Raw genomic sequence first — 90819 nt, 5'->3', positions numbered from 1 at the left:
CAAGGCCGATCTCGCCTCGGCGCAGGCGGCGCTGGCCCGTCGCTCGGTTTCGGCACCCGCCGCCGGCAGCATCGAGACGCTCTATTACAGGAACGGCGAAGTCGTTCCCGCCGGCCGGCCGATCGTCGCGCTCCTGCCTCCCGAAAATGTCCGCATCCGCTTTTTCGTGCCGGAAACCGAGATCGCCCGCCTGTCGCTCGGTCAGCCGGTCCATGTCACCTGCGACGCCTGCCGGCCGTCCGACGCAAAAGTCAGCTTCATCGCCAGAAACGCGGAATACACGCCGCCGGAAATCTACAGCCTCGAAGAGCGCGCAAAACTCGTCTACCGCGTCGAGGCCATCCCGACCGATCCCAAGGCGCTCCGCCCCGGCCAGCCGGTCGACGTCCTGCCCGGGCCACGCCCATGACCGCCGCCGAAACCTACAAAGTCGACGCTCCGGAAACCGTGATCGACGTCCACCACCTGACAAAGAGTTTTGGCGGCCGCAAGGTAGTCGACGACCTCTCCATGTCGGTGAAGAAAGGCCGCATCCACGGCTTTCTCGGCCCCAACGGTTCCGGCAAGACGACCACCATCCGCATGCTCTGCGGCCTCCTGACGCCCGATAGCGGCAACGGCACCTGCCTCGGCTTCGACATCCTGACCGAAAGCGACCGCATCCGCCGTCGGGTCGGTTACATGACCCAGAAATTCTCGCTCTACCAGGACCTCTCCATCCGAGAGAACCTGGAATTCGTCGCTCGCGTCTACGGCCTCTCCGACGCTCGCGGCAAGGCGACCGCCGCCATCGAACGCCTCGGACTCAAGGGCCGCGAGAAGCAGCTGGCCGGCGAACTGTCCGGCGGCTGGAAACAGCGCCTCGCGCTCGGCGCCTGCATCCTGCCCGAACCGGCACTTCTTCTCCTCGACGAACCGACCGCCGGCGTCGACCCGAAGGCCCGCCGCGATTTCTGGAACGAGATCCACGCGCTTGCCGCCAACGGCCTCTCGGTGCTGGTCTCCACCCACTATATGGACGAGGCCGAGCGCTGCCACGAGATCGCCTATATCGCCTACGGAAAACTGCTCGCCGAAGGCACTGTGGACGAGGTGATCGCCGGCACCGGCCTCGTCACCTTCACCGTCTCCGGCCCGGGCGCCGACCGTCTGCAAGCGGAACTCGAACATGCACCCGGTGTCGACATGATCGCTCCCTTCGGTACCAGCCTGCATGTCGCCGGCCGCGATGCCGCGGCTCTCGAACAGGCGATCGCTCCCTATCGCGACAGGCCCGGCCTCAAATGGGAAAAGGGCGAGCCGACGCTCGAAGACGCCTTCATCGACCTGATGCGCCGCTCGGAGGACAATTTCAAATGACCCCGGCGCCCAGCAATACCAACGGTAATGGCTCTCCGGGCGGCAGCTCCTTCGGCCGCTTCTGGGCGATGACGGTCAAGGAGTTCATCCAGATGACCCGCGACCGCATCACGCTCGCGACCATGGTCATGCTGCCGATCATGCAGCTCTTCCTGTTCGGCTTTGCGATCAACACCACCCCGCACAACCTGCCGACCGCCGTGCTGATGCGCGAAAACAGCGATGTCGGCCGCTCAATCCTGGCCGCGCTGAAAAACACCGATTTCTTCGAGGTGAAGACCGTCGTCACCCGCGCCGAGGACATGGATGCCCTGCTGCAGTCCGGAAAGGCCCTGTTCGTCGTCGAAATCCCCGAAGGGTTCGAGCGGTCGCTGCGCCGCGGCGATTCGCCCTCGCTGCTGGTCGCGGCAGACGCCACCGATCCGGTCGCTGCCAGCTCGGCGCTCGGTGCGCTCTCCGGCATCATCTCGACCGCGCTCGAAAACGACCGCCAAGTCACCTTCACTGAGCCGGTAAAGCCCGCCTTCCAGATCGTCCAGCACCGCCGCTACAACCCCGCCGGTTCCTCGACCTTGAACATCGTCCCCGGCCTGCTCGGCACGATCCTCACCATGACGCTGCTGATCTTCACCGCCCTTTCCGTCACCCGCGAGGTCGAGCGCGGCACGATGGAGAACCTGCTCTCCATGCCGATCAAGCCGCTGGAGATCATGCTCGGCAAGATCGCGCCTTACGTGCTGATCGGCCTCATCCAGGCTCTGGTGATCATCGGCGTCGGCGTCCTTGTCTTCCGGGTTCCGATCCTCGGCGATCCCCTGTCGCTGACCGCCGCGACCGCCCTCTTCGTCATCACCAACCTGTCGATCGGCTACACCTTCTCGACGGTTGCCGCCAACCAGCTTCAGGCCATGCAGATGGCGATGATGTTCTTCCTGCCGAACATCCTTCTCTCCGGCTTCATGTTCCCCTTTGCCGGCATGCCGAACTGGGCGCAGTGGATCGGCGAGGCGCTGCCGCTCACCCACTATATCCGCATCGTCCGGGCGGTGATGCTGAAGGGCGCCAGCATCGAGACCTTGGCCTATGACACGCTGGCGCTCGCCGGCCTGATGGCCGTCGCCATGCTGATCGCGGTCCGCCGTTTCCGCCGCACGCTGGATTGAAGACTGCAAACCCTACGTATTTCACCGGTATTGCCGCATCGCGATAAGCTTGGAATACGCCTTGCTTTATTCTCGTGCATTGCACAAAATCCCGGCAACGATCATCGATCGGTCAGCGTAAAGGCCGGCAAGGGGAAGTATGTCGATCAAGGCGAGTATCTACCACCTTACCCATTACATGTACGACAAGCCCGTCCGTCTCGGACCGCAGATCATCCGCCTCAAACCGGCCGCCCATTCGCGCACCAAGGTGCTCAGCCATTCGCTGAAGGTGACCCCCTCCAATCACTTCGTGAACCTGCAGCAGGACCCTTACGGCAATTACCTCGCCCGCTTTGTCTTTCCGGACCCCGTCACCGAGTTCAAGATCGAGGTCGATCTCGTCGCCGACATGACGGTCTACAATCCCTTCGACTTCTTCGTCGAAGAGGACGCGATGAAATGGCCGTTCAGCTATCCGCCGGAACTGGTCGAGGACCTGTCGATCTACATGGTGCCGGAGCCGCCGGAACCGGCGCTCGTCGACTACCTCAAGACCTTCGACATGTCCCCGGGTCAGCCGACGGTCGACATGATCGTCGGCATCAACGCCCGCCTGCAGCAGGCGATCGGTTATGTCATCCGTATGGAGCCGGGCGTGCAGACGCCGGAACAGACGCTGACCTCCGCCATGGGGTCCTGCCGCGACACCAGCTGGCTGCTTGTCCAGATCCTGCGGCATCTCGGCCTCGCCACCCGCTTCGTCTCAGGCTACCTCATCCAGCTCACCCCGGACCTGAAGGCGCTCGACGGTCCCTCCGGCACCGAAGTCGATTTCACCGACCTGCATGCCTGGTGCGAAGTCTATCTTCCCGGCGCCGGCTGGGTCGGTCTAGACCCGACTTCCGGGCTTCTGACCGGCGAAAGCCATATCCCGCTGGCCGCCACCCCGCATTTCCGCAACGCCGCGCCGATATCAGGCGGCTATTTCGGAGAGGCTGACACCTCCTTCGCCTTCGACATGAAGGTCAACCGCGTCGCAGAACATCCGCGCATCACCAAACCCTTCTCCGATGAGTCGTGGGATGCGCTGAACGACCTCGGCGAACAGGTAGACCGGGTGCTGAAGGCGCAGGATGTACGCCTGACGATGGGCGGCGAGCCGACTTTCGTGTCGATCGACGATTTCGAATCCGGCGAATGGAACACCGATGCCGTCGGCCCCACCAAACGCGAAAAGGCCGACATCCTGATCCGCAAGCTGCGCGAGCGTTTCGCGCCCGGCGGCTTCATGCATTACGGCCAGGGCAAGTGGTATCCGGGCGAAACCCTGCCGCGCTGGACCTTTTCGCTCTACTGGCGCAAGGACGGCCGGCCGATCTGGACCAATCCCGACCTCGTCGCCGAGGAGGGCCGCGATTACGGCATCGGCGAACAGGATTCCGCCAAACTCCTGACCGGCATCGCAAGCGAACTCGGCATTGCCCCGGACATGGTCGTACCGGCCTATGAGGATCCGGCGGAATGGATCATCAAGGAAGGCAACCTGCCGGACAATGTCGATCCGTCCAATTCCAAGCTCAAGGATCCGGAGGAACGCAACCGCATCGCCCGTGTCTTCGAACGCGGCCTGACCAGTGCCAGCGGTTATGTCCTACCCGTCCAGGCATGGAACGCGCAGGCCACCGGAAGCTCGGCCGCTAAGCGCTGGATCAGCGAGAGGTGGCGCACCCGCCGCGGCAAGATCTTCCTCGTGCCCGGCGACAGCCCGGTCGGTTACCGCCTGCCGCTCGGCACCCTGCCCTATGTTCCACCGTCGCAGTTTCCCTATATCCACGAGGCCGACCCCTCGATCCCCCGCCAGCCGCTGCCCGAGGCGATCATCCCGGCCGGCCGCGCCATGCCTGAATCCTCGTTCAAGGCAGGCGACGCCGCTAATCCCGGCCGCGTCGAGCAAACACTCGGCGAAATCGGCGGCGCGGTGCGTACCGCGATTTCGGTCGAAGCCCGCGACGGCCGGCTCTGCGTCTTCATGCCGCCGGTCGAAAAGATCGAGGACTATCTCGAACTGATCGCCGCTGCCGAAAACGCCGCCACCGCACTCGGCCTTCCCGTCCATATCGAAGGTTATGCGCCGCCGCATGACGAGCGCATCAACGTCATCCGCGTCGCACCGGATCCCGGTGTCATCGAGGTCAACATCCATCCGGCCGCGAGCTGGAAGGAGACGGTGTCGATCACCACCGCGATCTACGAAGAAGCCCGCCAGAGCCGGCTCGGCGCTGACAAGTTCATGATCGACGGCCGCCACACCGGCACCGGCGGCGGCAACCATGTCGTGGTCGGCGGCGCCAACCCGAACGACAGCCCGTTCCTGCGCCGCCCCGACCTGTTGAAGAGCCTGGTGCTCCACTGGCAGCGCCATCCGTCGCTCTCCTACCTGTTCTCCGGCCTGTTCATCGGCCCGACCTCCCAGGCGCCGCGCATCGACGAGGCCCGCCACGATTCGATGTACGAGCTGGAAATCGCGCTTGCCCAGGTGCCGGCGCCCGGACAGGGTGCTCCGCCACTGCCGTGGCTGGTCGACCGCCTGTTCCGCAACCTTCTGACCGATGTCACCGGCAATACCCACCGCTCGGAAATCTGCATCGACAAGCTGTTCTCGCCGGACGGCCCGACCGGACGGCTCGGCCTCGTCGAGTTCCGCGGTTTCGAAATGCCGCCGAATGCCCGCATGTCGCTTGCCCAGCAATTGCTGGTCCGGGCGCTGATCGCGCGCTTCTGGAAGAACCCGCTGCAGGGCCGGGTCGTGCGCTGGGGAACGGCGCTCGCCGACCGCTTCATGCTGCCGCAATATGTCTGGGCCGACTTCATGGACGTCCTCCAGGACCTGCGCGAAAACGGCTTCGACCTGCGTCCTGAATGGTTCGAGGCGCAGCTTGAATTCCGCTTTCCCTTCTTCGGCGAGGTCGAATACGAAGGTTCCAAGCTCGAACTGCGCCAGGCGCTCGAACCCTGGCACGTGATGGGCGAGCAAGGGGCGATCGGTGGCACCGTGCGTTATGTCGATTCGTCGGTGGAACGCCTCCAGGTCCGGCTCGAAACCACTAACCCGGCCCGCTATACCGTCGCCTGCAACGGCCGTGCCGTGCCGCTCAAGGGCACCGGCACGTCCGGCGTCTCGGTTGCCGGCGTCCGCTTCAAGGCCTGGCAGCCGTCCGCCGGCCTGCACCCGGTCCTGCCGGTTAATACGCCGCTCACGTTCGACATATATGATACATGGTCCGGCCGTTCGATCGGCGGCTGTATCTATCACGTTGCCCATCCGGGCGGGCGTAGTTATGACACCTTCCCGGTCAACGGCAACGAGGCGGAAGCGCGCCGGCTCGCCCGGTTCGAACCATGGGGGCATACCGCTGGAAGTTATACGCTTCTGGCCGAAACGCCCTCACCCGAATTCCCGCTGACGCTCGATCTGCGCCGGCCGCAAGGAGTCTGAAACGCCCGATGTCCAAGACGCCGGCAACCGAACGCAAGGCAAAAGAGGGGATCGCGCGCGATCCCCTGCTTGGTTATGCGGCGCTGCCGGGCGTTGCCGACGAGATGCTCGACGCGAACGGCCAGATCCGGCCGGTCTGGCGCAACCTGATCTCGCATCTCGGCCGCATGACCGAGGGCGAGCTGCGTGAGCGTTTCGCCCGCGCCGACCGTTACCTACGCGATGCCGGCGTTTTTTACCGCACCTACGGCGCCCAGGGCAGCGGCGAGCGCAACTGGCCGATCAGCCATGTGCCCGTCCTCATCGACGGCAAGGAATGGGAGACGGTCTGCAAGGGCCTGACCCAGCGCGCCAACCTTCTGGAAGCGTTGATCGCCGATATTTACGGTGAGAACAAGCTGGTGCAGGAGGGTTTCCTGCCGCCGGCGCTGATTGCCGGAAACTCCGAATTCCTGCGCCCGCTGGTCGGCGTCAAGCCGGTTGGGGGCCATTACCTGCATTTCTGCTCCTTCGAGATCGGACGCGGCCCGGACGGCAACTGGTGGGTGCTTGCCGACCGTACCCAGGCGCCGTCAGGCGCTGGCTTCGCGCTGGAAAACCGCGTCGCCACCACCCGCGCCTTCTCCGATATCTATGCCGAGAGCCATGTCCATCGGCTGGCCTCCTTTTTCGGCGCCTTCCGCGATGCGCTGCAGTCTCACAAGCAGCACCCCGACGACCGCATTGCCGTGCTTTCGCCCGGTCCCGCCAACGAGACCTATTTCGAACACGCCTATATTGCCCGCTATCTCGGCTTCATGCTGCTTGAAGGCGAGGACCTGACGGTCGTCAACGACCGCGTCATGGTTCGCACCGTCGCCGGCCTCAAGCCGGTCGGCGTGCTCTGGCGCCGTCTCGATGCGGCTTACGCTGATCCGCTCGAGCTCAACCAGCATTCCCATATCGGCACCCCCGGCATGGTCCAGGCGCTACGGGCCGGCGCGCTGACCTTCGTCAACGCGCTCGGCTCCGGCATTCTCGAAACTCGTGCGCTGCTCGCCTTTGCCCCGACCGTCTGTCGGCGGCTGATCGGCGAGGACCTGATCATGCCCTCGATCGCCACCTGGTGGTGCGGGCAGAAAAAGGAACGCGAGCACGTCGCCAAGAATATCGAGCGGATGGTCATCGGTCCCGCCTATTCGCGGTTGCCCTTCTTCGACGACAATGGCCAGTCGGTGCTCGGCTCGTCGTTGCGCAAGACGGCCAAGGAAACGGTCGGCGAATGGCTTGCGACCGAAGGCGCCAAATTGGTCGGCCAGGAGGTGGTGACGCTTTCCACGACGCCCGTCTATGTCAACGGCAAGCTCACCCCGCGGCCGATGTCGTTGCGCGTCTTCGCCGCCCGCACCGAACACGGCTGGCAGATCATGCCGGGCGGTTTTGCCCGCATCGGCGCCGGCGACGACGTGGCGGCGATCGCCATGCAGTCCGGCGGGGCTGCGGCAGACGTCTGGATCGTCAGCGACAAGCCGGTCGCGAGGGCGACGCTTCTGCCGCCCGAGGAGAGTTTCACCCGCAACATGCCCGGCAGCCTGCCGAGCCGCGCCGCCGACAATCTCTATTGGTTGGGGCGGTATATCGAGCGGGCCGAAGGCGCACTGCGCATCCTGCGCGCCTGGCACCAGCGTTATGCCGAATCCGCCGATCCGAACGCGCCGCTGCTCGCCGACGTCACCCGTTACCTCAAGGGCACCGACATCGAGATGGTGAAGGCGGTGCCTGCAACGCTTTTGCGCAACATCGACAGCGCCATCTATTCGGCGAGCAATATCCGCGACCGCTTCTCGCCGGATGGCTGGCTGGCGCTGACCGATCTTGCCAAGACCGCCCGCCGCTTCCACGACACCGTGCATGCAGGCGACGACGCCTCGCATGCCATGACCATCCTCCTGCGCAAGCTCGCGGGCTTTGCCGGTCTGGTGCATGAAAACATGTACCGTTTCACCGGCTGGCGCTTCCTGTCGATCGGCCGTCATCTCGAACGCGGCATGCACATGACCCGCCTGCTCGGCCACATGTCCGGCCCGGATGCGCCGGACGGCTCACTCGACATGCTGCTCGAAATCGGCGACAGCGTGATGACCCATCGCCGCCGCTACAACGTCGCCACCGCGAGGCTGACGGTCGCCGACCTCCTGGGGCTCGACCCGCTCAATCCGCGCTCGATCCTCTTCCAGCTGAACGAGATCCGCACCGAGGTGGAACAGCTGCCGAACGCCTTCGTCAACGGTCAGATGTCGCCCTTCTACCGCGAGGCGATGCGGCTGCATTCCGGCCTTGCGGTGATGACCCCGGAAGGGATGAGCGAGGATACCTACCGCAAGCTCGAACAGGAGATGGAGAAGCTGTCCGATATTCTCGGCCAGACTTATTTCAGCTGATGCTCTACGATCTCTCGCTTCACATGGGTTATACCTACGACGTGCCGGCCTCGGGCGCCCGCCACGTCATCCGCCTGCTGCCACTGTCGCTGCCCGACCGGCAGCGGCTGATCGCCGGCTCGATCACCGTCGGCCCGAATGCCGAGGAGCGGACCACCTTCATCGATTTCTTCGGCCAGTCGGCGACCTCCGTGCTGCTGCGCGCGCCGCACGAAACGCTCGACATCCGCATGCAGGCCCGGGTCATGGTGGAAGCCACCTCGATGACCGCGGACCTGTCGCCGGAACTGACGACGCTCGCCGACGAGCTGGCGGATTTCTGGTCGGTCGATGCCGCCTCGCCCCATCACCTGACGGGTGCAAGCCCGCGGCTTGCCGAAGAGCCGCTGATCGCCGCCTATGCCCGCGAGATCGCCAGGCCCGGCCAGACGGTGCGCGAGATCGCCCTCGCCGTCTGCGCCCGCATCTACAAGGACTTCACCTACGACGCCAAGGCGACCAATGTCGACACCACGCCGAAAGAGGCCTTCCGGCTGAAGCGCGGCGTCTGCCAGGATTTCACCCATATCATGATCGTCGCGCTCCGCAGCCTCGGCATTCCGGCCGGGTATGTCAGCGGCTTTCTGCGCACCATTCCGCCGCCGGGCAAGGAACGACTCGAAGGCGCCGACGCCATGCACGCCTGGGTGCGGATCTGGTGCGGCGAGACCATGGGTTATATCGAACTCGATCCGACAAACAACATTCCGGCCGGCAGCGACCACATCGTCGTCGGTTACGGCCGCGATTATTCCGACGTCGCCCCGGTCATCGGCATGCTCAAAGGTTACGGAAACCAAAAAGCCGAGCAAGCCGTCGACGTCATTCCACTGAAATCATGAAATCCCGCCCCGTTTTGGCGCTGATTCCTGTGGTCCGCTAAAATTGCAACGAATGGTTTAAACCTTCCTATACCCGCCAGGAATACACCGGAGATGTTCAAATGAATTGAACGGATCTGGGGGCTATGATGAGGCACACGCTTTTTAGGCGGTTGGTGAAGGACCGCGCAGGTAATTTCGGCATCATAACGGCAGCCATGCTTCCTGTGCTGCTGGCTGTAGGCGGTGTCGCGGTCGATCTGACCCACGTGATGGAAGAAAAGAACAAGCTGCAGGCGCTCGCCGACAGCGCCACGCTCGCCGCCGCGGCCGCCATGGCCGACAAGGGCACCATGACGGTTGAGGAGGCTCAGACCCTCGCCAAGAATTTCCTGCTTGGGCCCAAGAAGGCCGACATCCGGAACTCCGGCCTGCCTACCGCTGAGCAGGACGCCGCGATCGCCAAGATCGAGAAAGACACCACAGCCCTTGCGACCATCGCGACGACCTCGAACACTGCGGCCAGTTACGAAGTCAGCATGAAGTCCGCCTATGAGGTGCCGCTGACGGGGCTGACGTCGTTCGTCGGCTTCACCACCATGCGTGTCAGCGTCGACAGCAAGTCTGCGAGCGGCCGCGAAGGCAATGCGCTCTCCATGTATCTGGCGCTCGACGAATCGGGCTCGATGGCCTGGGATACGACGACGGTCGACCCGACCAACCCCACCAAGCAGGAAAGCTACGACTGCTCCACCGGCTGGCAGTACAAGACCTGCACCAGGACCGTGCCGAACTACCTGTCCAAGATGCTGTCGCTGAAGACCGCGGCCGCAGTGATGTTCGCGGAACTCAAGAAGGCCGACCCCGGCAACGAGCTGATCCGCGTCGGCGCCGACAGCTACGACGACAAGACCAAGACTGAGCAGAAAATCGACTGGGGCACAACCGCCGTGTCCACCTATGTCAACAAGCTGCCGGCCGTCCCGGACGGCGGTACCGACGCCAGTGGCGCGATGACCAACGCCGTCAACGCGCTGAAGGCCGCCAATGCCACCGAAAAGACCGCGCACGACAGCAAGAAGAACACCTCTTTCGAGCGTTTCATCGTTTTGATGACGGATGGAGAAATGACCGGCAACAGCTCGAGCTGGAACAAGACGCTGGATACCAAGGTGCGTGGCATCTGCGATCAGGCCAAGACCGACGGCATCAAGATCTACACGATCGCCTTCATGGCCCCGGCCAATGGCAAGAGCCTGCTCGAATACTGCTCAAGCGGCAAGGCCGAATATTATTACGAACCGGACGACATGACGACGCTGGTCGAGAGCTTCGGCGAGATCGCCCGCAAGGCCGCCAAGACGGGTACCCGCCTGACCAACTGAACCTGCCTTCCAGAAAGGCCGCAAAAACGCCCCGCCCTCACCGGCGGGGCGTTTTTCGTTGGTCTTGTCCAGCCGATACACGCAAAGATAAATCGGTCATTGCGCAGTGTCATAACGGTGCATAAACTGTCTCTATACATCATGCCAGATGGACTGAATCGGACGCCCTTCCTCCCGCTCCCCAGAAAGTTGGCGACATATGAACAACACGTCTTCTCCGGTCGAAATTCCTCAGCCGGCCCCCCGCAGCTCTCGCCCCGAAATCATGGCGGAAGAGATCATCGAGCGCCTGACCTACCGTATCGGCAAGGACGCGAAGGTGGCCAAGCCCCACGACTGGCTGACCGCCACCATCTTGGTTGTGCGCGACCGCATCATCGACACCTGGATGGAATCGACCCGCAAGGTCTATCGGACCGGCGGCAAGCGCGTCTATTACCTGTCGCTTGAATTCCTGATCGGCCGCCTGATGCGTGACGCGGTCAGCAACATGGGCCTGATGCAGGAAATCCGCGACGCGCTGTCTTCGCTCGGCGTCGACATCGACGTGATTGCGGTTCTGGAACCGGATGCCGCACTTGGCAACGGCGGCCTCGGCCGGCTTGCTGCCTGTTTCATGGAGAGCATGGCGACCGTCGACATTCCGGCCTATGGCTACGGCATCCGCTACGTCCACGGCCTGTTCCGCCAGCAGATGGCTGATGGCTGGCAGGTCGAGCTTCCGGAAAGCTGGCTCGCCCACGGCAACCCCTGGGAATTCGAACGCCGCGAAAGCTCCTACGAGATCGGCTACGGCGGCACGGTCGAGACGGTCGGCGGTTACGACGAGACGCCGCGTTACGTCTGGAAGCCGGCCGAACGCGTCATCGCCATGGCCTATGACACGCCGGCCGTCGGCTGGCGCGGAAAACGCGTCAACACGCTGCGCCTCTGGTCGGCCCAGCCGATCGACCCGATTCTGCTAGATGCCTTCAACGCCGGCGACCACATCGGCGCCCTGCGCGAAAGCAACAAGGCCGAAAGCCTGACCCGAGTCCTCTACCCGGCAGATGCCAACCCGGCCGGCCAGGAACTGCGCCTGCGCCAGGAGTTCTTCTTCTCGTCGGCCTCGCTTCAGGACATCCTGCGCCGCCACCTGCAGCAATATCCGGATTTCACCAATCTGCACGAGAAGGTCGCGATCCAGCTCAACGACACCCACCCGGCCGTGTCGATCGCCGAGCTGATGCGCCTCCTGACCGACATCCACGGCATGGATTTCGAGCAGGCCTGGTCTGTCACCCGCCAGACCTTCTCCTACACCAACCACACGCTCTTGCCGGAAGCGCTGGAAACCTGGCCGGTGCCGCTGTTCGAACGCCTTCTGCCGCGCCACATGCAGATCGTCTATGCGATCAACGCCCTGATCCTGATCGAGGCGCGCAAGCAGAAGAGCTTCTCCGATACCCAGATCCGCTCGATCTCGCTGATCGACGAAAGCGGCGACCGTCGCGTCCGCATGGGCAACCTTGCCTTTGTCGGCTCCCATTCGGTCAATGGCGTCTCGGCCTTGCACACCGACCTGATGAAGGTCACGGTGTTCGCCGACCTGCACACGATGTATCCGGCCCGCATCAACAACAAGACCAACGGCATCACCCCGCGCCGCTGGCTGATGCAATGCAACCAGGGTCTCACCTCGCTCATTCAGGAAGCCATCGGCGACGAGTTCCTAGACAATACCGATGCCTTGAAGGGGCTCAATGCCCATGCCGACGACAAGGCGTTCCAGGAGAAGTTCGCCGCCGTGAAGCGGGCCAACAAGGTGCAGCTCGCCAATCTCGTCGGCAGCCGCATGGGCATCCGCATCGATCCGTCGGCAATGTTCGATATCCAGATCAAGCGCATCCACGAATACAAGCGCCAGCTTTTGAACATCATCGAAGCCGTCGCCCTTTACGATCAGATCCGCTCGCATCCCGAACTGGACTGGGTCCCGCGCGTAAAACTGTTCGCCGGCAAGGCGGCGCCGAGCTATCACAACGCCAAGCTGATCATCAAGCTCGCCAACGACGTGGCTCGCACCATCAATAACGACCCGGCCGTTCGCGGCCTGCTGAAGGTCGTTTTCGTGCCGAACTACAACGTCTCGCTCGCCGAGATCATCGTTCCGGCCGCCGATCTTTCCGAACAGATCTCCACCGCCGGCATGGAAGCATCCGGCACCGGCAACATGAAGTTCGCTCTGAACGGCGCACTGACCATCGGCACGCTCGACGGCGCCAATGTCGAGATGCGCGACCATGTCGGCGAGGAAAACATTGTCATCTTCGGCATGACTGCCGACGAAGTCGCCAAGGTCCGCGAAGAAGGCCACCAGCCCCGCGCCATCATCGAGAAGTCGCGTGAACTGGCCCAGGCGCTCAACGCGATCGCGACCGGTGTCTTTTCGCCGGACGACCGCTCCCGCTTCACCGGCCTGATCGACGGCATCTACAATCATGACTGGTTCATGGTCGCCGCAGATTTCGACGCCTACGCGGAAGCCCAGCGTAACGTTGACCAAATCTGGTCCAACCCTAAATCCTGGTATTCGAAGACAATTCGCAATACCGCCCGGATGGGATGGTTCTCCTCGGACAGAACTATTCGTCAGTATGCGTCGGAAATCTGGAGAGCCTGATGAAAAAATCGCCGCGCGTCGATGACGGGAGAGCCCCAGGCGAGATTCCGTTATCCGAGATCGAGGCGATTTTGGAAGGCAGGCATACCAATCCCTTTGCCGTCCTCGGGCTCCACAAGCTCGGGGATGGTTTCAGGGTCCGCTGTTTCGTGCCCGGAGCGGAAGCGGTCACCGCCCTTTCGCTGAACGGCGCCGAACTCGGGGAACTGAAGCGCCGCCACGACGCCGGATATTTCGAAGGCGTCGTCAACGCCACCCATCTCCAGCCGATCCGTTACCGCGCCCGCCGCGGTGATGACGAATGGGCGGTGACGGACCCCTACACGTTCGGCCCGGTGCTCGGCCCAATGGACGACTATTTCGTCCGCGAAGGCTCGCATCTGCGCCTGTTCGACAAGATGGGCGCCCATGCCCTGAAACACGAGGGCGTCGAAGGTTTCCACTTCGCCGTCTGGGCGCCGAACGCCAAGCGCGTTTCCGTCGTCGGCGACTTCAACGGCTGGGACGGCCGCCGACACGTGATGCGGCTGCGCGTCGATACCGGCATCTGGGAAATCTTCGCCCCCGACGTACGGGCCGGCTCTGCCTACAAGTTCGAGATCGTCGGCAAGAACGGCAAGCTCCTGCCGCTGAAGGCCGATCCCTATGCCCGGCGTGCCGAACTGCGGCCCAACACCGCCTCGGTCACTGCACCCGAACTCTCCCAGAAATGGGATGATGCCGCCCACCGGGAATTCTGGGAAAAAGCGAACCACCGCCGCCAGCCGATCTCGATCTACGAAGTGCATGCCGGCTCCTGGCGCAAAAAGCCGGACGGCTCCTTCCTCTCCTGGGACGATCTCGCTTCGGAACTGATCCCCTATTGCACCGACATGGGCTTCACCCATATCGAATTCCTGCCGATCACCGAACATCCTTTCGACCCGTCCTGGGGTTACCAGACGACCGGGCTTTTCGCCCCGACCGCCCGCTTCGGCGAGCCGGAAGGGTTTGCCCGCTTCGTCAACGGCTGCCACAAGGTCGGTCTCGGCGTCATCCTCGACTGGGTGCCGGCGCATTTCCCGACCGATGCCCACGGCCTGCGTTTCTTCGACGGCACGGCGCTCTACGAACATGCCGATCCGCGCCAGGGCTTCCACCCGGACTGGAATACGGCGATCTACAATTTCGGCCGCAACGAAGTCCTCTCCTACCTCGTCAACAACGCGCTCTACTGGTCGGAAAAATTCCATCTCGACGGCCTGCGCGTCGATGCCGTCGCCTCCATGCTCTATCTCGACTATTCGCGCAAAGAGGGCGAGTGGGTACCGAACGAATATGGCGGACGCGAAAACCTCGAAGCGGTGCGCTTCCTGCAGAAGATGAACTCGCTTTCCTATGGCGCCCATCCGGGCGTGATGACGATCGCCGAGGAGAGCACGTCCTGGCCGAAGGTCTCGCAGCCCGTTCACGAGGGTGGCCTCGGTTTCGGCTTCAAGTGGAACATGGGTTTCATGCACGACACGCTGAGCTACCTGCAGCGTGAACCGATCCACCGCAAACACCATCACCACGAACTCACCTTCGGCCTCCTCTACGCCTACTCGGAGAATTTCGTCCTGCCGCTGTCCCACGACGAAGTGGTGCACGGCAAAGGTTCGCTGATCGCCAAGATGGCCGGCGACGACTGGCAGAAATTCGCAAACCTGCGGGCCTATTACGGCTTCATGTGGGGTTATCCCGGCAAGAAGCTGCTGTTCATGGGCCAGGAATTCGCCCAATGGAGCGAATGGAGCGAAGCCCGCTCGCTCGACTGGAACCTGCTCCAGTACCATCCGCACGAGGGCATGCGCCGCTTGGTGCGCGATCTCAATTTCTGCTACCGCTCGAAACCCGCACTGCATGCCCGCGACTGCGAGGGCGAAGGTTTTCAGTGGCTGATCGCCGACGACGCGGAAAATTCCGTCTATGCCTGGCTGCGTATGTCGCCGGGAGAAAAGCCCGTGGCGGTGATCAGCAGTTTCACCCCCGTCTATCGTGAGAATTTCCGTATCCCCTTGCCAATCGAAGGCAGATGGCGGGAAATATTGAATACCGACGCCGAGATCTACGGCGGCAGCGGCAAAGGCAATGGCGGTCGCGTTCACGCTGTGAACGCGGGAGGAACCATCCAGGCCGAAGTCACGCTACCGCCGCTGGCGACGATCATGCTCGAACTGGAACAAGCATAAGGGACCTTGGGAGGGAACGATGAACGAGAAAAGAATTCAGCCTCTATCGCGCGATGCCATGGCCTATGTGCTTGCCGGCGGTCGCGGCAGCCGATTGAAGGAACTCACCGACCGCCGCGCCAAGCCGGCGGTCTATTTCGGCGGCAAGGCGCGCATCATCGATTTCGCACTGTCGAACGCACTGAATTCCGGCATCCGCCGCATCGGTGTGGCGACGCAATACAAGGCGCATTCGCTGATCCGCCACATGCAGCGCGGCTGGAACTTCTTCCGGCCCGAACGCAACGAGAGCTTCGACATCCTCCCCGCCTCCCAGCGCGTCTCCGAGACGCAATGGTACGAAGGCACCGCCGACGCTGTCTTCCAGAACATCGACATCATCGAGGCCTACGCGCCTGAATACATGGTCATCCTCGCCGGCGACCACGTCTACAAGATGGACTACGAATACATGCTCCAGCAGCATGTGGACAGCGGCGCCCAGGTCACCGTCGGCTGCCTGGAAGTGCCGCGCATGGAAGCCACCGGCTTCGGCGTCATGCATGTCAACGAGAAGGACGAGATCATCGCCTTCGTCGAGAAGCCCGCCGATCCGCCCGGCATTCCCGGCAATCCCGGTTTCGCGCTCGCCTCGATGGGCATCTACGTCTTCCACACCAAGTTCCTGATGGACGTGCTGAAGCGCGACGCCGAAACGCCCGGCTCCAGCCGCGACTTCGGCAAGGACATCATTCCCTATATTGTCGAGCACGGCAAAGCGGTCGCCCATCGGTTCGCCGATAGCTGCGTTCGGTCCGATTTCGAGCGCGAACCCTACTGGCGCGACGCAGGCACGGTCGACGCCTACTGGCAGGCCAATATCGACCTGACGGAAATCGTTCCCGGGCTTGATATCTATGACAAGTCCTGGCCGATCTGGACCTATGCGGAAATCACCCCGCCGGCGAAATTCGTCCATGACGACGAAAACCGCCGCGGCTCGGCGACCTCGTCGGTCGTTTCAGGCGACTGCATCATTTCCGGTTCGTCGCTCAATCGCAGCCTGCTGTTCACCGGGGTACGCGCCAATTCCTATTCACGCCTCGAGGGCGCGGTCGTGCTGCCGAACGTCCGGATCGGAAGACGCGCGCAGCTTCGCAATGTCGTCATCGATCACGGTGTAACCATTCCGGAGGGCCTGGTGGTCGGCGAGGATCCCGAAATCGATGCGAAGCGTTTCCGGCGCACCGAAAACGGCATCTGCCTGATCACCCAGACGATGATCGACAAACTGGACCTGTAACGCGTTATGGAAGTGCTTTCGGTTGCGTCCGAAGTCTATCCGCTGGTCAAGACCGGCGGACTTGCCGATGTGGCCGGGGCGTTGCCGCTGGCGCTGAAGGGCCATGGCGTTTCGGTCAAGACGCTGATGCCCGGTTATCCGGCGGTGATGCGGGCCGTCAAGGGCGCCAAGCTCCGCCTGAGTTTCGAAAACCTGCTCGGCGCCAGGGCCGACCTGCTCGAAGTCGAGCATCAGGGGCTCGATCTCCTGATCCTCGATTCGCCAGTCTTCTTCGACCGCCCGGGCGGCCCTTATGCCGATGCGACCGGCAAGGATCATTTCGACAACTGGCGTCGTTTCGCAGCCCTTTCCAAGGCCGGTGCGATGATCGCCCAGGGCGCCATGGCGGACGGCGATGGCGGCTGGCGGCCTGATATCGTCCACGTCCACGACTGGCAGGCGGCGATGGTGCCGGCCTATATGCGTTATTCCGACGAGCCCGAAGTGCCGACGCTCACCACCATCCACAACATCGCCTTCCAGGGCCAGTACGGCGCCGACATCTTCCCCTATCTCGATCTGCCGGCGCACGCCTTTAGCATCGAAGGCGTCGAATATTTCGGCGGCGTCGGTTTCCTGAAAGCCGGGCTGCAGACGAGCTGGGCAATCTCGACCGTCAGCCCTTCTTATGCCGAGGAAATCCTCACCCCCGAATTCGGCATGGGTCTCGAAGGCCTGCTGACGATCCGCCAGGGCGATCTGCACGGCATCGTCAACGGCATCGACGCCGAGATCTGGGACCCGGCGACCGATCCCGCCGTGAAAACCCACTACAACGCCACCACGCTGAAGACCCGCGCCGAGAACAAGCGGGCGGTCACTGAGCGCTTCGGTCTCGACCGGGAGGCCGGACCGCTCTTCTGCGTCATCTCGCGGCTCACCTGGCAGAAGGGCATGGACCTGCTGGCCGAAACGCTCGACGACCTCGTCGCGATGGGCGGCCGGCTGGCGGTGCTCGGCTCCGGCGACCGGGCGCTCGAAAACGCCTTCCATGCCGCAGCCAAACGCCACCCCGGCAAGGTCGCCGTCCTCTCCATCTATGACGAGCCGCTCTCCCACCTGATGCAGGCGGGCTGCGATGCGATCGTCATCCCCTCGCGCTTCGAGCCCTGCGGCCTCACCCAACTCTACGGCCTCAGATACGGCTGCATTCCGGTCGTAGCCCGCACCGGCGGTTTGAACGACACCGTCATCGACGCAAGCCATGCCGCGATCGCCGCCAAGGCCGCCACCGGCATCTCCTTCAGCCCGGTCACCACCGACAACCTGCGCCGGGCGCTTCGCCGCACCGTTGGCCTCTACCATCAGCCCAAGGTCTGGACGGGGATGCAGAAGCAGGGCATGAAATCCGATGTATCCTGGGAAAGGAGCGCCGGACTTTATGCCGGCCTCTATTCCAGCCTCATTGCCAAAAAAGGTTCCTGACCATGATCAAGACCGTCACCACCACTCCCTATCAGGATCAGAAGCCGGGCACGTCCGGCCTGCGCAAGAAGGTCCCGGTCTTCGCGCAAGTGAACTATGCGGAGAACTTCATCCAGTCGATCTTCGACAGCCTCGAAGGCTTCGAGGGCCAGACGCTGGTGATCGGCGGCGACGGCCGCTACTACAACCGCGAGGTCATCCAGAAGGCGATCAAGATGGCCGCGGCCGCCGGCTTCGGCAAGGTCATGGTCGGCCAGGGCGGCATCCTCTCGACGCCCGCCGCCTCCAACATCATCCGCAAGTACAAGGCTTTCGGCGGCATCATCCTCTCGGCCAGCCATAATCCAGGCGGTCCGACCGAGGATTTCGGCATCAAGTACAACATCGGCAATGGCGGCCCGGCCCCGGAAAAGATCACCGACGCGATCTTCGCCCGCTCCAAGGTCATCGACACCTATAAGATCGCCGATGTCGTCGATCTCGATCTTGACGCGATCGGCTCCTTCGACGTCGCCGGCATGGCGGTCGAGGTGATCGACCCGGTAGCCGACTATGCCGAGCTGATGGAGCAGCTATTCGACTTCCCGTCGATCCGGGCGCTGATCGCCAGCGGCGTCAATGTCGTTATCGACTCGATGGGCGCCGTCACTGGCCCCTATGCGCGGCAGATCCTCGAAAACCGCCTCGGCGCCCCGGAAGGCTCGGTCCGCAACGCCGTGCCCCTGCCGGATTTCGGCGGCCACCACCCGGACCCGAACCTCGTCCACGCCAAGGAACTCTATGACGACGTCATGAGCCCCGACGGGCCGCATTTCGGCGCCGCGTCGGACGGCGACGGCGACCGCAACATGATCGTCGGCAAGGGCATGTTCGTCACCCCTTCCGACAGTCTCGCGATCATCGCCGCCAACGCCACCGTGGCGCCGGGCTATGCCCGCGGCATCGCCGGCATAGCCCGCTCGATGCCGACAAGTGCTGCCGCCGACCGCGTCGCCGAAAAGCTCGGCATCGGCATGTACGAGACCCCGACCGGCTGGAAGTTCTTCGGCAACCTGCTCGACGCCGGCAAGGCGACCGTCTGCGGCGAGGAAAGTTTTGGCACCGGCTCGGACCATGTGCGCGAAAAGGACGGCCTCTGGGCGGTGCTCTTCTGGCTGAACATCATGGCCGCCCGCAACGAAAGCGTCGAAGAGATCGTCAGGAAGCACTGGGCCGAATACGGCCGCAACTACTATTCCCGCCACGATTACGAAGAGGTCGATTCGGAAGCCGCCAACCTGCTGATCACCGCTCTGCGCGACAAGCTGGCGACCCTCCCCGGCCAGTCGTTCGGTGCGCTGAAGGTCGCAACGGCCGACGACTTCGCCTATCACGATCCAATCGACGGTTCTGTCTCCAAGAACCAGGGCATCCGCATCCTCTTCGAAGGCGGCTCCCGCGTCGTCTTCCGCCTCTCCGGCACCGGCACCTCGGGCGCCACGATCCGCGTCTATGTCGAGCGCTACGAGCCGGACGCGTCGCGCCATGCGATCGACACCCAGGAAGCGCTCGCCGACCTCATCGCCGTCGCTGACCAGATCTCCGATCTGCGCAAGAGGACAGGCCGCGACAAGCCGACCGTGATTACCTGACCCTATGGCAAAAACGGCGATCCAGGGCGGCGTGACTTTAACGGCAGACGGCGCTGACTTCGCCGTCTGGTCACACCATGCCGAGCGGATCGAGCTCTGCCTTTTCGACGCCGAGGGAAAGAAGGAAATCGCCCGCCACCGGCTGGTGCGTGGCCGCGACGATATCCATCGCATCTCGGTGCCGGCGCTCGGTGCCGGCGCCCGCTATGGCTACCGTGCCTGGGGTGCCTACGATCCCGATAACGGCTCCTGGTTCGACTCCTCGAAACTGCTGGTCGACCCTTATGCCCGCGAACTGGACCGCCCCTTCCGGCACGACGCCCGGCTCACGATGTTCGGCGTCGACACCGCCGATCTGGTTCCGAGGGCGATCGTCACCCGCGACCCGCTCGCCAAGATCGGCCGGCCGATCCTGCCGTCCGGCGGCTTCGTCTACGAGGTCGCGGTCAAACCCTTCACCATGCTCCACCCGGCAATCCCGGAAAAACAGCGCGGCACGGTCGCAGCGCTTGCCCATCCCTCGATCGTCGCGCATCTGAAGAAGATCGGCGTCGATGCAATCGAGCTGATGCCGATCACCGCCTGGATCGACGAACGCCACCTGCCCCCGCTCGGCCTCACCAACGGCTGGGGCTACAACCCGATCGCCTTCATGGCACTCGACCCGCGCCTCTGCCCCGGCGGCATCAAGGAACTGCGCGAGACGGTCGCGACGCTGCACCAGGCCGGCATCGGCACCATCCTCGACCTCGTCTTCAACCATACCGGCGAAAGCGACCGTTTTGGCGCAACGCTCTCCATGCGCGGCCTCGACAACCGCTCCTATTACCGCCATGTCCATGGCGAGCCCGGCCATCTGGTCAACGATACCGGCACCGGCAACACGGTCGCCTGCGACCACCCTTACGTCCGCCGCCTGATCATCGATACGCTCCGCCATTTCGTCGTGCATGCCGGCATAGACGGTTTCCGCTTCGACCTTGCCCCCGTCCTCGGCCGCACGGAAAGCGGTTTCGATGCCAAGGGCGAGACCCTGAAGGCGATGATCTCCGACGAGGCGCTAAAGGACCGCATCCTCATCGCCGAGCCCTGGGATATCGGGGCCGGCGGCTACCAGCTCGGCAATTTTCCGGAACCCTTCCTGGAGTGGAACGACCGCGCCCGCGACGACATGCGCCGCTACTGGCGCGGCGACCAGTGGACGACCGGCGCGCTCGCGACGCGACTTTCGGGGTCATCGGATGTTTTCGAAAGCTCCGGCCGCAGCCGCACCGTCAACTTCCTCGCCGCCCATGACGGCTTCACCCTGATGGATCTTGTCTCCAACGAGCACAAACACAACGAGGCGAACGGCGAACAGAACCGCGACGGCCACGGCGAGAATTTCTCCTGGAACAACGGCGTTGAAGGCGAGACCGACGATGTGACCATCCTCGAAAACCGCCGCCGCGATGTCGCGGCCTTGCTCTCCACCCTGTTTGCCAGCCGCGGCACCGTCATGCTGACCATGGGCGACGAAGCCGGACGCAGCCAGCGCGGCAACAACAATGCCTATTGCCAGGACAATGCCATCACCTGGTTCGACTGGAGCAAGATCGACAAGGCGCTGATCGAACACACCGCCATGCTCGCCGCGCTTCGAAAACGCTTCGCGGTCTTTTCGGAAACCTCCTTCTTTGCCGGCAACGGCGATGTCGAATGGCTGTCCGCCTCGGGCAAGCCCATGGAGGTTGGCGACTGGGAAAATCCCGGCAACCCGGTGCTCGGCATGGTGCTGAAGACGCTCGACCGGCAGACCGACAAAGACACCCGCATCGCCATCCTCTTCAACCGCGGCCACGAGCCGGCAAGCTTCGCGCTTCCCGGCTGGGGTTGGAAACATTTCGCCTCCGGCGAGCTGTGGAACCAAGTGCTTTCCGCCCGTTCCGTGCGTTTCTGCATCGAGGAATGACGCGCTGCAAAAATCACTCGCCAACCAGGGCAAACCCTGTAAAGTCCGACAGCTATTGAGCATTTTTGGGGAAGTGCAAGGCGGCGTTTCGTCCGGGATTGTCAACGTCCAGAAGAAATCAGAGAGGTCGCATGCGTGAAATTTCGCTAACCGAAGTCGAAGGTTTGGTTGGCACGGAAGTCGGGGTATCCGAATGGATCACGGTGGATCAGCCGATGATCGACCTTTTTGCAAACGCCACCCACGATCACCAGTTCATCCATGTCGATCCGGAGCGCGCGGCGGTCGAAAGCCCCTTCGGCGGCACCATCGCCCACGGCTTCCTGACGCTATCGCTGCTGTCCGCCATGAACTTCGACTGCGTGCCGAGGATCCGCGAACAGACGATGGGCATTAATTACGGTTTCGACCGCATCCGCTTCATGTCGCCGGTCAAAAGCGGCAGCCGCATTCGCGGCCATTTCACACTGGCCGAAACCCGCTTCCGCGGTGCCGGCATGCTGATGACCACCTACGACGTCTCGGTCGAGATCGAGAACGAAAGGAAACTGGCGCTCACGGCCATCTGGATCACCATCATCCAGTTCGACCCGAAGGACCGGCCGGAAGGAGTGTGAGCGCGATGGCATCCGAAGACGAAATCAGGCAAGCGTTCCGGGAACAGATCGTCGGAGGCCAGCTCCTCGGGTCACCCTTTACCGCCCGCCTCGGCAGGCTGATGCTGGACCATCTCGACCGTTCGACGGAAGTGGGTCGGCGAATCTTAAGCTGGGAAGGCGACCCCGGCACCCGGGGCGATCTTGTGCCCACCCGCCTCGCCGGCGCCCTGCATGCGCTGATCATCGACGGCAAGGACGATCGCCTGAAAGCAGCCTACCCGCCGAACGACGTGAGCGACGGCACGCTTTGGACGGCGATTGCCGGTGCCTTCGAAACCCACGAAGCCTTCATTCTCGAACGGATGAGTTTTGCTCCGCAAACCAACGAGGTGCGCCGGTCGAGCGGCTTACTGGCCGGCTTCCTCACCGTCGCCGACCTGTTCCGCAGGCCGTTGATCCTGTCGGAATTCGGTGCCAGCATGGGCCTCAATCTCAGTTGGGACCGATATCACCACGATCTCGGCGGCTTGCTCTGGGGCGATCCGTCATCGCCGGTCCGGCTGAAGCCCGACTGGCAAGGCCCGTCCCCACCTGACGTCGAGATCACCATTATCGATCGCGCCGGCTGCGACCTCAACCCTCTCGATCCCAACTCGCCTGAAGACTGCCTGCGGCTGCTGTCCTACATCTGGGCCGACCAGACGGACCGGGTGGAACGTACCCGCGCGGCGCTGCAGATCGCCAGAGAACATCCGGCGCTCGTCGAAAAGGGCGATGCGCTCGCCTGGCTGCGCGACAAGCGCCTGAAGGTGCTCGTGCCCGGCACGGTCCATGTCGTCTACCATTCGATCGCCTGGCAATATTTGCCGCCGGAAGCCCGCTCGGCAGGCGAGGCGATCATCGCCGAAGCCGGCAGCCGAGCGACGGAAGCAGCCCCACTCGCCCGCCTGCAGATGGAAATGGACGACGATCCGAACAGCGCAGCACTCAGCCTGCAGATCTGGCCGACCGGCGAGACCCGGGAGCTCGCCCGCATCGATCCCCACGGCCGCTGGGTGAAGTGGAAGGGCTGGCAAGCCTAGAACCCGCGCGCGAACTGTTGATCGCCAATCCCGAAACTTGATGTTAGCCTGTCCTTCGGGTGCTAATGGTTCCGGGGGGATACTGATGTTTCCGCTGTCGCATATGATGAAATCCTTCATTCGCCGCGGCCGATTGACGGTCATCGATGCAGAGGGTAACCGCCATGTATTCGCGGGTACGCCCGGCCCGTCGGTCACCATGCGCCTCACCGACAAACGGCTCTACCGGACCCTGGTGTTCAATCCGGAATTGGCGGCCGGCGAAGCCTATATGGACGGTACGATGCGGTTCGAGGAGGGCTCGACGCTGCGCGATTTCCTGACGCTGTTTTCGGTCAACCGGCTGTCGCTCGGCTCCTATCCGCTCCAGAAGGTTCTGCGCAGCATCAAGATGCGCTTCCGCAAGCGGCAGCAATCCAACCGCAAGGGCCAGGCGCAGCAGAACGTCGCGCACCATTACGATCTCGGCAACGACTTCTACAAACTCTTCCTCGACGCCAACATGCTCTATTCCTGCGCCTATTTCCGCGAGCCGTCCGAGACGCTGGAACAGGCACAGCGTAACAAGCTGCGGCTGCTGGCAGCCAAGCTCGGCCTCAAGCCGGGCATGAAGGTACTCGATATCGGCTGCGGCTGGGGCGACCTCGCGCTCTACCTCGCGAGGCTCGAAGACGTCGAAGTCCTCGGTGTCACCTTGTCGAAGGAACAGCAGGCGCTCGCCTCCTCACGGGCGCAGGCGGCCGGGCTCGACAACCGTGTCCGCTTCGAGCTCAAGGATTATCGCGACGTGACGGAAACATTCGACCGCATCGTTTCGGTCGGCATGTTCGAACATGTCGGCGTGCATCACTACGACGAGTTCTTCGCCAAGCTGAACAGCCTGATGCCGGACGACGGCCTCGTGGTGCTGCATTCGATCGGCCATATGAGCCCGCCCGGCATGGCGAGCCCCTGGCTGCGCAAATACATTTTCCCGGGCGCCTACTCGCCGGCCCTGTCGGAGGTCTTCGAGGTGGTCGAGCGCAACAGCCTGTGGGTGACCGATCTTGAATTTCTGCGCATGCATTATGCCACCACGCTTGCCCATTGGTCGGAACGGTTCGAAAAGAACCGTGATGCGGTCATTGCTCTTTACGACGAGCGTTTCGCCCGCATGTGGGAATTCTACCTGATCAGCGCCGAGATGATGTTCCGCACCGGCAGCCAGTTGGTCTTCCATATGCAGCTGTCCCGCTCGCGCGATGCGGCACCAATCGTGCGCGACTATATCACCGATCAGCAGCGCGCCTATATTGAGCGGGAAGCAGGCTTAAACCTTTCGCTGTGAGAGGCTCGGTCGACAGTCGGCCCAGCCCGGTGAGTGATGCCCGCTACCTAAGCGGCCATTTCCATCAGCACGAAACCGATGAGCGGCGGCAATGCCGCACCGATCGCGATCTGGGCGGTGCGCGTCGGCGTCAGGCCGACGGCCGAGCCGGAAATGCCGGCGGCGATCAGGCCGGCCATCGGGATCGACAGGTTCCGGTCGACACCCGGTGCGGAGGAGGCGATCACGCCAGCGACGGACGCGCAGGCGCCGATCAGCGCGCCTTTCCAGATCTCGATACCCGCAAGCTTCGCGGCAATCGCCCCGCCGATCACCGCCGCGACGACCGCAATCGCCATCAGTCCGAATTGTTCCATGATGTCCTCCCCCTTGTGGGGAGAGAGTGCGGTTCTGCGAGAGCAAGTCAAGCCAGGCGATTGTCCTAGAGCCTTTCAGGGTTAAATTGAAGCGTTCTGCCGGAGCAGGTTTTCGTCAGGGCAGAGGCGATTGGCGAAGGGCATACCCCGATGTACGTCCGAGCCGATCGCCTCTGATCCTGGCGGAAAGATGCCCGGCCCTTCGGGTTGGCTGAAATGGGCCGCCTGATCGACCGGCCGGCTTGGCCGTAGAGCATGGCTACGACGCGCGCCGGCCGGTCGATCATCCGACTCCGTTTGAGCCAACAGAACGATTCAATTTAACCCTGAAAGGCTCTAGACGGCCGCGTCCTGTGCGCCTTCCGCCAGCAGGCCGAAGGCGTAGTCTGAGAACGACCGCCATACCTCCATCCGGAACGCTTCGTCACCGGTTCGCAGAAGTACGATTTCCACCTTGCCGAAAACGGTCCGCGAGCAGGCGCCAACCGGGAAGACCTTCAGCGACAGGTCCTGCGGGCAGCCGGCATTGATCGCCGCTGCGGCCCCCGGCCCCGACACCAGGATCGCCGTATTCCGGTGGGATACATCCGTTGCCGAATGCAGAGCGCCGGAATTCTTCGCAGCCTGCATCAGTCCGCCGTTCTCTTCCGCGATCACCAGCCATTCGTCCGGCCCGAGCCACAGCGCCGAACGAGCGTTGGCGGAAGCCGATGTTTTCGGCCTGACCGGCAAATCGACGCCGAGCGCCGAGGAGAGTGCTGCGACATCCTCGGCCCTGGCGCGCAGCGAAATGCGCTCGGCGGGTGGCGCCGCTTCGAGGCGGACGGTCGACGAACCGCCGTGGAAACCGGAAAGAGGCGAAGTGCGGTTTACCAGATCAGCCCCATAATCAGCCATGGATGCGGCCTCCATCCTTGTCGAAGAATACCATGTCGGTCACTTCCACCTCGATCGTCCTGTCTTTGAGCGGCACATAGAGCGTCTCGCCGATCCGCGCCCTTCCGCCGGCAACCAGCGCCAGCGCGATCGAGCGGCCGCAATTCTCCGACCAGTAGGCGGAGGTCACATGGCCGAGCATGGTCATCGGCTTGGCCTGGTTCGGGTCGGCGACGATCTGGCCGCCCTCCTCCAGCACCAGTGCCGGGTCCTTCGTCAGTAGTCCGACGAGCTGCTTGCGGCCCTCGCGCACCAGGTCCGGGCGCTTCAGCCCGCGAATGCCGACGAAATCGGGCTTCTTGGAGGAGACAGCCCAGCCGAGACCCGCATCGTACGGTGTCACCGTGCCGTCCGTATCCTGGCCGACGATGATATAGCCCTTTTCGGCGCGCAGCACGTGCATGGTCTCGGTGCCGTAGAGGCAGGCACCCATCGGCTCAGCCCGCTCCCAGATTGCCTTCCAGACGGCCGGACCGTAGTCGGCGGGCACGTTGATTTCGTAACCGAGTTCGCCGGTGAACGAGACGCGGAAGAGCCGCGCCGGCACGCCCATCACGCTGCATTCCGCCACGCTCATATGCGGAAAGGCCTCGTTGGAAATATCGACGCCCTCGACGAACGGCTGGATGATCTCGCGTGCCTTCGGCCCCTGCACGGCGATGACCGCCCATTGCTCGGTGGTCGAGGTGAGCCAGACCCTGAGATGCGGGAACTCCGTCTGCAGATAGTCTTCCATGTGGTGCAGAACACGCGGCGCCCCGCCGGTCGTGGTCGTCACATGGAAGCGGTCCTCGGCAAGCCGGCCGACGACGCCGTCGTCATAAACGAAACCGTCCTCGCGGGTCATGATCCCGTAGCGGCTCTTGCCAGGCTTCAGGCTGCCCCAGGCATTCGTATAGATGAGGTTGAGGAACTGCGCCGCATCGGGACCCACCACCTCGATCTTGCCGAGCGTCGAACCGTTGAACACACCCGCCACTTCGCGCACCGTCCGGCATTCGCGGTTGACGGCGGCCAGCATGTCCTCGCCGCGCTTCGGGTAATACCAGGCGCGCTTCCAGTTGCCGACATCCTCGAACTCTGCACCTTCGCCCGCTTCGAGCGCGTGCATTGGCGTCTTGCGCGCCGGATCGAACAGTTCCCCGCGCGAATGCCCCACCAGCGTGCCGTAGGTCACCGGCGTGTAGGGCGCACGGAACGTGGTCAGCCCCACCTGCGGGATCGGCCGGTCGAGCATTTCGGCGGCGATGGCGAGGCCGTGCATGTTGGAAAGCTTGCCCTGGTCGGAGGCCATGCCGTTGGTGGTGAACCGCTTGATATGCTCGATCGAATGCATGCCCTCGCGCACCGCAAGGCGGATGTCCTTGGCGGTCACGTCGTGCTGGAAATCGACGAAGGCCTTCACCGTTGTATCCGGCCCGGCTCCCTCCGCAGCCCCGATCATGCCGCCGGTCCATTCGAACCGGTTCTCGCCAGAAAGCGCGAACGAACCGCCGCCCGCCGCAATCGCCTCGTCGATCAGTTCGGCCAAATCATCCGTGCCATTACAGCCGCCGACGGAAACGCAATCCTGCGCATAGATATTCGGCAGGAAACGCTGGTTGACGTCGTCGAACCGGAGTTTTCCGCGCGACTGCGAAAACAGATGCACCGAAGGCGTCCAACCGGCCGAGACGATCAGGGCGTCGACAGCAATCTTGCGGGCATCGCCGCCGCCGTTGCGCGCCACGGTCATCGAGGAAATCCGCAGCCGGCCGCCGGTATCGGTCACCGAGTGGCCGCTCAGCACGGAGATGCCGAGCCCGCGGGCTTCCGCCAGCAGCGCCTCACCGGGATCGGCGCGGCAATCGACGATCGCCGCGATCGAGACGCCCGCCCGCTTCAGGTCGAAGGCCGTCTCGTAGGCCGAATCATGCGCCGTATAGATGCCGACCTGCCTTCCGACAGCGACGCCGTGATGGTTGAGGAAGGTACGGGCCGCAGACGCCAGCATGATGCCTGGCCGGTCGTTGTTGGCAAACACCATGTGCCGCTCGATCGAACCGGTGGCCAGCACCACCTTCTTGGCTCGCACCTGCCACAGCCGCTCGCGCGGCAGGTCCTTGCCGGGCTTCGCGACATGGTCGGTCACCCGCTCCACGAGGCCGAGAAAACCATGATTGTAATAACCGAACACCGTCGTGCGGGTCAGCACCGTCACGTTCGGCATCGCCTTCAGCCTTGCCGCCGTCGCCTGCGCCCAGTCGTAACCGTTCTGCCCGTCGATCGTGGTCGCCGTGTCGTAATGCAGGGCGCCGCCGACTTCCGGCTGTTCGTCGACGAGGAAAACGCTTTGCCCCGTGGCAGCCGCCGAAAGCGCCGCCGTCAGGCCGGCAACGCCGGCGCCGGCAACCAGCACGTCGCAATGGGCATAGCGGTTGGCATAGTGATCCGGATCTTCTTCGGTCGGCGCAACGCCAAGGCCGGCCGCACGGCGGATGAAGGGTTCGTAGATCTTCACCCAGGCCTCGCGCGGCCACATGAAGGTCTTGTAGTAGAAGCCGGCCGCAAAGAACGGCGAGAACAGATTGTTGATCGCTCCGACATCGAACTTCAGCGACGGCCAGCGGTTCTGCGAGGCGATCTTGGCCCCGTCGAAGACTTCCTGCACGGTCGCCCGCACGTTCGGCTGGCGCCGCGCCGCATCGCGCGAGACGTCGATCAGCGCGTTCGGCTCTTCCGGACCGGCAGACAAGATGCCGCGCGGCCGATGATATTTGAACGAGCGGCCAAGCAGATGGACGCCATGCGCCAAAAGCGCCGAGGCGACGGTATCGCCTTCCAGCGCGGTATAACTCTTGCCGTCGAAGGTGAAGCGCGCCGTGCGGGCGGGCGTCAGCCGCCCCGCACCCTTGATGCGGAAGGTGCCGGAATTGGAGGAGGTGCTCATCGGGCGTCTCCCTCTGTTGCTTCATAGGTCTCGACGGTCTCTTCGGAAGCCCCGGTTTCAGGCAACATCTGCTTCGGCATTCCCGCCTTGTAGGTCATCAGGAACCGGTCGCTCACCGTGTCGCGCGCCGCGTTGAAGAACCGTCCGCAGCCGTGGATATGCCTCCAGCGTTCATAAGTGAGGCCTTTTTCGTTGTTGCGCAGGAAGAAATATTCCGCGAATTCCTCGTCGGAAATCGCCGAGATATTCTCCGGCCGCGCAATATGCGCCTCGCCGGCCCAGCGGAATTCCAGTTCCGAGCGGTCTTCTTCGCAATAGGGGCAATGGATCAGCAGCATGCGGGGCTCCGCAGGGGTTGGGAGGATGAATGTGAGCGAGGCAGGCTCCCACTGATCTCCCCCCTTGAGGGGGAGATGTCACCGAAGGTGACAGAGGGGGGTAGCGACGGTGCGGCAAATACGGCGTCGGAAGAATATACCGAGAGGGTTACCCCCCTCTGCCCTGCCGGGCATCTCCCCCTCAAGGGGGGAGATCGGTATGCCGCACCGTCTTCTCCCATGCGTGACCGCCGTGGAGTTGGAGCGAAAGGCACAATTTGGTCCGGAAGGCAAAGCATCCCGCCCCTCATCAATGCGCCACGGCGGCGGCCGCCGCCTCGTCGATCAGCCGGCCGGTGCGGAACCGGTCGAGGTTCAGCCCCGCTGCCAGCCGGTGCGGCTCGCCCTTGGCAATCAGATGCGCGAAGAGATTGGCCGAACCCGGCGTCGCCTTGAAGCCGCCGGTTCCCCAGCCGCAATTGACGAACAGGCCCGGCACCGGCGTGACGCCCTGGATCGGCGAACGATCCGGCGTGTTATCGGTAATGCCGCCCCACTGGCGCATCATCTTCACCCGCCGGAACATCGGGAAGAGTTCGCAGATTGCGTCGAGCGTATGGGTGATGATCTGCAGCCCGCCGGTCTGGGAATAGGAATTATACTGATCGGTGCCGGCGCCGATGACGAGTTCGCCCTTGTCCGACTGCGAGATGTAGGCATGCACCGTGTTCGACATGACGACGCAGGGGAAGATCGGCTTCAGCGGCTCCGAGACCAGCGCCTGCAGCGGAGTTGAATGGAGCGGCACACGCACGCCGGCCATCTCCATCACGACGGATGAATGCCCGGCGGCCGAGACGCCGATCTTCTTCGCCCCGATGAAGCCCTTGCTCGTCTCGACGCCCAGGACATCGCCGTTCGGGCCGCGGCGGATGCCGGTCACTTCGCAATTCTGGATGATGTGCACGCCGCGGTCGGACGCCGCACGCGCATAACCCCAGGCGACCGCATCGTGGCGGGCCGTACCGCCGCGCCGCTGCAGGGCGGCGCCGTTGATCGGGTAACGCGCCGTCTTGGCAATATCGAGTGGTGGCACGAAGGCCTTGGCCTGTTCCGGCGTCAGCCATTCGTTGTCGATACCGTAGAGCCGGTTGGCGTTGATATGCCGCTTGAAGCTCTGCATGTCGTGGGTGTTGTGCGACAGCATCATCACGCCGCGCGGCGAATACATGACATTGTAATTGAGATCCTGGCTCAGCCCCTCCCAGAGCTTGAGCGAATGCTCGTAGATATCCATGCTCTCTTCATAGAGATAGTTGGAGCGGATGATCGTCGTGTTGCGGCCGGTATTACCGCCGCCGAGCCAGCCCTTCTCGATCACCGCGACATTGGTTATGCCGTGTTCCTTGGCCAGATAATAGGCAGCACCCAGGCCATGCCCGCCGGCGCCGACGATGATCACGTCGTAAGCACTGCGCGGCTCCGGGGAGGCCCACTGCGCTTCCCAGCCCTTGTGGGCACGCATCGCCTCGCGGGCCACGGCGAAAACCGAATATCTGCGCATCTCGCCTCGAACTCCTAGGGATCGTCAGCCCTCATCGCAGGGCCAGCATTTGGGTAGTGCCATACCCATCGCAAATCAATATGCGTCGCAATGGCTCTATTGCGACGCATTCGCCCTCCCCATCGACACCGGCAAGATCGTCCGCGAATTCGGGAGGATCGACCGGCACTCCGACCGTAAATTGCGACCGGCTATTCAGATTTTACGGCAGTTTCTGAAAAGGCGGCGGAATTGCCGCAGATCGGCCTTAATGCGTCTGGACTTCACACATCTCTTCTGCTATCTGCCGTCATCAATCGCACGGCTCCAAGCCGAGCGGACGTTATTCTTTCGCCTCGAATCGTACCGATCCAGGCGAGCAACAAACCAAAGGAACGGGATTCACGTGCAGGTACTTGTCCGCGACAACAACGTCGATCAGGCGCTCCGCGCTCTTAAGAAGAAGATGCAGCGCGAAGGCATTTTCCGTGAAATGAAGATGCGCGATTATTACGAGAAGCCGTCTGAAAAGCGCGCCCGTGAAAAGGCAGAGGCTGTTCGTCGCGTTCGCAAGCTTGCTCGCAAGCGCATGCAGCGCGAAGGTCTGATTGCCGCTCCCGCTCGTGCGGTTCCTGCGCGCCCGGCTCGTTGATCGGCCGTTTTTTGGACGTTTTCATGTGCTTTCAGGGCGGTGGCGACATGGGCGCCGCCGCTCTTTTGATTTGGTCCGAGACTTCCAATGCCTTTGCCCCGACATGAGGAAATGCGCCTGATGGCCGCCAAAAATGCCGTTCTCGATCGTGGAACCGAAATTTCCGGCCTCTTGACCCAAGCTTCTCCCGTCCGTCGCAAAACAGCGTTGCCTGCCGCGCTGATCGCCCTTCTGGCGCTTGCCGGCTGCGCAACCACCAGCTCGACCGACATGATCACCGTCGACCGTGCCCAGGGATCCCAAGAGAACATCGCCTCGCTCTCTTCCGTCATCAATTCCAGTCCGCAGGATCCGGAAGGCTATAACGTCCGTGGTACGGCCTACGGACGCGCCGGCGAGTTTTCGCGCGCGCTTGAGGACTTCAACCGCGCCATCCAGCTCAATCCGCAGTTCTACCAGGCCTATGCCAACCGGGCCCTCGTCTACCGCAACATGGGCAAGCCCGTCGAAGCGGCCAACGACTATAACCGCTCGCTGCAGATCAACCCGAATTACGACGTCGCCTATATCGGCCGCGGCAATATCTATCGCCAGGCCGGCCGCACCAACGAAGCCTTCAACGACTTCAACAAGGCGATCCAGCTGGAAACCACCGATGGCCGGGCCTGGCACAATCGCGGCCTGATCTACCAGATGCGCGGCCAGCACGCCCAGGCGATCGACGATTTCTCGAAAGCCATCTCGCTGTCGGCGAATTCGCCTGAGCCCTATAACGGCCGCGGCATTTCCTACGTCGCCTTGAACGACGACGACAACGCGTTTGCCGACTTCAACCACGCGATCGAGCTCAACGACAAGCTGGCCGAATCCTGGGCCAACCAGGCGCTGGTCTATGAGCGCCGCGGCGACAAGGCGCGCGCCTACAAGTCCTATTCGCACGCCATGCGCCTCGACCCGAACTACAAGCCGGCCCAGGACGGCGCGAGCCGCACCCGCGCCAGCACCTGAGATCCGCGTAGCGGCGCAACACCTGAAACCGTTAACGTTTCATCCGACGCAAGGCGCGTTGTTTGCGCCGGGACGGCACCCCGCCAAACATTAATAACAGATGAAACTAATAAAGGCGTTACTATTTTGTACTACTGTTCCCGGATGGAATGGGGTACGTGCATGCTGGATAAACTCCTGGGCGACAGGTCCGGAAACTTCGGAATAATGAGCGCCTTGCTGCTCGTGCCGCTGATCGCGGCCGCCGGCCTTGCCATCGATCTTACCGATGCCCTCGAGGCCCGTAACCAACTGCAGGGTGCGGCGGACGCCGCCGCCCTGGGTGCCGTCGCGGAAAAATCCATCGGTACGGCGGAAGCTATGAAGATGATGACGGACGGCGCGATCACCCCGGCCGTTCAGGATGCCGAAAAGATTTTCGCGGCGCAGATCGCATCGGCGACCGGCTACACGCTGACGGACCATGCGGCGACGGTCACCAAGGTCAACAACCAGCTGACGGCGATGTTCACCTATACCGCGACCGTTCCGACCACCCTTCTGAAGGTCATCGGCAAGAACGAGTTCACCGTGACCGGTCAGGCGACGGCAGTCTTCCAGACGGAAACCTACCGGGATTTCTACCTTCTGCTCGACAACACGCCCTCCATGGGGGTCGGCGCCACCACGGCCGATATCAACACCATGGTCGCCCATACATCCGACAAATGTGCGTTCGCCTGCCATATCGTCAATAACGGCGTCGAGGACGAAAACAGCTACTACAACCTCGCCAAAAGCCTCGGCGTCACGATCCGTATCGATGTTGTCGCCAACGCGACGGCCGCGCTGATGGACACCGCCGTGTCGGTGCGCAGAAGCGACAATCAGTATCGGATGGCGGTCTACACCTTCGGCCAGAAAGCCGAGGATACCAAGCTTCTCGAGATCAGCCCGCTGACCGACAATCTTGCCGACGCGAAAAGCAAGGCCTCGCTCATCGACCTCATGTCGATCCCCTATCAGGGTTATAACAAAGACCAGCAGACCGATTTCGATCTCGCCATGAAAAATATCGGCGACAAGATGGGCACGCCGGGTACGGGCCTGACGCCTTCCGACCCGGAGAAGATCGTGTTCTTCGTGTCGGACGGCGTCGGCGACAGCAAAAAGCCGACCACCTGCACCAAAATGCTCACCGGCACCCGCTGCCAGGAGCCGATCGACACAAGGGCCTGCCAGCTGCTCAAGGACAAGGGATACAAGATCGCCGTCCTTTATACGACCTACCTGCCGCTGCCGACCAACAGCTGGTATAATTCGTGGATCAAGCCGTTCCAGAGCGAGATCAGCACCCGGATGCAGAATTGCGCATCCAGCGGCTATTTCTTCGAGGTCAGCCCGTCGCAGGGCATCAGCGACGCGATGAATACCCTCTTCCTAAAGATCGTCTCGACGCCGCGCCTTTCGGGCTGAGCAGCCGACCCGCCTCAGATATAAAGCGCCGCCATCTTGCGCCAGGCACCGGCCCGGTGGGCGCGCCCGTCCCAGACATGCATCCGATGCCCGACACCCTTCTCGGAAAGAACCCGGCTGAGATGCTGGTTGTTGTCGAGGAAAGGGTCGGCATCGCCGATCGTCAGCACGATCTCCACCTGCCGCAGCCTTTCGATCTGCCATTCGCTGGTGATGCCGGGCAGGAAATGCGACGGGGTGTGGAAATAGACGGTCTCGTCGTAATAACCGTCCATCAGGTCGTCGAACGCCTCGACCTTCAGCGTCAGGTCGTAACGCCCCGAAAACGCGACGAGCTTGCGGAACAGGTGCGGATGGCGAAAGACGATGCTGGCCGCCTGGAAGGCACCGAGGCTGCAGCCCTGAACGATCGTGCAGTCATGCCCGTTCCGGTCTGCCATCAGCGGCAGGACCTCGTTGAGGATATAATCCTCGAATGCCGCATGCCTGCGGATGCGCACCGACGGATGCTGCCTTGCGTCGTAGAAGGTCTCGGTCGCCAATCCGTCGACGCAGTAGAGCTGCAACTGGCCGGCCCGGATCTTGTCTGCCAGGCTTCCGACGATGCCAAGCTCTTCATATTCCCAGAAACGTCCCTCGCGGGTCGGGAACATCAGCACCTTGGCGCCGGCATGGCCGAACACCAGGAGTTCCATGTCTCGATGGAGCCGCTGGCTGTACCAGCGCAGATATTCGCGGTTCATGACACCTTGAAGAACTGTCCGGCCTTCTCGCGAAGCGCCGCCTCTTGCAACATGCTACCAGGATAGTCGAAATGTCCGGCATCCAGGATGAAGATTTCATTAAATTTCGATCTCGGAACTGCGTTGGCGACGGCGAACTGGCAGGGCGGCGCAACCGCGGGATCGAATAGCGCGACGCTCGTCAGCATCGGCACGGTGATGCGGCTCGCCGCCACCGCCGAATCATGCAGGCGCAGCGTCTTCAGCGCATTGCCGTATTTCGCCTGATAGGCCTGGACCGAGGCAGCGCTGCCGATGCTTTTCAGCTTCAGCCGCAATTCCTGATGCCCGAAGGTCGGCAGCGACAGATGCCCCCGATCGATCCGGTTGTCGAAGGGAATGGCAAGCCCGCCGATGCCGCCGCCGAAACTGATGCCGCTGTAGCCGACATGGCCGGAAAGCCAGGGATAGAGGGCGATCAGCATGCTCACCGCGACCCAAAGGTCGTCGACGCAGCCGCCGATAATGTACCGGTCCGGCTTGTCGATATCGTGCAGCACGTGCCACTGCGAATCCGGCGAGATCGGCGGGCGGGTGCTGCGCGACATGCCTCGAAAGCAGAGAAACAGGACGGCTGTCTCCTCGACCGGAATATCGAGATCCGGCACGTCGCGCCCGCCATATCCATGACCGACCACCAGCCCGCGTCTGATCTCCCCCCGCCGCGGCAGAAGAAGCCAGCCGCCGATCGGAAACCGGCCGGTCGACATATAGGCGATGTCGAAGACATGCCATTTCGGATGGTCAAGCCCGCTCTTGCGCAGGCCAGGCTCCGGATCGACGGCCATCGCCCGCCGATAGCGGTCCTTCCAGAACGCATCGAAACCCTCTGGCGCCTGAGGCGGCACTACCGCCTGAAGCTCCTTCAGCCCCATGCCATAGGTGGGGTCGAAATCGTAAGGGTGTTTGGTGAGCCTGAATTCAGGCACGCTTTGCCTTTCGAAGGGCCACGATTTTTTCTGCCTCGGCGAAAATCTCATCCATGCTGCGTGAGCTTATTCCGCTTTCGCGAGAAGCATTCACGACCTGACGCATCTCATCCAACGAAAGCTCCTCGCCCTCGCGGAGGCGTTCACGGATCACGAGTTCGCTGACGAATTCGGCCACGTTCGCAAATCTTCCGCTGCGAACCTGATCTTCGATCCAGTCCTTGGTCGTGTCTGGAAGGGAACCGATAATATCTGCCATTCTGGCCTCCTGCTCACTTCCAATGTCGCACGATCCGTCTTCACAAAAAAGCCCGGCAATGCCGGGCTTCTATGGACTACTCGCTATTCACTCAGTGCTTCATCGCCTTGACGATGTCCTCGGTCATCTTCTTGGCATCGCCGAGCAGCATCATCGTGCCATCCTTGTAGAACAGCGTGTTGTCGATGCCGGCATAGCCCGAGCCGAGCGACCGCTTGACGAACAGGCAGGTCTTGGCCTTGTCGACGTCGAGGATCGGCATGCCGTAGATCGGGGAGGTCTTGTCGTCGCGGGCCGCAGGGTTGGTGACGTCGTTGGCGCCGATGACATAGGCGACGTCGGCCTGCGCGAACTCCGCATTGATGTCTTCCAGTTCGAAGACCTCGTCATAGGGCACGTTGGCTTCGGCGAGCAGCACGTTCATATGGCCCGGCATACGGCCGGCGACCGGATGGATCGCGTACTTGACCTCAACGCCGTGGCTTTTCAGCGTATCGGCGAGTTCTCGCAGCGCATGCTGCGCCTGGGCGACCGCCATGCCGTAACCCGGCACGATGATCACCTTCTCGGCGTTCGACATCAGGAAGGCCGCGTCGTCGGCGGAACCCTGCTTCACCGTCCGCTGCACGCCGTCGTCGCCGGCAGCAGACGCCGTCTCGCCGCCGAAGCCGCCCAGGATGACCGAAACGAAGGAGCGGTTCATCCCCTTGCACATGATGTAGGAAAGGATCGCGCCCGAGGAGCCTACCAGCGCACCGGTGATGATCAGCGCGAGATTGCCAAGCGTGAACCCGATGCCGGCGGCGGCCCAGCCGGAATAGGAATTCAGCATCGAGACGACGACCGGCATGTCGGCGCCGCCGATCGGCACGATCAGGAGAACGCCGAGCGCCAATGCCAGCACCACGACGAGCCAGAAGTCGAAATGGCTTTCGGTCTGCACCAGACCGAAAATGAAGACGACGACCAGCACCAGCAGGCCGATATTGATGGCGTGCCGGTAGGGCAGCATGATCGGCTTGCCGGACATCCGCCCGTCGAGCTTCAGGAAGGCGATGACCGAGCCGGTAAAGGTGATCGCGCCGATCGCCGCGCCGAGCGCCAGCTCGATCAGCGCCTGGCCGTGGATATGGCCGATCGCGCCGATGCCGAAGGAATCCGGCGCATAAAGTGCTGCCGCCGCCACCATCACAGCGGCAAAGCCGACTAGCGAGTGGAAGCCGGCGACGAGCTGCGGCATCGCCGTCATCGGAATGGTGCGGGCGATATAAGCCCCTGCCCCACCGCCGAGGCTGAGCGCCAGCACGATCAGGATGAAGCCGCCGAACGTCGGCGTGGCAAGCAGCAGCGTGGTGACGATGGCGATACCCATGCCGACCATGCCGTAGACATTGCCCTTGCGGCTGGTCGTCGGGTGGGAAAGGCCCCGGAGCGCCATAATGAACAGCACGCCGGAGACGAGATAGAGGAAGGCTGCGAGGCTCTGCGACATGTATCCGAACCCTCAGCGATCTTTTTTCTTGTACATGGCGAGCATCCGGCTGGTCACCAGGAAGCCGCCGAAGATGTTCACCGAAACGAGCACCAGCGCCACGAAACCGAAGCCGGTCGCAAAGCCGCTCGCCGATATGCCGACCGCAAGCAGCGCGCCGACGACGATAACCGAAGAGATCGCGTTGGTGACCGCCATCAGCGGCGTATGCAGCGCCGGCGTCACCGACCAGACCACGTAATAACCGACGAAGATCGACAGCACGAAGATCGCCAGCCGAAACACGAATGGATCGATCGCCCCACCGGTTGCAGCACTCGCGGCTTCCGGCGCCTGGGCGGCAGCGCTCATCACGGCGGTCACGGCCTGATCGAGCTGTTCCAGCGCCTTGTCCATTGCTTCACTGGCCATCAAAGCTTCTCCTCGGCTGTGGCGTCCCCGCCTCTTTCGGCGTCAACGGCGGCAGGCTTTTTGCGGGCGCGGGCCGGTCCGGCTGCCGGGGCTGCGGTTGGCGCAGCAACGGAAGCGTCAACGACAAATGCGGCCGCAGCTGCCGCAAAATTGGGATGCACGACCTGTCCGCCATGGGTCAGCATGGTCGCCTTGACGAGCTCGTCCTCGGGATTGACCGCAAACTCCTTGGTGCCCTTGTCGACCACAGTCTCGATGAAGGCGAACAGGTTGCGGGCATAAAGCGCCGAAGCGGAGGCGGCGATGCGGCCGGCGACATTGGCATAACCGATGACGGTGACGCCCTCGACATCCGCAACCTTGCCCTTTTCGGAGCCTTCTATATTGCCGCCGCGCTCGACGGCGAGGTCGACCGCCACCGAACCCGGCTTCATCGACGCCAGCATGGCGCGCGACACCAGTTTGGGCGCAGGACGGCCGGGAATGAGGGCCGTCGTGATGACGATGTCCTGCTTTGCGATATGCTCGGCAACCAGAGCCGCCTGTTTGGCCTGATAGGCTTCCGACATCGGCTTGGCGTAACCGGCAGCCGTTTCGGCCGCCTTGAATTCCTCGTCCTCGACCGCGATGAACTTGGCGCCGAGCGAGGCGACCTGTTCCTTGGCAGCGGGGCGCACGTCGGTCGCCGAAACCACGGCGCCGAGACGACGGGCCGTGGCGATCGCCTGCAGGCCGGCGACACCGGCGCCCATGACGAAGACTTTTGCGGCCGGAACGGTGCCGGCGGCGGTCATCATCATCGGCATGGCGCGGCCGTATTCATGGGATGCGTCGATGACGGCGCGGTATCCGGCAAGGTTCGCCTGGGAGGACAGCACGTCCATCGACTGGGCGCGGGTGATGCGCGGCATCAGTTCCATGGCAAACGTGGTGAGCCCGGCTTTCGCCATGTCCGCAAGAGCGGCCTCGTTGCCGTAGGGATCCATGACCGCAAACACGACGGCGCCTGGTCTGTAGGACGCCATCTCGGTCACCGTAGGCCGGTTGACCCGAAGGATGATATCGGCCGAGCCGACCTCGCCGGCACCGGCTATGCGGGCACCGGTGGCTTCGAAATCCACATCGCGAACACCGGAGGCAAGGCCTGCGCCGCTCTCGATCACGACCGAGAGCCCGAGGCCGGTGAGCCGCTTGACGCTCTCGGGCGAAGCGGCGACGCGCGGTTCGTCGGAACCTTCACGGCATACAAATACGATCTTCGGCAAAGACTGTCTCCTCCCAGTCGATATCGCAAGGCGGGCGAAAGACTTCGCCCTGCCTCAAAGCCGGTGGCCGGGTTGGCCGAACCGGATCAACGCAGCAGGAAAACGCCGGCTATAGTGAGAATGATGAAAACGAGGAGGCTGCCAATGAAGCCCGCTCCGCCGAAGAAACCGGCAGCCATGGCGATCATCAGAACAACGATGACCATCGTGCCCCATTTCGCACCCGCGATGAAGGCGTTGTAGGTCTTGTCGTGTTCCGAATAGTCCATCGAAGCACCCGTTTCCACCGGCCCGCTATGGTGATTGTCCATCAGTCCCGTCTCCTTCATCAGCCGCACGCGGCCCGCTTGATCAAAGCGTCGGCGCGTGCGGGAAAACCCGTGTCGACATCCGGAATCATGCCGTCGTTCGGCAGGATCGGCGTCTCTTCAGGCCTTACACAAAGCAGCAGGAAAGCGCAATGCCGCCACAATGGCTTCCGGTACGCCGGAGCGCGACCTTCAGGTGAGGTAGGACATTTCGGGGGAGTTCGGGCGGCCGGCGATACGGGCCGTCGGCAGGATGGTAAGCGGCGCGGTGTCGAAATTCGAGGAGCGTGCAAACAGCAGACGGCGCTCGTAGGCCTCCGACTGGAATGCCGGGAAGCGCTTCATCATCTTGGAGCGCAGTTCGCGGGTCTGCGAGGCGAGCAGCATCAGATCGAAATCGTATTGCGGGATCCGCCGCGGCGGCACGACCGGCTGGGCATAGAAGAACCGGCGGTAAAATGCCGCATGCGCCGGACGGATCGGCTGCAGCACGCGGTCCGCATCGAAATAGATCGCCGCAACCGGCGTCAGCCGCACCGTCAGGTAAGGCATGGCCGAAAGTTCGCTGGCATATTCCGGGGCTATCGCAAAACGCGCCGAGTCGATCAGCGTCATGCCGGCATCGAGAAGGCCATTCACGGCTTCCGGGAAAATGCTGATCGACTGGCAGACCCGATGCTCCGGCGTGACGTGGTGGAGGCGGATCGTACTGACAAGTTCCTCGTCGTAATAGACGCCGAAGACATGCGCATTCTTGTCGAAGTCGATCTCGTCGATGAGCTTGGTCGCCGCGACCGGCAGCACGTTGTGTGTCTTGTAGGCCCTGTATCGAAGCCGGGCGATATCTTCGAAATCCTCGTTGCTCTCGATCCGTCGGTATTCGACATGGTCGAGGGTGGAGAGAAGCTTGGCTGAAAAGTTTCCGTCCGAAAAGGACTTATCTATTGGCATTGGGTTTTGTTCCATGGGCTTTAACCAAGGATTAACCCTAAAAGACCCATAGCCCGCAATGAATGATACGCGAATTGAGTAAAATTCTAAATGATATGGTTAACAAACGGTTAACGGACGTTTCCTAACGTCCCAAAACCGTTAACACTGTCCTGATTTTAAGCGGAGTTTAACGCACCGCGGCCCGAAGAGGCGAGGCCTGTGCGCTTTTGGCACCACGCCGAACGGCCGAGAGCTTGGCCGCGGAAGCGCCCTCGGCAGCCAATTCGATGATCTTTTCGGAAGCCACCGGCATCGAAAACACGTACCCCTGGACTAGGTCGGAGAACCGATGGCGATTGACCAGCGCGAGCTGCTCCTTCGTCTCCACGCCTTCGACGACGATCTTGAGGCCGAGCTCCCGGGACAGATGCACTATGCCGCGCAGGAGCTTCAGCTTGCGCTGGTCCTCGACAATATTGCGGATGAACGCACGGTCGATCTTGACCACGTCGAGCGGCAGGGAATCCAGATAGCTGAGGCTCGAGAAGCCGGTGCCGAAATCGTCGATGGCGATCGTCACGCCGGTCACGCGGAACTGGTTGAGGATGGCGCTGACCGCCACCGGCTCGTCCATGAAGCAGCTTTCCGTCACTTCGAGATGCAGCCGCGACGGATCGACCGAATAACGCTTCAGCACGTCCGCCACGTAACCGACGATATCGTCGTTGCGCAGGTCCTGGATCGAGAGGTTGACGGAGACAGCCATCGGCTCCGGCCAGGTCGCGCAGTCGCGGCAGGCCTGATCGAGCACCAGATGGGTGATATGCGAAACGAGCCCCATATCCTCGGCCATGGGGATGAAGACATTCGGCCCGACCATGCCGCGCTCCGGATGGCGCCAGCGCACCAGCGCCTCGCTGCATTCGATGCCGGAGCCGTCGGGACGGTACATCGGCTGGTAGACGACATGCAGACCGCGGTTCTCGATCGCCTGGCGGAGGTCGACACGAAGCTTCTGCTCGTCGATATACTGGGCGTCCATCTCCGAACGGAACGCCGTCAGCGTGCCGTTGCCGGTCGATTTCGCATGGTTGAGGGCAAGATCCGCCTTGATCTGCCAGTTTTCCATATCGAAGTCCTGCGACGGCAGCACGACGCAGCCGCTGTTCATCGAAACGGGAAGGCGAAGTCCGTCGACATAATAGTCGCCCTGGATCTCGGCGTGAATGCGGCGGACCTGACGCTCCAGTTCGCAATCGTCGTCGCCGCCGGTCAGCAGCACGACAAATTCGTCGCCGACCAGGCGGCCTGCCAGCAGGCCGTCGGTCTTCATTGCCGAAAGCCTTGCCGAGATCGCCGCGAGCAGCCGGTCGCCGATCACATGGCCGCGCAGGTCGTTGACATGCTTGAAGCCGTCGACGTCGAACACGGCGAGTGCTGCCAGGGCTTCGCCGCGGCGCTTCAGCTTCTTGGTGGCAAGATCCGCGAAATGACCGCGGTTCGGCAGGCCGGTCAGGGCGTCGAACCGCACCATGTGCAGCACCTTCTCCTCGGCGGCGAGACGGGCGGTAACATCTTCGAAGATCAGCACGACGCCACCGTCGGAACGGGGGCTGACCGAAAATTCGAGATGGCGGTCGTCCTTGAACTTGAAGAGCGCGCGTTCGAGCGAGCCGTCTGCGAGCTTGGAAAGCTGCCGCAGGATGGTTTCCGGCGCATTCTCCGCATCTTCGCAGAGCACGGCGGCGAAATCGCGGTCCTTGAGGTCGCTCTTCTTGTCGAGACCGAGCAGATCGCGGGCGCGGCGGTTGATCACCTGGATCTTGCCTTCGCCGTCGAGCATCACCAGGCCGTGGGAAATCGTCTTCAAGGCGATATCGAAGCGGCCGGCGATGATCGCCATCTTCCGCGAGGCGATGACGTTTTCATAAAGAAACTCGCGCACGCCGTTGGCCATCGACCGCGTGGTGAGACCGAAGGGGATGAGCAGCAGCGACATCAGAGCGAGATGCAGGTCCTCGGTGAACAGGCAGGCGATCAGGATCGGGCCGCAGCAGCCGAGCGTCTGGAGGTCGACGGCGATGCGCGAGCCGTAGTTGCGGCCGACGATCGACATCATCGAGCCAAGCGTCATGGCGATGCAGGTGAAGCCGACGAACGGGTTTTCCAGCACGAGCAGGGCGTAGCCGCTGGCGATGCCGAGCAGAAAGGCAGCCAGGAACGCCCCGATCACATATTGCTGCTCCCAGGCGGCGATGCCGTCATAGGTGAGCGACGCCTTGTCCACCTTGTCGAACCGCTGGAACCAGTACATGCGATAGGCAAAGACGGCCGCGAAACCGCAGGCGAACAGGAGATAGAATTGCGCACCGCTGTAATGGAAAACGAGCAGGCACCACAGGACGTGAACGACCACGCCGGTCCACAATGTGCCGCGATTTCCAAATAGCGACGTGACGAACGACAGATACACATCCGTCGACAGCGTCTTCGCTTCTGTCTCTTTCATCGGGTTCATCCCTTGTCTTCCGGTCGACACTGCGGGAAACCCTTTAAAAATTGCTTGTTCACGAGCCACGTAACCCCCTTTCATTGGGGGGTTCTTGAGAGTTTGCTGAACAAATTGACAACGAGATGGTTAAAATTTCTAGGAGGCAACCTTCGGCACAGGCGCACCCCCTCCGGAGCCTGCACAAACACCCTGCGATCCCGGCTTTTTATAGACGAAAACCTGACTTGTTGGGACTTTCCTTTTCTTAGACCTTCGTTTACATCGCCATCCAAGAACGGGCGGGGTAAGAGAGACCTGTTGGAATTGGGGAAAGCATGGCTGCACTGTTGAAGATCAGCGGTCTCATCGATCGCGTGAGCGAAATCCTCGGCAAATTTTCAGGCTATATGGTCCTCGCCTGCACGCTCATCAGCGCCGGCAACGCCATCATCCGCTACCTCTTCAACTACAGCTCCAACGGCTGGCTTGAAATCCAGTGGTATCTCTTCGCCTTCATCGTGCTGCTCGGCGCTTCCCACACGCTGCGGCTGAACGAGCACGTCCGCGTCGACCTGATTTACGGCGCAGTTTCCGATCGCGCCCGGCTGTGGATCGATGCGATCGGCCTGATCGTCTTCCTCATTCCGGCCTGCCTTTACCTCGCCTGGCTCTCCTGGCCCTTCTTCTCGCTTTCCTTGGCGCAGGGCGAGGTGTCTTCGAATGCCGGAGGCCTCATCCGCTGGCCGGTCAAGCTGATCATCGTCGCGGGCTTTAGCCTGCTGGCGCTGCAGGGATTTTCCGAATTGGTAAAGCGCATCGCCGGCCTCATGGGCGTCCTCCAGGTCGATACGACCTACGAAAAGCCGCTTCAATAACAAGAATTTCGGGGGAATAAGCCGCTCATGTTCGAATACGGTATAATGCCGCCGGCAATGTTCCTTGGCATGATCATTTTCATGCTCTACGGGTTCCCTGTCGCCTTCTCGCTGTCCGCCGTCGGCCTGTTCTTCGGCCTTCTCGGCATCGCCACCGGCCATTTCGAATTCGCCTTCCTGCAGGCGCTGCCGTTCCGCATCTTCGGGATCGTCTCCAACGATCTCCTGCTCGCCATCCCCTTCTTCACCTTCATGGGAGCGGTGCTCGAGCGCTGCGGCCTTGCCGAAGACCTGCTCGAAGGCACCGGCAAGCTGTTCGGCGCCATTCCCGGCGGTCTCGCCTATGCGGTCATCCTGGTCGGCGCCATCCTCGGCGCGATCACCGGCACGGTCGCCGCCTCGGTCATCACCATGGGCGTGATCTCGCTGCCGATCATGCTGAAATACGGCTACAATCCGCGGATTGCGACAGGCGTCATCGCCGCATCCGGCACGATCACCCAGGTCATCCCGCCGTCGCTCGTGCTGATCGTCCTTGCCGACCAGCTCGGCCGTTCGGTCGGCGACATGTATCTCGGTGCGATCGGCCCGTCGATCCTGCAGGTGGTGATCTTCCTGCTGTTCATTCTCGCCATGTCGATCTTCCGCCCGAAGGACGTGCCCGCTTTGCCGCTGGAAGCCCGCGGTGAACTCAATGCGGCGCTGGTCTTCAAGGTCCTCTGGGGCATGATCCCGTCGATCGTGCTGATCTTCCTCGTGCTCGGTACCATCTTCATGGGCCTGGCCACCCCGACTGAAGCCGGCGCTCTTGGCGTCGTCGGCGCCATGGTGCTTGCCGCCATGCACCGCCGCCTCACCTGGGACCTGATCAAGCAGGGCATGCATTCGACCATGACGATCACCTCCATGGTGGTCTTCATCCTGGTCGGCGCCACCTGTTTCAGCCTTGTCTTCCAGGGCATGGACGGCGGACTGTGGATCGAATTCCTGCTGTCTCACGTCCCGGGCGGCGCGGTCGGCTTCCTGATCTTTGTCAACATCTTCGTTTTCTTCCTTGCCTTCTTCCTCGATTTCTTCGAAATCGCCTTCATCGTCCTGCCGATGCTGGCGCCGGTGGCGAACGCGCTCGGCATCGACCTGATCTGGTTTGGGGTGCTGCTCTGCGTCAACATGCAGACCTCGTTCATGCACCCGCCCTTCGGCTTTGCGCTGTTCTACCTGCGCTCGATCGCCCCGAAAAGCGTCAAGACCAAGGACATCTATCTCGGCGCCATTCCGTGGCTCGGCATGCAGCTCATCCTGGTCGGCATCATCATCTTCTGGCCCGAGTCGGTCACCTACTGGCTGGACAAGTCGCCGGACGTCGACCTCAATACGATCAAGATCGAAATCCCCGGCTTCGGCAACGGCAGCGGCAACCAGATGCCGAATTTCGGCTTGCCGCCGATGGACGGCGCTCCGGCCCAGCCCAGCCAGCAGGGACTGCCCGGCATGCCGAACTTCGGCCAGCCCCCGAAGATCAACCCGTAAGGGCGGCTTTTTCCGTCCAGTTGTCGCTAAGTATATTTCCGAAAAAGGAGGACAGGGTTGGCGCCCTGTCCTCCTTTTTATTATTGTCCAACAGTCCAGGCCGCTCCTCCTCCGATTTCCCCCGGCGACAGCGGCAAACGCAAGCGAAGACGTTGCTTGGAGGCCCGCGTCAAAGGCGTCTTTCGGCCCTTTCTCTACCGAAAAAGCGGTATGCCGGTGGAGGCTCGACGCGAAATCCCGTTGCCGCTAACACTTTGGTAGACGTACTAACCGGCTTACTGAGCGTATAAAACTTGGCGCGGGCGGCATCGCGCGCCGGGTTTGCCGTCGCCAGCCAGAACCCGGTTTGGCTGGATCGGTCGGGGGCACGACATGCAGATGAACCACGTATTGCCGAATGCGATGTACGTCGTGCGCCGGTCGATCAATCGGACCATAGTCGAGCCATTGCGGCGCAGACAGTTTGCAAGAGAGAGCGACGTATTCACCCACCGCACCAATCGGGGATACATCTTCAACCTCGATCCTGCACAAAGTATCGACGAGGCTATCTTCGTCGAAGGCTGGTTTGAGGGACGGTTTCTGGAATTCCTGCAAGGCCGCTTCGAGCCCGGTGCCGTCGCGCTCGACATCGGCGCGAATATCGGCAACCACGCCATTCACCTCAATCGAGACTTCGCCGAGATCCATTGCTTCGAACCCAACCCCGACGTCTTCAGGCGGTTGACCGAGAACATTCGCTCGAACCGGCTCGATAACATCCGACTGCATCAGGCGGCTCTCGGCGATTGCGACGACACCCTCATGTTCCGCGAAAATCTCGAAGGCAACCTCGGCGCCAGCGGCTTCGTGGAGGATGACCGGCCATCGGGGCAAAGCCGTATCCTGCGTCTGCCGGTTTTCGAAGCGGACAAGCTCATCCGGCGCTTGGGAATAACCAGGGTCGATTTCATCAAGATAGATGTCGAGGGGTTCGAGCTGCGGGTTCTGAAAGGACTGCGTTCGACGATCGCCTTCAACCGGCCGATCGTGTCCTTCGAGTTCCATGGCCATCTCGCGGCACCGGACGACTTCGGCAAGCTCGCCGCCTGCCTGCCGGATTACCAATTCTATGATCTGGAATATGCGCCTGAATCGGCTTCCACGCTGGAAAAGCTGAAATGGAACTTCCGCCATGGCGGCGCACCCGTTCTGAACCGGTTCGACCGTCCCGAGCCGCGCACCTACGAAAACATACTGGCATTCCCATCGCAGGATACGTTCAGCCGCTTCACGAACCGCCCTTCGGCCGCCCTTGCCATTTGAACCGATCCCCCGGTACCCGCCAGACAAAAGCCCCGGATCTCTCGATCCGGGGCTTCGATATCAAGAACTGCCTGACCTGTGATCAGAGCTTGCCGTTTCGCTGCTGGATCATCATGAAGGTGTCGTAGGTATATTCCGACAGCTGCATCCAGAGATAGGCTTCCTTCTTGAAGGCGACCTGATCTTCGTAGACCTTCTTGAAATCGGCATTGGTCGCCGAGATGTCCTTGTAGACCTCGAGAGTGGCCTTGTAGCAGGCTTCGAGGATTTCCTGACTGAAGGGGCGAAGCGTCGTGCCCTGCGAAACGATCTGCTTGATCGCCGTGGGGTTCTTCACGTCGTATTTGCCCATCATGTTGGTGTTGGCGAAGGCGCAGGCATCGGTCAGTGCCGCCTGATAGGCCTTCGGGAGCGCATTCCACTTTTCCAGGTTGACGAAGGCATGGATGGTCGGGCCGCCTTCCCAGAAGGCCGGATAGTAGTAGTACTTGGCAACCTTGTAGAAGCCGAGCTTGTAGTCGTCATAGGGGCCGACCCATTCGGCCGCGTCGATCGTGCCCTTTTCCAGCGCCGGATAGATGTCGCCGCCGGCGATCTGCTGCGGCACTGCTCCAAGCTTTTCCAGCACCTTACCGGCAATGCCGGCGATGCGCATCTTGACACCCTTGAAGTCGTCGACCGTGTTGATTTCCTTGCGGAACCAGCCGCCCATCTGTGCGCCGGTATTGCCGGCGGGCATGCCGTAGATGTTATGCTTGGCATAGAACTCGTTCATCAGCGTATTGCCGTTGCCCTGGTAGAACCAGGCATTGTTCAGCCGGGCATTGAGGCCGAACGGGATGGCGGTGCCGATCGCGAATGTCGGATCCTTGCCGACAAAATAATAGGAGCAGGTATGGCACATTTCGACCGTCGAATTGCTGACGGCGTCCGCTGCCTGCATGGCCGGCACGATTTCGGCGGCGGCAAACGGCTGAATGGTGAAATTGCCATCGGTTGCTGCGGCGACATGCTTGGCGATGTCTTCCGCGCCGCCATAGATGGTGTCCAGCGACTTCGGGAATGAAGACGTCAGACGCCAGGTGACTTTTGGGCTCGACTGCGCGATGGCCGGAGCGGCGAGCACCGTGGCGGCAGCTGCACCGGCGCCGGTCACGGCAGCCTTTTTGAAAAATGAACGACGATCCATGAAATACCTCCCAGTAAGACAACCGTAGGGCCTATCTGTTCCCACTCCCCCCGGTCCTGGGGCGAGGTAAACATTTTGGTCTAGCGGTTGCAAGCGCCGGAGCTAATATTCCTCAATGCGGGAAGGTCTTTTATCGTTAGACTTTCGTAGCGTCCCGCCGAAACTGGATTCACCAGACATTTCAAAGGGGCAATGCTTATTCTTTGGGCAACGCCCGACCCGGAAACACGCCTCCAACTTGACTTGAACCGGCCTCCCGCGGCACAACGACATCAGACGCAACAGCATGCTTCGTTGGAGAGCCTGATGCCGAAACCGATCGTCGCCCTGCCCGCCGACATCCGCCAGCTGGATGGAGCGATCTGGCATGCATCGCCGAACCAGTATGTTCAGGCGGCGCTGAAAGTGGCGGACGTGATGACCTTCATCATTCCGGCTTTCGAAGAGGGCAACGAGACCGATGCCATCCTCGACCGCGTCGACGGCGTGCTGGTTTCAGGATCGGCGACCAACGTCCACCCGTCGCTCTATGGCAGAGAAGCGACCGACGGTGACGGCCCCTTCGATCCGGCCCGCGACGCGACCTCCTTGCCGCTGATCCGCCGGGCGATCGACCGAGGTATTCCCCTGCTCGCCATCTGCCGCGGCATCCAGGAACTGAACGTCGCATTGGGCGGCACGCTGGCGAGCGAAATCCAGGACCAGCCGGGCATCTGGGACCACCGCAAACCCGATGTAACGGAGCGCGACGGCATGTACGCGATCCGCCAGCCTGTGTTCGTTGCCGAAGGCTCCTGCATCGCCAATTATCTGGGCCTGGCGGGCGAGGTCCAAGTCAACTCCCTGCACCGCCAGGCGATCGCCGAAACTGCCCCTCGGCTGAAGGTCGAAGCGACCGCTGAGGACGGCACGATCGAGGCGGTTTCGGTCATCGACGCCAAGAATTTTGCCGTGGGCGTGCAATGGCACCCCGAATACTGGGCCGAAACCGACGCACCGTCGCGAGCACTCTTTCACGCTTTCGGCGAAGCCGTCCGCGCCTATGCGGCCCGCAGGACGCTGACCAACGTGGCGGCCTGACGCTCGCGACGTGGCAGCCTGCCGACGGCCAAGCATCAGCATGAAGCAGGATATCGGGAAACCTACTCCTCGTCCTCCTCCGGCCTTTCCCCCGCCTCCACATAAGCAAGCTTCAGCATGATCTGCGAGGCCTCGATCAGCGTTTCGCGCTCTTCCGGGCTGAGGCAGGCTTCGATTGCCTTTTCCAGCCAGGCGCGGCGGGCGCGGATATCCTCGGAAAGAACCGTGCGGCCGTGAGGCGTCAGTGCCAACTCGATTTCGCGGCGGTCCTGCCCGTTGCGACTGCGGCTGATGAGGCCGTCGCGTTCCATCGCCGCGACGATGCGGGTCACCGATTGCGGCTGCAGCCGCTCCTCCAGCGCAAGGCGCCACGCCGGCATCGGCCCCAACCGATGGAGCGTGGCGAGCATGGCGATCGTCGACAGACTGACCGAGCCTTCCGCTCGCGCGGCGCGCAGCCGGCGGCCGAGCAGCAGCACGCTGCGAACGATCAGCGTCGAGGCGTCGTCACTGGACATATGATACGCATTGCGTATTATTATGCCATTGCTCAATCGCGAGCCCGAGGGATGGCGGATGGAAAAGACATTCAATCACGTTGCCGAAGCCTTTCGCTGGTCGACGGAAAAAGAAGTGACGGCGATCGAGATCGTCGTTTCGGCGCTTGCCATGGCCGTGCCGGCACTGCTGGTCGCAAAGGGCCATCACATGGGCCTCGGCCTCGTAGGCGGCATGGCGATGAGCGGAACCGTAGCGCATGGCAAGTTGAAGGTGCAAGCCGGCAGTGCGGGTGCTGCCTTCGCCACGCTGGCGATTGCCGCAGGGCTTGCCTGCCTCGTCGGCCGCCTGGGCATGGCAGGCCAGGCAGCGATGCTTTTGCTGGCGACGATCGCCGGCATCGTCGGCGGGTTCGACCGGGCGATGGTGGCCGCGTCGATGCGGTTCGTCTTCTATCTCATCATGGTGGGCGGCATCGTGGCAACGACGAGTGCCGATCCGCTGCTGATCTTTGCCGTCGTCATGAGCGGCGCGCTCTTCGCGGCGATCCTGCACATCGGCATGTCCGCCGTCGTCGATCGCATCCGCATGCCTGAAGAAAAGCCGGTCGAAGCCAACCGTGCCCCGACCGCCAGGCAAAAGTTCAATCGGCTGAAACGCTCGCTGGGAGAATGGGCCGGCTGGCAATATCCGATCCGGCTGGTCCTCAGTCTCGGCGCTGTTTTGCTCGCGCACGCGCTTTTTCCCTCCCACGACGTTCACTGGGCGGCGCTGACGCTTGTGCTGCTGGTCGAGCGCCGGCCGGAGCGCATGCCGCGGAAGACGACGCAAAGGGTGATCGGTGTCATCTTCGGCGTCTGCTGCGCAGGCCTGCTTTCATTCCTGGCTCTGCCCGCCTGGGCGGATGTGCTCAGCATCGCCGTTCTTGGCGGCTGCCGGCCATTCCTGCGGGCCAGGAACTATCTCGCCTATTCGATCGTCATGACGCCGCTGATGATGATGGCCATGGGCACGGCCGATCAAGTTCTGACGGCCGCCACATTGTGGGACCGGCTCTACGCGACCGTCTTCGCCGCATGCCTGGTGCTGTTCGTCAATCGGATAGCGCTCTTTCTGTGGCCGGAGACGGCGGCACCCGTCGCGACCTAAACCCTTGGCCGGTGCACTCCGGTCGACTGGCGGATGCGCATTTCCGGCTTGATCAGATGGATGCCATCAGGCTCGTGGCTGCCGGCGAGGCGGTCGAGCAGGGCGCGCGCCGCAAGCCGGCCGACTTCCGTCTGGCCGTTCCACACCGTCGTCAGCGCCGGCGTCGCGATCGAAGCCTCTTCGAGATCGTCGTAACCGGTGACGGAGATATCGTGGCCGGGCAACAGCCCGGCGCGGGCAATGCCGTTCATCAGGCCGATCGCCACCAGATCGTTCCAGCAGACCGCAGCTGTCGGCTTCTGTGGCAGGGAGAGGAAATGCACAGCCGCCTCGAACCCGCCCTGCTTCGAACGCGGACCGGGGAGGCGCAGGTTCGGATCGACCTCGATGCCCGCCTTGCGCAGCGCGTTGACATAACCCTGGTAGCGGTCTCGGCCGGTCGACGTCTGGTCCGTGCCGCCGATCATCGCGATCACCCGATGCCCGAGGCCAATCAGATGATTGGTAGCAAGCGAGATGCCGTAGCTGTCGTCGCCGCGATAGGTCGGCAGTTCGACGCCTTCCATCGAACGGGCAACGAGGATGGCCGGCATGCCGTTCTCCTCGGCAAGCCTCATGTCCTCGATCGGCGTGCCGATCGCCGGCGACATGATCACCCCGTCACCGCCGAGCTGCAGCAGCGTTTCGATGAAGGTGCGCTGTTTTTCGACCGAATCGTAATGGTTGGAAAGGATGAATGTATGGCGGCTGCGATCGAGCTCGCTTTCGATCGCTTTGAGGATTTCCCCGTAGAACGGGTTCATGATGTCGTGCACCACGACGCCGATAATGCCAGAACGCGAGGTGCGCAGGCTGGCTGCGCGGCGATTGTAGATATAACCGAGGGCTCTTGCCTGTTCCTTGATTTTTTCCCGGGTATCGGCCGCCACGAGCGGGCTGTCGCGCAGCGCGAGCGATATCGTGGCAGTTGAAAGACCAAGGCTCTCGCCAATCGTCGACAACTTGATCTTTTGCGCCATTTCCCCCACCCGCAATGGCCGGCATCGCTATCCGATGCTCGAATTAAACTTTAAATAAACAATTTAATTCCGTGCGACAATCCTGTGACGGCAGAAAATCTGGAGGGAAATCAGCCCCTGTCGTCGGAGGACTCCGACTGAAGATTTTGTTCGATGGTCTTGAGGAGCTTAAGGAGCGTGCGGATCTCCTTGTCGGAGAGGCCTTTTGCGGCGATCGAACCGCACTCGGAGACCGAGCGGCCGATCTGTTCGACGGTCTGCAATCCGGCTTCCGTCAGATGCACCTTGGTAAGGCGCCCGTCGGTGCCGTCGGCGCGGCGTTCGAGAAATCCTTGAGCTTCCATGCGGCCGATCGTGCGGGTCATGGTCGGGGCCTTGACGCCGAGCCGTATGGCGAGCTGGCCGGGGGTCATGCCGTCTTCTTCCGCAAGGATCAGGATGACGCCGTCCTGGCCGGCATAAAGCCCGCTTTCGCCGAGGCTGCGGCTGAGTGCTGTGCGCATGGAGCGGGCGGCCTGGGTGATCGCCGGCGCAAGGTCGGTGGCCGAAAGGCCTTCCAGTTCCTTCTTCTTGCCGGACTTGGCTTTTTTATCGCCCTTCTTCTTGCTCATTCGCTCCGCCCGTTTTGCCCTAAAGAAGTAGCCGTTATATCTGTGGCGCGCTATCCATATCGAAACCGGGAAACCACCGCCAGATGTCGCACCCTTCGCCACGCTATCATGACAATGATACGACACTTGCGTCCACAGAAAGGCGAGACTGGATCGCCGTCCTGCCGCTCGGCGCCCACGAGCAGCACGGACCGCACCTGCCGTTCGAGACCGACACGCTCATCGCCGAGGGCCTCGTCGCCCGCCTGATCCCTGCCCTGCCTGCCCACCTGCCGGTGACGTTCCTGCCCACGGAGCCGATTGGTTATTCGATTGAGCATATGGATGTCGCCGGTACGAAGACGCTTGGCTTCGATGAAGCCGTTTACCGCTGGCTCGGCATTGCCGCCGACCTTCACGCCAAGGGCATCGGCAAGCTGGTGCTGCTCAACGCCCATGGCGGCAATTCGCCGCTCATGACCATCGTCGCGACCGAGGCCCGGGTGCGGTTTGGCATGCTGGTCGTCGCCACAAGCTGGACCCGCTTCGGGCAGCCTGCCGGCTGGATCGCCCCGGAAGACAAGGCCGTCGACATCCACGGCGGAGACATCGAGACGTCCGTGATGCTGGCGCTCCATCCGGACCGGGTCGACATGGCCAGGGCCGAAAATTTCCCCTCCCGCCAATCGGACTTTTCCCGCGACTTCAGGCATCTGCGCGCCTATGGCCCGCACGCCTTCGGCTGGAAGATGTCCGACCTCAACCCCAAGGGCGTCGCCGGCAATGCGGCTGCTGCGACGGCGGAACGCGGTGAGATGCTGGTCGCGCATGCTGTGAAGGGGATTATCGAACTGCTGGAGGATGTGGCGCGGTTTGATGTGGGAACATTAAAGGATAGTTGAATCGACGGCATGACGAGCGTATAGTTGGACTATCTAATTGGTCCAACGGAGCACATCGTGGAAATTTCAGTGAGTGAAGCCAAAGCAAGTCTGACTGAACTCCTTCATCGCGCGGAGGCTGGAGAAGATGTTGTTCTCACGCGAAGAGGTCATAAGATTGCAAGGCTTGTACCCATTGAGCCGGAACTGACGCGTGATCAACGCAGAGCGCTGATCGAAGAGATCAGAGCAATGGCGCCTGCACCCGATGGCAACGACGTACCCGCGGAGCGAAGCCAGGATTTTCTCTATGGTGACGATGGCCTGCCGGCATGATTGTGGTCGACACGTCAGCGTTGATCGCCATCGTCAAGAATGAAATTGGTGCCTTTGACTGCCAAGAGGTGCTCACGAGGGAATCGAAGGTCCTCCTCAACGCCGCCACTCTCACCGAAGCACTGATCGTGGCTCGTGGAAAGAAATGCCTGGCTGGTCTTACCAACCTGATTGACCGGCTTCCCATTACCATCATCGAACTGGATGTTGTAAGAGCAGAACGGGCTGCGGCCGCTTACGCTCTGTTCGGCAAAGGCTTTCACAAGGCTTCGCTCAATTTCGGCGATTGCTTCGCTTATGCGACGGCCAAGGAATTCAATTGTCCGCTTCTCTATGTCGGACAGGACTTCGCCAGAACGGACGTGGTGTCTGCAATCGCGACGCCGTCAGCGTGAGCAATAAGATCACCCGGCATCGGTCGCAATCTCGATGTGATCTTATAACATACAAACCCTTTGAACTCGTCCCGGCTTGCCCTTATATGAGACGAACAAAGCTTCCGCGCCGATCGGGCGCTCTCAAGTCCTCGAGGTTTTCATGACCGAAACAGCCACCGTCAAGCCCGTTCCCGTCACCGTGCTCACCGGTTATCTCGGCGCCGGCAAGACGACGCTCCTCAACCGCATTCTCTCCGAAAGCCATGGCAAGAAATACGCGGTCATCGTCAACGAGTTCGGCGAGATCGGCATCGACAACGACCTGATCGTCGAGTCGGACGAAGAGATCTACGAAATGAACAATGGCTGCGTTTGCTGCACCGTGCGCGGCGACCTGATCCGCGTCGTCGAGGGCCTGATGCGCCGCCCGGGCCGCTTCGACGGCATCATCGTCGAGACCACCGGCCTTGCCGATCCGGTGCCGGTCGCCCAAACCTTTTTCATGGATGACGACGTGCGCGCCAAGACCGAGCTCGACGCGGTCGTGGCACTCGTCGATGCAAAACACCTGCCGCTGCGCCTGAAGGACAGCCGCGAAGCCGAAGACCAGATCGCCTTTGCCGATGTCGTCGTCATCAACAAGACCGACCTCGTTTCCCCGGAAGAACTGGCGATCATCGAAGACGTGGTGCGCGCCATCAACCCGACCGCGCGCGTCTACAAGACCACCCGTTCCGGCGTCGATCTCGCCCGCGTGCTCGATCAGGGCGCCTTCAATCTGGAGCGCGCGCTCGAAAACGATCCGCATTTCCTCGACCACGGCCATGACGACCATGTCTGTGGCCCGGACTGCGACCATGACCATGGGCATGACCACCATCATCATGATCACGACCATCATGACCATGACCATGATCATCACGGCCATGATCACCACCACCATCACCACGGCGAAATGTCGCCGATCCATGACGTGACCGTGAAGTCGATCTCGCTGCGCGGCGGCGAGATGAACCCGGAACGGTTCTTCCCCTGGATCCAGAAGATCACCCAGACGGACGGCCCGAGCATCCTGCGCCTGAAGGGCATCATCGCCTTCAAGGGCGACGAGGAACGTTATGTCGTGCAGGGCGTCCACATGATCGTCGAAGGCGATCACCAGCGGCCTTGGAAAGACGGCGAAAAGCGCGAATCGCGCCTCGTCTTCATCGGCCGCGATCTCGATGTCGACAAGATCGAGAAGAGCTTTAGGGCATGTGAGGTAGCGGCATGACGCCGAAAAGTGTGAAGCGGTTTTCGGACCACGTCATGCCCGGGAGCAATGCTGCCTGATGCCGACTGTTGCACCGCTTGATCTCGAAGGCCATGTCGTCGCCGCGCATTTCCTCGGCGACGTCCCATTCTTCGCCACCGCCGCCGGCACCATCCACCGCCTGGATGGCGGCGAGAAGGTCACGGAGGCTCATCAGGGTCTGCTGACCTGCATCCGCGATCCCTTCAGCGCCACGCTGCTGACCGGCGGCGAGGACGGCAAGGTGATGCGCATCGGCAGCAATGGCGAGGCAACCCTGATCGCCGAAGCGCCGCGCAAGTGGATCAGCGTCGTCGCCGGCGGCCCGCAGAATGCGGTCGCCTATGCGCATGGCAAATCGAGCTTCGTGAAGCAGAGCGACGGGACGCTGAAGGAATTTCCCGAAGAGCGCAGCGTCGAAGGCCTCGCCTTCGCCGGCAAGGGTCTCAGGATCGCTGCCGCCCGTTACAACGGCGTCTCGCTGCACTGGGTCGGCACCAATGCGCCGCCGGTCGATCTCGAATGGAAGGGCGCCCATAACGCCGTCACCTTCTCGCCCGACGGACGTTTCCTGGTGACGACCATGCAGGAAAACGCCCTGCACGGCTGGAAGCTCGACGGCAAGCCGGGCGAAAATCGCCATATGCGGATGACCGGTTATCCGGCCAAGGTGAAATCGCTCTCCTGGTCGCCGAAGGGCAAGTGGCTTGCCTCGTCGGGCGCCCCGGCTGCTATCGTCTGGCCGTTTTCGGCAAAGGACGGGCCGATGGGCAAGGCGCCGCAGGAACTCGGCACCCGCGCCAATATCATGGTCACGTCAGTGGCCTTCCATCCGGCCGAGGAAGTGCTCGCCATCGGTTTCATCGACGGCATGATCCTTGGCGTGAGGCTTGCCGACGCAAAGGAAGCGCTTCTACGCCGGCCCGGCAAGGGCGGCATTACCGGATTGAGCTGGAGCGCCAGCGGCAAGCTCGTCGCCTTTGCGTCCGATGCCGGCGACTGCGGCGTCATCGATATTGCAGCCTGAAAGCTTGCAGCATGAATAACCGCGGCGGAAAAATCTCCGCCGCGGCCTGGTCCATGCGGGGATGGGCAGGCAGCGTGTATGAAATGGTATGGGTGTCAGGCTTTGCTGCCTGCCCGATCGCTCCGGTGTTTTCCGAAAGGCAGGTAACGGATGGTCTGGATCCGGAACTTGAACCTTGCGGCGGTCGGCGCCCTGACGGCGCCTTCCTCACCTTTACGACCATCACGGGCCCGGATGCTCTCCGTGGGATGCGACCCGGTTCGCGACCCGGCCCCTGCCCTATGACGCGACCACTATAACCGCGCCGGCGCAGGCGGGGATGCCGGGGAATTCTTTCAACGGGAATTTGCTTCAAACGAAAAGGGAATTTCCGTTCGCCGCGGCGAAATCATCCCCTCATTCACGCCGCGTGGCGGTCTTCCTCGAACGTATCGATGCCGTCGCGGCCGTTGCGCTTGCGCGCGTAAAGCGCCTGGTCGGCCCGCTGCAGCAGGGTTTCGAGATCGCCGGGGCCGCATATTTCGGTCGCCACGCCGATGCTGAGGGTCGGTTGCACGACAAGGTCCGCCATTTCGGCGAGTGAACAGGCAAAGGCGGCGCGGATATTCTGGGCGGTCTCGACGGCCTTTTCGACCGGGCATCCCTTGAGGACGATCACGAACTCGTCGCCGCCCTGCCGCGCGAAGAGGTCGTGGCTGCGCAGGTGCAGAGACGCGGAGGATGCGAACCGCCGCAGCACTTCATCGCCGACCGCGTGCCCATGCGTGTCGTTGATCTGCTTGAAATGGTCGACGTCGATAAGCATCAGGGCGATCGGGCCCGGCTCGAGACCAGCATAGGAACGCATGAGCCCGCCGCGGTTGAGCACGCCGGTTAGGGCGTCGCGATCCGCCAGATAGGTGAGCTTGTTTCCCGCCCGTTCGGCCGCCATCAGATTGATGACGATGCTTCGCAATGCCAGGAAGGGCGCCGCCCAGAGCCCAAGCCAGGCATCGGCGCCGTTGCCAGGGGCAAACAGGCCGCCTTCGCCGATCCAGCCCGTCACCGCCAGAACGGCGCGCGCTGCAAAGATGGCGGCAGTCGGCAGGTAGATCGCAGCGACCAGCCATGCCGACCGCAGCCTTTCCTGCCGTGCGAGGCGAATACCCTCCAGCATCACCAGGAGGTCGCCGAGAGCGCAGACGAGCGAAAATATGGCGATGCGCGGCGCAGTACTGGCATCGTCTCGCCACAAGAGGATCAGCGGCGCCGAAAGAACGGCGAGGATCAGCCAACTCAGGCCCCAATGCGCCGGACGGCCGCCGAAAAGACGGACGGAGACGATCAGCAGCAGATAACCGACCAGGATCAGGTTGTTGCCGATCAGGACCGAGACGACGTCCGGCAACACGTTTCGCAGGCCGACGCTGAACAGGCCGGCTCCGATGACGATGCCGCTGGCGCTCCACCAGAACAGCCAGCGTTCGAACCGGCCGCTGGAATAGGCGATCATCTGGACGATGCCCAGGACCGAGCAGGTCATAGCCGAGACGATATAGATCGTCCGCAGATCCAGCATGAAACACCCCCAATGGCGACGCGGGCATAATAGCGTTGGGCGGTTACGATTCGGTTTGTCCGGTCGTTCAAGTTTATACGAACTGGCTTCAAACGACGCGGACGGCTCCGATGATTTCGGCAAGCAGGTTGTGTAGGTCGTCGCGATAACCGCTGCGGGCCGAGGGGCCACTTTCGTCTGACGTCATCACCACGGTGACGCCGAGCGACGGCACGATATAGAGCATCTGCCCGCCATAACCCCAGCCGAACTTGACCTCCTCTCCGCCGATATTGCGCAGGAACCAGCCGTATCCGTAACCGTCGCCGGAAAAGCGCGAATTGGTGCGCGGCGTCCAGGACTGGTCGATCCAGTCCTTCGAGACGACCTGGCGGCCGTCCTTCGTCTTGCCGCCGCGGCGGTAGAGTTCTCCGAAGGCCAGTAGCGAGCGGGCGGTCATTGCCATCTGGTTGCCACCGAAATAGATGCCTTGCCGGTCTCGTTCCCAGGACCCGATCCGGAAACCGTCGACCGGCTCCAGCCATTCGCGCGCCAGCGCCAGCGTCGATTTCTTGGCGACTTTGGTGAGGATCGCCGAGAGCAGATGCGTCGAGGCGGTGGAATAGAGCATCGAGCCGCCGGGATCGTCGTCGAACGGCTGGGCGAGTGTGAACCTCACCCAGTTGCGGCTCGCGATCCAGCGGCCGTAGTTCGGCCCCGACAGCCGCCCGAGCCCCGCCTGCATCGAAAGCAGGTTGCCGACGGTGATGGCGTGGATGCGCGGGTCCGGATTTGCCGGCAGGTCGGCCTTCAGGATCGGCGCGATCTTCTGGTCCGGCCCCTCGAGCAGCCGGCGGTCGATGGCGATGCCCATCAGCGCCGAGATGATCGATTTCGAGGCCGATTTGATGTTGGTCGAGGCGCTCGCCGAATGGCCGTTGAATGCCCGTTCGGCGATCATCTCGCCATTGCGGGCGACGAGCACGACCTTCAGCGGCTCCAGCTCCGCCGCGCCGCCGAGCACGGTATCGAGCGTCACCGGCGGCTGCGGAACTGGCGCCTGGGGCGAGCCTTGGGCGAAGCTGCGGGCGGCGGTCAGGGCGAACGGCAGAGATAGAAGGGTTGCGCGGCGTGTGATCATGCACCGAAGCTAGGACGGCAAGCCCGCCGAGACTAAGGCGGAAAGGCTCGATTCACGCAAAGATGAAGGAGTGTGAAGCCACTTCCCCCGCGCATGGACAACCGAATATGCGGCTTGCCCCTCACCCCGCCTCCGCTTCGCTCGGCGCACCCTCTCCCCGCAAGCGGGGCGAGCGAAACTGCGACCTCGCGGCACATATCCTTCTCCCCGTCCTGACGGGGAGAAGGTGCCGGCAGGCGGATGAGGGGCAAAGCGACAGCCGCGACACCCCATTCCCGAAAAGCCATTCTCATCCACGGTGGAGCGAAAACAGAAAGCAGTGTATTGGACCATCCCGACCGTCTTGATCGTTGCGTATCCGATTCCCTCACTGGACCGGACCCGCAGCGCCGGGACAGCCGTTTATACGATCGGATACGACATGGCCAAGGCACCCAAGACTGAACATTCCGAACTCGCCGGCGAATTCACCGACGACGGCATTACCGTGCTGGTCGATATCTACCGCCCTGCCGGCACCCAGGGCGACTGGACGCTGGAAGTCATCACCGAAGAGGACGACGTCACCACCTGGGAAGAGCCGTTTCCGACCGACCGCGAAGCCTTCGACGAGTTCCTGGCGACCGTCGAGCGCGACGGCATCCGCTCCTTCTTCGGCGAACCCGAACCCAATCCCGCGGTACATTGATGAAGAATGTCGAAGACCTCACCACATCCGCCAAGACCATGCACGACCGCTATGCCTCGGGCCGCATGGACCGCGAAATCGTCCGCCAGTGGGTCATGGGGCTGAGCATGTATCCGGAACCCTATGGCCGGCACATCCAGGAGGCGGTCGCGTGGTTCAAGCCTTCGCGCGACGACATGGATCCCGTCGAACTGAAGATCGCCGATCTTTCCAGGCTGCAGGCGATCTATCGGCCGTAAGACACCTCAAAGCCCAGCTTCGGCGAACACCTTGACGATCCAGTCGAGGAAAACGCGCACCCGCGGCGAAAGTTGGCGGTTCTGCGGATAGAGCGCCGAAAGCGGTGTCGGTGACGGCGGGAAATCGGCAAGCACCTCGACGAGCACGCCCTCGTCGATATCCCGCTGCAGGCGATAGCGTGGCGCCTGCATGAGGCCAAAACCGCGGCGGGCGAGATCGACCATCGTATCGGAATTGTTGACCGTCAGCCGGCTTGGAAGGGTGACGTAGCGCACCTCGTCGCCGACCATGAATTCGAGCGGCATGATCTGGCCGGTGCGCGACGACAGGAAGCCGATGGCGAAATGCCCCTCCAGCGCATCCGGTGATTTCGGAAGCCCATGTTTCTCGACATAGGCGCGGCTGGCGCAGGTGATTTCGGTGATGGTTCCGAGCCTGCGCATGATCAGCCCGCTGTCGTCGATCTCGCCCGCCCGGATGACGCAGTCCACGCCTTCGCGAACGAGATCCACCAGCCGGTCGCCCTGGCCGATCTGCAGGTCCAGCAGCGGATAGCGGTCAAGAAACTCGTGAAGGCGCGGCAAAAGGAAGGTGCGGGTCAGAAAGCCGTGCGCGTCGACCCGCAGCAGGCCGCGCGGCTGCGCGTCACGAAAGATGTTCTCCGCCTCGTCCACCTCCGCGAGGATCGCAAGGCAACGCTCGTAGAAGGCCCGGCCGTCCAGCGTCGGAGTGACATAGCGCGTCGTCCGCTCAAGCAGCCGCGTGCCGATCCCCTCCTCGAGCTGCTTGACCGCTTCGGTGACGGTCGAACGGGCAAGGCCGAGATCCGCGGCCGCAGCGGAAAAACTGCGCCGTTCGACAATCCGGACGAAGAGCTGCATGCGGTCGAGGCGATCCATGGCCTTGTTCACCACAGGCGAATTCTGATGTCAATTCACCGGCAATTGTTCTTGGATCGTGTCAGCAATATCTCCTGGCCACCAACCAAGGAGAGATCCCATGACCACCAACGGACAACGCGTCGCGATCGTCACCGGCGCTTCGAAGGGCATCGGCAGAGCCATCGCGCTCCGCCTCGCTGAAGACGGCATCGCCGTCGTCGTCAACTATGCGACCAGCCGGCAGGCTGCCGACGAGGTGGTGGCGCAGATCGAAGCGGGCGGCGGCAAGGCGGTCGCGGTGCAGGCGGATGTCGGCAGCCCGACCGCTGCCGCAACCCTGTTCGACGCTGCCGAACAGAGCTTTGGCGGTGCCGACATCCTCGTCAACAATGCCGGTGTGATGCGGCTTGCTCCGCTCGCCGAGATGGACGACGAGACTTTCGAATTTCAGCTTGCCACGAACCTGATGGGCACGTTCCGCGGCATCCGAGAGGCAGGCAAGCGGCTGCGCGACGGCGGCCGCATCATCAACTTCTCGTCGAGCGTCGTCGGTGTCTACGGGCCGGCCTATGGCGGTTATGCCGCCACCAAGGCCGCCGTCGAAGCGATGACCCACGTTGCCTCCAAGGAACTCGGGCGGCGGAGGATCACCGTCAACGCGATCGCGCCCGGCCCTGTCGAAACCGAGATGTTCATGACCGGCAAGTCTGACGAACTGGTTCGGAACATCGTCAAGACGATCCCGCTCAGCCGGCTCGGCCAGCCGCAGGACATCGCCAGCGTCGTCTCCTTCCTCGCCGGCCCGGACGGCGGCTGGGTCAACGGCCAGGTGCTGCGCGCCAACGGCGGCATGATCTGAAACACCAAAACATCAACCTGAAGGAAAACCCGATGCCATTCGTGAACATCAAGACGCCAGAAGCCGCACTCAGCAAGGCCCAGAAGCAAGAGATCGTCCACCGCATGACCGAGATGCTGGTCGAATACATGAGCGAGGCCGCGCGGCCCCACACCATGGTGCTGATCGAAGAGGTCAAGGACGGCGGATACGGCCGTGCCGACGAGATTTTCGTGATCCCGGATGCCTATCGCGCCAAAGACGGCGCTTGAGAAATCGCCTGTTCACTCTCCCGCCCGGTTCTCCGATCGGGCGAGAGAGTGACTACAAAATATCCGGGCAAGGCCGGCTTGGCGACACCACAAGCTCGTGTTATTCAAGCCACCATGTTCGCAAACCTGACGACCAAAACCGCCACCAAAACGACCGCTGACGCGGGGCGTTTTTGGGTGCGTGCGCGGTAACAGCGACATCATCCTCAAAACCCCGCCGGAGACGGACGGGGTTCAAAGGTGACAAATAGCCCTGTCTCTCTCCTAAATTCCAAGGAGAGACAAAAATGCTGACCAACCTCGAAAATCTCGCCCCCAGCCAACCTGTTGGCCTTTCGACCGCAACGCCAGTCGTCGCGATCGTCGGCGCTACCGGTGCGGTCGGTGTCGAACTCTTGAACTGCCTTGCCGCCCGCAACTTTCCGCTCGGCGGATTGAAACTGCTAGCCTCGGCGCGCTCGGCCGGCAAGACGCTTCCCTTCAATGGCGCCGAACTCGTCATCGAGGAACTGACGGAGGCGAGTTTCAAGGGTGTCGATATCGCCCTTTTTTCCGCCGGCAGCGGCATTTCCAGGCGTTTCGCGCCGATCGCGGTTAGGGCCGGCGCCGTGGTGATCGACAATTCCTCCGCCTTCCGAATGGAGGAGACAGTGCCGCTGGTCGTGCCGGAGGTGAATGGCGAAGCGCTCCGCCAGCATCGCGGCATCGTCGCCAACCCGAACTGCGTCGCGGCGATTGCTACGGTGGCTCTCGCCCCGCTCCACCGCGCTCATCCGATCCGCAGGCTGAACATCTCGACCTATCAGGCCGCGTCCGGCGCAGGGGCTGCGGCGATGGAGGAGCTGCGGCTGTCGACCGCTGCCTATCTCGCGGGCGAGATCTTCGTGCCCAAGGTGCTGCCGCACCCTTATGCCTTCAACCTCTTCAGCCACAATGCCGACATGGACCCGGAGAGCGACTATAACGGCGAGGAGCTGAAGGTGGTGGCGGAGACCCGCCGCATCCTCGACGTGCCCGCCCTGCCGATCGGCATCACCTGCGTTCGCGTGCCGGTGCTGCGCGCCCATGCCATGGCGATCTCCATCGAATTCGACCAGCCGGTATCGCCCGAAGAAGCCCGCGATCTGCTGTCTGGCGCCCCCGGCCTGCGCCTCGTCGACAACCGCGCCAGCAATCACTTCCCGATGCCGTCGGAGGCATCCAGCGAAGACGACGTCCTGGTTGGTCGCATCCGCACCGACATCGGCGATCCGTCCGGCAGGACGCTGGCGATCTTCGTTGCCGGCGACCAGCTCTTGAAGGGCGCGGCACTCAACGCGGTGCAGATCGCCGAGCGGCTGCTTGGCGGCGTCGAGAGCAAGTCATGAGGCTCTACCTCTCCTCCTACCGACTCGGCGACCATGTGGAAAAACTATCCGCACTGATGCACGGCGGTAAACGCATTGCGGTGATCAGCAACGCACTCGACTTCATTCCAGCGGAGGCCCGCCGGCGCTACGAGACGACCGTTTATAGCCCGATCGAGGAATTTGCCGGACTCGGCTTCACGGCCGAGCCGCTTGATCTGCGCGACTATTTCGGCAAGCCCGAGACGCTGGCCCAACGCCTGCGGCCCTTCGACCTCGTCTGGGCGCTCGGCGGTAATGCTTTCCTGCTCCGCCGCGCCATGCGGCAGAGCGGCTTCGACGGAGTGATCTGCGATTTGCTGGATGCCGATGCCGTCGCCTATGGCGGCTTCAGCGCGGGCGCGGTCGTCGCCACCCCGACGCTGCGTGGCATCGAGCTAATGGATGAGCCGAATGTGATTGCCGAAGGTTATGATGCGGACATCGTCTGGGAAGGGCTGGGGCTAGTCGATTTCTCGATCGTGCCGCATTACCATTCCGACCACGACGAAGCGAAGGCGGCCGACAAAGCGCTCGCCTGGTTCGGGGAAAATGGCTTGCCGTTCAGGGCGATGCGTGACGGCGAAGTATTCGTCGTCGACGGCGGCATTGCCGCTCTGCATGCGTTGAGGCCCTAAAAACAAAGGCCGGCGCCACCTGTTCTGGCGCCGGCCCCGTCCCTACCGCCCTCGTTGGTTTTTCTAGAACCGGTAGGTAACGCCTGTGCCGATCAGCCAGGGATTGATCTTCGCCTTGCCGCTCAGCGGCCCGAGGACGTCATGATCAGCCTTCCAGTCGGTCTCCATGAAGATCTTCTTCACGTCGAAGTTCACGCCCCAATGCTGGTCGATCATGTAGTCGAAGCCGACCTGCAGGGCAGCGCCGACATGGTTCTCGACGTCGAGATTGTGGAAGCCCGGCTTTTCCGACTGGTTGTAGAAGAGCGAATAATTGACGCCGGCACCGACATAGGGCTTGAAGGCGCCGAAATCGGTGAAGTGGTATTGCAGCGTCAGCGTCGGCGGCAGCAGCCAGGCGCGGCCGACCGGCACGCCGACGGCACCGTCCTCCTTGATATTCGCATAGGTCGTGCCGAGGACCAGTTCGGCGGCGATATTGTCGGTGAAGAAGTAGCTGATATCGAGTTCGGGGATGACCGAATCGGAAAAGGACAGGTCCGAACCCGGCACGCCGTTGACCGAGCCGCGGTTCTCAGTGATGACGCCCAAGCCGCGCACGCGAATCTGCCAGGGGCTCTGGCCGGTAGCGGCCTCCTGCGCCACCGGGGCGACGGATGCCGGCGTCAGATCCGCCGCTGCCGCCCCGAATGCGAAAAAAGCCGCACCCGCGCCCGCGATCCATCTCAGATGCCGTGCCCCGCTCGTGTTCATGTAAGCTCTCCTTGATTGTATATCGATCTTGCGAGGAGAGGCTTAGGAGCCGGCTGCGAGAGTCGGATTGATCCGGATCAACCGCGGCCGGCGGATGCACGGCGGCGGCCTGAAAGGGAGAATTTGTCGCACGAAAAACCCCGCCTCCCCTTGGGGGCGCTCCCACGGGAGTGCTCCCAAGGGGAGACGGGGTCTGGGCAGATCGTCGGGGCGCGAGGCCTTGAGTGCTGAATGCCTTGGTCGAAAACTCGGCCTTTGTCAGGCCAGCTTGCGCCCGTTGGCGACGATCATGCCAGCGGCACCTTCAAGCCAGCCGGCCTTGAGTTCGAGCGCCAGGAAACGCGAACGCTCGAAGGGGCCGGGCATGACGAGATGCCGGGTCTTGTCGGCGAAGAAGCCGAACCGTTCATAATAGGCCGCATCGCCGACGAGCAGGATCGCGCCATGGCCGCGCTTGTGGGCCTCGGTGATCGCCGCACGCATCAGCGCAGCACCTATGCCCTTGCCTTCGTAAGCGCAATCGACCGCGAGCGGGCCGAGCAGCAGCGCATCGATCGCCTGGCCTTCCGAGGAGATGCCGGCTTCGATGTTCCAAAGCCGCACGGTGCCGATCACGTGGCCGGCGCCGTCACGGGCGACGATGGCGAGGCCTTCGGCCGGCACGCGGTTGCGGCGGATCTTTTCCGACGATTTTTTGCGGCGATCCGGGCCCATGGCGCGGTCGAGCAGGGTTTCGCGGGCGACCACGTCAGCCGGAGTTTCGGCGTCGATGGCGAAAGTGGAGTTGGGCGCAAAGAATGCGCGCACAGAATCAAGAACAGCGGCCATCGTGGCCTCCCGTACCCAATACCGTTATCAGCGGCGATGAAGAGGAATTGTGAATTTGCCGCCCCGGCTGGTTACGGGGCCGGCGGTATTGGATGACGCCAGTCAGGCAGGCAAAGCCGCCTTAGATGACGTACGCCTTCAGGGGGTCGAAGCCGTTGAAGGCGACGGCCGAGTAGGTCGTCGTATAGGCGCCGGTGCCTTCGATCAGAACCTCGTCGCCGATGGTGAGCGTCACCGGCAGCGGATACATGTTCTTCTCGTACATCACGTCGGCGCTGTCGCAGGTCGGGCCGGCGAGAACGCAGGGTTCCATCTCGTCGCCGTCCCGCTCGGTGCGGATCGGGTAGCGGATGGCCTCGTCCATGGTTTCGGCGAGACCGCCGAACTTGCCGATGTCGAGGAAGACCCATCGGTGATTGTCGTTGTCCGACTTCTTCGACACGAGGACGACTTCAGCCTTGATGACGCCCGCATTGCCGACCATGCCGCGACCCGGCTCGATGATCGTCTTCGGCAGGTTGTTGCCGAAATACTTGCGCAGCGAAGCGAAGATCGCCTTGCCGTATTCTTCGGCCTTCGGCACGTCGCGCAGGTACTTGGTCGGAAAACCACCGCCCATGTTGACCATCTGCAGAACGATGCCCTGCTTTGCGAGCGAACCGAAGACGCGCTTGGCATCGGCAAGAGCCGCATCCCAGGCATCGACCTTGGTCATCTGCGAGCCGACATGGAAGGACACGCCGTAGGATTCGAGACCCATCTGGTGCGCGTAGACGAGCACGTCGACGGCCATCTGCGGCACGCAACCGAACTTGCGGGAAAGCGGCCATTCGGCGCCTTCGCCATCGGTCAGCACGCGGCAGAATACCTTCGCACCGGGGGCGGCGCGGGAAATCTTCTCGACTTCCTCATGGCTGTCGACGGCATAGAGGCCAACGCCGAGCGCGAAGGCGCGGGCGATGTCGCGTTCCTTCTTGATCGTGTTGCCAAAGGAAATGCGGTCGGCGGAAGCACCGGCGTCGAGTGCCATCTGGATTTCGGCGACCGACGCGCAATCGAAATTGGAACCCATCGAAGCAAGCAGCTTCAGGATTGCCGGTTCCGGGTTGGCCTTGACCGCATAATAGATCGCGCTGTCCGGCAGAGCATGACGGAAGGCGTTGAAATTGTCGCGCACGACGTCGAGATCGACAACAAGAAACGGTCCTTCGGGACGCTGGGTCTTGATGAAGTCAAGGATGCGAGCAGTGGTCATGGTCAGTCCCTTCAAATCTCAAAGCTCCGGCTGCGAACCGGAGGACAAAGGACGGATGAGAATGCGTTCAGCCCGGTTGGTGGAGACACCGGTACCGTGAACACGCTCAAACGCGCGATAAGTGGATCAACGCTCTGCCACGAACAATGATCCGGCTTTGTCTGCCATGGATTGGAGGGAGGTCCCTACCGCACTTCCGGCAATGATGGTGTGCCTCTTCAGTAACCCCCGCTGATGGAAAGCAGGGAGAGAACAAAAAGGCCCGCACCGTCGTTGCTTCAGATGTCCTCGCATTTCCCGGATGGCCGGAATAGCGACTGGAGGGGTTAGTTCCAGGTACCTTACCGATGACCTCACCAAATAGAGGGTCGGCGGACACCCACGGGCACGTGCGACTTTGGGCTGACCGGGAGATAAGAATATTCGCGGTCATAATCAAGAGTTTTTTTGCCCCTCACCAAAATTTCGCATTGCACAATTCCGTGCTAAATCCCAACTAGGATCGACCAGACTAAAAGGGGCGACATTTGGACACTCTCACCCGCATGCGGGCCTTCATCGATGTGGTTGAAGCAGAAGGCTTTTCAGCCGCCGCCCGGCGGACCGGGCGGTCGAAGGCGCTGCTGTCGAAATATGTGCGCGAACTGGAAGACGATCTGGGTGCCCTGCTGCTCAATCGCACCACCCGCCAGTTCTCGATGACCGAGGCCGGGCACACCTATTACCGGACCGCCGCCGATATCCTCAAGGAAATCGACAATCTCGCCGACCTCGTGCGCGAGAACAACGCCGATCTCAAGGGACGCCTGCGCGTTTCCGTGCCGCGGACCTTCGTCGATGCGGAGGTTGGCCAGTCGTTGATCGATTTCGCCAAGAGCCACACGGAAGTGTCGCTGGAAATCGTCGCCGAGGACCGTTTCGTCGATCTGATCGAGGAAAATTTCGACCTCGCGATCCGAATCACCAAACTGGAAGATTCCGGGCTGATCGCCAGAAAACTCTCCGACTTCCGCGTCTACACCGTTGCGACCGCCGATTTCGTCGCCAAATACGGCCCGCTCGAACACCCGCAGGACCTCAACCGCGTCCCGTTCATCATCGACACCAATTCCCGTTGGCACAACAATGTGCGTTTCACCGACAAGGACGGCTCGACCATTTCTGTCGCCGTCAGCGGCCCGGTCGAGATCAACAGCCCGCAGGCGACGCTGCGCGCTGCCCGCGCGGGCCTCGGCGTCGCGATTATCCCCGATTTCATCGCCAATGCCTCGATCCAGTCGGGCGAACTGGTGACGCTGTTCGACGATTATATTGCCAAGGACCGCGGCATCTATGCGGTCTATCCGCATCGCCGCTACCTGCCGGCCAAGGTCAGGAGCTTCGTCGACTTCCTCTCCACCTGGTTCCGCCGCCAACATTGACCGATCCGGCTGCCCGGCGCCTCGCCGGTCCCTACGGCGAATGAGGTAACGCCTCCTCGGCTGGTCGACCTATTGGCCGGCTTGCTTGAGCTTGGCTTCGATCCGCATAGTGCGGCTCAGCGTGCGAAAGTCCCGGCATCGCGGAGGATCGAGGTCCATGCAGAAAAGCCTGGCGATGTTCGTGTCGGCGCCGGTGATCGAGGCCGAAAACGGCAAGCTGGTGCTCGACAAGAAGTTCGTTTCCGGCATGGCCCTGCATGTGCAGCACTGGTCCGGGCCGGTCACCTGCTTCATCCGCCGCGGTGCGACCGACATACCTTTCGGCGGTCGCTACGATATCGGCGACCTCGATTTCCGGGTGCGGATTCTAGAGCCGGAGGAACGGGTCTCGGCAGACCATCTCGCCGACTTCGACCTCGCGCTGTTATCGGGAGATTCCTATCTGGACCTGCTGCCGCCGGCGGTGATCCGGCAAGCGAAGAGCGCAGTGGTCTATTCGATCGAATACACCCATCAGACCCGGCTGCAGATCATCTCGCTCGACGACACCCGCAGCCTGCCGCGGAAAATCTACGGCATGGCCTGGACGGTGATGCAGGAATACAAGCGCAAGCGCGCCTTCCGCGCCGCCCGCGGCATCCAGGCAAACGGTTACCCGGCCCACGCGGCCTATCACGACATGTGCGGCAGCCAGCTCCTCTACCTCGACAACCGCATGAAACCGGCAATGTTCGCGACGCCGCAGGAGATGAGCGCGCGAAAACGGCATCTCCAGAACGGCGAGCCGTTGCGGCTCATTCATTCGGGACGGCTCGAACCGATGAAGGGCGTGCAGGACCTCGTTCCGATCGCCAGGCTGCTTGACGAGAGGGGCGTCGATTTCACCCTGACGATCTACGGCGAGGGAAGCCTTTCCGCCGTAATCAACGCCGACATCCACAAGCATTGGCTTCAGGACTGTGTCTTCCTCAAGGATCCGGTCGATTTCGAGCAGGAACTCGTACCGCTGACGCGAACCGGTGCGGATATCTTCCTCAGCTGCCACAGACAGTCCGATCCTTCCTGCACCTATATCGAGACGATGGGCTGCGGCGTTCCGATCGCCGGCTATGACAACGAGATGTGGTCGGCGCTGATGATCGAATCGAAAGCCGGTTGGGCCGCCCCGCTCGGCGACATCAGGGCGATGGCCGATCGACTGGCCGCCCTCGACAAGGACCGCGCATCCATTCTGGAGCGGGCCGAAAACGCGCTTCGGTTCGCGCGCGGGTGGGACTTCGAAAGCCAGTTTCGCAAACGCATGGAGCATCTGGAAAATCTCACCCGGCACTAGACCTGGGCTGGACATGTGACCGGTTCGAGTCGAAATTCCGTCTCATTTGCGCTGCACTGCAAGGGGCGGACGAACCGGGAGCCACAGGGCGAATGCGATATCGAGTCTTGACCATTGCCACGTTGGCGGCTGCCTGCATTCCGCTCCCCGCCGTCGCCCATCCGCATATCTTTGCCGAGGCGCGGCTCGAAGTGGTGGCCGGCACCGACGGCAATGTCGCGGAGCTGCACAATGTCTGGCGCTTCGATGAGGTCTTCTCATCCAGCGTGCTGCTCGATTTCGACAAGAATACCGACCTGAAGCTCGACGCCAAGGAACTCGCGGCGCTCGGCGAGGTGATGCGCAAGTCGCTGGCCGACTATCACTATTTCACGACGATCACGGCCAACGGCGCCAATGTCGGGGTGCAGAAGCCGGCCGTGATCCACGTTTCGCTCGACGGCAACCAGCTTCTGGTCCTGTTTGCGGTGAAGCCCGAAAAACCGGTGCCGCTCAAGGGCCGGCTGGCCTTTGGTATCTACGATCCTTCCATGTACACCTCGATCGACTTCCCGACCGACGGCGACCTGATCGTCAAGGGCGACGGCTTTGCCCATTGCCAGCACAAGGTGGTGCGCCCCGACCCCGACGAAGTGATCTCCCAGAATACCACGTCGCTGACCGATGCCTTCTTCAACGATCCGACCGGCACCGACATGTCGAAACTTTTCGCCACCCGACTGGAACTGACATGCTGAAGACCCGCGGCGCCCTTTCCCCTTCCGTCGTCATTCCTGCCCTTCTCGCTGTTGCGGCGGTCGGCATCCTGACGGTGGGGTCGGCGCATGCGCAATCGCCGCTCGGCGTCGGTTCGGCCGAGCCCTCGTTTTCGGTCGGCGGACCGCTCGGTCCGTTTTTCGCCTGGATCAATTTTTACCAGCAGTCCTTCTACCGGGCGCTGACCGGTTCGCTGAAGGCGATGCGCGGGGATCCCTGGGCGCTGTCCGGCCTGATCGGGCTGTCGTTCGCCTATGGCGTCTTCCACGCCGCAGGTCCTGGCCACGGCAAAGCGGTGATCTCCTCCTACATGATCGCCAACGAGATCGAGCTCCGGCGCGGCGTCGTCATCTCCTTCATCTCCGCGCTGCTGCAGGGCCTGGTGGCGGTGCTGCTGGTTGGCGCGGCCTATCTCCTGCTGCGCGGCTCGGGCATCACCATGACGGCGGCGACCCAGGCAATGGAGATTGCCAGCTTCGCCATGGTCGCGCTGTTTGGCGCCTGGCTGCTGGTGAAAAAGATCCGGGCGCTGCGGATGCGCGTCATCAGCATGCCCGTCGCAGTCCCCGCCGGTAACGGGCGCGGGCCGACTGGGCTGAATTTCCAGGCGGTCGAAATCGACGATCACGACTATCAGGGAACCGGCGATTATTGTGAGACTTGCGGCGTCAGCCACATGCCCGATCCCGCCCTGCTGAAGTCAAAGGATTTCAGCCTGCACGAGGCCTGGTCGGCGATCATTGCCGTCGGCCTCAGACCCTGCTCGGGCGCGATCCTGGTGATGAGCTTTGCGCTGTTGAACAGCCTCTATCTCGGCGGTGTGCTGTCGGTTCTCGCCATGTCGATCGGCACGGCGATCACCGTCACCATTCTCGCGACGCTTGCCGTCACCGCCAAGGATCTCGCGGTCCGCTTCGCCGGTCCCGGCTCGCGCTCGGGACGGCGGATCTCCCATGCGATCGAGATCGGCGGCGCACTGTTCGTGCTGCTGGTCGGGTTGTCGCTGCTCGGCGCTGCGCTGCAGGTGTAACGCCGCTGCCCCTTTCAGGCCGCGCGTTTACGCACCATGGCCGGGCTGCCCTTGCGCATCCATTGCCGGCAGGGCCGCTCGATCGCCACATGCAACAGCCATGACACGCCGATCACCACCATGCTCGTCACCACCGTCGCAACTACGTTACGGAGCACGAAGCCCGCATTGCCGAGCTTCCCCTCCACCATGGCCCAGACGCCGAGCGCCCGGTAGTGGGTGAGATAGACGGCAAAGGAGATGTCGCCGAGGAAATGCATCGGCGGGGAGGCGAAGAAATCCGCGAACAGCCCGCGATCGGTGCTGAGGCAGAAGAGCAGCGAGATGATCAGCAGATAGATCGCAAAATCCCAATCCGGCTGAGTGAGCGCGACCAGGGCCAGAAGCCCGACACCGATCTGCACCGGCGTGCGCGCCGCGAAGGCGGCGACGGCCGGATCGTTGTGCAGCCGCCAGACCAGTTGGCCGAGCGTGAAGCCTGCAAGGCAGCGGATCAGGGTGAAGGGTGCGGCGATGAGATCGAGCAGGCCCTTGGAAATCGTCGACCCGATATAATGGAGGGAGGCGGCAAGCGTCAGGATCAGGATCGCGAGGATCGCGCTGATGCCGAGCAGCAGCGCTGCCATGCGGCTCGACTTCAGACACAACAGGCCGATCACCGGGAACAGCAGGTAGACCAGCATTTCGGCGCTCACCGACCACGCCGGCGGATCGATGCTCGGCCAGTTGCCGAGCGACTGCAGCATCAGGACATTCGAGATGAACACGTCCGGCCCGATATCGAGCTCGGAGGATTTGAGGAAGGCGAGCGCGATGAACGCCAGCGTCACGGCGAGATAGAGCGGGTAGACCCTGGCGATGCGGTGCCACAGGAAGTCGCCGAACCGGAACGCGCCCGACAGGAACGACGGCCCGTAGACATGCGCCATGACGAAGCCGCTGAGAATGAAAAACAGGTCAACCGACAGGTAGCCGTGGTTGAGGAAGGTCGAGAACGCCCCGTCCGACGGAACCCTGTCGAGCTCGAAATGGTAGACCATCACGAACACGGCCGCCGCCCCGCGAATACCCGTCATCGACCTGATTTCGCCCACCGCCATCGCAGCACCCCCCAGGACCTGGAAACCAGGCTACCGAGGCAGCTTACAGGGTTGGGAACACTGCACAATCCGGCCATCAGGCTAGGCGACTACGCCTTAGGACTGCGCCCGCTCGAAGGCGGAGATGGTCAGCGGCCGCGATTGCGCTGGTAGCGTGCCCTCAGCCAGAAGATCGCGAAGAAACCGAGCAACAGCATGGAGCCGATGACGACGGCGAGCACCGGAGAAAACTGGGCAATCCACATGACGATCGTCGGCAGGAAATAGATCACCAGCCCGATACATGCGAGGATCACCGCCGCGGCAATCGCCTGCGACTTTGCCTCGGGCGTCATGCGCTGGCTCCCTTGGCAAGCTCGGCGCGGATATCTTCGAGCCGGCGCTTCTGGGCGCCATCAGCCCCGAAATTTTCGGGCGAAAGCCATGCTTCGAACGCGGCCTTCAGGAGCGGCCATTCCACGTCGATCATCGAAAACCAGGCGGTGTCACGATTGGCCCCCTTGGAGATGAGATGTTGGCGGAAGACGCCCTCGAAGGTGAAGCCGTAACGGCGCGCCGTCGTCTTGCTCGGCTCGTTGTCGTTATGGCATTTCCATTCGTAGCGACGGTAATCGAGCCCTTCGAAAACATGTTTCGCCATCAGGTAATGCACTTCGGTCGACAGCGGCGAGCGCTTCATGGATGCCCCATGCGCGACCGAGCCGACCTCGATGACGCCGTTCTTCGGATCCGGTCGCATGTAGCTTGCCATGCCGACCACTTTTCCTGTCGCATTGTCGCGCGAAACGAGCGTCACGAAACTCGAATGGACGCGGGCGTTTTCCAGCCAGTCGCCAAACGCGTTCACATCGGCAAAATCGTCGTTGGGGAAATATTTGAGAAGCGGATTGATGCCGTCTGCGCCGCCGAACCCGTCCCACAGTGCCTGGAGGTGGCTGTCCCTGTCATAGGGTTCGAGCGTCACGAACCGCCCCTTGAGGGTGACCGGAGCGGGGGCGGCAACTTTGTAGTTCTTCAGATCGCGCATATCAGCCTCTTCTACCGTGCCAGTGGCTTAGGCCAGCGACGGGGGAAAGGCAACGGGGGGAGCGCGGGCGTCGGTTGCAATGGAATAGAGAAGCGAAAACGGAGCGGCCTATCTCCAGAGTTCGGTAGCAAATGCCACCACTGGTGGCTTGCGGTCTATAACGCACGCTCGCACCGGATGCGTGGTATTACCTCAATTCTTCATGCTAGGCATGCTTCGTTTCAGCATGGCGAGCCACAAGGAGTCAGCCGCAATGAAATGCCTGCGCATCTATGCCACCTCGGATGGCGAGTCGCATTTCGACGAAGTCGAATTGCCGACGACTAAGAGGTCAATGCACCCCGATGCTGTACCGTTCGACGTTACGGCCAGTTATCCGGCGTCCCGCGTCCGCGTCACCCACATCCCGGCGGGCATGCGAGAGGTAGCCTGGCATAAGGTCCCGGAGCCTGTGCTTACGGTCAGGCTGGATGGTTCGGTTGAATACGAGACGAGCGACGGAGAGGTGCGCCACGTTCAGGCGGGTAGCTTCGTGTTGGTGGAAGACACACACGGCAAGGGCCATCTGTCACGCCATTCCCCGGAGGCGCAAACTGTCATCTGGATCTCGCTACCGAACGGCCTCGATTTGCCGCCAGCATAGCCCGTCTGGGCACGCTGTCGTCGACATATCCTCGACGTCCGATATGGTCGCTTGCCGACGGGCGGCCGCACTTTGAGATGGACACAATCCTCGCTGTCTGCTTCCCTTCGAGGATCATCATGGGAGTTGTCCAATGGCGGTCTGCACCTCATGCAATCGGGAATTCGGGTTCGCGGATCTCAGGGGCGGCATCTGCCGCGACTGCCGCGCCAAGACGGAGGCCGAAAGCATGGCTTCGGCATTCAAGAAGATCGAGAACGGCATCATTTCCCCGGAAGACCTGAATGATCCGGCCCTTGCGAAGATCATCATCACGACGGGGAGCGAAATTCCCGGCCGGCGGATCGACAGCATCGTCGATGTCGTTGGCGCCGAGACGGCGCTGGGCCTCAGCATATTCAAGGATATCGCCAACAATTTCCGCGATTTCTTCGGTGGCCGCAGCAAGACGGTACAATCCGCCGTTCGCGACGCCCGGACCGTCTGCATGATCGAGCTTCGCCGCGAAGCGATCCGCCTGAATGCCGACGCGATCATCGCAATCAAGATCGATTTCAGTGAATTGTCGATGGCAGGGGGCGGCGGCATCCTGTTTGTTGCGGCGACCGGTACAGCCGTCAAGCTCGCCGACTGACAGCAGTCTGCCGGGCGGCCGCGCCATTCCCGTTCCCTAACCCATCAGGGCGGGCCGAGACCGAAAAGATGCGCAGCCGTTGGCGACCTACGACTGGCGCGGTTTACGCCTTGACCTTCGCGGCCGAAACGGTGGCGTCGATATGCTCGATCAGCGCATCGTTCAATCCAAGGCGGCCGGCCAGCAGGTCGAGATAACCGCGTTCGGCGCGGGTGTCCGGATCGATGGTCAGGCGCGAGGCGGCGTAGATCTCGACCCTCTGCTCTTCAGTGCGCGCGGCAGCGACGAGGTCGTCGATATCGACCGGATTGGCAAGTTCGTTCTCGATGAAGGCTTCCGCCTCGGCGCCGAGATCGACGGCATGCACCTTGTCCATGATGTTGGCGCGCTCGCCGGCGTCGATATGGCCGTCGGCCTTGGCGGCGGCAATCATCGCCCGGACGAGCGTCAACGCGAAATCGTTGGTGAGATCGGAAGACTGCGGATGGAAGGGGGAATCGGCCGGCGGCGTCAGGAGCGGCTTGTCGGCCTGCGGTGCGGGCTGCGGCACGGCTTCGGGCGATTTGCCGGACTGATAGTTCTTGTAGGCGAGATAACCGAGGCCGGCGATCGCCGCGATGCCGCCGACCGCAGCGACATTGCCGGCGATGTTGCGGCCGGTCTTGGTGCCGAGGACGGCCGCGAGGATGGCGCCGGTGGCGAGCGGGTTGTTCTTGGCAAGCTGGGTTGCCTGCCCTGCCCGGTCCCTCACACTTCCTCCCGACATGCCTGGAATCTGCGACCCCAGAAATTGATCGAGAAGCTTCTTCGCGTCGAACATCGCACATCTCCCTGTTGTGTTTCCGGGGAGACATAGGAATTCGACCGTCAAATTACAAAGGCCGGTTGCGGGCGGCCTGGTGTCGCGAGGGAGACAGAGGCTCGAAGAAGTTCATTGCTGGTTCTGAGGCAGGCCGTCTGCAATGTCGTAATAATCGCCTTTTTCGGCAACGAAGATATGCTTGTTCAACCCGGTTCCGGTCGGGCCGTCAAACGCGCCCATGGCAACAGCGATCCAATCCCTGTGCGGCGGGTCCCAGAAGAGGGAAGAGCCGCATGTGGTACAAAACCCGCGCCGAACCTTCTCGGAAGACTGGAACCAGGTAATATTCTCGGCACCCTTGAGGGTCAGCCGGTCCTTTTCGACATCCGTGGATGCGAAAAAATGGCCGGAATGCTTTCGGCATTTCGAACAATGACAGGCATCCGGCGCGGACAGTTCACCCTCGATCTCGAAGCTGACCGCGCCGCAGAGACATGATCCCTTGTGCATGCAAGCCCTCCCCTGCCACCAGTCAGAGCTCGGAAACGCGTTCCGGCTACGCCTTCAGCGCCGCCGCTTCCAAAGCGAGCTTGGTGATGCCGGCCCAGTCGCCTGCGGAAACGAGCTCCTTCGGTGCGACCCAGGAGCCGCCGACGCAGATGACATTCGGCAGCGACAGGTAGTCGTTGGCGTTCTTCAGCGAAATGCCGCCGGTCGGGCAGAACAGCGTGCCGGCGAGCGGCGAGGAAAGCGCCTTCAGATAAGCGGCGCCGCCGGCCTGTTCGGCGGGGAAAAATTTCAGCACCTCGTAGCCGGCCTCGCGCAGCGTCATCACTTCGCTGGCGGTCGCAGCGCCCGGCAGCAGCGGCACGGGAGAATCCTTGGCGGCGGACAGTACACCGGGGGTCACGCCGGGCGAGACGATGAAGGTCGAGCCCGCCTTGACGGCCGCCTCGTAGTCGCGGGCATTGAGGATGGTGCCGGCGCCGACATTGGCGCCTTCGACTTCGTCGGCCACCGCCCTGACAGCATCGAGGGCTGCCGGCGTGCGCATGGTGATCTCGATCGCCTTCAGGCCGCCGGCAACGAGCGCGCGCGCCAGGCCGACCGCCGACTTGGCGTCATCAACGATCAGCACCGGCACCACCGGCTGCAGTTTCAGGATGGAAAGCAGCTTTTCGGTCTTGCCGGTCATGGGTCAGGTCTCCGCGAAAACGATTGAAAACTTTAAGGCCGAGATACCCCTCAAGCCCGTCATTGTCGAGAAAAAACAGGCTCCATCGTCTAACAGGTTTGCGGGACGAAGAGTTTGCACTAGGGTTGTAGCGGTTGGTAAATGTTCCCGGGGTGGCGGGCAAAGTATGGCCAAGGAAATCGAACGGAAATTTCTGGTAAAGAGCGACGGCTGGCGCTCGGAGGTGTCGTCATCCTCCGATTTCCTGCAGGCCTATGTCGCATCCGGCGACGACCGCTCGGTGCGGGTGCGGATCATGGACGGCAAGCGCGCCAAGCTGACCATCAAGATCGGCCGCGAACTGCTGGCCCGCGACGAATTCGAATACGAAATTCCACTGGGCGATGCCGAGGAGATGGCGAACGCCGCCGTCGGCATCGTGCTCGAAAAGACCCGCCACGAGGTCCGGCACGGGGGTTATACCTGGGAAGTGGATGTCTATGACGGAGCCTACAAGGGTTTGGTCGTCGCCGAGGTCGAGATCGAGGACGAAGGCGCCCTGCCCGACATCCCGGACTGGATCGGCGAGGAGATCACCGGCGACCGGCGATATTCCAACATGGTGATGGCGACCGAAGATTTGAGCGGAGAATTGTGTCATGGCGTACCGTCTGCGGCCCGCTAAATCCTTCACCGACGAGTTCCGGTCGGTTGCGGAAAGCCAGCTTTCCCACGCGATCCGGCTGCTCGAAGACCAGCCGGACGGCCAACACGAAGCGATCCACGACGCGCGAAAACGCTTCAAGCGGGTGCGCGCCCTCTACCGGTTGGTACAGCCGGACGCAAAAACGTTCCGCCGGCAGGAAAACACCCGCATCCGCGACATGGCGCAGACGCTGTCGGCGGTGCGCGACGCGACCGCGCTGGTCGAGACGGTCGACTATCTCGCCGGCCATGCCGGCTCCCCCGAAGAACTTTCCGCCCTCACCACCGCCTCCAAGGCGCTGACCGAACGGCGCGATCGGATCGCCTCGGAGGAACACGACCTGCGGGCCAAGATGGCGGCCGCGGTCGACACCTGCCGCGCGGCGATCGCAGCTCTCGACGACCTCGATCTCGACAATGATCCGCACAAGACGGCCAAGCGGCTCGCCAAAGCCTGGAAGGACCAGCGCGAGAAGGCACTCGGCGCGCTCGCCGGCTGCGAGGAACACGGCGATGCCGAGACCTATCACGGGCTGCGCAAATGCGGACAGACCTACTGGATGCACCTGTCGCTGCTCGGCGGGATCTGGCCTTCCGCCATGCTCGCCAAGCAGCAGCAGGCGAAGGCTCTGGTCGATCTGCTCGGCCACGAACACGATCTTTCGGTGCTGACCGGGCTCGTCAACGAAAGCCCCGAACTGTTCGGCGACAGCGATACGCTGGCCCGGGTGCTCGGCGCCATCATCACCCGCCAGCAGGCGCTGCGGCACGAGGCGCTGGAAGCGGCCCACGAGGTGTTCGCCGACAGCGCCGAGACGGAAAGCGGCCTGATCGCGCTGCTATGGGAAAAGGCAGCCACGACGCCGCGCAAGGAACGTCGTGCGGCAAAGCTGCACAGGGCCCACGAAGCCCACGAGAAAGAAACCGCGTTGCGCGGATAGCCCGGAAACTGTATTTCAGCGCCATGACCGAAAACATCATGCAAACCCGCCCGGAGGCTCAACCGGAAGCGACGGGCGCCTGGCTCGTCGCCGCGCTCTATCATTTCGCGCGTTTCGACCGCTATGAGAGCTTCCGCGAGCCGTTGCAGGCTTTCTGCGACGAAAACGGCATCAAGGGCACGCTGCTGATCGCCCGCGAAGGGATCAACGGCACGGTTGCCGGTTCCGACGCAGCGATATTAGGGCTTCTCGCCTATCTGCGCGCCCAGCCGGAATTCGCAGGCCTCGAGCACAAGGAAAGCCGGGCGTCGAAGATGCCCTTCCTGCGCATGAAGGTGCGTCCGAAGAAGGAAATCGTCACCATGGGTGTCGAGGATATCGACCCCAAGCGCATCGTCGGCACCTATGTCAAGCCGAAGGACTGGAACGCGCTGATCTCCGATCCGGAGACGATCGTCATCGACACCCGCAACGATTACGAAACGGCGATCGGCATCTTCAAGGGCGCCGTCGATCCGCAGACCAAGACGTTTCGCGAGTTTCCCGACTGGGTGAAGAACAATCCCGGCCTCCACAACAAGCCGAAGATCGCCATGTACTGCACCGGCGGCATCCGCTGCGAGAAGGCCACCGCCTTCATGAAGGAACAGGGCTTCGACGAGGTTTTCCACTTGAAGGGCGGCATCCTGAAATATCTGGAAGAGGTGCCAGCAGAGGAAAGCCTGTGGGAAGGCGCCTGCTTCGTCTTCGACGAGCGCGTTTCCGTGGAGCACGGCTTGAAGGAAGGCAACCACAAGCTCTGCCACGCCTGCCGCAGCCCGATCACCGCTGAAGAAGTGAGCTCGCCCCATTACGAGGAAGGCGTCTCCTGCTCGACCTGCTATCCGACCCGCACCGAGGACGACCGCGATCGCTACCGCCAGCGCCAGCTCCAGATCGCGCTCGCGAAGAAGCGTGGCGTGAGGCATATCGGCGGCTGAGGTTCCGCTCGCGCCAGACGGGCTGGCGCGAGCCGATCGTCGCTGTTTCAGGCCGCCTGTGGCACTCGGGCGATCACCTTGATTTCGAAATCGAAACCGGCGAGCCAGGTGACGCCGACGGCCGTCCAGGTCGGATAGGGCGGCTCGCCAAGCACCTTTTCCCGCACGGCCATCATGGTTTCGAATTGACTCTGAGGGTCGGTATGGAAGCTCGTGACGTCGACGACGTCCCGAAACGTGCAGCCGGCAGCCTTCAGGACGGCCTCCAGGTTGTCGAAGGCCAGCTGCACCTGACGTTCGAAGTCGGGCTCCGGTGATCCGTCCGTCCGGCTGCCGACCTGGCCGGAAACGAACAGAAGGTCTCCCGAGCGGATGGCCGCCGAATAACGGTGCTGCTCGTAGAGTGCGTGCCGACCGGCGGGAAAGATTGCCTCGCGTGAGCTCATTGCTTCATTCCTTTTTTCAAAGGCCGGTTTCCGCAGCGCCTCGATGCCGCCAGAGTGGCAACACCGTGTCGGCTCTTCCTGTCCGGCCTGGGCTTCATCATACGAGCGCGTTGACATACGCCCCGTATGCGCCCGTATCTCAATATACGCCGCGTATGTCAATTGGCATACGCGGCGTATGCAGAATGAAGGACATGCGTTCCTGTGCAGCCTTCGTGAGCACGGCACCCCGCGTCCAGCTTTTCGACACGGCTGAATGCCCCCATCTGGTCGCCCCATCCGAGCCCACACTGAAACCATCCGGCCGGCGCCAAGCAACCGCCGCTAGCTGAAGAATGGTGCGGCTTCTCGATGGGCTCAGCGGCAGACGCGGTAGCGGATGTGCGTGGCCTTGGGTGTATCGATCACTCGAACGATCTCCAACTCGACCCTCGATGGTAAGACTTCGAACATTCGGCGGCCACATCCGAACAAGACTGGAACCTGGTGTATTTGCAGTTCGTCGAGCACGCCAGCTTCCAGCGCCCGTTGCGCCGTATACGCGCCAAGCATCAACACGTCCCGGTCCCCGGCGGCGGCCTTCGCCTGCGCCATTGCGCTCGCGATCCCGTCGCTCACGTATTTGACCAATGGATAATTCGCGACGGATGGCCCGGGCGGCCTGTGACTGGGTACGAAGATCGCGACACCGTGATTGTCACCGCCCCAGTGATCGACCTGCTCCACGGTTCGCCGACCCGCCAGAATCGCACCTGGCGCGTTCCATTCGTCCCACAATTGTCCGACCGGCCCGGTCGGTCGGGAAAAATCCCCGTACCACTCGTGCAACCGCATAAAGTCGTCGCCGCCGGGATTGCCCACTTCATCGTTGGGCCCCGCGATATACCCGTCCAGTGACATGGACATGAAGAGCACTGATGCAGACACTTTTATCTCCTGCGGTCTTTTTCCAAATTGAGGCGGTGGGAATTCGCTCTGCGGGTGGCTATTGATGCAAAAGCTCGTTCAGGCAAGCGGAGAGCGCGGGCGGACGGTCTTGATGTTCCCAAGGACGATCGAGCGACGCTGACGCCGACATCCCGAATACGGATTTTGGGTACTGCTCTATCTCACAAGCGGCCGAACCATGCTCGAACCGACTGGTTTGGTCGCCCCATACCTCCAACGGCCTCCGCGACGGGTGGGCGGACGCGAATAGAAGCGGTCGTGGTCTGTGCGAGCGTATTGATAATGCTCGAACAGGATTGTGTCGTCCTGCATGATGAGCAGGCTGGTCGTGGGATTGCGGTCGAGATAGTCTTGCAGAGTGTGTGTTTGCCCTTGGAAGGTGTAAGTCAGCGCCCGCCGCCTGCCCAATACTTCACCAAAAGCCGTCAAAGAGCGATATCAATAGCGCAACCATTGCGACCCACCAGACGAGAAGGGCGAGGACTTTGAGTTCCGTTCGCATTGCGTCGCGTTTAGAGATGACATGATTGAGACTTTCGCGCGCGTCATTCACCGCTCTTTCGAGATTTGCACCACGCGTATCCCTTTTAGGGCCAAGCGCACCTGCAAGACCACAGCCAAGCAAAAGGACAAAAACGAACAGATAGGTCATCGCTCTGTTTCCTAACTCGGAAGATAGCGAAATAAATTGACCCTCAGGTCCCCGCGTCAACTGCCGATCAAATGTTATTGATAGAACCATTGGCGCAACGCAGCCGCCGGAGGTTCCTGAATGGATACGGCCGTCGGCCCGCAGAAACTTTTCAGACCGCTCGCACTTCGGCAAGTCGCTTGACCGCGTACTCGTCCTGCCAGCAGACGGCGGCTTCCCATGCGGCTGACGCTTGCGCGGCGATGTCATGCGCGCCATCGTCGAGATCGGCGGCGTTGTCGGGCAGTACCAGGTCAAGGTCGGGGACATCGACATGTGACTCATCCCAGTCGATCAGCGCGACCCGATCTGCGGTCACGCGGATGTTGCCGGGGTTGTTCGGGTTGCCGTGGACAACGCAGGTCCGGCGCCCGATGAGCCGGGCCCACGCTGCTCGACATCGAATAACGCCCTCAGGCGGCATCGCGGTAAGGTTGATCCTCGTTCCGGTTTCGGCATGCAGGAGGTCGGTCGAGGATCGCCAGCCTGGGCGCTGCGGCCAGCCTTGTGTCAACCGATGCAACTCGCGAAGTACGTCGGCCACGCGACGCCAGTCGGACTTGGTCTCGGGCGGTCCGCCCTCCATGTATTTCATCACCACCAGACCGTCCGCGAACAGGCGACCGTCAGTCGTCGGGATCGGTGCAGGAACGGTCATACCTTCACGGTCGAGGTATTGGAGCAGGTCGGTTTCCCATGCGAGATCAGCGTCGCTCCTGGAGCCGAGACGAGCAACCGCGATCTGCCCGTGGATGCGAACGCTCCACACATCGTTGGCAGATCCGCCAGCGAGCGGTTCGATGCGAACCGCGTCTTCACCCCATTGGCCGAGGGCTTCCCATCCCATTGGTTATACCTTGGCGACCGTGATTAAGTTGAGGGAGAAATAGCAAGAGTTTACGATGCCACTATGTCGGCAATCGACGCAACCCGGCCAATTTTATTCCCGGAAGGACTTGCCGCATTGCTACGTAGTTCCGCAGATTTTGCCGCACAAACGGAACTGCCGGTAACTGAAGGGCCGGCCTATGCCGCCCCGCTTATCCCGCCCGGCAGGCGGTTGCCGCGGTAGATGATGTCGATCTGTTCCGACGACATCGGCTTGCCGAACAGATAGCCCTGCAGCTCGTCGCAGCCGGTCAGGCGCAGTTGCAACGCCTGTGCCTCAGTTTCGACGCCCTCGGCCGTGACCGGGATTTCCAGCGAGCGGGCGAGAGCCACGGTCGCCTGAAGAAGATCGACGGCGCGGCCGCCCTCTTCCAGCGCGTGCACCAGCGACTTGTCTATCTTCATCCGGTCGAAGCCGAACTGGCGCAGGTAACCGACGCTCGAAAAGCCGGCGCCGAAATCGTCGAGCGCGATCTTCACCCCGAGCTGCTTCAGCTTGGCAAGAGCGGCGCGGGCGCGTTCCGGGTTCTGAATGAAATAACCCTCGGTCATTTCAAGCGTTATGCGTGAAGGATCGGTTGCGGTCTTGCGGAACACCGAGGCGACATGCAGGGCAAATGCCGGATCGCGGAACTGGCCGGGCGAGATGTTGACCGCGAGCTTCAGCTCCGGCCACAGCGTCAGCGTCTCGCAGGCGCGGTGGAGCACGAACAGGCCGAGTTGGTCGATGAGCCCGGTCGATTCGGCGATCGGGATGAAGATGTCGGGCGGTACCGGGCCATAACCGGTGCGGTTCCAGCGCGCCAGCGCCTCGATGCCGATGATCCGCCAGGTCCGGGCGTCCACCACAGGCTGGTAGACGATGGTCAGTTCGCGGCGCTCGATGGCGATCCTGAGATCGATTTCCAGCATGTTGCGCTCTTCGCGCTCGGCATCCATTTCCGGCTGATAATATTCGGTCCGGCCCCGGCCGGTTTCCTTGGCGTGATACATCGCCATGTCGGAACGCCGCACCAGTTCCTCGCCGGAGACCTTGCCGCGTGGCGAAACGGCGACGCCGATACAGGTGCCGATCGTCGCGACCCGTTCGCCGATCACGAAGGGTTCGTCGAAGAAACCGAGAATGCGGTCGCTCAGCGTATCCACGACCCTTCCAATGTCCGTGCTGGCCAGCGCGATGGCGAATTCGTCGCCACCGACGCGGGCAAGGGTCGCCGTATCGCCGACCAGTGTCTTGAGGCCGGCCGCGACACCGCGGATCAGCTTGTCGCCGGTGCCGTGGCCATAGGCGTCGTTGACCTCCTTGAAGCCGTCGAGATCGAGATAGAGCAGCGCCACATCATGGTTGCTGCGGCGGCTCTGCACCACCAGGGCATCGAGCGCGGCAAAGAAGCCGGCGCGGTTGAGGAGCCCGCTCAACCGGTCGCTCATGGCCAGATGCCGCGCCGCCGCCTCGTCCGCCGTCAGCCGATTGAGCGTATTGCTGCCGCTGACGAAGAGGAGGAGGAAGAACAGGCCGACCATCGCAAGCGCGCAATAGACCAGCGGCCGGACCTGAGCGTAACCCATGTCGCCCGGCCTGCGGGGATGCCAGACGAGCCGCTGCAGCACCCTGCCGTGGATATTGCGGATCTCCACCATGTTCAAAACGGCATCGGAGGCGCTCGCGAAACGAAGCCCGTCGAGGACGTAGGTTTCGGAGAGCTTCCGAACCTTGGCCTCGTCCAGATGCCGGGCGAAGACCAGGAAGCGGCGGTTTGCGACCGGCTGATCGAGCTGTCCCGATTTTTGCCGGATCAGCGCCACCCCGACGGCCGCGACACCCTTTTTGGTCTGGACGAAACTGACTGCCTCCGGCACGCTTTCGGCGCCGGCGGAACTCGCCTTGTCGAACAGCGTCCAGAGCGAAGTGTCGAAATAGTCACGCGGCGACCAGCTGACGGGCGCGCCGTCCTGATAGGCCATCAGCACGTTCTGGTTCATGTCCATGACGACGGCAATGTCGAAGAGATCGCTGTTGGCGGTCATGTCGCCATAGTTGCTGGCGACCCAGGCCTGATCATCCGCATAGACCGCTTGGGCTGCGTCGTCCCAGGCAGCGTAATCGTTCAGCGTCGCGTGCAGCTGCTCCCGGAACGTCTGGATCGCGCCTGATGTCGTTTCCTGCGAGCGCCCCTCATCGAGACGATTGGCGTAATCGGCGATGCGGTCGATGGCGGTCAGGATGAAGATCGTCACCAGCACCACGACCACCGCGAAGACAAGCAGCATCGACGTCACGGCAGAGCGACGGCCAAGTGTTGCGGAGCGGCGAAAGCGAGACGGAAGAAGCCGCATCGAAGACCTCATGGAGTCCTACATCTTTCGCGGGTATTCCTTCAGATAGAGTTAAAAGAAGAAGGCCGGCGCTCACACTTGAGCACCGGCCTTCAAGAATTTTCGAAAACTCGATATTACCAGGCCGCGATGACGGCACCCTTGAACTGGGTGTTGACGAAGTCCTTCACCGGAGCGCTGTGATAGGCTTCCACGAGCGTCTTCACCCAGGCGGCATCCTTGTCCTTGGCCTTGACGGCGATGACGTTGATGTAAGGGGCCTTTTCGCCTTCCTTGGCAATCGGATCGGTCTTCGGGTTGAGGCCGGCTTCCAATGCGTAGTTGGTGTTGATGACCGACGCATCGACGTCGTCAAGCGAACGCGGCAGCTGGGCAGCGTCGAGTTCGGCGAACTCGATCTTCTTCGCGTTTTCGGTGACGTCGGCGGGGCCGATCTTCAGGCCCTTTGCGGCGTTGACCTTGATCAGGCCCTGGTCGGCGAGGATGAGCAACGCGCGGCCACCATTGGTCGGGTCGTTGGGGATGGCGACGGTGGCGCCCTGCTTCAGGTCGGCGAGGCTCTTCACCTTCTTGGAATAGACGCCCATCGGGAAGTTGACGGTCTGCGCGACGCCGACGATGTCGAATTTGCGATCCCTGACCTGGTTGTCGAGATAAGGCTGGTGCTGGAAGGAATTGGCGTTGAGTTCGCCATCGGCCAGCGCCTGGTTCGGCACGACGTAGTCGGAGAATTCGAGGATCTGAATGTTGAGGCCCTTGGTGGCCGCGACTTCCTTCACCTTTTCCATGATCTGGGCATGCGGGCCGGGGGTGACGCCGATCTTGATGTCCTCGGCAAGCGCCGGGCCGGCAGCGAAGGCGGCGAGTGCCGCAGCGATGATGAGCTTCTTCATAAGTGTCTCCTTGGGTTTGTTTATCTGCGCCAGTCTTCTTGGGGTCTGCGTCTTGTGAGGCTGGTTTTTCGGAATGATTTCAGGTCTTGCGGTTGCGCTTGTCGAAGCGGCGGGCCAGCGCGTCGCCCAGGCTCTGGATCGCCTGGACAAGCACGATCAGCACGACGACGACGGCGAGCATCACATCCGGCATGAAGCGCTGGTAGCCGTAGCGGATGCCGAGATCGCCGAGCCCCCCGCCGCCGACCGCGCCGACCATGGCGGAATAACCGACCAGGCTGACGAGGGTAAGCGTCAACGCCAGCGTCAGGCCCGGCCTGGCCTCGGCGAGCAGCACCTTGAAGACGATCTGCAGCGGCGTTGCCCCCATGGCGCGGGCAGCCTCGATCAGGCCCTTGTCCACTTCGCGGATCGCCGCTTCGGTAAGGCGGGCGACGAAGGGAATGGTCGCCACCGTCAGCGGCACGATCGCCGCATAAGTGCCGATCGAGGTGCCGGCAATGAAGCGCGTGAACGGGATGATCGCCACGACCAGGATGATGAACGGCGTCGAGCGCGCTGCATTGACCACCGCGCCGATGATGCGGTTGGTGACCGGCGCGGGAAAAAGCTCGCCCTTGCCGCTGGTTGCCAGGAACACGCCGATCGGCAGGCCTATCAATGCGCCGATCAGGCCGGCTACCGCGACCATCTGCAGCGTCTGGCCAAGCGCTTTCAGGAGCAGGTTGAAGAGCATGTCAGGCGACATAACCGAGCACCTCCGTGGAAAGACCGGTTGCGGCATAGAAGCGCTCGGCGCGTTCGGTGACGGCAGGATCGGCCGGATAGGCGACGACCAGCGAGCCGTAGGGTTCGCCGGCGATTTCCTCGATCGTGCCGGCCAGGATGTTGATGTCGGCACCGAGTTCGGTGACCAGCCGGGCGGTCAGCGGCTGAAAGGCCGTCGACCCGAAGAAGATCAGCCGCACCAGCACCCGATCGCCGGCGGACGGCTGCGGCTTCAGGTTCGAGCGGATCCATTCCGGCAGGTTAGTGCCGAGGGCGGCCGACAGAAGCGAGCGGGTCGTCTCATGCTTGGCGCCGGTGAAGACGTCGAAGGTGCGGCCCGCCTCGACGATCTTGCCGCGATCGATCACCGCCACGTCCGAGGCGATGGTCTTCACCACCTCCATCTCGTGGGTGATCAGAAGCACGGTGAGGCCGAGCTCGGCATTGATGCGCTTCAGCAGCGCCAGGATCGACTGCGTCGTTTCCGGGTCGAGCGCCGAGGTCGCCTCGTCCGAAAGCAGCAGTTTCGGCGAGGTGGCGAGTGCCCGGGCAATGCCGATGCGCTGTTTCTGGCCGCCGGAAAGCTCGGCCGGATAACGGTCCGATTTGTCGCCGAGGCCGACGAGATCTATCAGCGGCGCCACCTTGTCGCGGATTTCTTTGGCGGAAAGGCCGGCGATCTCGAGCGGCAGGGCGACGTTTTCGAAGGCGGTGCGCGAGGACAGAAGGTTGAAGTGCTGGAAGATCATGCCGACCTGGCGGCGCAGATCCCGCAGCCCGGTTTCCGAGAGGGCGCCCACTTCGACGCCGTCGACGACGACGCGGCCGGAGGTCGCTTTTTCCAGCCCATTGACGAGGCGGATCAGCGTCGATTTGCCGGCGCCCGAACGGCCGATGATGCCGGTGATCGCGCCACGCGCGACCGACAGATCGATGCCGTCGAGCGCGGTGAACTGGCTCTTGTCGTCGGCACCGCCGAACCGCTTGGTTACCGCCTCGAACGCCACCATCGGCGTTTCGGCAGCCAAGGGAGACGGCGCGGTTTCGACCGCAGTGTGAAGGAATGTCATTTCAGCTCTCAGATTTAAGTCGGATCATCCCGGCGACGGAACACCGGATATTTCATCGCGGTCCAGCTATAGGACGGAGCGGCACATTCGATGACAGGCGACTTTCCGGAGCATCTTGGTCGGTTTTCTCAAAGGGCAATATGTAAGGCCGGCGGCCTTTTTGATGCCGCATAAATGCCCGGATGCGCCTGCGTTTGACAGGGATGTTTTTTCAATTATCTCACAAAGCAGAAAAAATCTTCCAGCACCTGCGAAATCAACCCTGTTTGTGGTTGCCCTTGGGGAATAACGAAGCGAGCTCGCGATACCACTTGCCGCTTTTCTTGATCGTCCGTTCCTGGGTCTCGTAATTCACATGCACGAGGCCGAACCGCATGCGGTAGCCCTCCGCCCATTCGAAATTGTCCATCAGGCTCCAAGCGAAATAACCCTTCATCGGGTAACCGTCCTTGATAAGGTCGGCGACCACCGAGAGGTGCTGGATATAATAGTCCAGACGCGGCTGATCATCCACCTCGCCGTCCACCGGCTCCATATTGTAGCAGGCGCCGTTCTCGGTGATGTAGCAGTCCGGCAGGTCGTAGCGGCGGTAGAGATCCTCGACCAGCAGCTTCAGCCCCGGCGCATAGACTTCCCAGCCGATATCCGACTTGACGTCGCTGGCGGGCTTGGCCTCTATCGTCCAGGGGAAATCGCCGCTGCGCGCGGGCTCGTCATGGACGCGGTCCGGCTTGTAGTAGTTGAGGCCCCACCAGTCGAGTTTCTGGCTGATGACCTTCAGATCCCCGTCTTCGACGACCGGCATGCGGCCGCCAAGCGCTTCCAGGAATTGCTGCGGATACTTACCCTTGAAGATCGGATCGAAGAAGGCGCCGTTGTGGAACTGGTGGGCGCGCTCGGCAGCTGCGAGATCGGCCGGGCTGTCGGAGCCGGCGATGATCGATGCGGCGTTGATGACGGTGCCGACTGGCACGTCCGGCGTCACATGCCGGATCGCCTCGACGCCGAGGCCGTGCGCGAGATTGACGTGATGCATGGCGGCGAGCGCCGCCTGCATGTTCTTCTCGCCCGGCGCATGGATGCCGTAGAGATGGCTGAGCCAGACGATGCACCACGGCTCGTTGAAGGTGGCCACCGCATCGAGCCGATCGCCGAGCCGCGCCATCACCACCTTGGCGTAACGCTGGAAGGCATAGGCCGTCGAGCGCGCCGCCCAGCCCCCCTCGCCCATCAGCGAAAGCGGCAGGTCCCAATGGTAGAGCGTCGCATAGGTCTTGATGCCGCGCGCCTTGCAGCCGTCGATGAGGCGATCGTAGAAATCCAGCCCCTTCTCGTTGATCCGCCCGGTGCCGTCCGGAATGATCCGCGGCCAAGCGATCGAGAACCGATAGGCTTCGACGCCCATCTCCTTTATGAGATCGAGGTCCTCTTCCCAGCGATTATAATGATCGCAGGCGACATCGCCGTTGTGCCCCTGATAGACGCGGCCCGGCATCTTCGAGAACGCATCCCAGATCGAGGGCTTGCGGCCATCCGCCTTGGTGGACCCTTCGATCTGATAGGAAGCCGTCGCGACGCCCCAGAGGAAATCACCGGGAAACCCGACCGCGAATTTTTCGGCTTTGGGCGTTTTAAGATCGCGAGGCTGAGGATTGCTCATCTTGGGATCGGTCATGAGGATGCCGCCATATCTGTTGCGCGAGGGGTCTGCCGGACCACCTTTCGCGGCGGTTTAACCAAGCGGGGCGCAGTTGTACAGATGAGAATTCTGAAACGTTGCAGGATCTCCGCCCGCGCTATTCTCTGCAAGGCAGTGAAAAGTGCCGCGCTGTTTCCCAGAATCCGATCCAGCGCCAGCCTTGTTTCCAAATTGGGAACGTGATATCTGGAAGCGGAATGCGTGTCATAGCGAAATCGACCCTCGTGAAGTTCTGTCAGCGGCTGCCGAAGGGACCAAGGGCGATCGCGGAAGCTGCAATGGCGGAGTGGTACGCGACGGTTTCGAATGCCGTCTGGGCCAATTTTGCGGACGTCAAGGCGACATTCAATTCGGCGGACTACGTCTCCGGCGGAAAGATCGTCTTTGATGTCGGTGGTAATAAATATCGCATAGTTGCGCTCATTGGTTTCTGCACCCAGCGGGTTTTCATTCTGTTTGTCGGAACCCACGCCGAATATGATCGCATCGACGTGGTAGAACTTTAGAAGGCCTGATGAAATGGATATCGATTCTGTACGAACCCTCATCGACGAGACGGAATACGAAGCGGCGTTGAAATCCGTGCGCCCCTATTTCGAAAACGAACCGGAAGCCGGCACGATCGCATCCGCGCACTTCGACGCGCTTGTGCTGCTGATCGAGGAATATGAGGCCAAGCATTACCCGATCCCGCAGGCCTCGCCGGTCGAGGTGCTGAAATCGGTCATGGAAGCCAACAACTACACCCGCGCCGACCTGATCGAGATCGTCGGTTCGAAATCCCGCGCCGCCGACCTGTTGAACGGACGGCGCGAGATCAATCTCGATCAGATCAGGAAGATCAGCCGGGCATGGCACATCCCGGCTGGCGCGCTTGTCGGCGATATCTCAGCTTAGGCTCCCAGGCGCCTAAAGCTTCACCCACGCACCGTTCTTCTTCGAGGACGCCACGCACGCCTCGACGAACGCAACCCCCTTCACGCCGTCGTCGACGGTCGGGTAGATCACCGCCTTGTCCACAGCGACGCCTTGTCTGGCGGCGTTGATGGCGCGGGCGGCTTCCGTGTAGATGGTCGCAAAGGCTTCGAGATAACCTTCCGGGTGGCCGGACGGAATGCGGCTGACGCGTCCTGCCGCGGCACCCGAACCGGCGCCGTTGCGGGTGATCAGGCGCTTCGGTTCGCCGAACGGCGTGAACCACAGATAATTCGGATCCGCCTGCACCCATTCGATGCCGCCTTTGGTTCCGTAGACGCGGATCTTCAGACCGTTCTCGTGGCCGGGCGCCACCTGGCTACACCAGAGCATGCCCTTGGCGCCGCCCTCGTAGCGCAACATCACATGGGCGTTGTCGTCGAGACGGCGGCCTTCGACAAAACTGTCGAGATCGGCGGCGAGACTTTCGAGCGTCAGGCCGGTGATGAAGGCGGCGAGGTTATAGGCATGCGTGCCGATATCGCCAGTCGAACCACCGGCACCCGACTGGGCCGGATCGGTGCGCCAGACGGCCTGCTTGGCACCCGTCTGCTCGACCGCCTCGGTCAGCCAATCCTGCGGATATTCGACCTGCACCACGCGGATCTTTCCGAGATCGCCGTTTGCGACCATTTCGCGGGCCTGCCGCACCATCGGATAGCCGGTATAATTGTGGGTGAGGATAAACAGCGCACCGCTCTCGTCGGCCGCCTTCTTCATCTTCTTGGCGTCAGCAAGATTGGACGTCAGCGGCTTGTCGCAGATGACGTGGATGCCGCGCTTCAAAAATTCCTTGGCAGCCTCGTAATGCACGTGGTTCGGGGTGACGATCGACACCGCCTCGATGCCGTCCTTCAGCCGCGCTTCGCGGATCGCCATCTCCTTGTAGGAACCGTAGGTGCGCGACGGATCGAGACCGAGGTCGCGGCCCGACGCGATCGCCTTTTCCGGCGTCGACGAGAGCGCGCCGGCGACCAGGTCGAACTGGTCGTCCAGCCTCGCCGCCATGCGGTGCA

86 protein-coding genes are annotated in these 90819 nt (G+C 62.3%); 46 read left to right on the top strand and 40 right to left on the bottom strand.

Annotation, left to right across the window (positions count from 1 at the left end; all coding sequences use genetic code 11):
• The 16 genes from MOV63_RS10750 to MOV63_RS10675 all read left to right on the top strand — a co-directional run.
• Positions 1 to 409, top strand: a 409-nt coding sequence (locus MOV63_RS10750; protein ID WP_247033703.1) for an HlyD family secretion protein, incomplete at its 5' end; no start/stop codon positions are given.
• A complete protein-coding gene (locus MOV63_RS10745) occupies positions 406 to 1359 on the top strand; it encodes an ABC transporter ATP-binding protein (protein ID WP_247033702.1) in 954 nt (317 codons plus the stop codon). The genes MOV63_RS10750 and MOV63_RS10745, both read left to right, overlap by 4 nt.
• Positions 1356 to 2522, top strand: a complete 1167-nt coding sequence (locus MOV63_RS10740; RefSeq protein WP_247033701.1) for an ABC transporter permease — start codon at positions 1356 to 1358, stop codon at positions 2520 to 2522. The genes MOV63_RS10745 and MOV63_RS10740 overlap by 4 nt, the downstream gene beginning before the upstream one ends.
• A 139-nt stretch (positions 2523 to 2661) precedes the next feature.
• Positions 2662 to 6000, top strand: coding sequence for a DUF2126 domain-containing protein (locus MOV63_RS10735; protein WP_247033700.1), 3339 nt, complete (start codon positions 2662 to 2664; stop codon positions 5998 to 6000).
• An 8-nt stretch (positions 6001 to 6008) separates the two neighbouring features.
• Positions 6009 to 8420: a circularly permuted type 2 ATP-grasp protein gene (locus MOV63_RS10730; RefSeq protein ID WP_247033699.1), complete on the top strand. Its 2412-nt coding sequence runs from the start codon at positions 6009 to 6011 to the stop codon at positions 8418 to 8420.
• A complete protein-coding gene (locus MOV63_RS10725) occupies positions 8420 to 9301 on the top strand; it encodes a transglutaminase family protein (protein WP_247033698.1) in 882 nt (293 codons plus the stop codon). Before MOV63_RS10730 ends, MOV63_RS10725 begins: the two co-directional genes overlap by 1 nt.
• A gap of 128 nt (positions 9302 to 9429) precedes the next feature.
• On the top strand, positions 9430 to 10665 hold the full coding sequence (locus tag MOV63_RS10720; RefSeq protein ID WP_247033696.1) for a TadE/TadG family type IV pilus assembly protein: 1236 nt from the start codon (positions 9430 to 9432) through the stop codon (positions 10663 to 10665).
• 199 nt (positions 10666 to 10864) lie between these two features.
• The gene (locus tag MOV63_RS10715) at positions 10865 to 13327 is read left to right on the top strand and encodes a glycogen/starch/alpha-glucan phosphorylase (protein ID WP_247033694.1); all 2463 of its coding nucleotides are present in this window, start codon (positions 10865 to 10867) and stop codon (positions 13325 to 13327) included.
• Entirely contained in the window at positions 13327 to 15537 is a 2211-nt protein-coding gene (glgB, locus tag MOV63_RS10710) for a 1,4-alpha-glucan branching protein GlgB (RefSeq protein ID WP_247033692.1), read from the top strand. Before MOV63_RS10715 ends, glgB begins: the two co-directional genes overlap by 1 nt.
• 19 nt (positions 15538 to 15556) lie before the next feature.
• A complete protein-coding gene (gene glgC / locus MOV63_RS10705) occupies positions 15557 to 16819 on the top strand; it encodes a glucose-1-phosphate adenylyltransferase (protein WP_038545199.1) in 1263 nt (420 codons plus the stop codon).
• Between the two features lie 6 nt (positions 16820 to 16825).
• Entirely contained in the window at positions 16826 to 18283 is a 1458-nt protein-coding gene (glgA, locus tag MOV63_RS10700; protein WP_247033690.1) for a glycogen synthase GlgA, read from the top strand.
• Between the two features lie 2 nt (positions 18284 to 18285).
• The gene (locus MOV63_RS10695; protein WP_247033688.1) at positions 18286 to 19914 is read left to right on the top strand and encodes an alpha-D-glucose phosphate-specific phosphoglucomutase; all 1629 of its coding nucleotides are present in this window, start codon (positions 18286 to 18288) and stop codon (positions 19912 to 19914) included.
• Between the two features lie 4 nt (positions 19915 to 19918).
• Positions 19919 to 21865, top strand: a complete 1947-nt coding sequence (gene glgX, locus MOV63_RS10690; RefSeq protein WP_247033686.1) for a glycogen debranching protein GlgX — start codon at positions 19919 to 19921, stop codon at positions 21863 to 21865.
• Positions 21866 to 21996: 131 nt separating this feature from the next.
• The gene (locus MOV63_RS10685; protein WP_247033685.1) at positions 21997 to 22482 is read left to right on the top strand and encodes a MaoC family dehydratase; all 486 of its coding nucleotides are present in this window, start codon (positions 21997 to 21999) and stop codon (positions 22480 to 22482) included.
• Between the two features lie 5 nt (positions 22483 to 22487).
• Entirely contained in the window at positions 22488 to 23546 is a 1059-nt protein-coding gene (locus tag MOV63_RS10680) for a DUF2332 domain-containing protein (RefSeq protein ID WP_247033684.1), read from the top strand.
• An 85-nt stretch (positions 23547 to 23631) separates the two neighbouring features.
• On the top strand, positions 23632 to 24873 hold the full coding sequence (locus MOV63_RS10675) for a cyclopropane-fatty-acyl-phospholipid synthase family protein (RefSeq protein WP_247033683.1): 1242 nt from the start codon (positions 23632 to 23634) through the stop codon (positions 24871 to 24873).
• A gap of 47 nt (positions 24874 to 24920) precedes the next feature.
• Here MOV63_RS10675 and MOV63_RS10670 read toward each other — a convergent pair whose 3' ends face one another.
• From MOV63_RS10670 to MOV63_RS10650, 5 genes are all read right to left on the bottom strand, one after another.
• Positions 24921 to 25229 (bottom strand): hypothetical protein, encoded by a 309-nt coding sequence (locus tag MOV63_RS10670; RefSeq protein ID WP_247033682.1) that lies wholly within the window; start codon positions 25227 to 25229, stop codon positions 24921 to 24923.
• 336 nt (positions 25230 to 25565) lie between these two features.
• On the bottom strand, positions 25566 to 26126 hold the full coding sequence (locus MOV63_RS10665; protein ID WP_247033681.1) for a sarcosine oxidase subunit gamma: 561 nt from the start codon (positions 26124 to 26126) through the stop codon (positions 25566 to 25568).
• A complete protein-coding gene (locus MOV63_RS10660; RefSeq protein ID WP_247033680.1) occupies positions 26119 to 29094 on the bottom strand; it encodes a sarcosine oxidase subunit alpha in 2976 nt (991 codons plus the stop codon). The genes MOV63_RS10665 and MOV63_RS10660 overlap by 8 nt, the downstream gene beginning before the upstream one ends.
• Positions 29091 to 29432, bottom strand: a complete 342-nt coding sequence (locus MOV63_RS10655; RefSeq protein WP_247033678.1) for a sarcosine oxidase subunit delta — start codon at positions 29430 to 29432, stop codon at positions 29091 to 29093. The genes MOV63_RS10660 and MOV63_RS10655 overlap by 4 nt, the downstream gene beginning before the upstream one ends.
• A gap of 289 nt (positions 29433 to 29721) precedes the next feature.
• Entirely contained in the window at positions 29722 to 30975 is a 1254-nt protein-coding gene (locus tag MOV63_RS10650; RefSeq protein WP_247033676.1) for a sarcosine oxidase subunit beta family protein, read from the bottom strand.
• Positions 30976 to 31360: 385 nt separating this feature from the next.
• Between MOV63_RS10650 and rpsU the strand changes: the two genes are divergently transcribed.
• The 3 genes from rpsU to MOV63_RS10635 all read left to right on the top strand — a co-directional run bounded on the left by rpsU (position 31361) and on the right by MOV63_RS10635 (position 34069).
• Complete coding sequence (gene rpsU, locus MOV63_RS10645) at positions 31361 to 31606, top strand: 30S ribosomal protein S21 (protein WP_038545235.1); 246 nt, start codon at positions 31361 to 31363, stop codon at positions 31604 to 31606.
• 120 nt (positions 31607 to 31726) lie between these two features.
• Complete coding sequence (locus MOV63_RS10640; RefSeq protein WP_247033674.1) at positions 31727 to 32614, top strand: tetratricopeptide repeat protein; 888 nt, start codon at positions 31727 to 31729, stop codon at positions 32612 to 32614.
• A gap of 162 nt (positions 32615 to 32776) precedes the next feature.
• Positions 32777 to 34069, top strand: a complete 1293-nt coding sequence (locus tag MOV63_RS10635; RefSeq protein ID WP_247033672.1) for a pilus assembly protein TadG-related protein — start codon at positions 32777 to 32779, stop codon at positions 34067 to 34069.
• Between the two features lie 14 nt (positions 34070 to 34083).
• Here MOV63_RS10635 and MOV63_RS10630 read toward each other — a convergent pair whose 3' ends face one another.
• The 9 genes from MOV63_RS10630 to MOV63_RS10590 all read right to left on the bottom strand — a co-directional run bounded on the left by MOV63_RS10630 (position 34084) and on the right by MOV63_RS10590 (position 42957).
• Positions 34084 to 34812 carry an esterase family protein gene (locus MOV63_RS10630; RefSeq protein WP_038545241.1) on the bottom strand — a complete coding sequence of 243 codons (729 nt, stop codon included), beginning with the start codon at positions 34810 to 34812 and terminating at the stop codon, positions 34084 to 34086.
• Entirely contained in the window at positions 34809 to 35726 is a 918-nt protein-coding gene (locus MOV63_RS10625; RefSeq protein WP_247033710.1) for an acetylxylan esterase, read from the bottom strand. The genes MOV63_RS10630 and MOV63_RS10625 overlap by 4 nt, the downstream gene beginning before the upstream one ends.
• A gap of 46 nt (positions 35727 to 35772) precedes the next feature.
• Complete coding sequence (locus MOV63_RS10620; protein WP_247033671.1) at positions 35773 to 36039, bottom strand: type II toxin-antitoxin system ParD family antitoxin; 267 nt, start codon at positions 36037 to 36039, stop codon at positions 35773 to 35775.
• Between the two features lie 91 nt (positions 36040 to 36130).
• Positions 36131 to 37531, bottom strand: coding sequence for an NAD(P)(+) transhydrogenase (Re/Si-specific) subunit beta (locus tag MOV63_RS10615; RefSeq protein ID WP_247033670.1), 1401 nt, complete (start codon positions 37529 to 37531; stop codon positions 36131 to 36133).
• A gap of 12 nt (positions 37532 to 37543) precedes the next feature.
• Complete coding sequence (locus tag MOV63_RS10610; RefSeq protein ID WP_038545252.1) at positions 37544 to 37942, bottom strand: proton-translocating transhydrogenase family protein; 399 nt, start codon at positions 37940 to 37942, stop codon at positions 37544 to 37546.
• A complete protein-coding gene (locus tag MOV63_RS10605; protein ID WP_247033668.1) occupies positions 37942 to 39207 on the bottom strand; it encodes a Re/Si-specific NAD(P)(+) transhydrogenase subunit alpha in 1266 nt (421 codons plus the stop codon). Before MOV63_RS10605 ends, MOV63_RS10610 begins: the two co-directional genes overlap by 1 nt.
• An 86-nt stretch (positions 39208 to 39293) precedes the next feature.
• Complete coding sequence (locus MOV63_RS10600) at positions 39294 to 39518, bottom strand: aa3-type cytochrome c oxidase subunit IV (RefSeq protein ID WP_247033666.1); 225 nt, start codon at positions 39516 to 39518, stop codon at positions 39294 to 39296.
• 189 nt (positions 39519 to 39707) lie between these two features.
• The gene (locus tag MOV63_RS10595; protein ID WP_038545257.1) at positions 39708 to 40466 is read right to left on the bottom strand and encodes an N-acyl amino acid synthase FeeM domain-containing protein; all 759 of its coding nucleotides are present in this window, start codon (positions 40464 to 40466) and stop codon (positions 39708 to 39710) included.
• A 169-nt stretch (positions 40467 to 40635) separates the two neighbouring features.
• Positions 40636 to 42957 (bottom strand): bifunctional diguanylate cyclase/phosphodiesterase, encoded by a 2322-nt coding sequence (locus MOV63_RS10590; RefSeq protein WP_247033665.1) that lies wholly within the window; start codon positions 42955 to 42957, stop codon positions 40636 to 40638.
• Positions 42958 to 43274: 317 nt separating this feature from the next.
• Between MOV63_RS10590 and MOV63_RS10585 the strand changes: the two genes are divergently transcribed.
• The 3 genes from MOV63_RS10585 to MOV63_RS10575 all read left to right on the top strand — a co-directional run bounded on the left by MOV63_RS10585 (position 43275) and on the right by MOV63_RS10575 (position 46649).
• Complete coding sequence (locus MOV63_RS10585; protein WP_038545260.1) at positions 43275 to 43814, top strand: TRAP transporter small permease subunit; 540 nt, start codon at positions 43275 to 43277, stop codon at positions 43812 to 43814.
• A 27-nt stretch (positions 43815 to 43841) separates the two neighbouring features.
• On the top strand, positions 43842 to 45344 hold the full coding sequence (locus tag MOV63_RS10580) for a TRAP transporter large permease subunit (protein WP_247033664.1): 1503 nt from the start codon (positions 43842 to 43844) through the stop codon (positions 45342 to 45344).
• A 378-nt stretch (positions 45345 to 45722) separates the two neighbouring features.
• Positions 45723 to 46649, top strand: coding sequence for an FkbM family methyltransferase (locus tag MOV63_RS10575; protein ID WP_247033663.1), 927 nt, complete (start codon positions 45723 to 45725; stop codon positions 46647 to 46649).
• A gap of 82 nt (positions 46650 to 46731) precedes the next feature.
• Here MOV63_RS10575 and MOV63_RS10570 read toward each other — a convergent pair whose 3' ends face one another.
• Positions 46732 to 47838: a TRAP transporter substrate-binding protein gene (locus tag MOV63_RS10570; RefSeq protein WP_038545268.1), complete on the bottom strand. Its 1107-nt coding sequence runs from the start codon at positions 47836 to 47838 to the stop codon at positions 46732 to 46734.
• 306 nt (positions 47839 to 48144) lie between these two features.
• Here MOV63_RS10570 and MOV63_RS10565 point away from each other — a divergent pair, with 306 nt between their 5' ends.
• A complete protein-coding gene (locus MOV63_RS10565) occupies positions 48145 to 48918 on the top strand; it encodes a gamma-glutamyl-gamma-aminobutyrate hydrolase family protein (protein WP_247033662.1) in 774 nt (257 codons plus the stop codon).
• A gap of 62 nt (positions 48919 to 48980) precedes the next feature.
• On the opposite strand, the gene MOV63_RS10560 is transcribed toward MOV63_RS10565, so the two are convergent.
• The gene (locus MOV63_RS10560) at positions 48981 to 49436 is read right to left on the bottom strand and encodes a MarR family winged helix-turn-helix transcriptional regulator (protein WP_247033661.1); all 456 of its coding nucleotides are present in this window, start codon (positions 49434 to 49436) and stop codon (positions 48981 to 48983) included.
• A gap of 58 nt (positions 49437 to 49494) precedes the next feature.
• Here MOV63_RS10560 and MOV63_RS10555 point away from each other — a divergent pair, with 58 nt between their 5' ends.
• Complete coding sequence (locus tag MOV63_RS10555) at positions 49495 to 50565, top strand: FUSC family protein (protein ID WP_247033660.1); 1071 nt, start codon at positions 49495 to 49497, stop codon at positions 50563 to 50565.
• Here the strand turns inward: MOV63_RS10555 and MOV63_RS10550 are convergent.
• Both MOV63_RS10550 and MOV63_RS10545 read right to left on the bottom strand, forming a co-directional pair.
• Positions 50562 to 51584: a LacI family DNA-binding transcriptional regulator gene (locus MOV63_RS10550; RefSeq protein ID WP_247033659.1), complete on the bottom strand. Its 1023-nt coding sequence runs from the start codon at positions 51582 to 51584 to the stop codon at positions 50562 to 50564. The two genes, MOV63_RS10555 and MOV63_RS10550, sit on opposite strands and share 4 nt — an antisense overlap.
• Before the next feature lie 110 nt (positions 51585 to 51694).
• Entirely contained in the window at positions 51695 to 52195 is a 501-nt protein-coding gene (locus MOV63_RS10545; protein WP_247033657.1) for a MarR family winged helix-turn-helix transcriptional regulator, read from the bottom strand.
• A gap of 83 nt (positions 52196 to 52278) precedes the next feature.
• On the opposite strand from MOV63_RS10545, the gene MOV63_RS10540 reads away from it, so the two are divergent.
• The 5 genes from MOV63_RS10540 to MOV63_RS10520 all read left to right on the top strand — a co-directional run bounded on the left by MOV63_RS10540 (position 52279) and on the right by MOV63_RS10520 (position 56086).
• The gene (locus MOV63_RS10540) at positions 52279 to 53076 is read left to right on the top strand and encodes a creatininase family protein (RefSeq protein WP_247033655.1); all 798 of its coding nucleotides are present in this window, start codon (positions 52279 to 52281) and stop codon (positions 53074 to 53076) included.
• Between the two features lie 57 nt (positions 53077 to 53133).
• Complete coding sequence (locus MOV63_RS10535) at positions 53134 to 53391, top strand: type II toxin-antitoxin system Phd/YefM family antitoxin (RefSeq protein WP_038589646.1); 258 nt, start codon at positions 53134 to 53136, stop codon at positions 53389 to 53391.
• Entirely contained in the window at positions 53388 to 53786 is a 399-nt protein-coding gene (locus MOV63_RS10530) for a type II toxin-antitoxin system VapC family toxin (RefSeq protein ID WP_038545288.1), read from the top strand. The genes MOV63_RS10535 and MOV63_RS10530 overlap by 4 nt, the downstream gene beginning before the upstream one ends.
• 142 nt (positions 53787 to 53928) lie before the next feature.
• The gene (locus MOV63_RS10525) at positions 53929 to 55041 is read left to right on the top strand and encodes a GTP-binding protein (protein ID WP_247033653.1); all 1113 of its coding nucleotides are present in this window, start codon (positions 53929 to 53931) and stop codon (positions 55039 to 55041) included.
• Between the two features lie 58 nt (positions 55042 to 55099).
• Positions 55100 to 56086 carry a WD40 repeat domain-containing protein gene (locus tag MOV63_RS10520; RefSeq protein ID WP_105428565.1) on the top strand — a complete coding sequence of 329 codons (987 nt, stop codon included), beginning with the start codon at positions 55100 to 55102 and terminating at the stop codon, positions 56084 to 56086.
• A 400-nt stretch (positions 56087 to 56486) separates the two neighbouring features.
• On the opposite strand, the gene MOV63_RS10515 is transcribed toward MOV63_RS10520, so the two are convergent.
• Together MOV63_RS10515 and MOV63_RS10510 are read right to left on the bottom strand one after the other, a co-directional pair.
• Positions 56487 to 57644, bottom strand: a complete 1158-nt coding sequence (locus MOV63_RS10515) for a diguanylate cyclase (RefSeq protein WP_247033651.1) — start codon at positions 57642 to 57644, stop codon at positions 56487 to 56489.
• A gap of 88 nt (positions 57645 to 57732) precedes the next feature.
• Positions 57733 to 58764 (bottom strand): serine hydrolase, encoded by a 1032-nt coding sequence (locus MOV63_RS10510; RefSeq protein WP_247033650.1) that lies wholly within the window; start codon positions 58762 to 58764, stop codon positions 57733 to 57735.
• A gap of 421 nt (positions 58765 to 59185) precedes the next feature.
• On the opposite strand from MOV63_RS10510, the gene MOV63_RS10505 reads away from it, so the two are divergent.
• Entirely contained in the window at positions 59186 to 59452 is a 267-nt protein-coding gene (locus MOV63_RS10505; protein ID WP_037077316.1) for a hypothetical protein, read from the top strand.
• The gene (locus MOV63_RS10500; protein WP_247033649.1) at positions 59452 to 59691 is read left to right on the top strand and encodes a hypothetical protein; all 240 of its coding nucleotides are present in this window, start codon (positions 59452 to 59454) and stop codon (positions 59689 to 59691) included. Before MOV63_RS10505 ends, MOV63_RS10500 begins: the two co-directional genes overlap by 1 nt.
• Positions 59692 to 59697: 6 nt before the next feature.
• Here MOV63_RS10500 and MOV63_RS10495 read toward each other — a convergent pair whose 3' ends face one another.
• Positions 59698 to 60591 (bottom strand): LysR family transcriptional regulator, encoded by an 894-nt coding sequence (locus MOV63_RS10495; protein ID WP_247033708.1) that lies wholly within the window; start codon positions 60589 to 60591, stop codon positions 59698 to 59700.
• Positions 60592 to 60691: 100 nt separating this feature from the next.
• On the opposite strand from MOV63_RS10495, the gene MOV63_RS10490 reads away from it, so the two are divergent.
• The 4 genes from MOV63_RS10490 (at position 60692) to MOV63_RS10475 (ending at position 63706) form a co-directional block, all read left to right on the top strand.
• Positions 60692 to 61432 carry an SDR family oxidoreductase gene (locus MOV63_RS10490; RefSeq protein ID WP_247033648.1) on the top strand — a complete coding sequence of 247 codons (741 nt, stop codon included), beginning with the start codon at positions 60692 to 60694 and terminating at the stop codon, positions 61430 to 61432.
• 32 nt (positions 61433 to 61464) lie between these two features.
• Positions 61465 to 61683 carry a 4-oxalocrotonate tautomerase family protein gene (locus tag MOV63_RS10485; RefSeq protein WP_038545310.1) on the top strand — a complete coding sequence of 73 codons (219 nt, stop codon included), beginning with the start codon at positions 61465 to 61467 and terminating at the stop codon, positions 61681 to 61683.
• Between the two features lie 287 nt (positions 61684 to 61970).
• Positions 61971 to 63050, top strand: a complete 1080-nt coding sequence (locus MOV63_RS10480) for an aspartate-semialdehyde dehydrogenase (RefSeq protein ID WP_247033647.1) — start codon at positions 61971 to 61973, stop codon at positions 63048 to 63050.
• Positions 63047 to 63706, top strand: coding sequence for a Type 1 glutamine amidotransferase-like domain-containing protein (locus MOV63_RS10475; RefSeq protein ID WP_247033645.1), 660 nt, complete (start codon positions 63047 to 63049; stop codon positions 63704 to 63706). The genes MOV63_RS10480 and MOV63_RS10475 overlap by 4 nt, the downstream gene beginning before the upstream one ends.
• 63 nt (positions 63707 to 63769) lie before the next feature.
• Here MOV63_RS10475 and MOV63_RS10470 read toward each other — a convergent pair whose 3' ends face one another.
• The 3 genes from MOV63_RS10470 to odc2 form a co-directional block, all read right to left on the bottom strand.
• A complete protein-coding gene (locus tag MOV63_RS10470; RefSeq protein ID WP_247033644.1) occupies positions 63770 to 64459 on the bottom strand; it encodes an OmpW family protein in 690 nt (229 codons plus the stop codon).
• Positions 64460 to 64717: 258 nt separating this feature from the next.
• Entirely contained in the window at positions 64718 to 65287 is a 570-nt protein-coding gene (locus tag MOV63_RS10465; protein WP_038545317.1) for a GNAT family N-acetyltransferase, read from the bottom strand.
• A gap of 121 nt (positions 65288 to 65408) precedes the next feature.
• A complete protein-coding gene (gene odc2 / locus MOV63_RS10460) occupies positions 65409 to 66542 on the bottom strand; it encodes an ornithine/lysine decarboxylase (protein ID WP_037078156.1) in 1134 nt (377 codons plus the stop codon).
• A gap of 527 nt (positions 66543 to 67069) precedes the next feature.
• Here odc2 and MOV63_RS10455 point away from each other — a divergent pair.
• From MOV63_RS10455 to MOV63_RS10440, 4 genes are all read left to right on the top strand, one after another.
• Positions 67070 to 67963, top strand: coding sequence for a LysR family transcriptional regulator (locus MOV63_RS10455; RefSeq protein WP_037077328.1), 894 nt, complete (start codon positions 67070 to 67072; stop codon positions 67961 to 67963).
• 157 nt (positions 67964 to 68120) lie between these two features.
• Positions 68121 to 69296: a glycosyltransferase gene (locus tag MOV63_RS10450; RefSeq protein WP_247033642.1), complete on the top strand. Its 1176-nt coding sequence runs from the start codon at positions 68121 to 68123 to the stop codon at positions 69294 to 69296.
• Between the two features lie 92 nt (positions 69297 to 69388).
• On the top strand, positions 69389 to 70033 hold the full coding sequence (locus MOV63_RS10445) for a DUF1007 family protein (RefSeq protein WP_247033640.1): 645 nt from the start codon (positions 69389 to 69391) through the stop codon (positions 70031 to 70033).
• Entirely contained in the window at positions 70027 to 71082 is a 1056-nt protein-coding gene (locus MOV63_RS10440; RefSeq protein WP_247033639.1) for a nickel/cobalt transporter, read from the top strand. The genes MOV63_RS10445 and MOV63_RS10440 overlap by 7 nt, the downstream gene beginning before the upstream one ends.
• 14 nt (positions 71083 to 71096) lie before the next feature.
• On the opposite strand, the gene MOV63_RS10435 is transcribed toward MOV63_RS10440, so the two are convergent.
• The 3 genes from MOV63_RS10435 to MOV63_RS10425 all read right to left on the bottom strand — a co-directional run bounded on the left by MOV63_RS10435 (position 71097) and on the right by MOV63_RS10425 (position 73209).
• Positions 71097 to 72182: an acyltransferase gene (locus MOV63_RS10435; RefSeq protein WP_247033638.1), complete on the bottom strand. Its 1086-nt coding sequence runs from the start codon at positions 72180 to 72182 to the stop codon at positions 71097 to 71099.
• A 128-nt stretch (positions 72183 to 72310) separates the two neighbouring features.
• On the bottom strand, positions 72311 to 72517 hold the full coding sequence (locus MOV63_RS10430) for a hypothetical protein (RefSeq protein WP_247033637.1): 207 nt from the start codon (positions 72515 to 72517) through the stop codon (positions 72311 to 72313).
• Positions 72514 to 73209, bottom strand: a complete 696-nt coding sequence (locus tag MOV63_RS10425) for a GNAT family N-acetyltransferase (RefSeq protein ID WP_247033636.1) — start codon at positions 73207 to 73209, stop codon at positions 72514 to 72516. The genes MOV63_RS10430 and MOV63_RS10425 overlap by 4 nt, the downstream gene beginning before the upstream one ends.
• A 253-nt stretch (positions 73210 to 73462) precedes the next feature.
• Between MOV63_RS10425 and MOV63_RS10420 the strand changes: the two genes are divergently transcribed.
• A complete protein-coding gene (locus MOV63_RS10420) occupies positions 73463 to 73852 on the top strand; it encodes a hypothetical protein (RefSeq protein WP_247033635.1) in 390 nt (129 codons plus the stop codon).
• 133 nt (positions 73853 to 73985) lie between these two features.
• On the top strand, positions 73986 to 74486 hold the full coding sequence (locus MOV63_RS10415) for a YbjQ family protein (RefSeq protein WP_051899811.1): 501 nt from the start codon (positions 73986 to 73988) through the stop codon (positions 74484 to 74486).
• A 103-nt stretch (positions 74487 to 74589) separates the two neighbouring features.
• On the opposite strand, the gene MOV63_RS10410 is transcribed toward MOV63_RS10415, so the two are convergent.
• The 3 genes from MOV63_RS10410 to MOV63_RS10400 form a co-directional block, all read right to left on the bottom strand.
• The gene (locus MOV63_RS10410) at positions 74590 to 75306 is read right to left on the bottom strand and encodes a tellurite resistance TerB family protein (protein ID WP_247033634.1); all 717 of its coding nucleotides are present in this window, start codon (positions 75304 to 75306) and stop codon (positions 74590 to 74592) included.
• Between the two features lie 111 nt (positions 75307 to 75417).
• The gene (locus MOV63_RS10405; RefSeq protein WP_247033633.1) at positions 75418 to 75798 is read right to left on the bottom strand and encodes a GFA family protein; all 381 of its coding nucleotides are present in this window, start codon (positions 75796 to 75798) and stop codon (positions 75418 to 75420) included.
• A 46-nt stretch (positions 75799 to 75844) separates the two neighbouring features.
• Positions 75845 to 76483, bottom strand: coding sequence for a 2-dehydro-3-deoxy-phosphogluconate aldolase (locus MOV63_RS10400; protein WP_247033632.1), 639 nt, complete (start codon positions 76481 to 76483; stop codon positions 75845 to 75847).
• A 166-nt stretch (positions 76484 to 76649) separates the two neighbouring features.
• Between MOV63_RS10400 and MOV63_RS10395 the strand changes: the two genes are divergently transcribed.
• The 3 genes from MOV63_RS10395 to MOV63_RS10385 are packed head-to-tail and all read left to right on the top strand — an operon-like array spanning position 76650 to position 79088.
• The gene (locus MOV63_RS10395) at positions 76650 to 77147 is read left to right on the top strand and encodes a CYTH domain-containing protein (protein ID WP_247033631.1); all 498 of its coding nucleotides are present in this window, start codon (positions 76650 to 76652) and stop codon (positions 77145 to 77147) included.
• Complete coding sequence (locus tag MOV63_RS10390) at positions 77122 to 78108, top strand: CHAD domain-containing protein (protein ID WP_247033630.1); 987 nt, start codon at positions 77122 to 77124, stop codon at positions 78106 to 78108. The genes MOV63_RS10395 and MOV63_RS10390 overlap by 26 nt, the downstream gene beginning before the upstream one ends.
• Positions 78109 to 78146: 38 nt before the next feature.
• Positions 78147 to 79088, top strand: coding sequence for a rhodanese-related sulfurtransferase (locus MOV63_RS10385; protein ID WP_405029319.1), 942 nt, complete (start codon positions 78147 to 78149; stop codon positions 79086 to 79088).
• A 47-nt stretch (positions 79089 to 79135) separates the two neighbouring features.
• On the opposite strand, the gene MOV63_RS10380 is transcribed toward MOV63_RS10385, so the two are convergent.
• The 9 genes from MOV63_RS10380 to MOV63_RS10340 all read right to left on the bottom strand — a co-directional run bounded on the left by MOV63_RS10380 (position 79136) and on the right by MOV63_RS10340 (position 88789).
• Positions 79136 to 79534 (bottom strand): RidA family protein, encoded by a 399-nt coding sequence (locus MOV63_RS10380; RefSeq protein ID WP_247033628.1) that lies wholly within the window; start codon positions 79532 to 79534, stop codon positions 79136 to 79138.
• Between the two features lie 357 nt (positions 79535 to 79891).
• The gene (locus MOV63_RS10375; RefSeq protein WP_309500821.1) at positions 79892 to 80449 is read right to left on the bottom strand and encodes a dihydrofolate reductase family protein; all 558 of its coding nucleotides are present in this window, start codon (positions 80447 to 80449) and stop codon (positions 79892 to 79894) included.
• 445 nt (positions 80450 to 80894) lie between these two features.
• Positions 80895 to 81134, bottom strand: a complete 240-nt coding sequence (locus tag MOV63_RS10370; RefSeq protein WP_247033626.1) for a hypothetical protein — start codon at positions 81132 to 81134, stop codon at positions 80895 to 80897.
• A 151-nt stretch (positions 81135 to 81285) separates the two neighbouring features.
• Positions 81286 to 82020, bottom strand: coding sequence for a phosphotransferase enzyme family protein (locus MOV63_RS10365; protein WP_247033625.1), 735 nt, complete (start codon positions 82018 to 82020; stop codon positions 81286 to 81288).
• A 179-nt stretch (positions 82021 to 82199) separates the two neighbouring features.
• The gene (locus tag MOV63_RS10360) at positions 82200 to 84398 is read right to left on the bottom strand and encodes an EAL domain-containing protein (protein ID WP_247033624.1); all 2199 of its coding nucleotides are present in this window, start codon (positions 84396 to 84398) and stop codon (positions 82200 to 82202) included.
• A gap of 116 nt (positions 84399 to 84514) precedes the next feature.
• Entirely contained in the window at positions 84515 to 85291 is a 777-nt protein-coding gene (locus MOV63_RS10355) for a MetQ/NlpA family ABC transporter substrate-binding protein (protein ID WP_247033623.1), read from the bottom strand.
• A gap of 79 nt (positions 85292 to 85370) precedes the next feature.
• The gene (locus tag MOV63_RS10350) at positions 85371 to 86039 is read right to left on the bottom strand and encodes a methionine ABC transporter permease (protein ID WP_247033622.1); all 669 of its coding nucleotides are present in this window, start codon (positions 86037 to 86039) and stop codon (positions 85371 to 85373) included.
• The gene (locus MOV63_RS10345; protein WP_247033706.1) at positions 86029 to 87069 is read right to left on the bottom strand and encodes a methionine ABC transporter ATP-binding protein; all 1041 of its coding nucleotides are present in this window, start codon (positions 87067 to 87069) and stop codon (positions 86029 to 86031) included. The genes MOV63_RS10350 and MOV63_RS10345 overlap by 11 nt, the downstream gene beginning before the upstream one ends.
• A gap of 316 nt (positions 87070 to 87385) precedes the next feature.
• A complete protein-coding gene (locus tag MOV63_RS10340) occupies positions 87386 to 88789 on the bottom strand; it encodes a GH1 family beta-glucosidase (RefSeq protein WP_247033704.1) in 1404 nt (467 codons plus the stop codon).
• A gap of 236 nt (positions 88790 to 89025) precedes the next feature.
• Between MOV63_RS10340 and MOV63_RS10335 the strand changes: the two genes are divergently transcribed.
• Positions 89026 to 89334: a type II toxin-antitoxin system HigB family toxin gene (locus MOV63_RS10335; RefSeq protein ID WP_247033621.1), complete on the top strand. Its 309-nt coding sequence runs from the start codon at positions 89026 to 89028 to the stop codon at positions 89332 to 89334.
• Positions 89335 to 89347: 13 nt separating this feature from the next.
• The gene (locus MOV63_RS10330; protein WP_038545372.1) at positions 89348 to 89725 is read left to right on the top strand and encodes a type II toxin-antitoxin system HigA family antitoxin; all 378 of its coding nucleotides are present in this window, start codon (positions 89348 to 89350) and stop codon (positions 89723 to 89725) included.
• A gap of 12 nt (positions 89726 to 89737) precedes the next feature.
• Here MOV63_RS10330 and MOV63_RS10325 read toward each other — a convergent pair.
• The coding region (locus tag MOV63_RS10325; protein ID WP_247033620.1) for a Gfo/Idh/MocA family protein at positions 89738 to 90819 on the bottom strand (1082 nt) is incomplete at its 5' end.

The sequence above is a fragment of the Neorhizobium sp. SHOUNA12A genome (genome assembly GCF_023006505.1).
In the GTDB taxonomy this organism is placed as follows: domain Bacteria; phylum Pseudomonadota; class Alphaproteobacteria; order Rhizobiales; family Rhizobiaceae; genus Neorhizobium.
Note: the sequence above shows the minus strand (reverse complement) of the source record. Positions and strands in the feature narration are given on the sequence as shown.

Coding starts and splice junctions, on each gene's coding strand:
- MOV63_RS10635 (WP_247033672.1), top strand. CDS start 32,777: ATGCTGGATAAACTCCTGGGCGACAGGTCCGGAAACTTCGGAATAATG.
- MOV63_RS10445 (WP_247033640.1), top strand. CDS start 69,389: ATGCGATATCGAGTCTTGACCATTGCCACGTTGGCGGCTGCCTGCATT.
- MOV63_RS10465 (WP_038545317.1), bottom strand. CDS start 65,287: ATGGCCGCTGTTCTTGATTCTGTGCGCGCATTCTTTGCGCCCAACTCC.
- MOV63_RS10380 (WP_247033628.1), bottom strand. CDS start 79,534: ATGAGCTCACGCGAGGCAATCTTTCCCGCCGGTCGGCACGCACTCTAC.
- MOV63_RS10630 (WP_038545241.1), bottom strand. CDS start 34,812: ATGAACCGCGAATATCTGCGCTGGTACAGCCAGCGGCTCCATCGAGAC.
- MOV63_RS10480 (WP_247033647.1), top strand. CDS start 61,971: ATGCTGACCAACCTCGAAAATCTCGCCCCCAGCCAACCTGTTGGCCTT.
- MOV63_RS10615 (WP_247033670.1), bottom strand. CDS start 37,531: ATGTCGCAGAGCCTCGCAGCCTTCCTCTATCTCGTCTCCGGCGTGCTG.
- MOV63_RS10680 (WP_247033684.1), top strand. CDS start 22,488: ATGGCATCCGAAGACGAAATCAGGCAAGCGTTCCGGGAACAGATCGTC.
- MOV63_RS10730 (WP_247033699.1), top strand. CDS start 6,009: ATGTCCAAGACGCCGGCAACCGAACGCAAGGCAAAAGAGGGGATCGCG.
- MOV63_RS10370 (WP_247033626.1), bottom strand. CDS start 81,134: ATGACCTATCTGTTCGTTTTTGTCCTTTTGCTTGGCTGTGGTCTTGCA.
- MOV63_RS10740 (WP_247033701.1), top strand. CDS start 1,356: ATGACCCCGGCGCCCAGCAATACCAACGGTAATGGCTCTCCGGGCGGC.
- MOV63_RS10660 (WP_247033680.1), bottom strand. CDS start 29,094: ATGAGCACCTCCTCCAATTCCGGCACCTTCCGCATCAAGGGTGCGGGG.
- MOV63_RS10340 (WP_247033704.1), bottom strand. CDS start 88,789: ATGAGCAATCCTCAGCCTCGCGATCTTAAAACGCCCAAAGCCGAAAAA.
- MOV63_RS10545 (WP_247033657.1), bottom strand. CDS start 52,195: ATGAGCAAGAAGAAGGGCGATAAAAAAGCCAAGTCCGGCAAGAAGAAG.
- MOV63_RS10510 (WP_247033650.1), bottom strand. CDS start 58,764: ATGATCACACGCCGCGCAACCCTTCTATCTCTGCCGTTCGCCCTGACC.
- MOV63_RS10735 (WP_247033700.1), top strand. CDS start 2,662: ATGTCGATCAAGGCGAGTATCTACCACCTTACCCATTACATGTACGAC.
- MOV63_RS10715 (WP_247033694.1), top strand. CDS start 10,865: ATGAACAACACGTCTTCTCCGGTCGAAATTCCTCAGCCGGCCCCCCGC.
- MOV63_RS10570 (WP_038545268.1), bottom strand. CDS start 47,838: ATGGATCGTCGTTCATTTTTCAAAAAGGCTGCCGTGACCGGCGCCGGT.
- MOV63_RS10625 (WP_247033710.1), bottom strand. CDS start 35,726: ATGGGGCTGAAGGAGCTTCAGGCGGTAGTGCCGCCTCAGGCGCCAGAG.
- MOV63_RS10405 (WP_247033633.1), bottom strand. CDS start 75,798: ATGCACAAGGGATCATGTCTCTGCGGCGCGGTCAGCTTCGAGATCGAG.
- MOV63_RS10450 (WP_247033642.1), top strand. CDS start 68,121: ATGCAGAAAAGCCTGGCGATGTTCGTGTCGGCGCCGGTGATCGAGGCC.
- MOV63_RS10530 (WP_038545288.1), top strand. CDS start 53,388: ATGATTGTGGTCGACACGTCAGCGTTGATCGCCATCGTCAAGAATGAA.
- MOV63_RS10360 (WP_247033624.1), bottom strand. CDS start 84,398: ATGCGGCTTCTTCCGTCTCGCTTTCGCCGCTCCGCAACACTTGGCCGT.
- MOV63_RS10600 (WP_247033666.1), bottom strand. CDS start 39,518: ATGGACAATCACCATAGCGGGCCGGTGGAAACGGGTGCTTCGATGGAC.
- MOV63_RS10350 (WP_247033622.1), bottom strand. CDS start 86,039: ATGTCGCCTGACATGCTCTTCAACCTGCTCCTGAAAGCGCTTGGCCAG.
- odc2 (WP_037078156.1), bottom strand. CDS start 66,542: ATGACCACTGCTCGCATCCTTGACTTCATCAAGACCCAGCGTCCCGAA.
- MOV63_RS10395 (WP_247033631.1), top strand. CDS start 76,650: ATGGCCAAGGAAATCGAACGGAAATTTCTGGTAAAGAGCGACGGCTGG.
- MOV63_RS10520 (WP_105428565.1), top strand. CDS start 55,100: ATGCCGACTGTTGCACCGCTTGATCTCGAAGGCCATGTCGTCGCCGCG.
- MOV63_RS10430 (WP_247033637.1), bottom strand. CDS start 72,517: ATGACGCCCGAGGCAAAGTCGCAGGCGATTGCCGCGGCGGTGATCCTC.
- MOV63_RS10685 (WP_247033685.1), top strand. CDS start 21,997: ATGCGTGAAATTTCGCTAACCGAAGTCGAAGGTTTGGTTGGCACGGAA.
- MOV63_RS10585 (WP_038545260.1), top strand. CDS start 43,275: ATGGCTGCACTGTTGAAGATCAGCGGTCTCATCGATCGCGTGAGCGAA.
- MOV63_RS10560 (WP_247033661.1), bottom strand. CDS start 49,436: ATGTCCAGTGACGACGCCTCGACGCTGATCGTTCGCAGCGTGCTGCTG.
- MOV63_RS10650 (WP_247033676.1), bottom strand. CDS start 30,975: ATGCGCAGATATTCGGTTTTCGCCGTGGCCCGCGAGGCGATGCGTGCC.
- MOV63_RS10475 (WP_247033645.1), top strand. CDS start 63,047: ATGAGGCTCTACCTCTCCTCCTACCGACTCGGCGACCATGTGGAAAAA.
- glgB (WP_247033692.1), top strand. CDS start 13,327: ATGAAAAAATCGCCGCGCGTCGATGACGGGAGAGCCCCAGGCGAGATT.
- glgC (WP_038545199.1), top strand. CDS start 15,557: ATGAACGAGAAAAGAATTCAGCCTCTATCGCGCGATGCCATGGCCTAT.
- glgX (WP_247033686.1), top strand. CDS start 19,919: ATGGCAAAAACGGCGATCCAGGGCGGCGTGACTTTAACGGCAGACGGC.
- MOV63_RS10720 (WP_247033696.1), top strand. CDS start 9,430: ATGAGGCACACGCTTTTTAGGCGGTTGGTGAAGGACCGCGCAGGTAAT.
- MOV63_RS10410 (WP_247033634.1), bottom strand. CDS start 75,306: ATGTTCGACGCGAAGAAGCTTCTCGATCAATTTCTGGGGTCGCAGATT.
- MOV63_RS10490 (WP_247033648.1), top strand. CDS start 60,692: ATGACCACCAACGGACAACGCGTCGCGATCGTCACCGGCGCTTCGAAG.
- MOV63_RS10470 (WP_247033644.1), bottom strand. CDS start 64,459: ATGAACACGAGCGGGGCACGGCATCTGAGATGGATCGCGGGCGCGGGT.
- MOV63_RS10610 (WP_038545252.1), bottom strand. CDS start 37,942: ATGGCCAGTGAAGCAATGGACAAGGCGCTGGAACAGCTCGATCAGGCC.
- MOV63_RS10420 (WP_247033635.1), top strand. CDS start 73,463: ATGAAATGCCTGCGCATCTATGCCACCTCGGATGGCGAGTCGCATTTC.
- MOV63_RS10555 (WP_247033660.1), top strand. CDS start 49,495: ATGGAAAAGACATTCAATCACGTTGCCGAAGCCTTTCGCTGGTCGACG.
- MOV63_RS10500 (WP_247033649.1), top strand. CDS start 59,452: ATGAAGAATGTCGAAGACCTCACCACATCCGCCAAGACCATGCACGAC.
- MOV63_RS10385 (WP_405029319.1), top strand. CDS start 78,147: ATGCAAACCCGCCCGGAGGCTCAACCGGAAGCGACGGGCGCCTGGCTC.
- MOV63_RS10415 (WP_051899811.1), top strand. CDS start 73,986: ATGGCGGTCTGCACCTCATGCAATCGGGAATTCGGGTTCGCGGATCTC.
- MOV63_RS10665 (WP_247033681.1), bottom strand. CDS start 26,126: ATGGCTGATTATGGGGCTGATCTGGTAAACCGCACTTCGCCTCTTTCC.
- MOV63_RS10515 (WP_247033651.1), bottom strand. CDS start 57,644: ATGCTGGATCTGCGGACGATCTATATCGTCTCGGCTATGACCTGCTCG.
- MOV63_RS10595 (WP_038545257.1), bottom strand. CDS start 40,466: ATGCCAATAGATAAGTCCTTTTCGGACGGAAACTTTTCAGCCAAGCTT.
- MOV63_RS10675 (WP_247033683.1), top strand. CDS start 23,632: ATGTTTCCGCTGTCGCATATGATGAAATCCTTCATTCGCCGCGGCCGA.
- MOV63_RS10620 (WP_247033671.1), bottom strand. CDS start 36,039: ATGGCAGATATTATCGGTTCCCTTCCAGACACGACCAAGGACTGGATC.
- glgA (WP_247033690.1), top strand. CDS start 16,826: ATGGAAGTGCTTTCGGTTGCGTCCGAAGTCTATCCGCTGGTCAAGACC.
- MOV63_RS10355 (WP_247033623.1), bottom strand. CDS start 85,291: ATGAAGAAGCTCATCATCGCTGCGGCACTCGCCGCCTTCGCTGCCGGC.
- MOV63_RS10580 (WP_247033664.1), top strand. CDS start 43,842: ATGTTCGAATACGGTATAATGCCGCCGGCAATGTTCCTTGGCATGATC.
- MOV63_RS10390 (WP_247033630.1), top strand. CDS start 77,122: ATGGCGTACCGTCTGCGGCCCGCTAAATCCTTCACCGACGAGTTCCGG.
- MOV63_RS10365 (WP_247033625.1), bottom strand. CDS start 82,020: ATGGGATGGGAAGCCCTCGGCCAATGGGGTGAAGACGCGGTTCGCATC.
- MOV63_RS10695 (WP_247033688.1), top strand. CDS start 18,286: ATGATCAAGACCGTCACCACCACTCCCTATCAGGATCAGAAGCCGGGC.
- MOV63_RS10540 (WP_247033655.1), top strand. CDS start 52,279: ATGTCGCACCCTTCGCCACGCTATCATGACAATGATACGACACTTGCG.
- MOV63_RS10575 (WP_247033663.1), top strand. CDS start 45,723: ATGAACCACGTATTGCCGAATGCGATGTACGTCGTGCGCCGGTCGATC.
- MOV63_RS10425 (WP_247033636.1), bottom strand. CDS start 73,209: ATGCGCGATCTGAAGAACTACAAAGTTGCCGCCCCCGCTCCGGTCACC.
- MOV63_RS10590 (WP_247033665.1), bottom strand. CDS start 42,957: ATGAAAGAGACAGAAGCGAAGACGCTGTCGACGGATGTGTATCTGTCG.
- MOV63_RS10435 (WP_247033638.1), bottom strand. CDS start 72,182: ATGGCGGTGGGCGAAATCAGGTCGATGACGGGTATTCGCGGGGCGGCG.
- MOV63_RS10345 (WP_247033706.1), bottom strand. CDS start 87,069: ATGGTGGCGTTCGAGGCGGTAACCAAGCGGTTCGGCGGTGCCGACGAC.
- MOV63_RS10505 (WP_037077316.1), top strand. CDS start 59,186: ATGGCCAAGGCACCCAAGACTGAACATTCCGAACTCGCCGGCGAATTC.
- MOV63_RS10655 (WP_247033678.1), bottom strand. CDS start 29,432: ATGCTGCTGATCCATTGCCCCTATTGCGAAGAAGACCGCTCGGAACTG.
- MOV63_RS10330 (WP_038545372.1), top strand. CDS start 89,348: ATGGATATCGATTCTGTACGAACCCTCATCGACGAGACGGAATACGAA.
- MOV63_RS10485 (WP_038545310.1), top strand. CDS start 61,465: ATGCCATTCGTGAACATCAAGACGCCAGAAGCCGCACTCAGCAAGGCC.
- MOV63_RS10670 (WP_247033682.1), bottom strand. CDS start 25,229: ATGGAACAATTCGGACTGATGGCGATTGCGGTCGTCGCGGCGGTGATC.
- MOV63_RS10745 (WP_247033702.1), top strand. CDS start 406: ATGACCGCCGCCGAAACCTACAAAGTCGACGCTCCGGAAACCGTGATC.
- MOV63_RS10400 (WP_247033632.1), bottom strand. CDS start 76,483: ATGACCGGCAAGACCGAAAAGCTGCTTTCCATCCTGAAACTGCAGCCG.
- MOV63_RS10525 (WP_247033653.1), top strand. CDS start 53,929: ATGACCGAAACAGCCACCGTCAAGCCCGTTCCCGTCACCGTGCTCACC.
- MOV63_RS10440 (WP_247033639.1), top strand. CDS start 70,027: ATGCTGAAGACCCGCGGCGCCCTTTCCCCTTCCGTCGTCATTCCTGCC.
- MOV63_RS10495 (WP_247033708.1), bottom strand. CDS start 60,591: ATGGATCGCCTCGACCGCATGCAGCTCTTCGTCCGGATTGTCGAACGG.
- MOV63_RS10550 (WP_247033659.1), bottom strand. CDS start 51,584: ATGGCGCAAAAGATCAAGTTGTCGACGATTGGCGAGAGCCTTGGTCTT.
- MOV63_RS10725 (WP_247033698.1), top strand. CDS start 8,420: ATGCTCTACGATCTCTCGCTTCACATGGGTTATACCTACGACGTGCCG.
- MOV63_RS10565 (WP_247033662.1), top strand. CDS start 48,145: ATGCCGAAACCGATCGTCGCCCTGCCCGCCGACATCCGCCAGCTGGAT.
- MOV63_RS10335 (WP_247033621.1), top strand. CDS start 89,026: ATGCGTGTCATAGCGAAATCGACCCTCGTGAAGTTCTGTCAGCGGCTG.
- MOV63_RS10640 (WP_247033674.1), top strand. CDS start 31,727: ATGGCCGCCAAAAATGCCGTTCTCGATCGTGGAACCGAAATTTCCGGC.